Here is a 108,434-nt window from a genome sequence, read left to right as displayed (position 1 = left end):
CGCAGCCAGTCGGCGGGGCCGTCGCCCGCGGTGGTGAGCACCGCCAGTTGAGGACGGGGCTCGAAGTGGACCGGCCCGCGTCCCCCGTGCGTTCCGAAGTCCCGGACCGGTGCCGGATCATCGGCGCAGCCGGGCCCCTGCACATAGGACGGAAGGCCCTCGCAGCGGCTCGCGCGCATCGTCCACGCCCGCAGCTCGGCCTGGTAGCCGCCGTCCCCGGCCAGCTCGTCGGAGGCGATGGCGACGTGCTCCAGCAGGTCCGCCGAAGCGCGCCGGCCGAGCATGACCAGGCCGGCCCCCTCACAGGCGGCTGCGCGGCGCAGCTCGCTGAGCACGTGCTCGGGAACCCGCCGCCCGCTGAACGGCTCCCGGTTGGTCCGGCGCAGGCCGATGCACTCGTAAAGTTCGCGCGTCCGCACGGATGCCGGCCCGTACGGCGACACGCGTACGGCGGCCAGGAGCAGGGGTTCCTCCGCAGTATCGGGCAGCAGCCGGACCAATGGCCGGTGGCCGGCCGTCCGTACGGCGAGCCGGAGGTTGAACAGGGCGGCGCCGCAGCTGACGTGCAGCGAGCGCCCCCGGGGATCGCTGACCCGGAGCCGCCGGTCGGGGTCGGCCAGCAACTCGGCGCACTCTCCCCGGACCGCGTCGAGCCTCCAGGGCTGCGTGTTGAGCACCGAGGGCGCCTGCCCGGCGGCGGCGAGCAGCCGGTGGAGCGCGAGTTCTGTGGCGAAGGGAGACATCACGGCGCACCTTCTTCCAGCTCGACCGCGCTCGTCCCGGCGGCCGGCGGGATCGGCCCACCGGTGAGGCGCGTCGCCGCCGCGACGCGCTCGCGCGCCTCCACCGGAGCCGATGGGTCATGAGATCGCATGAGGTCTACTTGAGGATCGGGAACCTGCGGACCAGGGGGGTCGCGGCCCACCACGTGCCGAGCCCGAGCGTCCGGCCGGCGCCGGCCAGGGCGAGGCCCGTCAGGACGACGGCGTAGACGATGTGCTCGTCCATGAAGGGGTTGGTCTGCAGCGGCAGCTCGGCGGCCCACATCATCAGCAGGAGCAGCCCGCCCGCGCCGGCGGCGACGCGCATGCCCACTCCCAGGATCAGTGCGGCGCCGACGCCGAGCAGTCCGGCCATGAACAGCCAGTCCACCCACGCCTGCCCGGCCAGAGCGGTGAACAGGCCGCCGAAGGTCCTGTCCGCGGTGCCCTTGAGGAAGCCGGTGGTCGGGCTTCCGCCGTTGATCCACGCTCTGGCCGCGGGGGTGGCGAAGCCCCAGCCGAACATCTTGTCCAGGAAGGCCCACAGGAACACCCAGCCGACGGCGATCCGGGCGACGGCCCACACGTACTGGACCGGGCGCTTGGCCGTGGCGGCGGGAATCACCTCGCCGTGCGCGCGGGGAGCGGGAATGGTGACCCCGGCGGGGGGAGCGGCCTCGTGGAGGCGGTGGTTTGCCTGGTTACGTCCTTCGGTGATGGCCATGACCGGCCCCTTCCGACGTCTTCGCGTCTTGTTTCTTTCGACACCTCAAGAAAACCGCGATCACCGGCCGTGCCGCAGGAGCCGTACGGCACGCCGCAGCCGTCCCGAAGTCCCGCGATCGCGGGACTTTCGGTCCGAGTCCGTCACATGTCGACCCGCTGCACATGGGCGGACCGCGCCGGGTCGGGCGGCACCAGGGCACAGGCACGGCGAACAGGCACGGCGAACAGGGCGCCGCCGAGCGCGCCGCCCACCCGCTGCAGGTGATCACGCGGGTGGTGGCGTCCAGGTCGCCGGCGCGCTGGATGTCGGTGGCGGGACGTACGCTTCTCGCGTGAGCAGCAGACCCGCCTCGGCACAGCATCTGCGCGACCTCGCGCTGCTGCGCCGCGTCCGTGACCGGATCGATCGAGAGTACGCGCAGCCGTTGAACGTCGAGGCGCTCGCCCGCGGCGTGAACATGTCCGCCGGGCACCTCAGCCGCCAGTTCCGGCTCGCCTACGGGGAGTCGCCGTACGGCTATCTGATGACGCGGCGGATCGAGCGCGCGATGGCGCTGCTGCGTCGTGGCGACCTGAGCGTCACCGAGGTCTGCTTCGCGGTCGGCTGCTCGTCGCTGGGCACCTTCAGCACCCGCTTCACCGAGCTGGTCGGTGTGCCGCCCAGCACCTACCGGCACCAAGCCGCGAGCGCGACGGCGGGGATGCCGTCGTGCGTGGCCAAGCAGGTGACCAGGCCGGTCAGGATTCGAGAAGCGGGCGTCCCCGAGCCGCAGCTAGCCTGACGTGCATGGACATCACCGTTTACGCGGCCTTTCTCCCGCATGACGACCCCGACGCCGCCCTGGCCTTCTACCGCGACATCGTCGGCTTCGAGGTCCGCAGCGACGTCGGGTACGGCGGGATGCGCTGGATCACGGTGGGTCCCGCCGGCCGGCCCGGCACGTCCATCGTCCTGCATCCCCCGGCCGCCGACCCCGGTGTCACCGACGAGGAGCGACGCATGATCGCCGAGATGATGGCCAAGGGCACCTACGGCATGATCACCCTGGCCACCGATGACCTCGACGGCGTCTTCGAGCGGCTGGAGGCCGGCGGCGCCGAGGTCGTGCAGGAGCCGACCGAGCAGCCGTACGGGGTGCGCGACTGCGCCTTCCGCGATCCCGCGGGCAACCTGCTCCGCATCAACGAGCTTCGCTGACCCGGCCGCGCCGCACCGCTGGTTGCGCATCCGCCCGTGACGGGCGGAGAAAACCAGACCTACGGCTCGAAGCTGGTTAGATCGAGCCCGGCGACGCCGACGGAGACCGCGAAGGCGGCCCCCGGCCTGAAGATATGGAGAGCACGATAAGCATGGCCACGAGGACGGACACGCAGTCCCCTGCGCTGCACGTTGCCGACAGTCACGATCTTATCCGCGTGTACGGCGCGCGCGAGAACAACCTCAAGGACGTCAGCATCGAGATCCCGAAGCGCCGGCTCACGGTGTTCACCGGTGTCTCCGGCTCGGGCAAGAGCTCGCTGGTGTTCAGCACGATCGCCGCCGAGTCGCAGCGGCTGATCAACGAGACCTACTCCGCGTTCGTGCAGGGTTTCATGCCGACGCTGTCGCGTCCCGAGGTCGACGTGCTCGACGGGCTGACGACCGCGATCGTCGTCGACCAGGAGCGGATGGGCCCCAACCCCCGGTCCACGGTCGGCACCGTCACCGACGCCAACGCGATGCTGCGCATCCTGTTCAGCCGGCTCGGCCGGCCGCACATCGGCTCGCCTCAGGCGTTCTCCTTCAACGTCGCCTCGATCAGCGGAGCGGGCGCGGTCAAATTCGAGCGCGGCGGCAAGACCGTGAAGGAGCGGCGCGAGTTCAAGGTCACCGGCGGCATGTGCCCGCGCTGCGAGGGCCTGGGCCGGACCTCCGACATCGACCTGTCCCAGCTGTACGACGACTCCAAGTCGCTCAACGAGGGCGCGCTCACGATCCCCGGCTACAGCGTCGACGGCTGGTACGGCCGCATCTTCAGCGGCTCCGGTTTCTTCGACCCGGACAAGCCGATCCGCGACTTCACCAAGGCCGAGCTCCACGACCTGCTCTACAAGGAGCCGACCAAGATCAAGGTCGACAACATCAACCTCACCTACGAGGGGCTGATTCCGCGCATCCAGAAGTCGATGCTGTCCAAGGACAAGGAGGCGTTGCAGCCGCACGTCCGGGCGTTCGTGGAGCGGGCCGTGGCGTTCACCACCTGCCCCGAGTGCGGCGGCACCCGGCTCAGCGAGGCCGCCCGGTCGTCCAAGATCAAGGGGATCAGCATCGCCGACGCCTGCGCGATGCAGATCAGCGACCTGGCCGACTGGGTCCGCGGCCTCGACGAGCCGTCGGTCGCGCCGCTGCTCACCACGTTGCAGCAACTCCTCGACTCTTTCGTGGAGATCGGGCTGGGCTACCTGTCGCTCGACCGGGCGTCCGGCACGCTGTCGGGCGGCGAGGCGCAGCGCGTCAAGATGATCCGCCACCTCGGCTCCTCGCTCACCGATGTCACCTACGTCTTCGACGAGCCCACGACGGGCCTGCACCCTCATGACATCCAGCGGATGAACGACCTGCTGCTGCGGCTGCGGGACAAGGGGAACACGGTGCTAGTCGTGGAGCACAAGCCGGAGATGATCGCGATCGCCGACCACGTCGTCGACCTGGGCCCCGGCGCCGGCACGGCGGGCGGCACGGTCTGCTTCGAGGGCACCGTCGAGGGGCTGCGGGCCGGCGGCACCATCACCGGCCGCCATTTCGACGACCGGGCCGCCCTCAAGGAGACGGTGCGCAAGCCCACCGGCACGCTGGAGATCCGCGGCGCGAGGGCGAACAACCTGCGCGACGTCGACGTCGACATCCCGCTCGGGGTGCTCGTCGTCGTCACCGGTGTCGCCGGGTCGGGCAAGAGCTCCCTCATCCACGGGTCCGTCCCCGCCGGCGCGGGCGTGGTGTCGGTCGACCAGGGCGGGATCCGCGGCTCGCGGCGGAGCAACCCGGCGACGTACACCGGACTGCTCGACCCGATCCGCAAGGCGTTCGCGAAGGCGAACGGCGTGAAGCCGGCGCTGTTCAGCGCCAACTCCGAGGGCGCCTGCCCCACCTGCAACGGCGCCGGCGTCATCTACACCGACCTGGCGATGATGGCAGGGGTCTCCACCACCTGCGAGGAGTGCGAGGGGAAGCGGTTCCAGGCAGCGGTGCTGGAGCACAAGCTCGGCGGGCGTGACATCAGCGAGGTGCTCGCGATGCCGGTGGCCGAGGCCCAGGAGTTCTTCGGCTCCGGCGAGGCGCGCACGCCGGCCGCGCGCGCCATCCTCGACCGGCTCGCCGACGTCGGGCTCGGCTACCTCACCCTCGGCCAGCCGCTCACCACGCTGTCCGGCGGCGAGCGGCAGCGGCTCAAGCTGGCCACCCACATGGCCGACAAGGGCGGCGTCTACGTCCTCGACGAGCCGACCGCCGGCCTGCACCTCGCCGACGTCGAGCAACTGCTCGGGCTGCTGGACCGGCTGGTCGACTCCGGCAAGTCGGTCATCGTGATCGAGCACCACCAGGCGGTCATGGCGCATGCCGACTGGATCATCGATCTGGGTCCCGGCGCCGGTCACGACGGCGGCCGGATCGTCTTCGAGGGCACACCCGCCGACCTCGTCGCGGCCCGCTCCACCCTCACAGGGGAGCACCTCGCGGCCTACGTCGGCGCCTGACCCAGGCCGCCGCGGACACAGCCGCCGCGGGCACCGTGCGGCAGCCGGCCTCCCGGAGGAGAGCCGGCTGTCGCACACCGGCACCCGTGCCACCGACGGCCCCCTCGACCGCTTTTCCCGCTCTGCCCTGGGACCGACCGGGCCCGTCAGGTGTCGCCGGCCGGCGGGGGCTCGGCGAAGGCGCCCGCGGACGCGGCGAGGGCGGCGGTTCTGGCCGCCTGGCCGGGCAGGCCCGGGTCGGGTGGCGTGCGGAGAAGCACCAGCTGGTGGTAAACAGGCGCGGTGGCGGCGATGAGCAGTCGCCGAGCGTCGGTGCGCGGTGGGAGTTCGGCGCGCCGGACGGCCCGGCGGACGATGATCTCGCAGCGGGCGTACCGGTCCTCCCAGAGCCGTCGTTGGGCGAGGTCGGCCTTCTCGGAGCGGAACGAGGCGGCGATCAGGGCCGCCACGATCGGCGGCTGTGCGGTCAGCGCGTCGTGGATCTCGTGGTTCAGCGCCGCCAGGTCGCCCTCCAGGGAGCCGGTGTCCGGGGGTTGCCAGGCGTCGTCGCTCGCCGCGTCCAAGACGTCGGCGAGCAGGCCGCCGACGTCTCCCCAGCGCCGGTACACCGTCGCGCGGTGCACCCGCGCGCGGGCGGCGACGGCCTCCATGGTGAGCCCGTCATAACCGCGCTCTCCGAGCTCCGCGAGGACCGCGTCGAGCACCTGCATACGAGTACGGGCGGTACGTCCGCCGGGGCGGCGCCGCGGCGGTGGCACGGGCGGGGTGCTCTCCGGTTGTGGTGCTGGAGGAGTCATCGCTGGTGGTCCGGTTGCTCGATGGGACGGCGTCGTGGCAGTATCTTAATGCACCGATTGTCGCACTAGCTGAGTTCATCGATGCCCTTCCGAAGCGTTCGCCCGGCCGTGCGGCCCTTGACGGCCGCCTCGCCCGCGGGCCGGTGGTGGACTACCTGGCCGAGCAGCTGGGGATCGGTGACGCGTCACAGGTCAAGAAGTACGCCGAGCGGCCCAAGACGACGTACGAGCACGCCTGGATGATCCGGGACGCCTACGGTTACCACACCTTCGATGACACCAGCAGTTGGAGCGTACGGCAGCTGACGCGCCAGTTCCGGACCTTCCTGCATGGCCGGGCCTGGACACACGCCGAGGGGCCGATCCGCGCCTGCCGACCGCGTTGTCGGATCTGCTGGTGGTGCCGGAGGGATCGCGCATCTCGGAGTTGGAGAAGCTGCGGCAGGCACCCAGGCGCACCTCGGGTACGGCGTGGATCAGAACTACGTGCGTGCCGAGACGCACGCCGCGGCCAACGCGATCCTGATCGAGCACCAGGGCAAGGTGCCGATCGTCGCGGCGTGGGGCGGCGGCTTGCTGGCGTCGGTGGACGGGCTGCGGTTCGTCGTCCCGGTCAAGACGATCAACGCCGGGCCCTCACCTAAGTACTACGGCTAAAAAAGGGGCCTGACCTGGCGCAACGCAGTCAATGATCAAGTAGCGGGGATCGGGCAGATGGTCGTGCCGGGCACGCCCCGCGATTCCCTGTACATCCTGGACTGCCTGATCAACCTGGACGCCGGACCGAAACCCGAGGTGGTCACGACGGACCAGGCCAGCGACAGCGACATGGTGTTCGGGATCTTCTCCATGCTCGGCTACCGGTTCGCGCCCCGCTTCGCCGACCTGGGCGACCAGCGGTTCTGGCGGGCCGAGTTGCCCGACGGCAGCACCGGTGACTACGGGGTGCTGGAGGCGATCGCCCGCAACGAACTGAACCCCAAGAAGGTGATCATCCAGTGGCCGGACTTGCTCCGCGTCGCCGGGTCGCTGGTGACCAACCAAGTGCGCGCCTACGACCTGCTGCGCATGTTCGCCCGCCAGGGTTCTCCGACGCCGCTGGGGCAGGCCTTCGCCGAGTACGGCCGCATCGACAAGACGATGCACCTGCTCAGCATGCTGGACCCGATGGATTCCAGCTACCGCCGGAGCCTGGGCAAACAGCTGTCGGTCCAGGAATCCCGGCATCGCCTGGCCCGCAAGATCTGCCACGGCAACTCCGGCCGGATCCGGCAGGCATATCGGGAAGGCCAGGAGGACCAACTGGCAGCTCTGGGACTTGTCGTCAATGCCGTCGTGTTGTGGAACTCACGGTATCTGTCGGCGATCGTGGACCAGCTACACGTCCAGGGTGTGCCGGTCAAGGACGAGGACGTGGCGCGGCTGTCCCCGCTGGGCCACACCCACCTCAACTGCCTGGGCCGCTACGCGATCGCCTCCTCGGCCCCGGACAAGGGTCTGCGGCCGCTCGGCACGGCGACGTTGCCCAAGGCCAACCCCGCCAGTGCCACTGTCGTGGACGAGGACGGCGTCTGAAGCGCGGGCCGTTCGAATCCCGGGACGGCAAGTGGGCCACTGGTGAAGTTGGCGGTCAGTGATCTATTTGTTGTCGATGCGTTCTACGGCTGAGCAACGGTGGCCAAGTTCACCACGCGGACGCCGCCGTCCTGCGTCCAGAAGATGAACACCGCTGGCTGTCGGCTATCAGCGCCTCTCTGGGGCTGTTCAGGCGGAGGGCATCAGGTCGCGGCGGCGCAGGAACGCCAGCCCCGCCGTGGTCAGGGTGATGGCTACTACGGTCAGCCCCAGCAGCGACGCAACCGGTGACGAGGCGCCGCTCAGCAACATCGCCGGCACGTGCACGAACGGCGAAAGGTCCAGAACGATCCCGGTGGCCAGTTTGAATTCCGCCAGCAGGTCCACGACCAGGAAGAGGCCGAGCGCGGTCCAGCTCACGGCCGCCGCCAGCCGTGGCAACAGGCCGAACATCAGCGTCGCGATCCCGGTCATGGTCCAGACCGCGGGCAGGTAGGCCAGCGTGGCCCCGGTGACGCGGGCCACGTCGCCGTCGAAGGTGAGCCCCGCCGCCGCGCCCAGCACGGTCAGCAGCAGCACCGGGCTCACGACGGCGAGTACCAGGTGGCTCAGCGCCCAGCGCAGCCGGCCGACGGGGGTGGACAACAGCAGTTCGGCCCGGCCCGCCGCCTCCTCCGTACGGGCGCGCAGCGCCGACACCAGTGCCGCTCCCGCGACGAGCTGGCTGAGCACGTACATCACGAACGTGAAGAACACGTCCGAGAGCCGGGCCTCGGCGCCGCCGAGAGTCGCGGCCAGCTCCCGCAACTGCGGCGTGTCCAACTGGGTGTTCAGCCCGCGTGCCGCCACGCCGAGCAGGGCGCCCAGCGCTCCGAATCCGATCGCGAAGCCCGCGAGCGTACTGCGGTGCAGGCGAGCGGCCAGGCTGAACGCGCCCGGCAGGGTTCCGCCGGCGGGTCCGGGGCGGGCGGGAATCAGGCCGCTGGCCACGTCACGCCGTGTGGACAGCGCGAACGCGACCGCCGTCAGGGCGGCGACGAACACCGCGATCAGCCCCAGCACCCACCACTGGTCCCCGGCGTAGGGTCTGGTCAGCCGGACCCAGCCGAACGGCGACACCCAAGCCAGCCAGCCGACGTGACCGGCGTCGGCCAGCGAGCGCAGCGCGAACAGCAGGCCGCCGGCCGCGATCGCGATGCCGCGTGCCGTCCCCGAGGAGGCGGTGAGCTGCCCGGTGACGGCGGCCACGGCCGCGAACGCCCAGCCGCCCGCGGCCGTGGACAGCCCGAACAGCAGCGAGGAACCCGCGGGCAGGCCGCCCGCGACCAGGGCGGGCACCGACAGCAGGCCCAAGAGCAGGTTGGCGGCCAGCACGGCCGCGAGCGCGGCGGCCAGCGGGGCATGACGGCCGATGACACCCGAGGCCAGCAGCTCGCGTCGGCCGGTCTCCTCCTCGACCCGGGTGTGCCTGATCACCAGCAGGATGCTGACGAGCCCGCCGATCAGCGCGAGGGAGGAGCCGAGCGTCCAGGCGGTCAGGCCGCCGACGCTCGCGTCGTAGATGGGGCCGCGCATCGCCAGCTGCGCCGGGTTGCCCGCCGAGGCGGCCGCGAAGGAGTCGCGGGCGGCCTGGTCGGCGTACAGGTCGGTGGTGGCGGAGGCGATGCTCGCCGGCAGCAGTGCGCTGATCACGATCCACACCGGCAGCAGCACGCGGTCCCTGCGCAGGATGAGCCGGATCAGTGTCCCTGTGCCGGTCATGGTGCCGGTCATCTGGTGGCTCCCTCGTAGTGGCGCAGGAACAGTTCCTCCAGCGTCGGCGGCTGCGTGGTCAAGGTGCGTACGCCCGCTCTGGCGAGCTCGGCGAGCACCGCGGTGAGCGCGTCACCGTCGACCTGGCAGCGCAGCCGCGCGCCGTCCACGGTCAGATCGTGTACGCCGGGCAGGGTGGCCAGCCCGGGAGCGGGCCGGATCAGCTCGGCGGTCACCGACGTGCGGGTGAGGTGGCGCAGGTCGGCCAGGCTGCCGGACTCGACGGTATGGCCGGCGCGGATGATGCTGACGCGGTCGCACAGCCTCTCCACCTCCGACAGGATGTGGCTGGACAGCAGCACGGTGCGGCCGTTGCGCTTCTCCCGCAGGACGCACTCGTTGAAGACCGCCTCCATGAGCGGGTCCAGACCCGAGGTCGGCTCGTCGAGGATCAGCAGTTCGGCGTCGGAGGCGAACGCGGCCACCAGCGCCACCTTCTGCCGGTTGCCCTTGGAGTAGGTACGGCACTTCTTGCGCGGGTCGAGCTCGAAGCGCTCCAGCAGCTCGGCGCGCTGCCTGGGGTCCAGGCCGCCGCGGGCCCTGCCCATCAGGTCGATGACCTCGCCGCCGGTCAGCGAGGGCCACAGGGTGACGTCGCCGGGCACATAGGCGAGCCTTCGGTGCAGTTCGGTGGCGTCGCGCCAGGGGTCGCCGCCGAGTAACGCGACCTGGCCGCCGTCGGCGCGCATCTGGCCGAGCAGGATACGGATGGTGGTGGTCTTGCCGGCACCGTTGGGCCCGAGAAAGCCGTGCACCTCGCCCGTCTTGACGGTGAGGTCGAGCCCGTCCAGGGCCTTGGCCCGGCCGAAGCTCTTGACCAGGCCGCCCACGTGCACTGCGGCGTTCATCGTTGTCCCTCGACCTTCTCGAGGCCCGTCCGCGCCTGGTCGAACAGCTCGCGGCCGAGGAATTCCGGTCTGATCAGGTCGAGCTGGGCCTTGCCGACGCGTACTGCGCCCTGCGGGGCGTACAGGTCCGTGCCCAGCGCGCGGGAGACGTGCTCGTGCAGCACCGTGATGCCGAGCTTCATCGCGGTCAGCACGGTCGCGCGGGCGCGATGGTCGGCCTCCGAGCGGTCGTCGTCGGCGAGATGCTCCTCCGTCATGCTGACGAGTTCGTCGAACATGGCGGCGGCTGCGGGGGAACCGTCCACAAGCGCGCGGCCGAGGTATTTCATCAGGGGCGGCGCGGTTCGATGGACGTTCTCGATGAATTCGGGCTTGTCCAGGTTGTGGTCGGTGACGCCTACGGTGACCTGCTCGCGCAGGTAGCTGAGGACGTACTCGTCGCAAGCCTGTCTCAGCGCTTCCTTGGTGCCGAAGTGGTGCTGCACCAGGCCGGGCGAGACTTTTGCGGCCTCGGCGATCCCACGGATGGTGGTGGCCTTGACCCCCTGCTCGGCGAACAGCGCCATCGCAGCGTCGCGGATGCGGGCGCGCGTCGTCAGGTCCTCTTCAGAAATTGGTCGCACGTCCAAGAGTCTATACAAACGTATCGGTCACCATACGAATGTTCAGCCCATCAACCACCACAGGTCGCGACCTCCGACCAAGGCTCCCCGCTCGGGTTCACGTCATCAGCCCCAAAGTAACTCTGCGTAATGTTTCTGGTTCAGTACGTAGTAGTCACGAGCTGAGCGGTACCGGGCCGTAGCCACGTCTGGGCCCAGCAGGGTGCTTGGTGAATCTTCGGTGCGATCGGGGGAGGAAAGGATCCCTGCCGATGCGCAGAGAGTGGCAGCTGGAGGACCTCATCGAGTGCTGGACGCTGGATGAGGCCGAGGTCGAACTGCTGGCGAACAAGAGCGGAGCCACCCGCCTCGGGTTCGCCTTGATCCTTAAGTACTTCGAGCTGGAGGGGCGTTTCCCTCGCCGCGAGGACGTCCCGGCCGAGGCGATGTTCGAGCGGGAGTTCACCGCCACTACGGTGCAGCGCTTGCCGGCCACGGCGGCCGCGCTGGAGGACTTGATCGCGGTTCCCGATCCTGTCCCGGACGGCGAGGAAGAGGGTCGCGACGACGGTGCGGCGATGCGCAGCTTCTTGCAGGAGCTGAAGGAGGACCCGGGGCCGTTGCAACTGGAGACGCTGCTGGCCGAGATCGTCAAGCTGGAGCGAGTCAAGGCGATCGGGCTGCCGGAGACGCTGTTCGAGGGGACCTCGGAGAAGGTCGTGGAGGCGTGGCGGGCGCGGGCGATGCGGACGTACCCCTCCGACTTCGCCGCCGCGCCGGATGCGATCAAGCTGACCCTGCTGGCGGCGTTGTGCTGGGTGCGCAAGACCGAGATGATCGACGGCCTGGTCGAGCTGCTGATCCAGCTCGTGCACAAGATCAGCGTGCGGGCCGAGCGGAAGGTCGAGAACGAGCTGAGCAGCGAGTTCCGGCGGGTGCAGGGCAAGCACGGCATCCTGGCCCGGCTCGCCCAGGCGGCGCTGGACCTGCCCGAGGAGCTCGTCCGCACGGCGATCTACCCGGTGGTGGGCACGGCCACGCTGGCCGACATCATCGCCGAGGCCAAGGCGAATGAGAAAGAGCTCCGTACCCGGGTGCGGGTCAAGCTGCGCGGCTCCTACTCGCGTCACTACCGGCGCGGGCTGCCCAAGCTGCTGTGCGCGCTGGACTTCCGCTGCAACAACACCACCTTTCAGCCGGTGATGGACGCGCTGGCGCTGCTGGAGCGCTACGCCGACTCCGAGGCCGTCTTCTACGACGCCACCGAGACGGTGCCGATCGACCACGTGGTGCCCGAGGACTGGCAGGAGGCGGTGGCCGACGAGCGCGGCCGCATCGAGCGCATCCCGTACGAGCTGTGCGCGCTGGTCGCGCTGCGCAAGCCATCCGGCGCCGCCAAATCTGGGTGGAGGGCGGCAAGACCTGGCGCAACCCCGAAGCTGTCCTGCCGGCCGACTTCGACGACAACCGGGACGTGCACTACGAGGCCCTGGCCAAGCCGCGCGATGCGGCGGCGTTCATCGCCGACCTGCAACGCCGCCACACCGCCGCCACACCGCCGCCCTGAACCGGCTGGAGACGGCGATGCGCAAAGGCACCACCGGGGGAGTGAAGATCACCCGGAAGAAGGGCGAGCCATGGATCAGCGTGCCGCCGCTGGACAAGCAGGAGGAGCCGGCCGGGCTGAAGGCGCTGAAGGCGGAGATCTCCCGCCGGTGGGGCGTGATCGACCTTTTGGACGTGCTCAAGGACGTCGCCCACGTCACCGGCTACACCGCCGCGTTCACCTCGGTGGCCTCGCACACCGTCATCGAGGAGGCGGTGCTGCAGCGGCGGTTGCTGCTCTGCCTGTACGGGCTGGGCACGAACGTCGGGATCAAGCGGGTGGCCGACCGGGTAGCCGCGGCCGCGCTGCCATACCATCAGGACGATCTTCATCTGTGAGTACCTCGCCGACGAGGCACTCAGGCGCGAGATCGGCGAGGGCCTGAACGTGGTGGAGAACTTCAACTCCGCCAGCAAGGACCTGTTCTACGGCAAGGCCGGGGATCTGACCGGTGATGATCGCGAGCACGCCGAGGTCTCGGCGCTGGCACTGCACCTGGTCGCCGCCGCCATCACCTACCTCAATACGCACCTGATCCAGATGGTGTTGCGCGATCCTGCTTGGAAGAAGCAGCTGAGCGCGGCCGATCGGCGGGGGCTGACCGCCCTGTTCTGGTCGCATCTGAACCTGTACGGCCGCTTCGAGCTCGACATGAACCGCCATCTGGAGTTGGACACCGCGGTCGCCGGTCCATCCCAGTGACCAGCGTGACGGGCGTACGCCACCGGCCGACCCTGCCCGCACACCGGCCGCGCCCGCCTCGGCTACGACCGCACCCGCGTCCTCCTGGACACCTACGCCGGCCTCGACTTGCACCAGCTGCGCCACAGCGCCGCCACCCACCTCGGCGACGCCGAAATCCCCTGCAGCTCATCAGGGGCAAAACCCAGCACAAGACCCCCCGCACCGCTGTGTGCTACGTCAAGCCCGGTGCCGAAGCCATTGCCAAGGTCACCGAGGTCCTCGCGCCCACGGAGAGGCCGGACACCAGTGTGAGAGGTATCCCGATTTGATTGTTAACTATGCAACAGTTAGCATGTTAACTATGAAGGAGAGCACGTTGGAGCTGATGCGGTGGGTTGTGTGGGGGCAGCGGCGCATCGCCGATGACTGGATACGGGAACGTGGCCTCACCCACGAGCAGAGCGCCGTGTTGGCGTACCTGTCAAAGAACCCGGATGCCATCCAGCGTGACGTCGCCCGGGCCACGCGCACCAGTGCGCCGGGCATCTCGCGGCTCCTGGCCGGGCTGGAGCGTCGCGGACTCGTGGAACGCCGGACGCAGGAGGGTGACACGCGCAGCCGCCGGGTGCATGTCACCCCAGCGGGCTCCGAGCTGATCCAGGGTTTTGAAGAGGCCATGGACCGCGTCGAGGAGTCGATCCTCGCGCCGCTGGGCGCCGAAGGGCGGGCGCTGCTCCACGACCTCTTGGAGCAGCTCGCATCCCGGATCGAGCCGCCCAGCTTCCCCTGACCCGGCCCTGTTACCCCGCTTGTTCCGCGCGGTGGCCGGGAGCCCTTGCGGGCAGGACCGCCGGTTCATCCAAGAGCAGTAAGGAACGCATGCATGACTCAGATCACGATCATCGGCGCCGGTCTCGCGGGACTGACGCTGGCCCGAACCCTGGCGGTTCAGGGAATCCCGTCCACGGTGTACGAGGCGGAGGCGTCTGCGCAGGCCCGCGGCCAAGGCGGCATGCTCGACATCCACGACTACAACGGACAGCACGGAATCCGTGCCGCCCGCCTGATGGACGGCTTCCGATCCCTCATCCTCGAAGGTCGCCAGGCATCCCGCGACGTGGCACCTGACGGCACCATCCTGGCGGACCAGCCCGACGACCCCGCCGCAGGCCGCCCCGAGGTGCAGCGTGGCGAGCTCCGACAGTTGCTGCTGGAATCCCTCCCTGCCGATACGGTCGTCTGGGGCCACAAGACTCAGAATGTCCGGACCCTCCAGGACGGTCGTCACGAAGTGACCTTCGCCAACGGATCGACGATCGTCACCGACATCCTCATCGGTGCCGACGGTGCCTGGTCGAAGGTCCGGCCGCTGCTGTCTGATGCCACGCCCACCTACGCCGGACGCTCGATGGTCGAGACGTACCTGTATGAGAGCGACACCCGGCACCCCGCCACCCTGGCGCTGGTCGGCGGCGGGTCGATGACCGCCTACGACGAAACCACCCGCATCGGTCTCGGCGTGCAGCGCGAGCGCGCGGACACCCTGCACTCCTACGCCATGTTCGACCAGCCGCTCGAGTGGTTCGATGGGATCGATTTCAACGACGGCCCTGCGGCCGCCCGTACGGTCGCGGCAATGTTCGAGGGGTGGGCGCCGGAGCTCGTCGCGCTGGTCGCGGACAGCGATATCCCGCCGGTTTTCCGCCCCTTGTACGGGCTGCCGATCGGGCACCGCTGGGAGCATGTACCCGGGGTCACGCTCATCGGAGACGCCGCCCACCTGGCACCGCCGGACGGCGAAGGAGCGAACTGGGCGCTGTTCGACGCCGGCCAGCTCGGCAACGCCATCGCCGAACAGCCCGAGGACATCGACGCGGCCATCCGCGCCTACGAAGCCGCGCTGTTCCCGCGGAACATCGACACCGCCACCGCAGCCGCGGCTTACTACCCCGACTTCAAACCGTACTGACACAGCTACCCCAGGCAAGTGGCGTCGCCGCGGAGCGCTGGTCGGGCCTGGCCGTAGGAGACGTCGTCAAGGTGCTGGCGGTGATCTGCTCGCGGCGGCCGCGCAAGGAGACGCCGCTGGACCGGCTGCGGGATCGGGCCTACGTGTGCGGCGCCCGCGCCTCCGAAGTCTGCGGCCTGTACGTGGAGGACCTCGACCTGCGCCTGGACGACGAACACGTCCGCATCCACGGCAAGGGCGGCAGCGTGCGCACCGTCTTGCTGGACGACCGCGGGTACGTCACCCTGCTCAAGCTCTACCTGGTTCGCGCCGGCTACACCGCCGGGCCGCTGTTCCGCGCCTCCATTAACGGCCGGGGCGGACCCCTGTCGTATGACGCCGCTCACCACCGCTGGCAGGGCTACTGCGCGCAGGCTGGCGTCGACATCGACATCCACCAGCTGCGCCACGCCCACGCCACCGAACTCATCAACGCCGGCGTCTCCATCGAGGCCGTCCGCCGCCGCCTCGGCCACGCCTCCACCGAAACCACCCAGCTGTACGCGTTGCTGGACGACAAGGTCGCCGACGCCGAGATCCGCGCCGCACGCCGTCGCCGGGACCGGGCAACGAGCTAAGGAAGCGTCGCAACCAGGAGCAGCCTCAGCTCACTGCAATCAAGATCCTTCTCAGCGCCAACGGCTGTTCGCCGGTTCCTCGACCCCGGGACCGGCCGCTCCAGCACGTCACCGAACACCTCCACACGATCATGTCCGGAAGCATCGAGGATCTGAAGGAACGCGGCGCCCGACGCCGGCATCCGCTACTTCTTGATCTGAAGGACAGACACGTATGGTCTTCACCCAAGCCGAACTCGACTACCTGGCCACCCAGCGCATCGGCCGGCTCGTCGGCGGGGGCGCGCTGGGCAGGTCGAAGAAGTTCCGGAACGTCCAGCGGGGCAGCACGGTCGCGTTCGTCGTGGACGACCTCGCGACGGTCGATCCGTGGGCGCCCCGGGGCATCGAGATCCGGGGCACGGCGGTGGCGCTGACCGACCAGGAGCCGCCCCTGCCCGGTCTGTCCCGGGAGATCATCAGGATCACCCCACCAAGATCATCTCGTGGGCGCTGGGCGGGCCGCGAGCGAGCCGTACGGTGTGAACTGCCGCTGACGGCGGCATGCCGATCACCGTCGACCACGAAGCGCGCCGGGATCACCGGCGCGCTTCGAAGTCGGCGTGGGACGGTCGCCGGTCAGGAGGAGGCGGAGACGTCCCCGGGATACATCGGGTAGCCGTACCCGGCCACCTGCCAGGTGGGCCGGGTGCGGGCCTCGACGGCGCCGCCGTCGCCGGTGTTGCCCTCGATGGTCCTGATGGTGCCGTCGCCGTTGTCCTTGACGACGAAACCGACGTGCTCGACGTCGTCGATGGCCTTGCTGCCGTTCCAGTTGAAGAACACCACCGCGCCCGGCTTGGGCGTGCGACCCCAGCGGCCGTGGTCGGCGAACCAGCGGGCGTGCTCGACGGTGTAGGCGTCGGAGCCCATGACCGGCCCGATGCCGAGCTGCTGTCCCACCCAGGAGACGAACATGTCGCACCAGGGGGCGTTGAGGTAGCCCTTCAGCGTGCCGCCGTCGCGGGCGAGGGTCTCGCGGGCGCGGGGGGTGGACATGTACCACTGCTGGAACTTGGTCCCGCCGCCGTAGGCGTTCTCGCTGATCCCGATCTGGCTCCTGGCCAGGTTCAGCACGTCGCCCGCGCTGACCTTGGGCAGCGTGGAGGCGATCTCGGCCATCGACTGCGCGGCCGCCGGGCCCTTGCCGGTGGCGGGGTTGTCCGCCGCGTGCGCGGCCGGCGATGCGATCAGCACGGCCGAGGCGAGGGCCCCGCCCGCGAGTGCAGCGCGAACACAGGTGTTGAGGACGTGCATGGTGGGGCGAACTCCCTTACTTCCATGCCGCCTACCGGGTTAGCTGACGGGTTCGGGCTGGAAGTCGCCCTACGGCACGTATGCCGATTCACCCCAGGAGAGGTGGGTCCCCGGCTCCGCGCGGACGCGGACTCGGCGGCCGGGCGGCAGGCCGGGATCGGCCGGCCGCGTCGGTCTGAGGAGGGCTTCTTGACCATTGAGATGAGCAAGTGCGCCCTGAGCTGCCTAAAACGTAATAGACCAGGTCAAACCGGTCAAGTTAGAACAACTCAGATTTTACTGGACAGTAGGCGGCAAACCCGGCAGAGGCGGGTATCGGCCGCCCAACCCGGTCTCACCTGGGCAGGCGCACGGTCACGGCCAGGCCGCCCTCCGGCCGGGCGAGCGCCTCGGCCGTGCCGCCGTGCGCCACGGCGATGGCCCGGACGATGGACAGGCCCAGCCCCGCCCCCCGGGCGGATCGGACGCGGTCGCCGCCCAGCCGGCGGAACGGCTCGAACAGGTCGTCCACCTCGTACGGCGGGACCGGGGGCCCGGTGTTCTCCACCGTCACGCTCACCCCGGCCTCCTCCTCCCGCAGCCGGACCCAGACCTCCCCGTCCCGCACGTTGTACTTGATCGCGTTCTCCAGCAGGTTGACCAGGCAGCGTTCGAGGAACAGCGGATCGCCGTGCGCGACCGCCGGGCACAGGTCCTCGTGGACGACCACCTTCCTGCGGCGCGGCTGCAGGTCGATCTGCTCCATCGCCGTACGGACGACCTGCCGCAGGTCGACCGGCTTGCGGGCGGTCAGCTCCTGCTCCGACTGCGCGAGCATGAGCAGGCCCTCGATCAGCCGCTCGTACCTGGCGTTGGTGCCGAGCAGCGCGCGGGCCAGCGCCTTGAGATCCTCCGACGCCGCGGGCTCCTCCAGCGACACCTCCAGCACCGTACGGTTGACCGCCAGCGGGGTGCGCAGCTCGTGGGAGGCGTTGGCGATGAACCGGCGCTGGGCGTCGAACACCCGGTGCAGCCGGTCGAGCATCGCGTCGAAGGTGTCGGCGAGCCGCTTGACCTCGTCCTGCGGGCCGCGCAGGGCGATCCGCTCGTGCAGCGTGCTCTCCGACAGCCGCTGCGCGGTCTCGGTCACCCGCTCCAGCGGGCGCAGCGCGCGGTCGGCCACCAGGTAGCCCAGCACCACCGCGACGGCCCCGACGAGGATCATGACGACCACCGACGAGCGGAGCACGTCGGTCAGCACGTCGGCCGCCCCCTGCTCGACGTTGGTGCGCACCCGCTGCGCGAGCATGTCGCTGTCGGGCAGCCTGCCCCCCAGGACGCCATCGGGGGCGCCGGCGTCGGTCACCTTCGACGCCACCGCCACCACGAACCGCTGGTTGAGCGCCCGCGCGGTCAGCAGGTGGGTGAACCACAGCAGCACCGACCCCGCCAGGAAGAACAGCCCGCCGTACAGCAGGGTGAGCCGCGTCCGCAGGCCGAGCCTGCCCCACAAGGACAGGACGCGGGTCACAGCCGATATCCTCGGCCCGGCACGTTCTCGATCACCGGGGGGTCGCCAAGTTTGCGGCGCAGCGAGGTGATCGTGACGCGCAGCACGCCCGTGCCCGCGTCCGCGTGCTCGTCCCACACGTTCGCCCGCAACCGGGCCGAGGTCACCAGCCCTCCGCCGGCCCGCATCAGCTCGTGCAGCACGTCGAACTCCTTGCGGCCCAGCGCCACCTGCCGCCCGTCCCGCGTCACCGTACGGCGGGCGGGGTCGAGCCGGATCCCGGCCCGCTCCAGCACGGGCGGCACCGCCCGGGGCGAGCGCCGGGCCAGCGCCCGGATCCGGGCCACCAGCTCGGCGAACGCGAACGGCTTGACCAGGTAGTCGTCGGCGCCCAGGGACAGGCCCCCGACCCGGTCCCGCACCCGCCCGGCCGCCGTCAGCATGAGGATGCGGCTCGCCCCGCTCGCGCCGGCCAGCTCCCGGCACACCTCGTCGCCGTGCACCTCGGGCAGGTCGCGGTCGAGCACGACCACGTCGTAGTCGACATAGGCGGCCAGCTCCAGCGCCTCCTGACCGTCGTAGGCCACGTCCACCGCGATCGCGTGCAGCCGCAGCCCACGGGCGACGGCCTCGGCCAGCTGTTCCTCGTCCTCGACCACGAGCACCCGCATCCCAACCTCCCGCTCGGTTCCGAGAGTGGCGTACGCGGTGTTAGCCGCGGATAAGCGATCTCCGCTTATCCGCGTTTAGCACCGCCTCCGCTGGAGTTGGGCCCCGTCCCGGGCGAACGCCCCGGGAGAAGAGGAGCGACTCATGCGCTTACGACCGCTGCGCGCCCTGGGCCCGGCACCGGTGCTCACACTGGGGCTCACATTGGGGCTCGCCCTGGCACTGACCGGCTGCGGCGCGGCGCCCGCGGACGACGGGATCGCCAGCGCGGGCGGCGCCACGTCGGGCACAGCGTCAGGCGCCGCGGCCAGGCCGTCCGCCACGAGCACGGTGGACCGCCAGGAGGCCCAGCTCAAGTTCGCCCAGTGCATGCGCGAGCACGGCGTCGACATGCCCGACCCCGATCCCGACGGCCGCGTCCGGATCATGAGCAAGAAGGGCGACGAGGCCTCGATGCAGAAGGCCATGCAGGCCTGCCAGCACTTCATGAAGGACGCGGTCGGCGACAAGCTCGGCGGCGACGATCCCCAGGCGCGCGACCGGATGCTCAAGTTCGCCCAGTGCATGCGCGAGCACGGCGTCGACATGCCCGACCCCGAACCCGGAAAGGGGCTCCAGGTCAAGATCAAACCGGGCCAGGAGAAGGCGATGGAAGAGGCGCAGAAGGCCTGCGAGGAGTACGCGCCGGGGAGGAAGCCGTGAGGAAGGGCCTGGTGATCGCGGGCGCCGGAGTCCTCGCCCTGGCCGCCGCCGGAACGGCCGTCGCCATGGCGGGCGGCGACGGCGCCGGCGCGGCCGAGCCGTCCCCGCCCCCGGTGCCCGCCACCGCGTCGATCACCCGGCAGGACCTGGTCGACACCAAGACCGTCGAGGGGTCGCTGACCTACTCCGGCGAGCGGCAGGTCAGCACCGACGCCTCCGGCACCGTGACCTGGGTGCCCGCCGAGGGCGCGGTCGTCCGGCGCGGCCGCGCGCTGCTCAGGGTGGACCGCAGGCCGGTGGTCCTCATGTACGGCTCGCTGCCGATGTACCGCCCGCTGCGGCAGGGCATCGACGACGGCCCGGACGTCGAGCAGCTCGAACGCAACCTCAAGGTCCTCGGCTACGGCGACGACCTGACTGTGGACGACCACTTCAGCTACGCCACCTACCTGGCCGTCAAGGAGTGGCAGGACGACGCCGGGCTGCCCGAGACCGGGCAGGTGGACGCCTCCCAGGTGGTCTTCCTGCCCGCCGCCGCCCGGGTGACCGACGCGAAGGTCGAGGTCGGCGACAGGATCACCCCCGGTCGTCCGGCCCTCACCATGTCGGGCGTACGGCGGCTGGTGCACGTGGACCTGTCCACCGACGACCAGTCACTGGCCAGGAAGGGCGCCAAGGTCACCGTGGAACTCCCCGGCGGCGAGCGGGTCACCGGGAAGATCACCTCGGTCGGCACGGTGGCCGAGGCCGTCCCGTCCGGGCAGGGCCAGGACGAGGGCAGCACCATCGACGTCGACATCACCCTGAGCAAGACCCCCAAGACCCGCCTCGACAAGGCCCCGGTCGAGGTGGAACTGGTCAGCGAGCGGCGCGAGAACGTGCTGGCCGTGCCCGTGGAGGCGCTGCTGGCCCTGCGGGAGGGCGGCTTCGGCGTCGAGGTGGTCGAGGGCGCGTCCACCCGCGTGGTCCCAGTAGAGCTGGGCGCCTTCGGCAGCGGCATGGTCGAGATCACCGGCGACGGGCTCACCGAGGGCATGAAGGTCGGGGTGCCCGCCACATGAGCATCCCGCGGCCCGAGCAGCCGTACGTGGTGGAGCTGCGCGAGGTGACCAAGGAGTACGGCGGCGGCGTGCGGGCCCTGCGCGGGGTGGACCTGCTGGTCGAACGCGGCGAACTGGTCGCCATCGCCGGGCCGTCCGGCTCCGGCAAGTCGACCCTGCTGCACCTGATCGGGACCCTGGACCGGCCCACCACGGGCACCGTACGGATCGCCGGGCACGACGTGGCCGGGCTTTCCGACCGCGAGCTGTCCGCGCTGCGCGCCCGCCACCTGGGATTCGTCTTCCAGCAGTTCCACCTCGCGCCCGGGGTGAGCGCGCTGGACAACGTCGCCGACGGCCTGCTGTACACCGGCACGCCGCTGCGGGCGCGGCGGGAACGCGCCGCCGCCGCGCTGGAGCGGGTGGGTCTCGGCCACCGGCTGGGCCACCGCCCCAACCAGCTGTCGGGCGGCGAGCAGCAACGGGTGGCGGTGGCCCGCGCCGTGGCGGGCGATCCGCCGCTGCTGCTGGCCGACGAGCCGACCGGCAACCTGGACTCGGCGGCGGGCGCCGAGGTGCTGGGCGTCCTGCGCGACCTGCACGCCGCCGGCACCACGATCGCGGTCATCACCCACGACCCCGAGATCGCCGAATGGTGCCCCCGGCAGGTGCGCGTACGCGACGGCCTCGTCGTCGCCGACGCCGGGGCCGGCGCCGGACGCCGCCCTCCCGGAGCGAACCCCAAGCTCAATTCTGACAAGGCGCCGAATGCCGAAACCGCGGCGGCGGCGAAGGGAGCACCACGATGAGCCCTCAGCGGCTGACCCCCGCCAGGCTCGGGCCGTCCGACGTCCTGCGGACCGGCGCGGCCGGGCTGCGCACCCGCCCCGCGCGGGTGGTGCTGTCCGCGCTCGGCATCGCCATCGGCATCGCCACGATGATCGCGGTGCTGGGCATCTCGTCCTCCTCCCGCGAGCAACTGCTGCGCCAGCTCGACCGGCTCGGCACCAACCTGCTCACCGTCGCGCCCGGGCAGACGATGTTCGGCGAGGAGGCCAAGCTGCCCGTGGAGGCGCTCGGCATGGTCCGGCGCATCGGACCGGTCCGCACGGCCTCGGCCACCGGCACGGTCGACACCACGATCCGGCGCACCGACCGCATCCCCAAGGCCGTGACCGGCGGCATCGCCGTCCAGGCCGCGACCGCCGACCTGCTCACCACCCTGGAGGGCCGGGTCGTCAAGGGCGCCTGGCTCAACGCCGCCACCGAGGCGCGGCCCGCCGTCGTGCTGGGCGCCAAGGCCGCCGAGCGGCTCGGCATCACCAGAACCGGCGTACGGGTCTGGATGGGCGAGCGGTGGTTCACCGTCGTCGGCGTCCTGGGCCCGATGCCGCTCGCCCCGGAGATCGAGCGCTCCGCGCTTGTCGGGTTCCCGGCCGCCGAGAAGTACCTGGGCTTCGACGGCCACCCGACGACCATTTACGAGCGGTCCGCCGAGGAGTCGGTGGAGGCCGTCCGTGCCGTGCTGCCGCGCACGGTCAACCCGGAGAACCCGGAGGAGGTCACGGTCAGCAGGCCCTCGGACGCGCTGGCGGCCCGGGCGGCGGCCGCGAGCGCGTTCACCAACCTGCTGCTCGGGCTCGGCGCGGTCGCGCTGCTGGTCGGCGGGGTCGGCGTGGCCAACACCATGGTGATCTCGGTGCTGGAGCGGCGCAAGGAGATCGGCCTGCGCCGCTCCCTGGGCGCCACCCGCGGGCAGGTGCGCCTGCAGTTCCTCGCGGAGTCGCTGCTGTTGTCGGCGCTCGGCGGGATCGCGGGCGCGGTGCTGGGCGGCCTGGCCACCGCCGGCTACGCGCTGTCGCGCGACTGGCCGCCGGTGGTCCCGGCCTGGGCGTTCGCGGGCGCGGTCGGCGCCACGCTCGTCATCGGCACCCTCGCCGGCCTCTACCCGGCGATGCGCGCGGCCCGCCTGTCGCCGACGGTCGCGCTCGCCACCACCTGACCGGTCACCTGTCGGTGACCTGGCCGGTCACCTGGCCGGTCACCGCCAGCCGGCCGGGTCGACGCCGCCCGGCACGGGGGCCGCCGGGTCGTACGGCTCACGCGTGAAGATGAACGTGTTGAGATCCAGGTGGGTCACCCCGCCGGGGGAGCGGACCACCCGCAGGGTCTCTCCGGCGTAGTAGCCGTCCAGCCCGACCCAGGTGCCGTCTGCCTGGGAGACGAACCGGGAGGCGCGGCCCTGCCCGGTAACCGGGGTCAGCGACAGGCCGCGCTGCGGCAGGACCCGCAGCACATACGGCGTCGGCCCCCAATACCACGGCCCGGTCAGGGCGAGCAGGTCCTCGTCCACCGGAGAGGGCGACCACTCGGCCGGCAGCGGCGGCTCGTGCTCGGCCAGGATGTCCAGCAGGGCGGTGTCGAGGTTGCGCACGCCCGAGGTGGTGTTGGCCATCCACAGCACGGCCACGCCGTCGGCGGGATCGGCCCACACGGTGGCGAGGAAGCCGGGCATCGACCCGGTGTGGCCGGCCAGCCGCCGCGGGCCGCCGGGCCCGATGTGCCGGGCCAGCTGGAGGCCGAGCCCGTAGCCGCGGGTCCATGCGTCGCCGTCCTCCACGACGGCCGGCTCGCGCATCTCCGCGACCGTGGCCGGGCGCAGCACCTCGCCGGCGTCGCCGCCGATGAAGGCCGCCCAGCGGGCCAGATCGGTGGCCGTGGACCACATCTGCCCGGCGGGGGCCATCGCGCCGTGGTCGTTTTCCGGCTCCGGCAGCAGCGCGTCGGCCCAGGGGTGCACGGCGTACCCGGTGGCGTGCGGCGCACGGGGGCGCGGGGTGGTGTCGCGCATGCCGAGCGGCTCCAGGACCTCCTCGCGTACGACCTCGTCCCACGCCGCCGACCGCTTGCGCGCGACCAGCTCGCCGAGCAGGGCGAACCCGAGGTTGGAGTAGTGGTAGCGGCGGCCGGGCCGGTGCCGGGAGGACTCGGGACCGAGCGCGGCGACCAGGTCGCCCACCGGCACGCCCGGGGTGCGCTCCCACCACTGGCCGGGCGACTCGGCGGTCAGCCCGCCGCTGTGGGACAGCAGCTGGGCCACCGTGACGTCGCCCAGCGGCGTGCCGGGCACGTGCTTGTCCAGGGGGTCCGTCAGGTCGAGCCGGCCCTCGTCGCGCAGCCGCATGACGACGGTCGCCACGAGGGTCTTGGTGATGGACCCGATCCGGTACTGGGTGTCCCGGGTGGGCGGCTCCCCGCCGACCCGCCCGCGCGCCCCGAACCAGGCGATCTCGCCGCCCCGCACGATCGCCGCCACCAGCGACGGCACCCGCGACTCCGCCTGCTCGGTCGCCAGCCTGCGCAGCAGTGCGCGGGCCGTCCCCTCCAGCACCATTCCGGTCGTCCCCTTTCCGTGATCCGCACCAGGCTAGCGCTCCGCCGCTCGCGCGGCCCCGGAGTCGTCCCAGGCCGCACTTCGTCGTGCGGCCGCCGCGCCGGGCAGCTGGAAGCGGATCGCTCCCGGATCGTCACAGGAGGAACGGCAGCGCCCGCTCGGCCACGGCCGGGGCGGTCTTCCGCTCCGAGGGGCCCATGTGGTTGGCGCCGTCCACGGCCTGGAGTACGGCGTTGGGAAGGGTGCCGGCCAGCGTGGCGAACTCCTCTTGGTGCAGGGGCTTGGAGCGTCGGCCCACCAGTAGCAGCACCGGGGCGGTGACGTCGGCGAACTCGGGGAGGCGGCCGTGCTGGGCGGCAAGCTGCTCGTGTTCGGCCAGGCAGGCTCCCAGCAGGGGCCGCATCCGCTGCCAGGCCGGCCCGCGGAAGGCGACGCGGAAGACCATGCGCAGGTACCAGTGCGGCAGTTTTGTCATGAAGTCCGGTGCGCCGCCCGACCCCTGGATGAAGTGGATGAACGCCCCGTAGTCGTCGCCTGCGGCCAGCCGTTCACGGAACGGGGCCATCCAGCCGGTCGGGACGGGGGAGCAGGGAACTCCGGGCTCGTAGACCGCGATGCGGTCGAACAGCGGGAACGAACGCGCGGTCTCCAGGACGACGAGCCCGCCGTAGCTGTGCCCGAAGGCCAGGCGCGCCCCGGTGTCCGCCTGGACGGCGCACAGGTCCTCCACTTCCTTGGCCAGGGAATAGTCGGGTCCCTGTGGGCCGCTGGCACCCCGTCCGCGCCGGTCGACGACGTGCACGGTGAAGGAGCGGGCAAGCAGGCGGGCCAGCGGCAGATAGTCGGCGGAGGTTTTCAGGTTGCCGCCGAGCACGATGAGATCGGGTCCCGTGCCCAGCGTCTGGTAGCCGATCGGCGTGCCGTCGGCCGACTGGACGGTGCGCGGGCGTAAGGGCAGGGTGTCGATGTTCCGGCTCACTTGCCCGCCTCCCGCTCCAGCCGGTCGAACGTCGTCAGCAGCCGCGCGGTGTGCTCGGCGTACTCGGCGTACGGCACGCCGCTTTCGGCCACGACCGCGGCCAGGCGGTCTTCGAATTCCTGCCGGATCGAGGCCACCAGCCGCTTTCCCTCGTCGGTGAGGCTCAGCCGTCGGCGGTTCCCGCCGGCGGGGTCGGGCTGGACGTCGAGAAGACCGTCGGCGGCGAGGACGGCCGTCATGCGGCTCACCGACGGCTCGGTCACGCCGAGGTATTCGGCGAGGGTCCGCTGCGTCGAGGCCCCCAGTTCTCCCACCAGGGTCAGCGCCAGGAAACGGCTGTAGGAGATGTCGTGCTCCGCTCGCAGGATCCGGTCGGCGGCCCGGTCCAGCCGGGCGATGAGCACATGCAGGTTGAGGCTGAGGTTCTGTTCCATAGCGGTAACTTAGCATGCTAACTTAGCTGAGGCAAGTTGTAGTCATAGCAGTACGCTCGGTGACGAATCGGCGCTGACCGGCATCAGGCCCGGCCCTCGCGATGCGGCAATCTCGGCGTGACTTCTCCCCGCATCGTCGCGACCGACCTTGACGGCACCCTCCTCAACTCCCTCGGCTCCGTGTCCGCACGCACCCGGCAGGCCCTTCGACTGGCCAATGCGGGCGGGAGCGCTCACGGCAGGAGCGTCCCGGTCGGCCTGACACGGCACGCCGGTGGCGGCTCCCGGGACGATGGGGACTCACCTGGATTCGATCCGGCCCAGCGGATCGCCGGCCTCGGCCAGGGCCGCGCGCGCCGCCGGCCAGCCGGAATCGTCAACGCCGAGCGCATAGCGGAGGTAAGCCCACGTGAGCCGCTGGATCAGGGCCACTCGTGCGGGGTTCTCGTCCGTCGTCTCCGTGACGTTGTATCCGGAGATCCCGCCGAGCGAGTGTTCCGCCCCGAACAGAGTGAGCAGGCTCTTGCCGCCCGGGCTCAGGAAGTACGCGTCGGTGAACCAGTCGGGCCCCCGGACGGACAGCAGGGACTGGTCTCGATCTCCCGCGACCACGAGGGCCGGTGGGGTCATGTCCGCGAAGCTCGGGTTCATGAACGGGAAGTGCTCGGCCGCGAACGGAGTCAGGTCCGCTCCGCCCGTGCCGGGGAGGGCGAGCAGCACCCCCGCCTTGATCCGCGAATCGGACATGTCCTCTCCTGGCTCGCCCTCGGGATCGAGGACTTTCGCGCCCAGCAGCATGCTCGCCGTCTGCGCGCCCCAGGAGTGTCCGGCCGCGGCGACGCGGCTTCGGTCAAGACGTCCGCCGAGGCCGGGAACGGAAGCTTCGACGACCTCCAGCCGGTCGAGGACGCGCTTCAGGTCCTCGACGCGGAAACGCCAGATCAGCGGTGTACGGGGGTCGTCGGGAGGAAGGTTCAGCCTCCTCGAGTCGAGATGGGTGGGCTGGATCACCACGAAGCCGTGAGCGGCCCAGAAGTCGGCCAGTGGCGCGTAGCCGTCCGACGACTCCCCGAAGCCGTGCGAGAAGACGATGACCGGCAGATCACGCCCGGCCGTCGGCGCGGACACGCGTACGCGCAGATCCTCGCCACGGCCCGGGGCCGACAGCACCACCGGCTTCACCGAGATGACCGGAGTGGCCGCACCGACGGCCACGTCCGTGGTCGCCACGCCTGCTTCGTTCACGGAAAAATCTTCCTTCCAGTTGTTTCGCGGTTGATGTGACTAGGCCGACGGGGTGATGAGCTCGTCGGTGACCCACCGTGCGACGCCGGCGGGGTAGGGCTCCGGCAGTCCGAGGACGATGTGCCGGAAACCGGCGTCGATCGCCTCGCCGATCGCGTTGCGGGTGAGGCCGGGCTGGTCGTAGGAGACGAGCAGGTGGATGGAGCGGGTGATGGAGGCGGGGTCGCGGCCGATCTCGGCGCAGTAGCGGTCCAGCAGCGCGCTGCGGCTGACGACGTCGCCGATGTCGCCGCCGGGGATGTTCCACAGGTCGGCGTGCTCGGCGACCACGCGCAGCGTCGGGGACGAGCGCCCGCCGATGAGGATCGGCGGATGGGGGCGCTGGACGGGTTTGGGGTTGCAGAACGCTCCGGTGAGCCGGACGTAGGCGCCGTGGAAGTCGAACGGCTCGGCCTCGGTCCACAGTCGCCGGATCACCGTGCAGGCCTCGGCGAGGCTCCCCACGGCGTGCGCGGCGTCGTGGAAGGGCAGGCCGTGTGCTTCGTACTCACGCCGGGCCAGGGGGTGGCCGGGTCGTGAGCCGGCGCCGATGCCGAAGTCGAGCCGTCCGCCGCAGATGTCGTCGACGGTCGCGGCGATCTTGGCCAGCATCGCGGGCGGCCGGAACCGGTTGCTGGTCACCAGCACGCCGAGGCGCAGCCGCCGGGTCTGCGCGGCGAGGGCCGACAGCAGCGTCCAGCCTTCGTAGGCCGGCCCGTCCGGGTCGCCGCCGATCGGCATGAGGTGATCGAACAGCCATGCGTGCTCGATCTCCGGGATCGTGTCCGCCTCGCGCCAGACCCGCAGGATGTCGTGGTAGCCGACCTGTTGCGGGGCGGTCATGATCCCGAAGCGGGGCGGGAGGGTGTCAGGCATTGGGGTGGTCCTTTCGACACCGGCGGCGCCGGAGTGGGGTGCGCCGTCAGCCGGGACGTTCAGGGAGGGTGCGAAACCGTGGCTGAACGCGGCATGGCTTGGTCACCGGCCCCCTGCTCTGGCACTATGAGCAAAACGGGACCGTGTCCCGGTTGACGATACGGAACCATGTCCCGTTTATCAAGCCCGGCAGCGGAGGGAGCGCGCGATGAACGACGGCGACCGGGGCGCGGGGCGTGCGGCCCGGCCCAAACGGGCGGACGCCCGGCGCAACGAGAAGACCCTGCTCGACGCGGCCGCCGCGGTCTTCGTCGCCTCGGGCGTGGAGGCGCCGGTGCGCGACATCGCGGCCAAGGCCGGCGTCGGGACGGCGACCATCTACCGCCACTTCCCGACGCGGGCGGACCTCATCATCGCCGTCTACCGGCACCAGGTCGAGGCCTGCGCCGAGGCCGGGCCGGCCCTGCTGGAGACCAGCGCGACGCCTTACGCCGCACTGGAGCGATGGATCAGTCTCTTCGTCGACTTCCTGGTCACCAAGCACGGACTGGCCGCCGTGCTGCGGTCCGACGACGCCGGCTTCGACGCCCTGCACGCCTACTTCCTCGACCGCCTCGTGCCCGTGTGCACGCGGTTGCTCGACGCCGCGGCCGCCGCAGGCGAGATCCGCTCCGACATCCCGGCCATCGCACTCATGCGCGGCGTCGGGAACCTCTGCATCGGCGCCGAGAACGACCCTCACTACGACGCACGCCGGCTGGCCGGACTCCTCATCGCAGGACTGCGCCTACAGCGCTAGGGGCTGGTGCGGTTGAAGGCCTGCCAGCGACCGGGGCACTTCCCGAAGCTCGCCGGCCTTCCAGCGGCGGTGGCCGAGCGTGGCGCGGTCAGAGGCCGGGAGCGGCGGGACGGATGAGGCCGCTCTCGTAGGCGACGACCACCACCTGGGCGCGATCACGCAGCCCGAGCTTGACCAGCACGCGGCGGGTGACGCTGGCGACAGCGCAGCATCCCCCGCCGCGACGTCGCGGATCGCGCTCAGCAGCTCCTGCGGCCGCGTGTTCTTAGGCAGAAACCCGGCCGCTTCGGCCTGCAGCCCGGTGGAGGTGTACTCGTCCAGATCGAAGGTGGTCAGGATGAGCACGCGCGAAGACCATGTGGAAGGCCATCCGCTCGTCGTCGGCGATCAGCAGCCGGATCATCGTGGCGCTCTCAGACGTACGCCCGCCGTAGCCGCATAGTTGTCCTGCCGGTTCGCTCCCGCTCCTCCCCGCACGACCGTCATCCGAAAGTCGCATGCGCGCGTACGACCTCCGCCGCTGGCCCGAGAGCGTGCCGGATGCCGGCCTCGTCGGACATCCTTTCCGTTTGAGGAGCTTTCGCATGTCCTTTGTCGCGAAAAATACGGATCTGGCCATGGGGGTCAAGGCCACCGGTTCGTCCGCCGTCTCGAAAGCCGCACCCCCTGACCCCGTGGCGTCAGGTGCGCCCCGCCGGGTGGGAGACAATGCGACGCATGACGAATCCTCCCGGAGGCGCCGCGGGCAGGCCGCCCGGCGTGCAGCTCGACGCCGTGCTGGAGCGGATCACCTACGCCAACGAGGAGACCGGTTACACGATCGCCAGGGTCGCCACCGAACGGTCCGGCACCGAGCTGCTGACCGTCGTCGGGCCGCTGCTCGGGGCACAGGTGGGGGAGTCGCTGCGGCTCACCGGCCGCTGGGGCTCCCACCCCAAGTACGGCAGGCAGTTCGAGGTCTGGTCGTACACCACGGTCCTGCCGGCGACGATCCAGGGCATCCAGCGCTACCTGGGTTCCGGCCTGATCAAGGGCATCGGCCCCAAGATGGCCGAGCGGATCGTGGACCACTTCGGCACCGACACGCTGCGGGTCATCGAGGAGGAGCCCGAGCGCCTGGTCGAGGTCCCCGGCCTCGGGCCCAAGCGGACCAAGATGATCGCCGCCGCATGGGAGGAACAGAAGATCATCAAAGAGGTGATGATCTTCCTGCAGGGCGTCGGGGTGTCCACCTCCATCGCCGTGCGCATCTTCAAGCAGTACGGCGAGGACTCCATCGACGTGGTCCGCAAGGAGCCCTACCGGCTCGCCGACGACGTGTGGGGCATCGGGTTCAAGACCGCCGACACCATCGCGCAGGCCGTGGGCATCCCCCACGACAGCCCCGAGCGGGTCAAGGCCGGGTTGCGCTACACGCTCTCCCAGGCCGCCGACGACGGCCACTGCTTCCTCCCCGCCCCCAACCTGGTCGCCGACGCCGTCAAGATCCTGGAGGTGCCGGCCGACCTGACCACCGCCTGCCTGGAGGAGCTCGTCGCCGAGGAGGGCGTGGTCCGCGAGGAGGTCCCGGCCAGGGGGAACGGCGAGAACGGCCAGGGCGGCGAGAACGACGAGAGCACCGTCCCCGCGATCTACCTCGTCCCCTTCCACCGCGCCGAACTGTCGCTGGCCGGCACGCTGCGCGGCCTGCTGACCTCCGGCCACGACCGGCTCGGGGCGTTCGCGGACGTGGACTGGCCGGCCGCCCTCGACTGGCTGCGCGGCCGGACCGGCGCCGACCTCGCGCCCGAGCAGGCCCAGGCCGTACGGCTCGCGCTGACGGAGAAGGTCGCCGTCCTCACCGGCGGCCCCGGCTGCGGCAAGAGCTTCACCGTGCGCTCGGTGGTGACCCTCGCCCGCGCGAAGCGGGCCAAGGTCATCCTCGCCGCCCCGACCGGCCGGGCGGCCAAGCGGCTGGCGGAGCTGACCGGCCACGAGGCCACCACCGTGCACCGGCTGCTCCAGCTGCGCCCCGGCGGGGACGCCACCTTCGACCGCGACAACCCTCTCGACGCCGACCTGGTCGTGGTGGACGAGGCGTCCATGCTCGACCTGCTGCTGGCCAACAAGCTCGCCAAGGCGGTCGCCCCGGGCGCGCACCTGCTGTTCGTCGGCGACGTCGACCAGCTTCCCTCGGTCGGCGCCGGAGAGGTGCTGCGCGACCTGCTGGCCGCCCCCGGCATCCCCCGGGTGCGCCTGACGCAGATCTTCCGCCAGGCGCAGGAGTCCGGCGTGGTCGTCAACGCCCACCGCGTCAACACCGGCCAGCACCCGCTGGTCCGCGACTTCCCCGACTTCTTCCTGTTCCCCTGCGAGGAACCCGAGGAGATCGCCGCCCTGACCGTGGACGTGGTCGCCCGGCGCATCCCCAGGAAGTTCGGGCTCAACCCGCGCAGGGACGTACAGGTGCTCGCGCCCATGCACCGCGGCGCGGCCGGCGCGGGCGCGCTCAACATCGCCCTGCAGGAGGCGCTGACCCCCGCCCGCGAGGGCATGCCGGAGCGCCGGTACGGCGGGCGGGTCTTCCGCGTCGGCGACAAGGTGACCCAGCTGCGCAACAACTACGACAAGGGCGCGGCGGGGGTGTTCAACGGCACGGTCGGCGTCGTCACCGCCATCACCCCCGAGGAGAGCAAGCTGACCGTGCTGACCGACGAGGACGAGAACGTCGACTACTCCTTCGACGAGCTCGACGAGCTCGCCCATGCCTACGCGGTCAGCATCCACCGCTCCCAGGGCAGCGAGTATCCGGCCGTCGTCATCCCGCTGGCCACCAGCGCCTGGATGATGCTGCAGCGCAACCTGCTCTACACCGCCATCACGCGGGCCAAGAAGCTCGTGGTCATCGTCGGGTCGCGGCGGGCGCTCGGCCAGGCGGTGCGCACGCGGGGGGCGGGCCGCCGCCACACGGGGCTGACCCACCGCCTCCGCGTGCCCTGATCTTTCGTGTCCTGGCCGGCGAGCCCGCCCCGGCCCTCGTCAGTACAGCGAGGTGTAGGTCACGAACGACGCCTGGTCGACCGGGGTGGTGCCCTTGTAACAGACCACGTCACGCACGTAGACGTCGCTGCCGGAGGTCGTCCACAACGTGAGCAGGTTGCAGAACTCCGGCCCGGGACCGTACGCCGTCACCTGGACGTTGTTGGGCGTCGCCCCGACCCTGGGGAAGGTCACGAGACGCAGGCCGGTCCCGGCGGTCCGCACCGTGTTGACCCCGCTCTGGGAGTTGTAGTTGACTCCGGGCGGGACCGGCGCGTACGGCCCGGGGTTGGCCGGGGTGTTGTCGAAGGTGTAGGCGAACAGCTTCGGCGGCGCGAACGCCCCGGTGATCGCCCGCTCACGCTGGTAGGTGAGGGTCCAGCCGGTGTCATACGGCTTGTCGCTCACGTCGTGGCACAGCACCCGGATCTTCTGCCCGTTCGGAGACCAGCCCCAGTCGCCCACCTTGCACCGCGCCGGCTTGCCGGAGTCGACCGCGGTGACCTGGATGTTCCCGGCCTGAACCAGGGAACCGAGTCCCGGCAGCCAGACCGTCCAGTCGCCGGTGGCATTGGGGAAGACGGCGTTCACGCCGAGCGCGGAGTTGTAGTCGGAGGCGATGGACGTGCCGTCCCAGTAGACGTAGCCGTACGCCTGGGTCGCCGAGGCCAGCGCTCCGCTGCTGCTGGCGAAGACGATGGAGAACCGCGCCTTCACGGGGCTGCCGCCGTAGTGATAGCACCGCACCGCGACGATCTCGTCGGCGCTGGCCTGCCCCCACTTCTCGATCTGGCACCACTCGGCCGACTCCGAGATCGCGGTGACGTGCGCGATCCCGCCCTTGGGGATGCCGATCTTCGGGAACCGCACGAAGTACTCGCCGGAGCCGCCGGGGGAGACGGTGACGGTCGGCCCGGGCGCCCAGCTGCCCGCCTGGTAGGCCAGGTTCGGCACGCCGGAGGTGACGTCGACATAGGCGAATCCCCACACGTCGGGAACGGCCGCGTTCGCGGCCCCCGCCCCCGCGGTGGCGCCCGCGGCGACCACCGCGCATAGCAGGAGTAATCGATTGACCACGGTACGTAACAGGCGCATGCCGTCCTCCATCGCGGTGGTGCCCAGTGGGCGTACGAGATGTCGACGCCGGGGTTGCCCGGCGAGTGGTGCCCGGTCGTGAAGCCGTGGATCGCCCGGGGGGGCGAGGGGAGGCGCGGGGATCACATTCGCCCTCCCGCCCTGTGATAACCCGCGCGCCGATCGTTGAGAAGGCCCAATTGCCCACGGGCCGCGTGCCGCCTGCCCGGCCGTGAAACGTTCATCGTTCGACCGGAGGCGAAGGATCGCGGCCCTAGCCTGCCGAAGAGGCGACGACCACCACGGAAAGGGGGGAAGGGGGCCGCCTCCGCGCGCCCCCGGCCACCGATGACAGGGCCAGCGACGACAGTGGATCCGCCCGCCGGAGGGGACCGGCGGCTCACCCGGCACGCGGACGTGCGGGCCGTGCTCGCCGATCCCCGCTTCCTCGTCCCCGCCGCGCCGGCGGGAACGGACACGGGGACGGGGATGGCCTGGCTGCGGGGAGCCGTCAGCAGGTTCAGCAACGGGGCCGAGCACGCCTGCCGCCGCGCGCGGGTTCTGGGAGTGCTCGACGCCCTCGATCCCGTACGGCTGCGGCGCGCCGCGTACGAGCGGACGAGCGCCGAACTGGCGGGCGGGGCGCGCGTCGACGTGATGGCCAGGGTCGCCCGCCGCGTCCCGGCCGGCGTCCTCGCCACGCATCTCGGCATCCCGGAGGACCGGAGTGAGGAGGTGGTCGCCGCGGTGACGGCCATGGCCGCCGCCTACCACCTCCCGCCCGCTCCCGGCCCTGCGGCCGCCGGCGCGCCGCCGGGCCGGGGCCGGGGCGGGCGGCCGCCGGAAGGGACGGCTCCCGCCGCCGAACCGGGCGATGCGGCGGTGGGCGTGCTGGCGGCCGCGCTGGGCGGAGGGGAGGAGCCCGAGCCCGCCCTGCTGGCCGCCGTCGCCGGGGTGCTGGTCCAGGCGTGCGACGCCACCGCGGGCCTGGTCGGCAACGCCCTCGCCGTCGTGACCCGCCTGCCCGCCGACCTGGCCGTACGATGGCCGGTCGAGGCGCTGCTCGCCGAGACCCTGCGGTGGGACCCGCCCGTACGGCTCACGCGCCGGGTGGCCGCCGAGGACGCCACGGCCGGGAGAGTTCCCGTGCCCGCGGGGGCCGTCCTCGTGCTGGACCTGGCGGCGGCCAACCGGGACCCCGAGGTCTTCCCCGACCCGCACCGTTTCGACCCGGGCCGTTTCAACCCGGGCCGTTTCGACCCGGTCCCCTCAGGGGGCGCAGGGCACCTCGGGTTCGGCGACGGGATCAGGCCCTGCCCGGGGGAGCGGGCCGCGCTCGCCCTGGCCGCCGGCGTCGTGGAGGCCGCTGCGGGGCGTCGTCTCGCCGACCCCGAGATCCCGTACGAGCCGTCACCGAACCTGCGCGTGCCCGCCCGCCTCCACCTTGAGGGCGCCGAGACCATGGAAAGACCCCGATGAGCACACACGCCGAGACGTTCCGGTCACTACAGCCTGACGATTCCCGTGCGCTGCACGATGTCGATTCCCGTGCGCTGCACGATGTCGATTCCCGCGCACTGCACCGTACCAATTTCCGTGCGCTGCACTCTGTCCATTTCCGTGCGCTGCACTATGCCCAGAACCCGCTGGTGCTGCCCAACGCCTGGGACCACGCCTCGGCGGCCGTCCTGGCCGCCGCCGGGTTCGCCGCGATCGGCACCACGAGCCTCGGCGTCGCCGCGGCGGCGGGCAAGCCCGACGCGACCGGTGACACCGCGGCGGAGACGCTGACGCTGGCCCGGCGGCTGGCCGGGCTGCCGTGCCCGGTGTCGGTGGACATCGAGGGCGGCTTCGCGGACACGCCGGAGGGGGTGGCCGAGATCGCCGCCGAACTGGCCGCCCTGGGCGTGGCCGGCGTCAACATCGAGGACGGCCGGCCGGACGGGACGCTGGCGGACCTCGGCGAGCGGTGCGAGACGATCGCGGCGGTCAAGGAGAGGGCGCCCGGGTTGTTCGTCAACGCCCGCACCGACACCTACTGGCTGGGCGCGGGGGACCTGGGGACGACCATCGCCCGGCTGCGGGCCTTCGCCGAGGCCGGGGCCGACGGGGTGTTCGTCCCCGGGGTCGCCGCCGGCGACGACGTGCGGGCGCTGGTGGACGCGGTCGACCTGCCGCTCAACGTGCTGTTCCTGCCCGGCCGGCACACGGTCGCGGGTCTGGCCGCGCTCGGCGTCCGCCGGATCAGCACCGGATCGCTGCTCCTGCGGGCCGCCCTGCACGCGGTGGCCGAGACCGCCCGGGCGGTCGCCGGAGGCGGGGAGATCCCGGCGGGCCTTCCGTCGTACGGGGACGTGCAGGCCCTCGCCGGGGGGTGAGCATGTGTCGAGGCGTCGCCCGGCAGAGCGCCCGCGGCGTACGGCGGAGCGCCGGACACGATCACCAATCGTTCCGGCGACAGTGCGCGCGCGGTTCGGCGGTCACGTTGCGCCCCTGAACCACCAGGCTCCTGAACGGCGGGGGCCCAAGGTCACGAGCCGGGACCCGGCGTGCCTTACTCGCCGCTTGATCAGTCTTGACGCGCACCTTACCGTCTACAGGGACGAGTCCACCGGAGAAGCGACCGAAATGTGACCTAAGCGCAGGAGAAAATGCCAACATAAGAGGCAACCCCGAATAAGGTCTTATGGTGCCCTTCGCGCTCATGGGGGAGTAGTTGTGCTGAGCACTGGAAGTCGTTCGAGGTGGCCGATCGCCGGAGTCGCCGTGGCGCTGACCGCGGCTCTGTCGGCATGCTCCGGTGGATCGGGGGAGCCAGGCTCGGCGGGTGGAGACTCCGGCGACGCCGCGCCCGCCGTCCCGGCCCCGGCGATCAAGATCAGTCCCGCGACGGGCACCACCAAGGTGCGCCCCGACAAGACCGTGGTCGTCACGGCCTCCAACGGCGAGCTGGAGGAGGTCACCGTCCAGGTGGGCGACGAGACCATCGAGGGCGAGTTCGACTCCACCCACACCAAGTGGACCTCCAAGCAGCCGCTCAAGCCCTCCAGCAGATACACGGTGTCGGCCAAGGCCACCGGCAAGGGCGGCCCGGCCACCGCGACCAGCCGCTTCACCACGCTCAAGCCCAAGGTCGGGCTGCAGGTCGTGGACGTCACCCCCGGCATCAAGGGGGAGACGGTCGGCATCGGCATGCCGATCATGGTGAGGTTCAACGAGCCGGTGCAGGACAAGGCCGCCGTGGAGCAGGCCCTGGAGGTGGACGCGGAGAAGCCGGTCAAGGGCGCCTGGCGATGGATCGACGACAAGTACGTGATCTATCGGACGGCCAAGTACTGGCCCGCCCACCAGAAGGTGAAGTTCACCGCCCACCTGACCGGCGTGAAGGCCGGGCCCGACACCTACGGCGTCGAGGACCACAGCACGACCATCAAGATCGGCGCGGCCTGGATCAGCTCGGTCAGCACCAGGACCCACATGATGGTGGTCCGGCGGGACGGCAAGGTCGTGCAGACCATGAAGATCAGCGCAGGCAAGGCGACCACCCGCGAGTACACCACCACCAGCGGCATCCATCTGACCATGGAACGCGGCAACCCGGTCACGATGATCTCCCCGGGCAAGAAGGAGGGCGACCCCGGGTACTACAAGGAGGTCGTCAACCACGCGGTGCGCATCTCCAACAGCGGCGAGTACGTCCACGGCGCGCCGTGGTCGGTCGGCTCCCAGGGCCGGGCCAACGTGAGCCACGGATGCGTGAACGCCAGCCCCGCCCAGGCCAAGTGGTTCTACGACAACTTCCACCGGGGTGACATCGTCAAGATCGTCGGTACCGACCGGGCCCTGGAGTGGAACAACGGCTGGGGCTTCTGGCAGATGCCGTTCAGCAAGTGGAAGCAGGGCAGCGCCCTGGAGTCCTGATCACAGAGCGGGGGGTGCGCCGACCGCCCCCCGTCAGGGCCCGCTCGGCCGCCCGGAAGCACCTCCATCCCTGTCTGAACACGCCCCGGTCAGGTCACCGTGGGTTTCGAGATGGCTGTTCAGTTCCGCCGTTTGTGATCCGACGCCCGTCCGAGTGGGTGTTGTCCGGGCCATGGAGGCGAGGAGGCGTAGTTTCTCGTCGCTCTCGCTGCCCTGATCGGCGTAGTAGAGGACCAGGAGCAGGTCGTCCACAGGGAGCTTGTCCCGGTGCAGGCGCAGCTCACCGACGACGGGATGGTTCACGGTAGTGGTGCCGCCCTCCAGGTTGCGGATGTCGTGGCGCGCCCAGAGGGTTCGGAAGCGCTCGCTCGACAGGGCGAGCTCGCCCACCAGTTCCACGAACCGCGGGTTGTCGATGTCGTCCCCGACGGACTTCCTGAAGGCGGCGATGAATCCTTCCGTGGAGCGCGTCCAGTTCTGCTGGAACGCCTGCTCCTCGGGATCGAGCAGCAGCGACCGCAGACGGTTGTACCCGGGCTGGAGGCGCGGAGAGAACGCGACCGCGAGCCGGTTGGACGCGAGCACGTCGAACGCGCGCCCCTCCACGAAGGCGGGAACCTGCACGCTCGCCAGGAGCTGGTGCAACCGTGCGGGGACGCGTTCGGGCTTCCTACGCCGCCGAGGTCGGGGGCGCGCGGCGGCCAGGCCAAGAAGGTATTCCTGTTCGAGCTCGTCGAGGTGCAGGACCCGCGCGAGCGATTCGAGGACCTGCGATGAGGGATTCCTGTCGCGGCCGCGCTCCAGCCGCAGGTAGTAGTCGGCGCTGATGCCCGCGAGCATGGCGACCTCCTCACGGCGAAGCCCCGGAACGCGCCGGTTCGTACCGGGCGCAAGCCCGGCCTGCTCCGGGGTGACCAGGGCCCGCCGGGCACGGAGGTAGCCGCCGAGCAGGCTGGCGCGGTCGTCGTCGCTCATGTTCGCCATCGTATTTCGGGCTCTCCCGGCCAAGGGGGGCCCTGACAGGACCCCGGAAAACGGGGGCACTGCCTCCCGCCGGACAACGGATCGACACTGCAGGTGTCGCCGCCCAGGAGAGGATCCGAAAGCGGCGATGCCGAAACCGTGCTGGTCGCCGACCGCACCGCCCTGTCGCCGCGTTGATTCGGATCCGATCCGCTGCCGTACGGCTACGCGCTGCGTGCGGGCGTTCGCGGCCCCGGCTGGGAAGCAGCCGTGTGTCCCCGATAGCGACGTGCGCGCAGGCGGGCGGCAACGGCCTGTTCTCCCGTCCGCGTGACGCGGCGGGCGGGAACCGTAACCCATGACCTCATCGACCGCGCCCACCGGCTTGTCGCTGACCGGCGCGCCCTGAGCAGGAGCAATCAATGGACATCACCAACCGCACCGTCTTCATCGCCGGCGCCACCTCGGGGATCGGTCTCGAGCTGGCTCGCCGCTTCGCCGCGGCCGGCAGCTCTGTCGTCGTCGGCGGCCGACGGGCCGGCCTGCTCGACCGACTCGCAGCCGAGGGGTTCGGCACCGTTCCCATCGACGTGACCGACCAGGACAGCGTCGACCGTGCCCGCGACACGGTCCTCCGCAGCCACCCGGGCCTCGACACGATCGTGACCATGTCCGGGATCGGGATCCCTGAGGACCTGCGCGATCCCGCGCACTTCGGTGCCGCGCAGCAGATGATCGACACCAACCTCCTTGGCACCATCCGCGTCATCGACGCGTTCACCCCGCACCTGATGGGGCGCGGCGCCGGCACCATCATCACGGTCACCTCGGGTATCGGGTTCCTGCCGTTCCCGGTCATGCCGACCTACGCGGCTTCGAAGGCCGGCGTGCACGCCTACTCCGAGGCGTTGCGCGCGCAACTGGACGGCACAGGCATCGAGGTGTCCGAACTCGTCCCCCCGGCTGTCGCCACCACGCCGGAGCAGGTTCAGCGCAACCCCCGCGCGCTCGACCTGGCCGAGTTCGCCACCGAGGTGATGGACCTGCTCCAGACCAACCCCACTCCGCACGAGATCCTCGTCAAGGGCGTGCTGATGCACCGGTGGGCCGAGCGTGACGGCACCTACGCCGATTTGGTCGCCCAGCGGTCGCAGGCGCTCGCGATGCTCCCGGGCCGTCAGTAGGCACGGCAGCCGCTCGGGGGCGTCGAGACGCGGTATCAATGCGGCCGAATGCCGTCCGTGGCGGCCGGAACGGCGGTCCTACTGGACGCCCCACTTCATGAGGGCGAAGGCGCCGAGGATCTTCAGCGCGACGAGCGCGATGATCACGCAGAACACGATCAGGGCCGGGCGGTGCTCGAAGTGCTTGCCCTCCTTCAGCGGAGGGCGCTTGGCGACACGCTCGGCGATGCGCTCTTCGATCGGCTTGCGGCGGAACATGAACGCAGACTACCCCCGCGTCGCTCGGCCCATCTCGCGACCTTGGCCCTCAAGCCCCTCACATTTCCCTGACGCTCCCTAGGATGCGGATATACAGGGGACGTTGGGGAGCCGATCGGAGGGGACTGGGATGCCGCAGCAGCCGTACTCGGTGGAGCAGGTGGCGAACCTGCTGGGCCTGCATGTGAAGACCGTGCGCAACTACGTGCGCGACGGGCGGCTCAAAGCGGTGCGCATCGGCAAGCAGTACCGGATCGCCCGTGAGGACCTGGAGGCGTTCATGGGCGGCCCCGTCGAGCCGCCGGCCGCCGAGACCGCCCGGCGGCGCCGCCACGTCGAGGCGTCGAGCATCGTGCAGATCGACGCCATCTCCCCCGGCGAGATGACGAGCCTCGGCAACACGCTGATGGCCGCCGCCGCGAGCCGCACCCCCGCCGACCGGCCCCTGCGCATCGAGACCGTCTACGACGAGGAGAGGGCCAGCATGAAAATCATCGTCGTGGGCGGCGTGACCGACACCGCCGAGGTGTTCCGGCTCGTCACCACCCTGGTGAAGGAGCCTACGTGACCGCCGCCCGGCAGTCCCCGCCGGACGGAGTCCGCACCCTCGGCGGTCCCGGACGTCGGCGCGCTCGCCGAACTCGCCGGCCGGGGTGCGCAGCGCGATGCCGTAGGCGCGGGCGGTGTCGGGATTGGCGACCTGGGCGAGGAACGCGCCGGCCGCCGGGCCCAGTGCGGGCCCAGTGCGGGCCCAGTGCGGGCGCGGTCGAGGTCTGCCGCGGGCGATGGACCGGCCCCACGAGCGGTCTCCCGAGGGCTGTGGCAGATGAGCAGGGGGAGTCGCCCCCCGTCGCGGCGGAATGTTCTCCCAGGACAGCACCGCTGTCACAGATGATCAATCACTGTCTGCGATAGCACGGGGCCACAGTTCAGATGCCAGGGCAAGGCATGAAGCCACCCACGGGCAGGTAAGGGCCGCACGGGCCGGGTTCCATCGCACCGGGGCCAATGCAACCATGGTTACATATCCCGCTTTGTCTGATTAGGGGGCGGGTATGGGCACTGTTTCGATCCTGCGCCTCGGCCGCATCCGGGCGGCAGCGCTCGTGGCGACGGCCGCGCTGATCACAACCTCGAACATCACCGCAGTAGCATCCGCCGGCGTCATCGCGGCCGAGGGCGACGGACACGCCGCTCCTTCCAGCTTCCGCCACGGCCGTCCCCTGGAGCCGGTGCCCACCAGCGACAGCGACTGGAAGGCCACCGCCCAGGCGCTGGGCAGATCGGGCAAGCTGTCGGCCGACCACACCGTGTACCGGGTGGGGTTCCCCCGCTCCGACCTGAAGGTCACATCCAAAGGAGTCGCGATCAAACCCGGGTTCGCCCTCGGCTCGTATGCGGCGTTCGCCCGCTACGGGGACGGTAAGGCGATGATGATGGGCGACCTGGTGATCACGGAGGACGAGCTGGGCAAGGTGACCAACGCGCTGCAGGCTGCGGGAATCTCCCAGACCGCGCTGCACAAACATCTCCTGGCCCACGAACCGCCGGTCTGGTGGACGCACATCCACGCCACGGGAGACCCGGTCGGGATCGCCCGCAGGATCCGGGCCGCTCTGGACCAGACAGCCACCCCTCCCGCATCCCCTCCGTCCTCACCACCTGCGATCGATCTGGACACCGCCGCGGTCGACGCGGCGCTACGGGCGAAGGGCACCAACGACGGCGGCATCTACAAGTTCACCTTCGCCCGGCGCGAGCACGTCTCCTCCGGCAACCGAATCGCCCCGGCGGGGATGGGCGTGTCCACCGGGCTGAACTTCCAGCCGACCGGCGGCGGCAAGGCCGCCATCAACGGCGACTTCGTCATGACCGCCCCAGAAGTCCAAAACGTCATCCGCGCCCTGCGGAGGGGCGGCGTCGACATCGTCGAACTACACAACCACACCCTCGACGATCAGCCGCGCATGTTCTACATGCACTTTTGGGCGGTCGGCGACCCGGTCAAGCTCGCCCGCACGCTGCATGAGGGGGTGGCAGCCGGCAACCTCAAACCCGCCCACTGAAACACCGGGCGAAACTCGCATGGCAAACGGGGGACGCCACCGAGAGGACGGACGAGGTGATCGCACGGGACGACAGGGCGGGTGAGTGGGTGCTGCTGTCCTACCGGCTGCCCCGCGAACCGTCCACGCCCCGTATCGGCATCTGGCGCAAGCTCAAACGCCTCGGGGTGGCGTACCTGGCCGACGGGCTGGTCGCGCTGCCGGCCGACGCGCGCACCCGCGAGCATCTGGAGTGGATCGCCGACGAGGTGACCGAACTCGGCGGCACGGCGGGCGTCTGGCTGGCCCACCCCGCCACTACGCCCCAGGAACGACAGCTTGCCGCCTTGATGGCCGCCGCCCGCACAGCCGAGTACACCCAGGTGATCGAGCAGGCCACGCGCGCGTCCGGTCAGGACGAGAACGTCCGGCGGTCGACCGCCCGGCGGCTGCGGGCCGAGCTGCGCCGCATCGGCCGCCGCGATTACTTCCCTCCGCCGCAGCGCCACGCCGCCCACGCCGCGGTTGACGCCCTCATGGACCAGGAAGCAACGGGAGAGGAGAGGAAAGAACAGGGCAGATGAAATGGGCCACCCGCGCCGGGGTTCATATCGATCGGGCCGCATGCGCATGGCTGATCCGCCGCCACATCGACCCCGACGCGACGTTCGTGTTCGTCAGCGACCCGGCCGAACTACCGGCCGACGCCACCGGCTTCGACATGCGCGGCGTCGCGCTGTCCCATCACGAAGGAAACTGCAGCTTTGAAACCATCCTGGCTGTCCATGAGCTGACCGACCCCGTGTTGCACCGCATCGCGCAGATCGTGCACGAGGCCGACCTGGACGACGAACGCTACGAGGCACCCGAAGCACCCGGCCTGGACGTGAGCCTGCGCGGGCTGTCGATGATCTGCGACGACCACCGGACCCTCCAGATCACCGAACCCATGGCAGCCGGCCGACGAACCCGTCCGAGATGACGGTCAGCCGCCGAGCCCGAGCCGTACGGCCCGCGCGAGGGGGGTGGCGTCGCCGGGGGCCAGCGGCTCGGTCAGGAAGAGCGGTATCTGGGACATGAAGCGAGGCCGGGTGCCGCGGTGGGGCTGGGCGGCGTGGACGAGGAGCGGGTGACACAGGTAGACGTCGCCGGGCAGTCCCATGGCACAGGTCTCGGGCCGGTGCGCGGTCGCCTCGTCCAGCACCGGGCCGGAGGCGAAGATCTCCATCCCCTGCTCGCCGTGCGGTTCCAGGACGCGGGCGGTGTCGAGGTGGGAGCCGACCCTGATGCGGGTGGGCGCGTCGTCGGGGCCGACCTCGGACAGCAGCATCAGCAGGAGCATCGTGCGCGACCTGAGCGTGACGGTCCCCCAGGCGTCGGCCGGACCGGGGTCGTTCTGGTCGATGTGCCAGCCGGTGTCCCCGGCGTCCGAGGGGTGAGGGAAGCGGATCGGCATGTTGCCGATGGTGCCGCGCGGCACCCATCCGCCCTCGCCTGCCACCAGGTCCAGCGCCTCGGTCAGGCGCGGGCCGCGCATCGCCTCCCCGAACGGTCCCCGCCCCGCCGGGTCGGGGGCCGCCCAGACCACCGGCTGCGTCCAGTCTTCCGGGCGGTCGGGGGACAGCCCGATCTGCCGCCACAGCAGGTCCCTGATCCGGTCGCCGGTCTCACGGGGGAAGGCCTCCTCCACCTTGAGGAAGCCGTCGGAGACGAAACGGTCGAGGTCGGCGTCGGTGACAGCGTTGGTGAACGGGGCCATGGCGGGACGCTAGCGACCTCCGGCGCCGCCTGTCGATCGATTATCCCCGGCGCCTCACCCGCCGAGCTCGGACAGCCGGCGGCGGGCCGGCGTCTCTGGGACGCCGGCCCACGGGAGTTGTCGCCACGCCGGGCGGCTCAGGCGTTGATCGCCTTGTGCCCGGCGCTCCTGATCTCGATCTCGCGGGGATTGGCCTGCTCCAGCACCGGGATGCGCAGGGTGAGGACGCCGCTGTGGTAGTCGGCCTCGATCGACCCTGACCTCGATGCTCTCGGGGCCGACGCCCGGGTCACCAGGTCTTGCCGGCCTGCTCCCGGATCGAGCGGTTGATCCGGTTGAAGAAGTTGGTCATCGCGATGTTCGCGATGATCGCGGACAGCTGCCTGTCGTCGAAGTGGGCGGCGGCGGCGTACCAGATCTCGTCGGTCACGCCCGGCGCGCCGTCCTGGATCCGGGTGGCGGCCTCGGCCAGCGCGAGCGCCGCCCGCTCCGCCTCGGTGAAGAACGGCGTCTCGCGCCACGCGACCACGTTGTGCAGCCGCTCATCGGTCTCTCCGTGCTTCTTGGCCGAGGCGATCCCGGCGTACACGCACGGGCTGCAACCGTTGATCTGACTGGCCCGCAGGTGGACCAGCTCGAGGACCAGCGGATCGACGCCCCCGGCGTGAATCGCCTTGTAGAGGTGCTGGATCGCCGTCATCACGTCGGCGTTCGCCGAGCTCTTCATGCGTGCTTCCATGGGTCGTGCTCCTTCATCGGTTACCTCGGCCCCTCCGGGCCCGTCATCCCGATGACGGAGCAGATCCGAGGAAGGTAACAAACATGTGCGACACCAGCCCGGCGGACCCGGTGGCCGAGGCGTTCGAGGCCCAGCGCGACCGGCTGCGCGCGGTCGCCTACCGCATGCTCGGATCGTATGCCGACGCCGAGGACGTGGTCCAGGAGGCCTGGCTGCGGGTGTCCCGCCAGGACACCGCGGCCATCCACAACTTCGCCGGCTGGCTGACCACCGTGGTCGGCCGGATCAGCCTCGACGTCCTGCGATCGCGCCAGGCCCGCCCCGAGGCGTCCTACGACCACCGGCTGCCCGAGCTCGTCGTGACGGCCGACGACGGCCCCGCGCCGGAGGAGGACGTCGCGCTCGCCGACTCGGTCGGCCTCGCGCTCCTCGTCGTCCTGGAGTCGCTCGGGCCGGGCGAACGGCTGGCGTTCGTGCTGCACGACCTGTTCGCGGTGCCGTTCGACGAGATCGGCCACATCCTCGGCAAGTCCACCGCCGCCGCCAAGATGCTCGCCAGCCGCGCCCGCAGGAAGGTGCAGGCGGCCGAGCACCCGACGGCCGCCGGACGGGAGCAGCGCGAGGTGGTCCAGGCCTTCCTGTCGGCCGCGCGCCGCGGCGACTTCGAGGGGTTGCTGCGCGTGCTCGACCCCGAGGTGAAGCTGACCGCCGACACCCCCGGCGGTGTGGTCGTCGTCCTCGGCGCCACCGAAGTCGCCGCCGGCTCACAAAGCCGTTTGGGCGCCGGCGCGGCCGCGCGAGGCCGAGCGGTGCTCGTCAACGGCCTTCCCGGGATCGTGTCGTGGCGCGAGGACGGCACTCCGCTTTCGGTCATGGCGTTCACCGTCGTCGACGGCCGCATCGCCGGCATCACGGTCGTGGCCAACCCGGCCCGGCTCACGGCGATGGACCTGCCGGATCCGGCGTGATCCACTGCCGGCGCCGGCTTCGCCCGTCGCGCCGCGGACAGGAGGCTCTCCTGCCTACCGGGCTCTCAGATCGCGGAAGAAGTCCCGGATGTCGGAGACCAGGAGGTCCGGAGCCTGCAGCGAGGCGAAGTGCCCGCCGCGGGGAAACCGCGACCAGCGGACGACGGTGTTCGACAGCTCCGCCAGCCCGCGGATCGCCCGGTCGCCGAGGAAGTTCGCCACCCCCGTCGGCACGGGCGAGGGCGTGGGGCGCCGTCCCCACGCCTCCGATCCGGTCTCCAGGTACAGCCGCGCGGCCGATCCCGCCGTCCCGGTCAGCCAGAAGATCGTGACGTTGGTCAGTACGGTGTCGCGGTCGACGGGGGTCCGCTCGGTCCGGGTGGCGTCCCAGTCCACGAACCACTCCAGGTTCCACGCCAGCTGACCGGCCGGGGAGTCGTTGAGCGCGTACGCCAGGGTCTGCGGCCGGGTGGACATCTGGGTGGCGTAGCCGGAGTGGCCGTACCACCACTTCTGGTTCCGCCTGGCCTGTTCGCGCTCGTCGCCGGTGAGCCTGTCCAGCTCGCCGGGGTCGATCGGCGTCGAGGCGGTGGCCAGCGCGTTGACATGGACGCCGATCACGCGCTCCGGCGCGATCCGGCCGAGCTCCGGAGAGACGATGCTGCCGAAGTCGCCCCCCTGCGCCCCGTAACGCTCATACCCGAGGCGCCGCATGAGCTCGGCCCAGGCCCGCGCGACACGGCCGGCGCCCCAGCCGGTCTCGCGGGTCGGGCCGGAGAACGCGAAACCCGGCACCGAGGGCGCGACGACATGGAAGGCGTCCGCCGGGTCGCCGCCGTGCGAGCGCGGATCGGTCAGCGGCCCGAGGATGTCCAGGAAGTCGTACACCGTGCTCGGCCAGCCGTGCGTGACGATCAGCGGGGTGGCGCCGGGCTCGGGCGAGCGTACGTGCAGGAAATGGACGTTCTGGCCGTCGATCTCCGTGGTGAACTGCGGAACCTTGTTGAGGCGGGCCTCGTGCTCGCGCCAGTCGTAGCCGGTGCGCCAGTGCTCGACCAGCTCCATGAGGTAGTCCTTGCTCACCCCGTAGGACCAGCCGACGCCGGGAAGCTCGTCGGGCCAGCGGGTGCGGGCCAGACGGCCGGCCAGGTCGTCGAGATCGGCCTGCGGGATGTCGATGCGAAACGGTTCTGATGGGCTCACGGCACACAGCCTCCCGCCGGTGTAGGACAGCTCCGGTCCTCCACATTCGTCACCATGAACGCACGTTGGAAACCCCGGCCCGCCCGCTCCGGCTGCTGTCGCTGCCGCAGACCCACCGCGCCTGGTCGGGCACCGACCTCGCAGAGCGCCTGAACGTCACGACCCGGACGCTTCGCCGGCGCGGGGCTCTGATATCTCTGTCAGGGCTTGATGAGGACCTTGAGGGTCTTGCGGTCGGCCATGTCCTGGTAGCCGGCCGGGACCCCGTCGAGGTCGGTGGTGGCGTCGAAGACCTTTCCCGGTTCGATGGTGCCGTCGAGGATGCCGGGCATCAGTTCTTCGATGTAGGCCCGGACGGGTGCGTCCGACGGCGCCGTCACCGATCACGGTGACGTGGGTGCGCTCGTCGACACCGCCCGCCACCGCCGCGTGGTAGCCGGTGCCGAGCACATCCGAGAGCGTCAGCAGGGACGGGATGAGGGCCGATCAGGCGGCGACGGGGAGCTTGACGAGCGTGCCGTCGGCGAGCGGGACGCGGACCGCTTCGGCCTGGCCGCCCTCTTCCGGCTCGCCGTCCCAGAAGCCGGCCTGCGGGTTGGCGCAGGAGGTGTGCAGACCCTCGCGGCAGAACTCGCAGGTGTTGTCGGAGATGGCGAACGGCGCGACGACCAGGTCGCCCTTCTTGACGGCGGTCACCTCCGCGCCGGTGTCCTCGACAATGCCGATGAACTCATGCCCCATCCGGGCGGGCCCGTCCTCGGGCATCATCGAGCCGTACGGCCACAGGTCGCTGCCGCAGACACAGGACGCGGTGACCCGGACCAGCGCGTCGGTGGGCAGCTTGATGACCGGGTCCGGCACGTCCTCGACCCGGACGTCGCCGGCGCCGTACATCAAGGTTGCACGCATCAGAACTCTCCGTTTCAGGTGGTTGGTGTGTCTCAGGTGGTGGCGGCGGGGCAGCAGCCCCGGGCCGTGACCGCGATCTGGTCCGAGCGTCTTCGCTCCTTGCGACCTCCCCGGCTGACCTGGCCATACACCCGGCGGGGCGGACCTAGTGGGCGGGTGCTGCGGAACGGCGGCGCCGGATGAGGGCGATCGTGATCGTGGGGATCAGAGTCAGCGCGGCGATGGCGGTGCCGACCACGGCGGGGCCGGTGCTCCCCAGGGACGAGTCGAGGGCGCGCCCGGCGATCCAGGTGCCGACCGCGGTCCCGAAATTGAACGCCGAGACGCTGAGGGCGGACGCCAGGGTGGGCGCCGGCCCCGCGAAGCGGACGGACAGGGAGATCAGCACCGGGTTGGCGCCGAGCCCGAAGAACCCCAGCAGAGCGACCAGAACGACCGTGGCCCAGGCGTGGTCCGACAGCAGACAGATCGCCAGCAGCAGGACCGTGGCCCCCGCGGCCGCCGCGATCGTCACGGTGTGCGGGCGGACGTCCCCCAAGCGGCCCCCGACCAGCGAGCCCGCCAGGGCTCCGGCGCCGAAGCCGACGAGCACCAGCGGCACGAGCCCGGCCGCGACACCGGTCCGGCCGGTCAGCAGCGGCGCGATGTAGGAGTAGGCCGACAGCACCCCGCCGGTCGTGGCCGCGCAGGCCGCCAGCACCAGCCACAGGCGACCCGAGCGCAGAGCCGTCACCTCCGACCGGACCGACACCGCCCGATGATCTGCGCCGTCGTGCGGGACGGTGCGGCCGATCAGCCCGGCGACCGCCGTGGCGAGGACCGCGAGCACCCAGAACGGGCCCCGCCAGCCCACCAGCTGCCCGGCGAACGCGCCGAGCGGCACACCGACGACATTGGCGAGCATGCCCCCGGCGCCCACCAGGCCCAGGGCACGGGAGCGTGCGGCGGGACCCGCGGCGCGGCCGGCGGCCACGTTGGCCACCGCCCAGAACGCCCCGGTGGCCAGCGCCGTCACGAACCGTGCCGCCAGCAGCAGCGCGAAGCTGGAGCCGGCCGCGACGATGAGGTGCCCGGCGGCGAACACGCCCAAGGCCAGCATCAGCGTCGATCGCCTGGGCAGCCGCAGCGTCAGCATCGCGGTCAAGGGCGCGCCGACGATCATCCCGACCGCGAACACCGTGATCAACAACCCCGACCGGGGCATGCTCACCCGCAGGTCGCCTGAGATCTCCGGCAGCAGGCCCGCCACCACGAACTCCGTCGTGAGCATCAAGAAGGTGCCCAACGCCAGCACATAGACCACCAGCGGCAGCCGCGCGGGCGGCTGCCCGCGCTCGCCGGGCGCGTCGGCGTCACCCGCGCCCGCGGGCCGCCGCAGGGCTTCTCCTCGCGTACTCATGTCCATCTCCGCATCCAGGTCGCGTTCAACGTGCTGACGCCCAGGACAACCGTTTTTCCGTACGGGAGGCAGAGCGCGTTCGTCGGGGGGACAACCTCAACCCCCCTGCGTGGTGACCTGCGGATTACCGTGGATGACATGGACGACCGACCCGACAACCCCGCCGGCGGCCGGGCCGCCGAGCGGGCCGGTAACCGCGCCGAGATCCGGGACTTCCTCGCCACCCGCCGAGCCAAGATCACTCCGGAGCGGGCCGGGCTGCCCACCAGCGGCCGGCGCCGGGTGCCCGGGCTGCGCCGCGAGGAAGTCGCCGTGCTGGCCGGAGTGAGCACCGAGTGGTACACGCGGCTGGAGAAGGGTCACATCAGCGGCGTGTCCGAAGACGTGCTCGACGCGGTCGCCCAGGCACTGCGACTGGACCAGGACGAACGCACCTACCTGTTCGACCTGGCCCGCGCCGCCCGGCCCAGCCGCCGCACACCGTCCCGGCGCAAGGACGTCCAGGTCCCGCCCCGTGTCCAGTGGCTGCTGGACTCCATGACCATGTCCTCGGCGTTCCTGCGCAACGGCCGCCAGGACATCATCGCCCACAACCCGCTGGCCCGAGCCCTGCACGCACCGGTCTTCGACAGCCCCACCACCACCGAGCACGGCCGCGCCAACATCGCCCGCTACATCTTCCTCGACCCGGCCGCCCACCGGTTCTTCGTCGACTGGGACGAGGCCGCCGCCGCCACCGCCGCACTGCTGCGCGCCGAAGCCGGACGCGAACCCCACGACCGGGCCCTGCGCGAACTCGTCGGCGAGCTGTCCACGCTCAGCCCTCGGTTCCGCAGCCAGTGGGCCGCCCACGACGTCCGCATCCGCCACGACGGCATCAAGCGGCTATGGCACCCACAGGTCGGCGACCTGGAGCTGACCTACCAGTCCTTGGACCTGCCCGTGTCCAACCGGACGGTGTACGACCTCACCATCTACACCGCCGAACCGGGCAGCACCTCTGAAGAGCGACTCAAACTCCTCACCAGCCTGGCAGCCACCCAGCCGCAGGCAACACGACCCATCAGCCGGCAGGGCTGAGCCTCGACAGCCTGCCCTCGGCCGACACCCGCAACGGCTAGGCCGACTTTCGCCGCAGCGGCCTCGGTCAGACGAGGGCGAGCTGCCGGTCGGGGGAGCGGCGCCGCCTCCAGCGCCGGGTGTCCCTGCCGATGCCGTAGGTCTCGGCGAGGACGCGCACCTGCTCGGCGATCCGCCGCCGGTAGCCGTCCTCGGCGACCTGGCCCTTGCCGTACAGCGCCTGGTAGCGCGGCACCAGACCGGGATGCTCGCGCTCCAGCCACCCCATGTACCACTCCCGGACGCCGGCGGGCAGGCGCAGCACGACGGGCGTCACGCTGACCGCGCCCGCCTCGGCCGCCCGCCGTACGGTCGCCAGCAGGTGATCGGTGGAGTCGGTGATGAGCGGCAGGATCGGCGCCATCAGCACACCGCAGGGAATGCCGGCCTCGTTCAGCGCGGCGCAGATCTCCAGGCGCCGCTGCGGCGTCGCGGTCCCCGGCTCCACGGCGCGCCGCAGGCGGTCGTCCACGAAACCGACCGACACCATCGCGCCGACCTGAGTCACCTTCGCGGCCTCGCGTAACAGGTCCAGGTCGCGCAGGACCAGGGGGCTCCTGGTGAGCACGGTGAACGGGTTGGCCGCGTCGGCCAGGGCCCGGATGACGCCGGGCATCAGGCGGTAGATCTCCTCGGCCGGCTGGTAGCAGTCGCCGGTGAGGCCCAGCGCGAGCGGCTCGCCGCTCCAGCGGGGGGAGGCCAGCTCGCGCCGCAGGCGGCGGGCCAGGTCGGTCTTGACCACGATCTTCGTGGAGAAGTCGCGGCCCGGGTCCAGGCCGAGATAGCGGTGGCCGCGCCGGGCGGTGCAGTAGCCGCAGCCCGCCTCACAGCCCCGATAGGGGCTCGCGCCCCATGTGAAGGGCATCTCGGCGGCCTCGGGCACCCGCTCGAGCGCCGCGCGGGCCGGCACCTCGTAGCAGGTGATGCCGTCGAAGACGCGGGTGACGGCCTGCCGCTCGATGCGCGGGCGGACGGGGCCCTCACCGACGAGCGACTGCTGCACCGACTTCTGCCCGGCCTGCCGCACCGTCTGCTGCTGCCCTCGGGGCCGCGCAGGGGTCTGGTCCCCCGCGCGGGAAGTGGCGTCGCGACGCATGAGGTTCAGTAGAACACGCATTCGACCGTCACGCCAAGTGTCCACGCCCACCCGCGCCCGCCCGTACGGTGCCTGCCTGAGTGGGGCCTGTCTGAGTGGGGCCTGTCTGAGTGGGGCCGTGCGGTCAGAGCTCGGCGGAGGCGGCGGCGTGACAGGCGCCGTACCCGTCGGCGCGGGCGACCACGCGGCCCGATCGCACCCGGACGGCCACCTCGGTGCCGTCGCTCACGGCGGTCACCCCGGCCGCCGCCGCGACGGCCCCCTCTTCGTCGTGCACCACGCGCAGGCACGGCCAGGCCGGTGCGGGCAGCGCCCGCCGCAGACAGGCCCGCAGGTCGGCGAGGGTCAGCCGGGCGAGCGGCCCCAGCTCGCCGGGGTCGCCGGTGACCAGGACCGCGGTGACCTCGTCACCGGGCGGTGCGGCCCGCACCGCCTCCTCCACCGCCCCCAGGCGGTGCAGCCCGAGGACCGCCACCACGCCGTCACGCGCGAGCGGGGCCGGCTCGCCCCGCAGCGCGTCCACTGCCGGCGGCGGCGACCAGGGCTCGCCGGCGGGTCGCGCGAGGGGGACGAAGGGCAGGTGAGGGAGGTCCCATCGGTCGCCGAGATCGAGGTCCGCGAGCCCCTCGCACGCCGCGACGATGTCGAACGGCTCGGCGAACCCGGGCGCAGCGTCGGCCATCTGGCTCGCGCCGTACAGGGTGGTCAGGGCCGTCTCCGCGACCCGCACCCGCCGCCGCGCGGAGGCGTGCCCGTCCAGTCGTTCGAGCGCGAGCCCGAGCACGATCGCGTTCAGCTTCATGAGCTGCGCGAACGGCTGGCGGACCCGCTGGTCGGCGAGCACCTCCGGCATCAGGTCCATGCCGAGCCTGGCCGGGTCGTCGGTGGCCAGCGGAAGCCGGGAGACCCAGGCGCGGGCGAAGGCGGCGAGCGCCTCCCCGGCCGTGGCCGCGCCAGGTGTCTTGGCACCCGGTGTCCCAGATGTCTCAGCTGTCTCGGTGCCGGGCGTCCCGCCCGGCGCGGCCTCCCGCTCGGCCAGATCGGCCAGCACCGAGAAGTACAGCGCCCGCTTGCCCGGGAAGTTGGAGTAGACCGCGCCTCGGGTGAGTCCGGCCCGGTCGGCGATCGCGTCCACCTTGGCCTCGCGGAACCCCCGCTCGGCGAACTCGTCGCGGGCGGCGGCCAGCACCTTGGCCCGGTTGAGCGCCTGAAGCTCGGCCCTCGTGAGGCGTTTCATCCCTCTCCTCGTCCGCGTACGCCCGCTTGCCGTACGGCGGAACCCAAGATACCTTCACCACTCAGATGACAAGAACATCTGATTTGAACATCTGGAGCTGTCCGTGATCACTCTGCCCGAGGTGGACCTCACCGACCCCGAGGTCCTGCGCGACCCCTTCACCGCCTACGGACGCGTGCGCGAACGCGCTCCGCTCGCGCGGCTGACGATTCCCGGCCTCGGCCCGATATGGGCCCTGACCCGGTACGACGGCACGCGGGCGATGCTCGGCGACGCCCGTTTCGAACTCACCGCCGACAGCTTCATGCGCCCGCAGGTCCCCGACGACTGCCTGCCGTACATGCGGACCATGAGCGAGATGAACGGCCCCGAGCACGCGCGGCTGCGCAAACTGGTCGCCCCGGCCTTCACCCCCCGGCGGGCCGCCGAGTTCCGGCCCCGGATCGAAGCCATCGTCGACGCCCTGCTCGACGACCTGCCCGCGCACGCCGACGGCGGACAGGTCGACCTGCTGCGGCACTTCGCCCGGCCGCTTCCGATGGACGTCATCTGCGCGCTGGTCGGCATCCCCGAGGAGGACCGCCCGCGCTGGCGCGAATGGGGCGCCACCGTCGCCGCCGGGGCGGGCAGCGACTTCGCGCGGGCCATCCCGGGCATCATGGCGGGCGCCAGGGACGCCGTCGCCGCCCGCCGCGCCCTGCCCCCGCAGGAGAACGGCCCGGGGGACGTGCCGCGGGACGTGCTGGGCGACCTGGCGCGCGTCCAGGCCGAGGACGGGGACCGGCTGAGCGACACCGAGATCGTCACCATGGTCTGGCACCTGGTCCTCGCCGGTCAGACGCCGACCAACCTCATCGCCAACGCCGTGGCCGCCCTGCTGTCCCACCCCGCCCAGCTCGCCGCCGTACGCTCCGATCCCGCGCTGATGCCGGGGGCCGTCGAGGAGCTCATCCGCTGGTGCGGCCCCGCACTGCTGGCGATCCCGCGCCACGCCCGCCAGGACGTCGAACTGCACGGCGTGACCGTGCCCAAGGGGGCGAAGGTCACCGCCCTGGTCGCCGCGGCCAACCGCGACCCGCGGGTGTTCGCCGACCCCGACCGGCTGGACGTGACCCGGGCGCCCGGCGCCGGCCACCTGGGGTTCGGCCACGGCCCGCACTTCTGCCTCGGCGCGTCCCTCGCCCGCGTGCAGACCCAGGTCGCGATCACCGCGCTGCTGCGCCGCTTCCCCGGCCTGGCCATGGCCGCCCCGCCCGACGAGCTGCGCGCCCCCGACCCCGGCACGTGGCGGCTGGCCGCGCTGCCGGTGACCCTGTGAAACACGGCCCATGACGCGGTGCCCGCTCAGTGCTCGCTCAGTGCTCGCTCAGTGCTCGCTCAGTGCTCGCTCAGTGCTCGCTCAGTGCTCGCTCAGTGCTCGCTCGGCGCTCGCCTGGTGGCCGGGAGCGGGCGAGGCGCGGGCTCGCCATCGGGTCAGGCCACGGCGACCCAGGTGAACCGGCCGTCGGAGCGGCGCTCGGCGAATGTCCTCACGCCGGGAAAGCGTGCCTCCAGCTCGAAGGACTTCAGCATCAACGCGAAACCGAGCCGCATGGCCCCGGATGAAGTCGCCCCGCTCGCGTCCGCAGCGCGCGATTGGTCAACAAGCCTGGAGCGCCTGGCTGGCCCGCCCATGGCTTTGCGGAGCCACGCCGAGTAAAATTGGGACAAGCGTTCAGTTTTATCGGAGAGGTTCCCATGCCCTGGCTCCTGCTCGTCGCCGCGATCGCCTCGGAGGTCCTGGCCACCTCCGCGCTCAAACTCAGCGACGGCCTGACCCGCTGGGGCTGGACCGTTGTGGTCGCCGCCGGGTACATCGCCTCGTTCGTCCTGCTGGCCTGGGCGCTCAAGCTCCGCATGCCCGTCGGCATCGCGTACGCGGTGTGGGCGGGCACCGGGACCGCGGCGATCGCGCTGATCGGCGCGCTGTTCCTCGGCGAGCACATGAACCTCGTCAAGGCCGCCGGCATCGCGCTGATCATCGCCGGGGTCGCCGTGCTCAACCTCTCCGGGGCGCACTGATCGATCGGCTCCGATCGATTGACCCCGGCGGCGGGCGCCCGCCAAAGGTGATCCGGACAGCTCCCCGGCCGGCGGCGGAGCCCCGACGACCCAGGGGAGGAGCACGGCGTGCCCGATCAGGACCGGCCCGCACCCGTCCCGGCGGCCCCCGCACGCGGCGTCGCCGCACAGGCCGTCGTCTCACCCCAGCCGCGGCGCCCGCAGGAGCGCGCCGTACGCCGCAGGGAGGCGCTGCTGGACGCGGCCGTCGACCTGCTCGGCGACGGCGGCTTCGCCGCCGTGACGCACCGGGCCGTCGCCCGCCGGGCCGGCCTCCCCCTCGCCGCCACCTCCTACTACTTCACCAGCCGCGACCAACTGCTGGCCGAGGCCTTCTCCCTGCTGGTCGAGCGCGAACTCGCCGGCATGCGAGCGACGGTGGACCGCCTCGCGGGCCGTGCGCCGGCCGCGGTCGCCGAGACGCTCACCGGCGTGTACGCCTCCGACCGCCTGCGCCAGCTCGGCCTGTGGGAGCTGTACCTGCAGGCGGGCCGCGACCCCGCGCTGCAGGCCATCGCCCGCGCCTGGACCGACGGCTGCGACGAGATCGTCGCCGCGGTGCTGGAACGCGCCGGCTACCCCTGCGGGCCCGCGGAGGTCCGGCTCGTCGCCGGTCTGCTGTCGGGCCTGTGGGTGGAAGACGTCGTCGAGGCCCGCCCCGACGGCAGGGACCGCGCCCGGGAGGCGGTGGCCCGCGCGCTGGCCGCGCTCGGACCGCCCGCTAGGGTCGGCCCATGATCTTCCATCTCGCGCTCGCCGCCGACTGGGACGCGGCCGTCACCGCGGGCGAGTACCGCGTCTCGACCCTCGGCCGGACCCTGGAGGAGGAGGGCTACATCCACGCCTCGGCCGACCTGGCCCAGGCACGCGGCGTCGCGGGCCGCTACTACGGACACGTCACCGAGCCCCTGGTGCTGCTGGAGATCGACGAGGCCCGGCTCGGCTGCGTGGTCAGGCTGGAGGTGCCCGAGGGGACGGACGAGGCGTTCCCTCACATCTACGGGCCGATCCCGGTGGCCGCCGTCACGGCCGTCACGCCCTTCTCCCGCTGAGTGTCCGATACGTTCAAGACGGCCGGCCCGCCCGCCTCCTACCGTGGCCGTCATGGCACCTGCGTTCGATCTCATCGGCCTGGTCGTGACCGACATGGCCGCTTCCCTGTCCTTCTACCGGCGGCTCGGGCTGGACATCCCGCCCTCGGCCGACGCCGAGCCCCACGTCGAGGTGACCCTTCCCGGCGGGCTGCGCCTCGCCTGGGACACCGTCGCGACCGTCCGTTCGTTCGACCCCTCCTGGTCTCCCGCGTACGGCGGGCCGCGCATGGGGCTCGCCTTCCGCTGCGACGGCCCGGAGGAGGTCGATCACCTGTACGCGGACCTGGTCAAGGCCGGATACGAGGGACACCTGCCGCCCTGGGACGCGTTCTGGGGACAGCGCTACGCGACGGTGCACGACCCGGACGGCAACGGCGTGGACTTGTTCGCCGCCCTGCCCGCCGACTGACCGGGTGGTGGTCAGCGGATCAGCGTGCCGAGCGTCACGCCGGTCAGCGACCTCACCTCACGTGACAGGTGGGCCTGGTCGGCGTACCCGGCCACGGCGGCCACCGAGGCGAACGGCGTGCCGGCGCGGGCCAGGTCCACCGCCCGGTTCATCCGCAGGATGCGGCCGAGCGTCCGCGGCCCGTAGCCGAAGGCGTCCAGGCAGCGGCGGTGCAGCCGCCGTTCGCCGACCCCCGCGTCGGCGGCGATCCGCGCGACCGGCACGCCCGCGCGCACGCCGTCCACGACAGCGCCGACGAGAGCGGCGTCGACGGGGCGGGGCGCCGCGCCCAGCCGCCGCTCCGCCGCCTCCTCCAACACCGCACCCAGACAAGGGCCCGAATCCGCGACCTCGCCCGCCCGCTCCGTCAGCCGCCGCACCTCGGCGCCCGGCCACAGGCCGGCCAGCGGCACCCGCCGGTCGCGCAGCTCGTGCGCCGGGATCCCGAGGACCACCGGCCCGGTGCCCGGGCCGAAGCGCAGCCCCACATACCGGGCGCCGGGCCGGTCGGCCACCACGTGCGCGGCGGTGTCCGGCCCCGCCACCAGCAGCGCGCCGTCCGCCCAGATCACGTCCATGCATCCGTCCGGCAGCACGCGCCGCGTGGCGGTTCCGGAGCCGGGGGAGGTGCTCCACCACAGCACCGCGCCCGGCACACACGAGGCCCTCTCCCGATACACGCGGGCGATTATCCCGCGCCCGGGGGCGCACGCGGTGGCCTTCGGCCGATCGGTGAAGTCACCGACCTGCCCGCCAGTTGAGCCGAAGGTGCGTGGTTCATCCTGGTTTATCTGTCGGACATAGGGTTGGCGCGTGGCACTGCGACTTGTTCAGGTGAATTTCAAGGCACGGGACGACGCGGCGCTCGGCCGGTTTTGGGCGGAGGCGCTCGGCTGGGGTGTCTCCAGCGAGGGACCCGGTGTGACCAACGTCGAACCCGTGGACTTCGTCTGGCCGGACCCCGTCGCCGTCTGCGTCGATGTCGTCACCGTCCCGGACCCCGAAACGGTGAAGTACCGGGTGCACCTCGATCTCGCCACCACCTCTGTGGCCCATCAGGCGGAGTTGGTCGCGCGTCTGAAGGAGCTCGGTGCGACGCCCGCCGATGTGGGCCAGGGCGACGTCCCGTGGACGGTCCTTGCCGACCCGGAGGGCAACGTGTTCTGCGTGCTGGAGCCTCGGGAGATCTACCGGGACACCGGGCCGATCGCCGCGGTGGTGGTCGACTGCGCCGACCCCCGGGCCATGGCCCGGTTCTGGGGCGAGGCGATCGACTGGACCCTGCACGAGGTGACCGACGACCACGCACGGCTGCGCTCCGCCAAGGGGGTCGGGCCGTATCTCGAGTTCCTCCGCACGCCCGACGTGACCGTGTGGAACCGCGTCCATCTCGACCTGCTGCCGTACCGCGGTGACGATCAAGCGGCGGAGGTGGCCCGGCTGCAGACCCTCGGCGCGACGCTCGCCGACGTCGGGCAGGGCGACGTCCCGTGGATCGTCCTCGCCGACCCGGAGGGCAACGAGTTCTGCGTCCTCGCTCCGGCCTGACACGGAGCCTTCCCCCGCCCGCCTGCCGGACAGCGGCTGCGCGATCAACGAGCGGTGGCAGGCCTCAGGGTGGCGCTCGGCGCAGAGCAACGCTGCGGTGCCGACACGATCGGCGTGAGATCGGCGCGATCGAGATCCTGAGCACCGTAAATCACCCGCCTGTCTACTACTCGTGCCGCCTCCGGCAGCCCTGCCGGAGGCGGCGAGGTCGCATCAGGCGACGGCGGTCCCCTCGAGCTCGACCATCAGGTCGGGGATCGCCAGCCGTGCCACCCCGAGCATCGTGGTGGTCGGCGCCACCCCGGCGGCGCCCAAACGCGAGGCCAGCACGCCGTAGTGCTCGAAGAGCCGATCGACGTCGGTGGTGTAGACGTTGAGCCGGACGAGGTTCGCGAGGGACATGCCGGCCTCGCCGAGCACGGCCTCCAGGTTGTCGAGGCTCAGCGCCAACTGCGCCGCCATGTCATCGGCGTGCTGGGGCTTGCCGTCGCCGCTCATCGCGGTCTGCCCGGAGACGTACAGGGTCCGGGTGTGCCCGGAGACGATCTCACCCTGGTTGTACCCCAGCTCCGTCGACCACGCCCACGGGTTGACCGCCGCTCGCTCCACTGCCACATCAGCTCCATTCGATTCGCCGGCATCAGGTACGTCGATCGGCTCGGTAGCCGCCGACTTCGGCCGCGTTGATGAGCCTCCCAACGAATCACGACATCCTGTGTCGTATATCTCGGTAACGTTCTCGTGTGCGCGCCGACCGGTTGGTCTCGCTGGTGTTGCTGCTACGGCAGCACGGTCGGCTGTCCGCGGCCGCGCTGGCCCGCGAGCTGGAGGTTTCCACCCGCACCGTGCTGCGCGACATCGAGGCGCTGTCCGCGGCCGGCGTCCCGGTCTACGCCGAACGCGGCCGGCACGGCGGTTTCGCGTTGTTGCCCGGTTTCCGGACCGAGCTCACCGGACTGAACCCCGACGAGGCCCTTGCCCTGCTGGTCGCCGGATCGCGGCGCGGCGCGCAGGCATTCGGCCTCGGCTCGGCGCTCGCTTCGGCGATGCTCAAGGTGGTTGACGCGCTGCCCGAAAGCTATCGGACCACCGCGGCCGGCGCGGCCGAGCGATTGCTCGTCGACCCGGAGACCGACCTGCTCTCGCGTCGGCTGGTCACCGAGGAGGTGTCCGACGCCGTAGCGGCCGAGATCCTGCGTGCGGTGTTCGCCGGACACAAGCTGCGGATCCACTACGCGGCTGTGGACGAGACCCCGAAGTGGCGCACGGTGGACCCGATCGGCCTGGTCACCGTACGCGACCGGGGCTACCTGTTGGCCACGAGGTCTGGCGCGGACCGCACCTACCGGCTGTCCCGGGTCTTGGCCGCCGAGGAACTCCCCGAACCCGCACAGCGACCGGACCGGATCGATCTGGCCCGGGCCTGGCAGGAACGCAGCACGCGGTTTCGGGCCGGCGGCGACCAGGTCACCGTGCTGGTACGGGTGGACCCGGCGCGGCGGGAGGACCTGCTGGGCACCGCGCTGGCCGTCGGCGCCGAAGAAGCCGACTCAGACGGGTGGCTGCGGCTGGAGGTGACCTTCCAAGATCCGAGACACGCCGAATGGGCGCTGTGGCAGCTCAGCACGAACGCGGAAGCCCTGGCCCCGCAGTGGTTGCGCAACTCCCTGCGCGACCGGGCCGCCGCACTCGCCACCCGCTACGGACTGTCATCCTGAGAGTTGCCGCCTTCTGCGGGCCGCCGCCGACGCGATTCGGACCGCTCCCCACCCGTGGTGAGCTCGCCGTGCACCCGCCGTCTTGGGTCGTGGATCCGATCAGCGGGCACCCAGAGGGCCTCACCGACTGCGTCCGACACGGCCCTCGTCCCACACCGGCTCGGCGCTCTCGTACACGCCCCCGTCAGCGCCGAACACGAGGAAATGGGTCTGGGCGAAGTGGCCGGGCGCCACCCGGGCGCCCAGCCGTACGGAACCGCTGTGGCGCACCGAGGCGACTCGGCCCCAACGTGCTCGCCCGCAGCGAGTTCCTGTACGCCACCTTGGTGAAGGCCGGGGTCGTCAACCCCACCTGTCCGCCGCCGCGTACGGGCTGTCGAACCACGTGATCGGGTCCGCGCTCATGCAGGCGACCTGGACGGCCGGGGGAGAGCACGCCACAGGACAAGCCACAGGACAGGCCGCCCGTGAGCACTTCCTTGCCAAGAGCGACCGGTATCCCGTCCTCGCCGCGCATGGCCCCCTGGTCGCCGACGCCGACTGGGACACCAGCTTCACCATCGGCCTCGACTGGCTCCTGGACGGCATCCAGGCCGTCACGGCCACCGCCGGGACGGCCATGGAGCCCGGCGCGAGCGGCTGAGCACGCCCGTTCACCGGCTCGGTGCGGCGGGTGCGCCGCCCGCCGCCTTGGCGTAGCGGCGGGCCAGATGCGCGAAGGCCTCCCTGAGCTCGGCCGGGCCGACGACCTCGATGTCGGCGTCGAACCTGCCGACGGCGGCGGCCAGGCCGACCCACGACCACGAGCCCAGCACGAGCCGGCAGCGGTCCGGGCCGAGCTCCTCGACGACCGCGTCGCGGGTGTAGCGGGACACGGCCGCAGCGGGCAGGCCGAGGATCACCTCACCCCGGCAGGGCCAGTCGCCCGAGCCGTCGAAGCCCCGGAACCTGCCCGTCACGAAGGCGGCCACATCACCTCCGGGCAGCTCGCGCGGGGTGAAACGCGGCCCCGCGGGGGAGCGCGGGGTGATCCGATCCGCGCGGAAGGTACGCCAGTCCTCACGGTCGAGGTCCCACGCGACGAGATACCAGCGCCCGCCCCAGGTGACCAGATGATGAGGCTCCACCCGGCGCGGCGGCGTCAGCACGCCCTCGTCGTCCGCTTCCGGCGGGGATGCGGCCGCGTAGTCGAAGCGCAGCACCTCACCGGCGTGGACGGCGGCGCTGAGCGCCATGAGGACGCCGCTGTCGACCTGTGCGTCCGGCCGCGCCGCGGGCCGCTCGACGGCGATGACCTGGAAGGTGTCGATCCGGCGGCGCAGCCGTGCGGGCATGACCTGCCGGACGGTGTTCAGCGCGCGCGCCGCGGCCTCCTCGATGCCGGCGCCGGTCGCGGCGGCTGTCTGGAGGGCCACGGCGAGAGCGACGGCCTGGTCGTCGTCGAACAGCAGCGGAGGCATCTGCGAACCGGCATCGAGCCGGTATCCGCCGTCGGGCCCCTTGAAGGTCGTGATCGGATAACCGAGCTCGCGGAGACGGTCCACGTCACGGCGGACCGTGCGCGCACTGATGTGCAGCCGCGCGGCCAGGTCCTCGCCCGACCAGTTACGACGGGTCTGCAGCAGCGAGAGAAGCGCGAGCAGCCGCGCGGACGTCTTCGGCATGAAACCCATCCTGCTCCAGTAGAGGACGCACCCTGTCCTCTACCCATGGGAATGTGAGGTCACCGACGCCGACCGAGGTCGAGCAGAAGCACGATCACCGCAGGTCATCCCAGTAGAGGACGCCCGTCCGCTACTTCGGGTGGTGACCACCGAACAACCGGCGGAGATCGCCCGGAGCACCGATCGCCGGGGCGGGCAGCCGCCACAGCGACGCGTGCCCGGCCGCCTTCGACTCGAGCTCGTCCGGCGCGGGTCCGATTGATCGAATGCTGGGAGCCATCATGTCCATCACCACCACGACCCACCTGAACTTCCGCGGCGACGCCCGCGCAGCGCTCGACTTCTATCACTCCGTCTTCGGCGGAAACGTCGTCGCCGTCACCTACAAGGACGCGGGCAACACGCAGAACCCGGACGAGGCGGACTGGGTGATGTGGGGCCAGGTGGTCGCGGACAACGGCTTCCACGTCATGGCCTACGACGTGCCCTCCCACACGCCGTGGAACCCGGGCGAGAACGCCGTCTTCGTCTCCGTACGCGGTGACGACACCGACGAGATCACCGCCCTCTGGGGCAAGCTGGCCGTCGGCGCGACCGTCGTGCAGCCGCTGGGCCCCGCGCAGTGGGCACCGCTCTACGGCATGCTCAAGGACCGCTTCGGCGTCGTCTGGGTCCTGGACGTCGCGGCACCGTACAACGGCTGAGTACAACGGCCGACCCCACACAGGGGGTGCGGCGGGCACCCGCCTGTCCGCCGCACCCCTCTGCCTTCCCGCTCCTGCCCGCACGGCAGGAGCGGGACTGCCGGCAAGGCCGCGGCAATCCGCCGAACGGCCCCCTGGATCGAAGAGGAATCGGATCACCGTGAGAATGCGCGAGCTGGGACGAACCGGCATCGAGGTCAGTGCCTACTGCCTGGGCACCATGATGTTCGGCCCAGTGGGCAACCCCGACCACGACGACTGCATCCGCATGACCCACCGGGCGCTGGACGCAGGCATCAACTTCGTCGACACCGCCGACGTGTACGGCTACAGCGAGACCGAGGAGATCGTCGGCAAGGCCCTCAAAGGCCGGCGTGACGACGTCGTGCTGGCCACCAAGGTCAACGGCCGGATGGGCGAGGGTCCCAACCGCCACGGCAGCTCACGGCGCTGGATCATCGCCGAGGTCGAGCACTCGCTGCGGCGCCTGCGGACCGACTACATCGACCTCTACCAGATCCATCACCCCGACCCCCGCACCGACATCGAGGAGACCCTGTCCGCGCTGACCGATCTGGTGCGCAGCGGCAAGGTCCGCGCCATCGGCTCCTCGAACCTGCCGCCATCGGAGATCGTCGAGGCGCAGTGGGTGTCCGAGCGGCGCGCTCTGCACCGGCTGCGCACCGAGCAGCCCACCTACTCCATCCTCAACCGCGGCATCGAACGAGAGGTCCTGCCCGTCTGCCGGCGCTACGGCCTGGGCGTGCTGGTGTGGGGCCCGCTGTCGTCGGGACTGCTGACCGGCCGCTACCGCAAGGGCGCCCCCCGCGCGGAGAACGCCAGGATGCACTGGGTGCCCAAGCACCTGACCGACGAGCGCAAGCTCGACGCCGTCGAACAGCTCATCACCGTTGCCGAGGAAGCCGGCATGTCCTTGCCCCACATAGCGATGGCCTTCGCCACCACCCACCCCGACGTCAGCGCGGCCATCATCGGCCCCCGCACCATGGAACAGCTCGAGGATCTGCTGGCGGGCGCCGCCGTCACCCTCGGCGACGACATCCTCGACAAGATCGACGAGATCGTCCCGCCCGGGACCGACATCGGCCCCCTCGACATCTCCTACGACCCGCCGGCCGTCACGCACCCGGCGCTGCGCAGGCGTCCGGCCGGCGACCGGGCCGCGGCCTGACACCATGACGGTCCTCCACAGCCGCGCACTCAACCGCGCCACGCTCGCCCGGCAGTTCCTGCTCGACCGCACCGACACACCCGTCCTCGGCGTCGTCGCCCACCTGTGCGGCATGCAGGCACAGGAACCGCAGGAGCCGTTCGTCGGGCTGTGGTCGCGGGTGCGAGCCTTCCACCCAGACACCTTGGACGGTCTGCTGACCGGACGGCACGTGGTGCGCACTCACCTGATGCGCCGCACCGTCCACCTCGTCACCGCCGACGACGCACTGGCCTGGCGGGCCCGGCACGACACCATGCTGCGCCAACGGGTGCTGACCACCTACCGCCGTGAACTCGCCGGACTCGACCCGGACGAGGTGGCGGCGGCCGGCAGGGACGTCATGGCCGACGGCCGGCCCCGCACGATGGCCGAACTCGTCGACGCGCTCACGGACCGCTGGCCCGCACCACCGCGCCGGGCCCTGGGCGAGCTGCTCGTCGCCGCGCTCATCCCGATGGCCCAGCTGCCCCCGCGCGGCCTGTGGCGCACCAAAGCAGGGGTACGCAACCTTCCCCTCGCCACATGGCTGGGACGCGACGTCACCCCGCTCCCTCCGGACGGCTCCGACCAGGCCGGCCAGGCTCTGGTCCGCCGCTATCTGGCCGCCTACGGGCCCGCCGCGTCCGCCGACCTGCGCGCCTGGTGCGGTCTGGCCGGGCTGCCCACCGCGGTCGAAGCCGTACGCGAAGAACTCATCGCCTTCCGCGACGAACGGGGCCGGCAACTGCTGGACCTGCCCGACGCACCGCGTCCCGACCCGGACACCCCCGCGCCTGTGCGGTTCCTGCCGGCCTTCGACAACGCGCTCCTCGGCTACCACGACCGCGACCGCATCGTCGACGACGCCCACCGCGGCCTGTCGGTCGCCGGCGCCCGCGTCGTCCTGGTGGACGGCCGGGTCGCCGCGACCTGGGACGTCACGGCCGGAACCCTGATCGTCACCCCGCTGCGCCGCCTCTCCCGATCCGACCGCGCCGCAGTGACCGAGGAGGGACGGTCGCTGGCGTCGTTCCTGTCGGACAACGACAGCGACCGTGTGCGGATCGACCCGTCTCCCCACTGAGCGCCAGGACGCCGGCACGGGAGGGGGCGGTCGCACTGTCAGTCACACTGTCAGTCGCACAGTCAGTCACACAGGGCCCGGGTCAGGCGCCGGGAGGCGAACCAGACCCCCGCCCCGGCCAGCACCACCAGGTAGGCCGCATGCCCCAGCAGCCCCCACCCCAGCACCCCCATGCACAGGCCGCGCACCAGCTCCACCGAGTGATAGAGCGGCGTGAGCTGGATCAGCACCTCGACCCCGACCGGATAGTCCCGCACGGGGGAGAACGTCCCGGAGAACAGGAACAACGCGAACTGCCCGGTGCCCATCAGGTCGAAGTCCTGCCAGCCGCGCATCAGCGTGCTGACGGCCATGCCCAGCCCGCCGAAGGCCAGCCCCACCAGCACGGTCGCCGGGAACGCGGCCAGCGCCCAGCCGGGCTCCGTCAGCCCCATCGCCACCATCACGACCAGGAAGATCGCGGTGTAGAGCGAACCCCGGACGATCGCCCAGACCAGCTCGCCCACCGCGATCTCGACGGGCCGCACCGGCGTCGCCAGCACCGCCTCGAACGTCTTCACATACTTCAACTTGAAAAAGAAGTTGAACGTCGTCTCGGCCAACGCCCCCGACATCGCCGACACCGCCAGCATCGCCGGCGCGACGAACGACGCGTACGACATGGTCCGCCCGTCCACCGTCAGCTCACCGATCAGCGCGCCGACGCCGACACCGATCGACAGCAGGTACAGCAGCGGCTCGAAGAACCCCGACAGCAGGACGATCCAGTACGACGGCCCGGAGCGCAGCGCCCCCACGTTGCGGCCGATGACGGCGCCCACCCGGCCGGGGGAGACCCGGGACGCCACCAGCGTCGTCACCATCAGTCAGTCCTCCAGCTTCCGGCGGAACGCCTGCACCGCCAGGAAAAGACCCGCCGCCGCCCACAGCAGCAGATACCCGGCATGCACCGGAACCGGCCAGGCCGGGGCCGCGCCGAGCGTCGCCGCCCGGCACAGCTCCACCGCGTGCCACAACGGCGAGGCGTACGCCAGCGGGCGCAACACCGCCGTGAGCTGCTCGACCGGGAAGAACACCCCCGCGAACAACGTCGAAGGGATCACCACGAACCGGAACAGCAGCGCGAAATAACTGTCGTGGTCGATCGTGGCGGCGAACGCCGCCACCGGCGCCGCCACCGACACCGTCAGCACCGCGCACACCAGCGGTGTGACCAGCGCCCACGGCGAATGCAGCCCGCCGAAGAACACCACCACGACCAGGAAGGCCACGACCGCGATCGTCACCCGGAAGACCAGGTAGAGCAGATGACCTCGGACCATGTCCGCGGGCCCCACAGGCGTGGCCCGCATCGCGTGATAGGCCCGGACCCACTTGAAGTCACCCAGCACCGCGTAGGTCGACTCGCCCACCGCGATCTGGAACGCCGTCGACGCGAGCACCCCCGGCACGATCCACGGCAGGTATTCGACTCCCTGCACCCTGCCGACGTAACTCCCCACACCGATGCCGATGCTCAGCAGGAACAGCACCGGCAGCACGAACGAGGAGAACACCGACGCCTGCCACAACCGCCGGTAGAGGGTCAGGTGCCGCTCCAGCACCGCCAGCGTCGGATGCACTCCATGGGTCACAGCCATCTCAGTCCACCAACGTCCGGCCCGTCAGATGGAGGAACACATCCTCCAGCGTCGACCGCCGCACCAGCACGCTCGACGGCTCCAACCCGCGCCGCTGGATCTCGGCCAGCGCGGCATCCCCGTCGTCCACGTAGACCAGCACCCGGTCGGGCAGCGGGTCGACCCGCTTGCCCACCCCCTCCAGCGCCGCCGCGTACCGCGACCCCGCCTCGGGCATCCCGGGAAGACGCAACTCGACCACCTCGGCCGTCGAGTAGGTCTCGATCAGCGACCTCGGCGACCCCTCCGCCACGATCCTGCCGCCGTCCATCACGACCAGCCGGTCGCACAACTGCTCGGCCTCGTCCATGTAGTGCGTCGTCAGCACCAGCGTGGTGCCCCGCTGCTTGAGCCGGAACAGCCGCTCCCACAACAGGTGACGGGCCTGCGGGTCCAGCCCTGTCGTCGGCTCGTCGAGCAGCACGAGATCAGGCTCGTTCACCATCGCCCGCGCGATCGTCAGCCGCCGCTTCATGCCACCCGACAGCGGCTCCACCTTCCCGTTCGCGCGGTCGCCGAGCTGCACGAACTCCAGCAGCTCGTCGGCCCGTCTGCGGCTTTCCGCCCGCGACAGCCCGAAATAACGGGCGTACGTCACCAGGTTCTCCCGCACCGTCAGGTCGGGATCGAGGTTGTCGAGCTGAGGACACACTCCCAGACGCGCCCGGATCCTCGGCCCGTCGTGAACCGCGTCCATACCCAGAATCCGCAGCTCCCCGGCGCTCGGCGTGGACACACACCCGATCATCCGCATGGTCGAGGACTTGCCGGCCCCGTTGGGCCCGAGAAAACCGAACGCCTCTCCCGGCGCCACCTCAAGGTCGATCCCGTTGACGGCGGTGAACTCCCCGAAGCGTTTGACCAGGCCACGCGCGTAGATCAAAGGTTGATCAGCCACGATCCGAGACCCTAACCAACGGCCCCGACATTTCCGCAACAGGTTATCCACCCCCCGTTGCGGGCCCTGTCCCGCCTCCCCGGCGCCCCCCCCGCGAAGACCGCCGGGCCGCCACCCGATCCACGTGGATACGGACGCCCCGAGGTGGCCGTACGCTGACTTGCGTGAACACGTTCGAGCTGGGCACGGACGGCCCGCGAGTGATCCTCGTCGGCATCGACGGCTCGGAGACCTCCCTGCGCGCCGCCGCCTACGCCTGGGGGCTCGCCCGCCGTCAGGGAGCGCACGTCGTCCTCGTCTACGTCACCAATCCCGGAACGATCAGCACCATGATGCCGGCCGCGTCGGCCTCGGTGATCGAGGCGGGGGAGCAGGTCGCCGCGGACTTACGCGAGCAACTGGAGCGCTTCGCCCAGACCGCCCACTCGCGCGTCGACTACACCTTCCGCACCGAGTACGGCGACGCCGCCGGCGTCCTCGCCAAGATCGCCGACGAGATCAGAGCCGACGCGGTCGTGGTGGGAGCCTCCACCCAGGCCGGTCACCGCTTCATCGGCTCGGTCGCGCTCCGCCTGGTCCGCACCGGCCGCTGGCCGGTCACCGTCGTCCCCTGACCCACCGCGCATCCACTGGGCCGGCTCAGCGGCGGTCCGGACCGGACACGTCCAGCGCCCGCAGGCCCTCCAGCACCCGCAGCAACGTCGCCTCGTCCGGGCCGTCCGCCCGCGCGCCCACCGGATGCCGCCGCACCCGCCGCGGCAGCGCACCCAAAGTCGCCCCCGAAGGCGGCCCCGAACACGCCCCCGCAGGAACGTTCGCGACCGAGGCCACCCGCTCCCGCGGACCCTCCGCCACCCCCGACCGCCCGCGCGGCCCCGGACCGGCCTCCTGGGCGCCGCCCGCTCCCGGCGCGATGGCCAGCTCACACCACACGATCTTGCCCCGATCCGGCGCCGAATAGTGGCCCCAGCTCCGGGCCAGGCTGCCGACCAGCGCGAGGCCCCGGCCGCTCTCGCCCGGCTCGCCCCCCGGATCGCCGTCCGCCGCGCCCCGCGACACCGGCTCCCGGTCGCTGACGTCCCACACCTCGATGAACAGGCTGCGCAGCCCCGGCGCCACCCGCACCCGCAGCGCCACCGTACGCAGGGCGACCGGGAACATCGACGAGGCCACCGGCGGACTCACCACGGCGTCCGTCGCCCGCACCGCGTTCGTCACCAGCTCGGAGACGACCAGCTCCGCCGTCTCGGCCAGATGCGCCAGCTCCCACCCCCGCAACTGGCGCCGTACGAACGCGCGCGCCCGGCGCGGGGCGGTCGCGGCGGACCCGAACACCTCGGACGCGGTCCTACGGCCCTCCTGCGAAGGGAAGGGAGAGGTCAGCATTCCGCTGGACGGGCCTGGAGGGACCGGCCGGCGAGGACCGGGACGGCCGGTCGGGGAAAACCCATGCCTCCGATCATCTGTCATGAGCCGCTGCAAAGTGGCCGGCTTCACGGCATTCGCCGAACTTTCTCCTTCCCCTCACCCACCCGCCACCGCCGTACATGACAGAAGATGGCAGGAACACAGAGCATGCTGGACACATGAACGGACACGCCACCGGCACCTTCGACATCACCAACTGGACCGAACTGGCCACCGAGGAGAAGGAAGGCGCCACCTTCGGCCGCAACCACATCACCAAGACCTTCCACGGCGACCTCGTCGGCGCCAGCACCGCCGAGATCCTCACCGTCATCACCCCCGACGGCCCCGCCGCCTACGTCGGCGTCGAACACTTCGACGGCACCCTCCACGGCCGCAAGGGCACCTTCGCACTCCAGCACAGCGCGGCCAGCCACAACGGCGAACAGTGGTTGAAATGGCAGATCGTTCCCACCAGCGGTACCGGCGAACTGGCAGGCCTCACCGGCGAGGGCACCATCCGCGTGGAGGACGGCCACCACTACCTCCTCGACTACACCCTGCCCGACGCCTAACCGCCCGCCGTCCGGGTAGCCGGGGTGCATGGTGAAATCCGCTGACCGGCGGCCCAGCGACGAGGCCGCCGCCCCGGCAGAGCCCGCCACCGCCGCGCCTGCCACCCCCCGAACCCCGGCACCCCGCGTCGCCGTCATCGCACACCGCAAGAAGAGCGTCGGCGGCGGCCTCGACGAGCTCCGCAAGCTCATCACCGGCTACGACGTCGACGACCTCATCTGGCACGAGGTCCCCAAGAGCAAGAAGGCCCCCAAGAAAGTCCGCCAGGCCCTCAAGGACGGCGCCGAACTGTTCTTCCTCTGGGGCGGCGACGGCACCGTGCAACGCTGCGTCGACGCCCTCGCCGGCAGCGACGCCGCCGTCGCCATCGTCCCCGCCGGGACCGCCAACCTCCTCGCCCGCAACCTCGGCATCCCCGAAGACCTCCCCGAGGCAGTACGCATCGGCTTCGAGGGCCGCCGCGTCAAACTCGACCTCGGCAAGATCAACGGCGAGCACTTCGCCGTCATGGCAGGCGTCGGCTTCGACGCCGAGATGATCGCCGACGCCGACCGCGGCCTCAAGGACCGCCTCGGCCGCTTCGCCTACATCTGGACCGGCCTGCGCCACGTCGGCGGTGCCGTCACCCCCATGAAGATCAAAATCGACGACACCGACTGGTTCGACGGCGACGCCAGCTGCGTCCTCGTCGGCAACGTCGGCACCGTCACCGGCGGCATCGACGTCTTCGAAGACGCCCGCTACGACGACGGCTGGCTCGAAGTCGGCGTCTCCACCGCCGAAGGCCCCATCCAATGGGCCCGCACCCTCGGCCGCATGAGCGCCGGCAACGCCGAAAAATCCCCCTTCGTCCGCATCACCCGCGCCAGGAAGGTATCGGTCAAACTCCGCACCCCCATGGCGTACGAACTGGACGGGGGAGCCCGCGACCGGGTCAAACGCATCACGGTCAAAGTCGTGCCCCAGGCCGTCACCGTCTGCCTGCCCGACACCGCCCCCTGACCACCGCAGACCCGGAGACCGGCGCCCCGCGCCCGGTTCAGGGACGACATCAGCCGGACCGACCGGGCGCCTCGCACTGCTTCGTCTGCCCGCACGACCTACGCAGGCCGCACGTTGTGGTTGCGGGCGAACAGATTGCCGGGATCCCACTGACGCTTGACCGCCGCGAGCCGCCGGTAGGTCCGCGCCGGATAGACGGCGGCGACATCCTCCTCGCCGGCGGAAGCGAGGAAGTTGGCGTAGGCGCCGCTCACGTGGGGTGCGAGCCTGGTCCAGATCGTCTCCAGAGCGGGCCGGGCGGCCTGGACGACCGGCATCGGCCCCGCGACGGTGGTCACGACCATCAACTCCGCCTGGCGATGCGCGTAGGCGGTGGCGTCGTCGGGGACTCGGGATACCGCGCCGCCGACGCTGCGAACGGAGATGAACGGCGCCCCCTCCGCCGCCCCGGCCTCGGCAAGAACCCGAAGAACCTCGGGCACCGACTCCTTGCCGGCAAACCCGCTTCGGGTGACCAGGTGAATGCCCGGCGGCGCGATGGCGCCGTCCACGAGCGTGTCGGCATAGGGCTTCAGCGCGACATCGTCCTCGATCACCGTGCCGAGCCGGCGGATCGGGTCGACGGCCCGGGCCGCGAGCCGCGGGTCGTCGCCGTCGAAAGCGACCTGGATCTCGATCGGCGCCTGGGGGCCGCCGGCGAAGGGATTGGCGAGGTTCGCGATGGAGGTGAGTTCTTCGGGAGCGGTGCGGAGGTGGTCCGCCCACCCCTGCAGCACGGCGGCCGCCTCCGAGGCCGGGAAGGTGATCCTGCCGAAGAAGACATCGGTCGTCGGGTGGGCCGCGAATGTGAAGGCGGTCACGATGCCGAAATTGCCACCGCCACCGCGAATCGCCCAGAACAGCTCGGGGTTCTCCTCCGCGCCTGCATGCACGACCCGTCCGTCCGCGGTGACCACCTCCGCCGCGACCACGTTGTCCAACGCGAGGCCGTACCTCCTGACCTTCCAGCCGATGCCACCGGACAACGTCAGCCCACCGACCCCGACGCTCCTGGTGTCGCCCGAGGAGATCGCCAGTCCATGCGGGGCCAGAGCGGCCGCGACCTGACCCCAGGTCGCGCCCCCGCCGATCCGTACGAGGTGACGCTCCTTGTCGATGATCTCGACGTTCGCGAGCCCGCCGAGGTCGATCACGACGCCGTCGTCGTTGGTGCCGAAGCCCGCGAAGGCGTGGCCGCCGCCCCGCACCGACAGCACAAGCCCCGCGTCGGCGGCGAATCTCACGCCTGCCCGCACATCCTGGACGCTCCTGGGCCGTAGAACATACGCCGGACTGCCCGAGGCCAATACCGATCGGCTGGCCGATGCGTACTCCGCTGCTCCCGGTTCGATGACGTCGCCGCCGAAGTCACGGCGAAGGGTTTCAAGCGCTGTGTTCATGATGTTCCTCTCAGTTCGCCATGCGGGCGAACATGCCGGGCTCGTAGGAGCCCCCCGGGTTACGCACGATCACGTTGAGCCGGTTGTTGGCGTTGATCATGGCGATCAGGGAGACCAGCGCGACGATCTGGTCGTCGTCGTAGTGCTCGCGTACCTGGGCCCAGGTATGGTCGGACACGCCGTGGTGGGCGTCGGCGATCCGGGTGCCCTCCTCGGTCAGCGCCAGCGCGGCCTGCTCGGCCTCGGTGAACACGGTGGACTCGCGCCAGGCGGCCACCAGGTGGAGCCGGACCGCGGTCTCCCCGGCGGCCGCGGCGTCCTTGGTGTGACAGTCGACGCAGAAACCGCAGCCGTTGATCTGGCTGGCGCGCAGCATCACCAGGTCCTGGGTGGCCCGGGGGAGCGGCGACTGCTGGATCGCCAGGGCGACGTTGTAGATCCGCTTGGCGATCCTGGCGCCCAACTCGTTGGCCATCAGGTCGATACGGGGTTCCATGATGTGCTCCTCACTCGTGGTGTCGCGTACCGCGCCGATCGTCGGCGCGGCGTCCTGACGAGCAAGAGATCCCGCCGACCCGATCCTTGTGACAGCGCGGCTTTGTGACGTGCGTCACCGGCCGTAGGTGTCACAAAGCGGTGGGGGCCGGGATCGTATGCACGGCACGGTCGAGAACCAACAGACAGGAACCGGCGATGAGCGAGAGACGAACGGGCGCAGCCGAGCCCCTCGGCGGCGGGGTGGATCCCGTCACGGATCCGGCCACGGATCCGGCCACAGAGGCGTTCGTCGCCCACCGCAACCTGCTGTTCACCGTCGCCTACGAGATGCTCGGCTCGGCCGCCGACGCCGAAGACGTCCTGCAGGAGACCTGGCTGCTCTGGGCGGGCGTCGACCTCGGCACGGTGCGGGATCGGCGTGCCTACCTGGTCCGGATCACCACCCGCCAGGCGCTGAAACGGCTCCGTACGCTCGGCCGCCGCAAGGAGTCCTACGTCGGGCCGTGGCTGCCCGAGCCGCTGCTGACCACACCCGACGTGGCCGAGGACGTCGAGCTCGCCGACAGCGTCTCGACGGCGATGCTCTTGGTGCTGGAGACGCTCGCGCCCACCGAGCGGGCGGTGTTCGTGCTGCGCGAGGTGTTCGACCTGGACTACGACGAGATCGCCGAAGCCGTCGGCAAGAACCAGGCCGCGGTCCGCCAGATCGCCCACCGCGCACGCGCCCACGTCGCCGCCCGGCGCCCGCGCGAGACCGTGTCCCCGGCCGAGACCCGGAACGCCCTCCAGGCCTTCCAGCAGGCAGTCGAAACGGGCAACCTGCAACGCCTGCTCGACATCCTCGCCCCCGACGTCGTCCTCCTGACGGACGGCGGCGGACTCAAGCAGGCCGCGCTGGCGCCCGTCGTGGGAGCCGGCCAGGTGGCCCACGTGCTGGGCAGAGTCAACCCCGCGGCGTCGCTGCAGCCGGCACAGATCAACGGCCATCCGGCACTGATCGTCCGGATCAACGGCGACATCGACACCGTCATCACCGTACGCATCGACGACGGCCTCATCACCGGGCTCTACGCCGTACGCAACCCCGAGAAGCTGTCGCACATGGAGCGGGAGACCACCGTGAGCCGCTGAGCCCGCGGCTCCACCGGCACGCGGCCGGCTCAGCGCTGCGTCTGACCAGGTCGGCCTTGCGGACGGTCGCCCGACGCCGGGCGATCCATGTGGGCAGGGTCCCGGGTCGCGGTGCGCTCATCGCACGGCGCCATGCGATGAGCGCATCCAGCATGGCGGCGAGCGCTTCCTGTCGATGGACAGCCGATTGGAAGACATGACGGACACCGGTGCAGCTGGACATGCGAGGCGCTCACCCTGCCACCGCTCGTCCTCATCGAAGCGATGCGGTGGTGACCACGTGGGCATTGGCGTCGGCTGACTCCAACGACCGTGCGGCGGAACTTGAACGCGGCACCTACCTCAATTGATCAACTAGCGATTACCTTCCTTATCGATAGTTGATCAACAGGCGGGGGAGCGGGCCGGATGGAGCGCCAGGTCGACGGGGTGGTGCTGCGCGGAAAGGTGGTTCCAGCCGGAGGCGATCTCCCCGCTCCGGACGCTCCCCGGGAGTACCTGACGCCCGAGGCCGCCGCGCTGATCTACGACGGCGTCGCGGAGAACACGCGTACCGCCTACCGGCGCGCCTGGACGCAGTTCGAGTCCTAGTGCAAGCAGTACGGCTTCACCGCCATGCCGTGCGGTGAACTACCCTGGCCAACTACGTCGCGCACCTGGTCGTCGCGGACCTGTCCCCGGCGACGATCGATCAGGCCATCGCATGCATTCTCAGCCGGCACGAACTGGCGCACTAGCCGAAGCCGAACACCAAGGCCGCCCGGCACGTGCTGCGCGGCTACAAGCGGCGGCTCCTGGACGATGGCTGGCGGCAGCGGAAGGCTCCGCCGATCCTGCCCGAGCAGCTGCACGCCTTGGTCGCCGCGCTGCCGCGCACCGTGGCCGGCATGCGCGACCAGTTCATCCTGGTGGTCGGCTGGTGGATGATGGCCCGCCGCTCCGAGCTCGTCGCGCTCAACGACGTCGACCTGCGCTTCGTCAAGGAAGGGATCGAGGTCTACGTCGCCAGGTCCAAGACCGACCAGGAGGCGCGCGGCACGGTGTGCCCGCTGCCGTACGGGCAGTGGGCCGACACCTGCCCCGTCCGCGTCACCCAGCAATGGCTCGACGTCCTCACCTCCCGCGGCGCCCAGGCGGCGGTCCTTCGCGGCGTCGACCGCAACGGCCACTTGCGGGACCGGCTCACGGGCCAGTCAATCGACCTGCGTGTGAAGGCGGCAGCCGAGGCCGCGCGCCTGGACAACCCGAAAAGCTACTCCGCCCACTCGCTGCGCGTCGGCGGCGCGTCGGCCGCGGCCGCCGCTGGCCGTTCCATGCTGGCCATCGCCCGCCACGGCCGCTGGGTCGAGACCTCACCCGTCGTCCACGGATACGTACGCGCAGCCGACATGTGGCGCGACAACCCCATGCGCGGACTCGGTGTGTGATCTGCGACCGGGAACTGCGCTTCCGTGAAGTCATTAGGAGGAGCCTTACTGATGCCCGGGTTCGCGTGGATCGGCTCGGGTGACTCGGGTGGCTGTGACCGCGTCACGGCCCCTCCGATTCTTGGGCTACATAGTCGAGCCAGTGGTCAATATTCTCCTTAAGCGCTACAGCTATGTCATTCGCTTCCAGTGCGCTTAGAGCTCGACTGATTGTTTGCGCAGTGTCCGCATCCATATGCATTGTCAGAAACGTCCTCGGATCTACCACCTCCGCCTTCAGGTTATACCCACTTTGGTCAATTACCGATCGGATCCAGGACGCTTGCTCTTCCGTGAGGCCCGGGATGTCCAGGCCCCAGTACAGGGAAGAATCTTCGGCACTCATTGCTCAACATCCAATCAGGCAGAGAAGGGCATCGATAGTCGCGGTCCTCGTTTGCTTACTCCCAACGCTTTAACCGACTTAGCAATCAGCGCGCCACACGCCGGTCCATGCCGATCATCTCTCGTCACGATCGGTGAATCGAGACATCGCCGATCGCGCCCGGAGCATCCGGACAACGTTATACGGCGTGGTCAACGCTAGTGGATAGGTGCTGGCCAAGGATCGAGGCCAGGGTCAGAATGCAGGCACACCAAGGGCCGATGCGCCCTGATAGCCAACTCTAGCCCTTCTTCAAAGGTCCTACCCAGCTCCCAGATCCAGCCCATGCCCGCAGCAATCATCCTCCCCTGCACCTCTAGAAATACACCCGAATAGCTTAGCCACTCACCTATGGAAAATAGCTACCTTCAAGAATCCCCTCAACCTCCTGGATCAGCTCACGTTGACCCGATCCCGCGGAGATCGGGTCAACACTGAAAGGCTCGTCATTGCTGAAATTAGGCCCACGCGAATTGACCGGATCAATCACTAGCCCCCCCAGAGAGGACAGCACCTCTACGGCAAGAGGGCTTGCATGATAGCCCTCGCCTGCTAAGAGTCTTATCCATTCCGCAGTGTCCACACTACGCCCAGGCAGCCAACCGGATGCACAAATGGCCGCCAGCACATCGGGATGCATTAACTCCAATCGAATCTTCGACATTATCCCCTTCTAATTTTTGGAGTTTCGATAATGTATCTTATCGGAAATCAGCTTCGAAGATCTTGAGGTAATTCGGACATGCACGGCGAAGTGGAGCCAGAACCGGCTATCGAGGGACGTATCGTCCCGCGCCCCATGAACCTCGCGACCGTGGAGGAGATCCTCAGCGACGAGGCCGCCGAGCTGCTCCAGCAAGCCCGTGCGGACAACACCCACCGGGCCTACGCCGGAGACTGGGCGAGGTTCTCCGACTGGTGCGCCGCCCATGGCGCGTCCCCGCTGCCGGCCACCACGACGACGGTCCTCAACTACATCGCCTACCTGACCAGTCTGGGCCGGGCCCCGGCCACGGTCGACCGGGCCGTCTCGGCGATCCTGTCGATCCACACCGACACGGGTGCCGAGCGGCCGGACACCCGGCCGCTCCGGGAGGCCCTGCGCGCCTACCGCAAGCTGCGGGCCAAGGCCGGCTTCCGGCCGCGGCGCTCGCTGCCCATCACTATCGAGATCCTGCGGGCCATGATCGAGGCCCAGCCGGACGACACACCCACGGGACAGCGCAACCGGGCCATCCTGACCGTCGGGTACGCGGCGATGACCCGCCGGATCGAGCTGCACAATCTCAACATCGAGGACCTGACCTTCCTGCGGGAAGGGCTGGAGGTCTTCATCGCGATGTCGAAGACCGACCGCGACGCCCGCGGCGTCAGCGTGCCGCTGCCGTACGGCTCCCATCCGGGAACCTGCCCGGTGCGGGTGGAGTCGGCATGGCTGGAGATCCTCGCCGAGCACGGCATCACCAGCGGGCCGGTGTTCCGCGCGATCGACAAGAACGGCCGCATCGCGGGCGCGATCGGCGACGACGGCGCGCCCGTACGGCGGGCCGGCCGCGGAGACGGCATCCGCATGACCCCTGAAGCGATCAACCTGGTCGTCAAGGAGGCCGCCCGAGCTGCCGAGCTCCCGCACGCTGACCGCTACTCCGCACACGGCCTGCGCGCCGGCGGGGCCACGGACGCGGCCGACGCCGGCGCGACCATGTCGGGAATCTGCCAGCACGGCCGCTGGTCGGAGAAATCCCCCGTGGTGATGCAGTACATCCGCCACCGCGACAAGTGGAAGAACAACCCGATGCTGCGCGTGGGCCTATGACCGGGGCGGCGACCATGCAGGGTGACAGGCCGCCGCGACCTGGTCCGTGCTATTCACATCCCTCGGCACGACAGTTGGCTTGAGACATCACTGATCTATCCCTGATGCGGCGGGTCGGCTTATGCCCGCCGCTGCATAGTTCCGGGAATACACATTTTCGTGATCAATCCTGCATAGGTATGCACGCGGGCCTCCGACACCGGGTGGGGTTCCCTGGTCGGCCTGGCCGCATCCCGCCTGCCCGTCCAGTCAGACGGCAGCGGCTCTCATTGATCCACAACCGGTTTCCAAGGGCAGGCTGTGATCCTTTCGTGTGTCTCGCAACGAAAGGAGATGACTGGATGAACAAGAAACACAAGGCCGTGATGGTCATGGCCCTGTTCTTCTCGGCTGGCGCCGCAAGCCTGATCAGCGCCGGTCCCGCCGCAGCCATGCCGACAAACTGCGAATTCTATGTGTGCGAGCCGGATGGCGGCAGCGGAGGCGGCACCACTACAGGCGGTGGCGGTGGTGGTGGTGGCGGCGGCGGTACGCCGCAGCCGCCGCCTCCCCCCGGTGGCGGGAGCCCCGACGGCGGGACAGGCGGCGGAACACCCCGCCCCTACCCCCGTTCACCCCACCTGGATATCTGCGATGTAGAACCCACAGCCCCAGGGTGTCGCTAGTACTGATTTCGCGATGCCGAGGCCTCCCCGCAACGGCCTCCGCTGCCCGGCGTGTCGCAACACGGTCCAACCGTGACGGAATGTGCCCTTAAAGCACGTACAGCTTTCACCGTTGCGGACAAGTGATGCGCGGAGAGCGTGGGCAACCAGTCGTGCGGGCAGCTCGCACTCTTCGCGCAGTTGGCCTGGGGAGGGGAGCCGGGGCGGTTCCTCCCAGAACCGGGCGGTTCTGGGAGTCATCTGGGACTTTCAGCGGGCTCGGCAGGGAATCCATCAGACCGCGGGCCACCGCGAGGATCGCGCGCCTCGGCCGGGTCGTCGTACTTCTCCGGCTTGATGCCCTTCGCGGCGGCGAACAGGTTCTCCGCCGCCTCGGCGTGCTACTCATCCCTCTCCTTCTCCATCGCATCCCCATGTGGTGCAGGTGCGGTAGGTCGCGATCCGTGACACGGTGTCCGCGGCGAGCGCGTAGACGTCGAGCTCGACGCCACCGCTCGTCATGCAGGCGTGGCACCAGACCCGGCGCGGTTGACCGGGCTCGACGTAGACGCGGACCTCGATGGGAACTACTCCTTCTTCTTCATGCCGTACCAGCGGGTGATCAGGCCGCCAAACTCGAACGCCACCACGGCGGCGGTCAAGACGCCGATCACGGTCGACAAGAGCAGATCGCCGGCCTGCCCGGTCCAGACGAACTGAACGAGGAACGCCCCCACAGTGAGCGATAGCGCGGTCGTACACGGGGAGCCTGCGCCGCAGGACGAACGCGGCCTGAGCGAGGACCGCCGCGACGGCGAACAACGCGGTCTTCCCCATGTCCGGGGCGCTGCCCATCGCGGCATCCGCCGCGGCGTAGCTCGGGTGAGCGCATCAGGCCGGTAGCTCAGTGCCTGGCCCGGCGCGCAGGAACACAGGGGTAGTGCTTGCATGTGGCAGCCGAACAGGGGCCCGCCAAAATCGGGAGCCGACGCCGTCAGACTCGTACAAGCGGCGGCTCCTGGATGACGGCTGGCGGCAACGGAAGGCTCCGCCGATCCTGCCCGAGCAGCTGCAGGCCATGGTCGCCGCGGCGCTGGGTGATGTCCCGCCGAGTGGTGTAACTCGCTGCTGATCATGTGGGGTCGGCGAGTTGTGGGTTGGTGTGACTATGACGCGGCCAGGGCGGTGTGCGCCAGGGGTTCGGCCAGATCGTCTGCGGGTGGGGCGGCGAGTTGGGCCATGGAGCCCTCCGACAAGTAGCGGCGGTCGCTGACCTGCCATTCGTCGTGGTGTTCGGCCAGCACGGCTCCGGCCAGGCGGCCCAGGGCGGTGGGGGCGGCAAGCTCGGCCTTCCAGACCCGCAACCGGTAGCCGTTGGAGCCTCCCGCATCGGCGGTGATCAACAGCCGGGAGGCGTCTGGATAGTCCAGGCGGCCTCGGGCCTGCCACCAGCGGCGGATCGAGGCAACCGCGAATGTTGCGGTGTCGTGGTCGATGCCGACGTTCACCCAGCCGGTGTTCGCGCCGATGTCGTAGATCCCATACGGGACGGCCTGCTCGACGTCCGGCCCGGTGAAGAAGAAGCTGTGGTCCTCAACCTCGATCGGGTCGCCCTTCGGCCGCCACTCGCGGCCTGGGTTGGGGAGTCGACCCAGTTGCTCACGCTTTTTGGTATCGACGCTGATTACTGGCTCGCCTGCGGCCTGATGGTCCTTGACCTGCTCGTTGATATAGCGGAACTGCGCGTCCCGCTCTGGGTGCTGCTTGCCTTCCAAGGTCTTGGCGTTGCCTTGCAGGCTGAACCCGTTCTCACGCAGCAACCGCCCAACCGTCGGCGGCGATACCCGATGCCCCCGCCGGGCCAACTCCTCCGCCAGGCGCCGCAGCGACTTGGTCGTCCACCGCAGCGGCGACTCTGGGTCGCCCCGCTCGTCCGGCTCGACCAGCGCCAACAGCGCCGGCAGCACCCGCGAGTCCTGCTCCTCGACGCTCTTACGCCCACCGCCTTCACGGCGCACCCGCCCGCCCGGCAGCACATCCCCGCCGTCCTCGAGTTCGAAAACGCCCTTTCGTACGGTGGACTCGCTGACCCCGGCGACCCGAGCGACCGCACGAACCCCGCCATGCCCCAGTAACCGAGCCTCGGCCGCCATCAGCAACCGCCGCTGCCGCTCGTTCAGATGCGGCAGCACGACCTCGAACTTCAACGCCAGCTGATCGAGTACGCCGGGCAAGATCGCCATAACACGACATCCAACCCGAAAGATCAAATCACCGTGTTATTTCCTCACAGCTTCAGTGAACGCGACACCTCTGCCATGATGCGCCGAGGAAGACCGCCCGCAACGCGCCGACCAGGCCGGCGTGGGCGTCGGAGATGGCCAGCTGCACCCCGGTCAGGCCGCGGGCCTTGAGCGAGCGCAGGAACGCCGTCCAGAACGCGCCGTCTTCGCTGTCGCCGACGGCGAAGCCGAGGATCTCCCGCCGGCCGTCGATGCTGACACCGGTGGCGATGACGACGGCCTGGGAGACGACCCGGTGGTTCACCCTCGCCTTGCAGTAGGTGGCGTCGAGGAACACGTAGGGGAAGGTGGTGTGGCCCAGGGGCCGGTCGCGGAAGGCAGCCACCTCACTGTCCAGGTCCGCGCAGATGCGTGAGACCTCGCTTTTGGAGATCCCGGTGTCGGCGCCGAGGGCTTTGACCAGGTCATCGACGCTGCGGGTGGACACCCCCTGTAGGTAGGCCTCCATGACCACGGCGAACAGCGCCTGGTCGATGCGGCGGCGGCGTTCCAGCAGGGAGGGGAAGAACGACCCGGACCGCAGCTTGGGGATCTTCAGTTCCAGGTCACCGGCGGCGGTGGTCAGCAGCCGGTCGCGGTAGCCGTTGCGCTGAGCGGTCCGGGCTTCGGTGCGCTGGTGTGGGGCGGCGCCGATGACCGCGGTCGCCTCCGCCTCGATGAGCGCTTGCAGGACGGCTTGCAGCGCTTGGCGGATGACGTCGTCGGCGTCGGCGGCTTTCAAAGACTCCAGCAGGTCGAGCAGGGCAGACTGGTCCAGAGCCATCGTGTGGTGTCCTCCGCGAGAACCTTTGGTCGGGAACTCGCTGACCGTCACACGATGGCTCGCCCCATGTCCGGGGCTTGCATCAACAGCTTGGAGTTACACCACCCGAGGGGACGTCACCCGGCTACGTCCGGGCAGCAGACATGTGGCGCGACAACCCAATGCGCGGACTCGGTGTGTGACCTGCGACGCCGCACTTCCTGGAAAGTACGCTTCCGTGAACTCGCAGGCACCACGTAGGTATCGCCGAGGTGCAACTCATTCAGTAGCTGCCAGCCCTATTACGGAGCACGCACCCGACGCGGATGAGCTCGGCCAGACGGGCAAGGGTGTGGTTGACAAAGGAGATCGCGGCGGGGTGAGACAGCAACGAGGCTCCCGGTTGGAGCATTGGATCTTGGTCTACTGCTGTCTTACCGAGAGCTCACCTCACACCCAGCCCCGCTCTCCCACGCCCATCCTGAGCAGCGCCATCACTCGCCCGACGGAGGTAGGCACATAGTCCAGAAGGGCAGGAATTGCTGCATGCTCGGCGGTCTCCATCGTCATGATCACCCGCTTTCCACACAAATCTCCAAGCCATGTCATAAATTGCACGACCGCTTGGAAGGAGGTCTCGTCCTGCACTTCTATCGGATCAAAGGTGAACTCTATTTCGTCGGACTGAAAGAAGTAGCACCGAAAGGAGACGCCGTCGACGCGAATCTCCAACCTGGCGGAGGCGTCACTGTTAGATTCAAGCTCTTCAAATAGCCGCCGTGCGTCAACTGGCGTCTCCTGAGGCTCCCCGGGAAAGTCTACCGAAAGGAAAACCTCCCAGAAAGAAGACGCCAGCGAGGACAGCATCTGTTGCCAGTCCTCAATATCGGCGTCGAGAACTACTATGTCACGCAGTGATCCGTGCGCCACGAAATGGTCACTTCGATATCGCACGCGACCTCCTCGCTTGAGCGGGTCCATCACAAGGCCCAGCACCTTACGGCGGAACTCTGCAGGATAGCTCCTCGGCGCAATCCGACGAAGGTTCGAAGACCGTAGCTAGAGACGCTTACTGGCTGGGGTTACGGGGGTTGGTAGTCCAGGCCAGTCTTGGCGAGGAAGCCGGTGACGAGGGCGGGGCGGTACTGCATCCGTTTGAGCCGGTGCTTCACCAGGGCGATCAGCTGATCGACGGTGCGCATGGCGAGGTTGGCCAGGCTCTTCTTCATGTGCGCCCACACGGCCTCGACCGGGTTCATCTCTGGGGCGTAGGCGGGCAGGTAGAACACCGTCAGCCATGGGCGAGCGGCGATCAAGCGCCGCATCTCGGCGGAGGTGTGGGTGTTGAGGTTGTCCCAGACCACCACAATCGGCCCGCCGAGCTGCTGGTGGGCGGCGTCGAACAGCGCGGCGTAATCGGCCTCAGAAAACCCCCGGCGTTCGCCCTTGCGCCCCCGGTGAGTCCGGAGCCGGTAGACCAGCCGCGGCCGAGCCTGCGGGATGCCCGGCCGGGTGGCGATCAGTCCGGCGATCGACACGCCGTCCGGTGCCCTTGACCGGCAGCGACACAATCGGGTGTGACCCTTTCGGCCCCAGGTACGGCCCTTGGGAGACCTCAGGGTCTGGTCGGCCTGGTCTTCGAAGCACAGCCACGCCCCTGCTGCGCTGCCAGCCTTTATGACCGGCCACTGCTCGTCCCTTCACCCGGCGATGACCTTCTCGTCGCGTTCGGCGGCGCGGCAACAGGGGGCCTGCCAGTCCCAGCCCAGCCGGTGCAGCAGGCAACACACCCCAACCACGGTGCAGCTCACGTGGAACAGGCGCCCGATCACCTCGGCGATCCGGGCAAGGGTGTTCAGCACTGGTCATCCCAGCCGTAGGCGATCGGTCCTTCCTGAAGGGCCTGCTCCAGGTGGGTGAGCTGGGCGTCGTCGAGCTTGCATGCCGCCCGCCTGCTCCTTTGGAGACCAGGGCCTCGCGGCCACCGGTCTCCAGCGCACGCCGCCACCGGTTGGCCGTCCGCGAGACCCGAAACTCCTGCGCGACCTGGGTATCACTCGAACCTACGGCGAACCGGTCGGCTGCGTGCATCCGTATCTGCTCGCAGCGTAATCACTGCTCGGCGGTCAAGCCACCGCCATCGGGATACCTCATGCACCGCAGGTAGCACCGCGACGACCGGCTGCCAGCTCACGCCGAGGCCAGGCCATATAACCCTCACCATTGAAGGTCTCTAGCGACGCCCCTCGATAGCTCAATTCGAAGTTGCCCTGCCAGCTCGCAAGACAGCCATAGCACGAAGACTAGAAGGCTTGAAGTCTTCTGCGAAGGATCCTCTCAACCATTCGGTCAGCCATTCGGCAAGGGTCATGTTTTGCGGCGTCAACCGAGAACGGTCTACTCTGATCCCCTCCTCTAGACCGAGTCGATCTGGCCGTAGGTAGGGACCCATGGGATCCCATATCCACATCGGGCCTGCAGGATCGCGACAGTCTACGAGCGACCAGATCGCGGTCCCCCAATTGTATAGCCAGACCAACCCGGGAGGGACATAAGGATCCGGGCGAGCATTCCATATTTTATGATAAAGGGTAATCTCTCTGCTGCGATAGGCACCTCCCGTGGGTACGCGCAAGATGCCGCGGCCCGGGCCAAATCCACCATTGGCCACCTCTAGGTACAGTCGGCGGAGCAATGGGGGCAGAGGAGAGCCTATGGTCCGTTCCGCCTCGATGACCGCCGATGCAGATGCGGGTGGTGGCAAGTCAGGCAGCTCCGAAATCGCCGCGATGATTTCATCATCCGCCAGACACTCTGGCGGACAGTATTCCAGCTCATCGGGGCATGCGTCGAATGAGGCTCGGCGTCTGGAAATGGCAATAAGATTCGAGGTTTGGAAAGCCTTCTCCAGGTTGCCACTGAGTGACTCTGCGAGCCATTCGGCCAGGGTCATGTTCTGAGGAGTCAGTTCTTCATCGATATTAGGATCCCATATCCACATCGGGCCGGCCGGATCCCGAAGATCCAAAACCGACCAGATCCCGCAACCCCAGTCGAACAGCCACAACATGCCCGGCCAATCCTCATCATAGGAGTCGAGAATGTCGGCCACTTCGAGAACTCCGTCGCGTGGTCCGAAGCCTCCATTAGCGGCCTCGATATACAGGCGACGAAGCAACGGAGGTAGTGAGTACCCGATAACCCTCTCCACCTCATCGATCACGTCCGGCGATACGGGAGGGAGGAGACCAGGGATCGCACGGATCGCCTCAATAAGCTCGTCCTCAGTCATACGGGGTATTCTTGAGCATCCCACACGCCGACCGCTACTCCGCACACGACCTGCGCGGCGGCGGGGGCCACGGACGCCGCCGACGCCGGCGCGACGATGCCGGAACACACTCACGCCCTGGTCGCCTGGACAAAATGGGCGAACGCCGGAGGCTGATCATCCACCGCAGAAGCCCCGCCAGGACGCACCTGACGGGGCTCAACTTCGCTACCGATATCCAGCGTGAAGGTTACGGGATCGGGCAGAGAGGCTACACCTCACCTCTCCTGGATCAGTCTTCATCGAGAAGGCCGATAGCTTCCGGGAACTCGAGAATCGCCCTCTTGCGCTCCGGGTTATCTTCCAGTTCGGCGCACTCAAGAATCAGGGAAGTAACTTCCCGGCGTCCCTCATCCGAGAGGTCACGGAACAGGGCGGCAGCAGGTTCAAGGATATCTGTTGCGATATCCGGATCGATATCCTCATCGTCCGTTAAATCGATCGATACGACGATGCTTACGAATGCGCGAACCAGGACTCTGTTGACATCCATTAAGGCACGACCTTCACTGAGATATTGGTGATGTGGAGGTCACGAAGAACCTTTCGGACCCTCGCGGCCTCACTTTATTAGGGACCTCCCACCACCCCGTGTAACCGTTTTGTCCAAGCGCCAGAGAATGATTGATGGCCTGTTGGTATGTCTTGTTGCGGGTGGACCACGGCCCGTACTCTGCAGGCAAGTCCCGCCAGGGACTGCCCGTGCGGAATCGCCACAACACCCCGTTCAACTGCCGCCGCAAGGTCCGGGATCGGACCACGCTCGTCCTCCAGCTCAGCGCGTTCCTTATCCCATGCCGCCTTCTCACGGGCGTGCTGCTTGACCAGCTCGGCCTTCTCCCGTCGCAGCCGCGCCAGCTCTTCGCTCTCGGACTCCTTCAACGTCCCGCCTCTGGAGCGTTTCCGCCAAGCCGCTATCAGCCAGTCCGCCGATGACATGAGCCGTGTGTACGCAGTCGACGCGGTTCATGAGTTTCCGTTCACACGCCCAGGCGTGCCGTCCCGGCTTGAGGGCCGGGACGAGATCGTGAACTGGATAGCCGCAGGGTGGAAAGCCTCCCCGCTGAAGTACGAGCGTTACCGAACCCTTGCCATCTACGACACCGACCATCCAGAAACGATCGTCGTCGAGCAGGAGGCCATCGGAACCAGCACATCCACCGGCGAGTTCGCGCTTCCCAACATCGTTGTGCTCACCGCCCGCAACGGGCAGATCGCCCATCTGCGCGACTACGTCAACGTCCTGGCAGCCGCGGCAGCTATGGGACGCGATATTTAAGCGCGCGGTGCGCCTCGCCGTGCACGGGTATCACCACCGGCGCGTTCGTCCGCGCGGATCCGCCGTCGGCCAGCAGCACCCGCTTCCCGACCGGGTCCAGCCCGATGGCGCGTCGCCTCCAACGGATATCGCCTCCCGGGCGGTCAGCTCAGTTCGCGTTTGAGGATCTTGCCGGTGGCGGTCATGGGCAGGGACGGGATGATTTCGACGATTCGGGGGTACTTGTAAGCGGCCAGCTGGGCTTTGCTCCAGTCGCGCAGTTCGGGGGCGGTGAGAGTGGAGCCGGGCTTGAGGACCACGTACGCCTTGACCTCCTCGCCGTGGGTGTCGTGGGGGACGCCGATCACGGCGGCGAGGGACACGGCGGGGTGGGTCATCAGGATTTCCTCGATTTCGCGGGGGTAGACGTTGTAGCCACCGCGGATGATCATGTCCTTGGATCTGTCGACGATGTAGTACCAGCCGTCCTTGTCGCGTCTGGCCAGATCGCCGGAGCGGAACCAGCCGTCACGGAGGGCCTCGGCGGTCGCCTCAGGGCGTTTGTAGTACCCCTTCATCACGTTGTCGCCCTTGATCGCGATCTCGCCGACCGCGTCGGGAGTCCAGTCGAGTTCGTCCCAGCTGTCCTGTTTGAGCAGCTTCATTTCCACGCCGGGGATGGGAATGCCGATGGAACCGACGCGTATCGGCCGGCCGTAGCGAGCGAAGCTCGCGATCGGCGATGTCTCGGACAGGCCGTAGCCCTCCAGGATGGTGACGCCGAAGCGCTCTTCGAAGCGGCGGTGTACCTCGACGGGCAGGGCCGCGCCGCCGGAGATGGCGAGGCGAAGGTTCTCCGCCACCGGGGCGGCCCGCTCGGCCATGGGGTCGGCTTCGGCGGCGAGGACGGGTTCCCGGGTCGCCTCCAGGAGGGCCACGTACATGGTGGGGACGCCGGCGAAGACGGTGACCTTCTGTTCGGTCATCGCGTCCAGGGCCGCGTGCGGTGCGAAGCGGGGCAGCATCACGATGGTGCCGCCGAAGGCGAACGCGCTGTTCTGGATCACGGTCTGGCCGAACGAGTGGAAGAGCGGCAGGACGCACAGGTAGGTGTCCGGCCTGTCGGGGTCGGTCCCGAACAGGGCCTGGGCGGCGAGGGCGTTGTCCCGCATGTTGCGGTGCCGCAGTTCGGCGCCTTTGGGCTGCCCAGTGGTGCCGGAGGTGTAGAGGATCACCGCGGTGTCGTCCTCGTCCGTCGCCACCGTGTCGAAGGTGGTGGGCTGTTCGCGCAGTGCGTCGTCCAGGCGCTCGATGGGGTGGCCGGGGTCGGCGTCGAGGACGAGGCCGACCGCGTCGGTGGTGATGGCGACGAAGTGCGCGCATCTGCCGGCCTGACGGAATCCGGCATATCCCTCCCGGCCGGTGGGGAGGTCGGGGGTTCCCTCGAAGCAGAAGTAGGCCTTCGCCTCGGAGTCGGTCAGGTGGTAGGCCACTTCGCGCGCCTTGAGGAGCACGTTGAGCGGCACCACCGTGGCGCCCGCCTTGAGGATGCCGAAGTAGATCTGGGCGAACTGCGGCAGGTTGGAGCAGCTCAGGGCCACCTTGTCCCCGGGCTGGACGCCGCGTTCTACGAGCAGGTTGGCGACCTGGCAGGCCAGCGCGTCCACCTCGGCGTAGCTCAGCCGGATGTTGCCGAAAACGATGGCATCGCGCTCCGGGTAGCGCTTGGCGCTGTCTTCCAGCAGTGACGACAGGTTGTGCACGCTGACTCCAGGTGTGTTCATGACCGCTTTACGGTTCTCAAAACCGGTGTGCGGAAGCTAGAGCAGCGACGAACCTGGCGTCAAGACTCGACGGCCTGCCGGAAATTTCCCTGTTACGACTGGTTGACACCCCATTAACCGATGCTTACGCTCGCACCACTATGCGGTTTCCTAACCCGTATATCGGTTTGAGAGGGGAGCATGCAGAGATGCCCGACGATTCCTCGGTGCGCGTGCTGGAGCGCGCGTGCCAGGTGCTCGACTGCTTCACCGCGGCCCAGCCGCGGCTGCGCATCGCCGACCTGAGGCGACTGACCGGGCTGCCGCCCACCACGGTGGCCCGCATCGTGAAGACCTTGGTCGCGGAGGAGCTGCTGGAGCGCAACGGTGACGAGTACCGGCTCGGCCTGCGAGTGCTGGTGTGGACGGCGCCGGCCACCGCGGGTTCGGACCTGATCGCCGTCTCCGGGCCGGTGGTGGAGCAGGTCCGCGACTACACCGGAGAGACCACCGGCGTGTACGTGCGCCAGGGGGCGAACCGGGTCGCCGTCTCGGTGGCGCTGTCCAACTTCTCGGTCATCTACCGGGGTCACGTCGGTCAGGTGCGGCCGTTGCACGCGGGGGCCGCCGGCAAGGTCTTCATGGCCTTCGACGAGGCCGCGCTCGACGCCGCGCTGCGCCGGGGCCTGGCCCGGTTCACCGACCGGACCATCACCAATCCCGACCGGCTCCGTGACGAGCTCGCCGCGGTCCGCGAACTGCGCTGGGCGTTCGCGGCCGAGGAGAACGAGGCCGGTCTCAACTCGCTGGCCGCGCCGATCTTGGGGGCGAACGGCTTGATCGTCGCCACGCTGGCGGTGGGCGCGCCGTCGTTCCGGCTGAGCCGGGAGGCGGCGGAGGGCATGGTCCCGATGGTCTGCGCCGCCGCCCTGTCGATTTCGCAGCGGCTGGGGTACACCGGACACCTGACCACGGCCGCCGAGCGCGCCGCGGCCGCCGCGCCGAAGGAGGCCGGCCGATGACGTCCGCGGCCCGGCTCCGGCAGCTCCTCGCCGAGCCGGGGCTGCTGATCGCCCCGGGCGTGTACGACGGGCTGTCGGCGGCCTTGGTCCGCGAGGCCGGCTTCGACGCGGCGTACCTGTCCGGCGCGGCGGTCGCGGCGTCGGCCGTCGGCCACCCCGACATCGGCCTCACCACGCTGACCGAGATGGCCGGCCAGGCCGTGGTCGTCACCCGCCAGCTCGGCGGGCTGCCCCTCATCGCCGACGCCGACACCGGGTTCGGCGACGTCATCAACGTGGTGCGGACCGTCCGGGAGTACGAGCGGGCGGGCGTCGCCGCGATCCAGCTCGAGGACCAGGTGTTCCCGAAGCGGTGCGGCCACCTCGACGACAAGCAGGTCGTGGGCCGGGCCGAGTTCGCTGAGAAGATCAGCGCGGCGGTCGAGGCGCGCACCGGGGACCTGGTGATTATCGCCAGGACGGACGCGCTCGCCGTGCACGGCCTGGACGAGGCGATGGCCCGCGCTCAGGCGTACGTCGAGGCCGGGGCCGACATCATCTTCGTGGAGGCGCCGCAGACCGTGGCGCAGGTGGCGGCCATTCCCCGCGGCGTCGGCGTCCCAGTGATCTTCAACCTGGTGCCGGGTGGGAAGACCCCCGCCGTCACGGCCGAGCAACTGCGCGAGTGGGGCTACCGCATCGTCATCGCGCCCGCCGCGTGCCTGGCCGCCGCCGACCGCGCCATCCGCGCGTCGCTCGCCCGCCTCGGCTCGGGCGACCTCGGCACCGGGGACCAGCCCTCGCCCCGGACCCTGTTCGACTCCCTCGGCCTGCCGTTCTGGCAGTCCCTGGGCACCACGCACGCGGGAGCGCCCACGCATGGCTGAGCCGCACACCATGATCGAGAAGATTCTCGGCCGCGCCGCGGGACTCGACGATGTCGCACCCGGCCAGATCGTCACCTGCGCGGTGGACATGACCATCGTCATCGACATCCAGTTCGCGGAGAGCCGGCTGGCCGACGTCGTGCGGGTGCACGACCCGGACAAGATCGCCATAGTGATGGACCACGCGGTCCCGGCGCCCACGGTCGGGGACGCCCTGCACGGCTCGCGGGCGCGCACGTTCGCCCGGACGCACGGCATCCGGCGCTTCTACGATGTCGGCCGGCACGGCATCGTGCACCAGGTCGTCGCCGAGCAGGGCCTGGCGCGGCCGGGCACGGTCGTGGCCTGCACCGACTCGCACACCTGCGCCGCCGGCGCCTTCAACGCGGCGGCCCGCGGGCTCGGCCCCGCCGAGATCCTGCAGATGGTGTGCACGGGGCGCACCTGGTATCGCGTCCCGCCTGCGATCCGCTACGAGCTGGTCGGCACCATGCCGCCCGGGGTGAACGGCAAGGACATCTTCCTCACCATCGCCGGCCGGTGGGGGGACGCCACCGACCACGCCCTGGAGTTCGGCGGGCCGGGGCTGGCCACCGTGCCCATGGCCGACCGTCGCACGATCGCGACCCAGGTAGCGGAGATCGGAGCGGACTTCGCCGTCTTCCCCGCGGACCAGGTGTGCCTGAACCACTTCGCCGAGGTCGCGCCCGGCACCCCGATCACCCCGCAGCACGCGGACGACGGTGCGTCGTACGCGGAGGTGCGGACCCTCGACCTGGACCTGGTGCAGCCGATGGTCGCCCTGCCGGGGACGGTCATCAACAACGCCCGGCCGGTCGGCGAGCTCGGCGACGTCCGGATCGACCAGGCGTTCATCGGGTCCTGCGCCAACGGGCAGCTCTCCGACATCGCGGTGGCCGCCGAGACGCTGCGGGGTCGGCGGGTCGCCGACGGAGTCCGTCTGATCGTCACCCCGGCGTCCCAGCAGGTGTACCTCGAAGCGGTCCGGCGCGGCTACGTCGCGACCCTGATCGAGGCCGGGGCGGTCGTGACGAACTCCACCTGCGGCGCGTGCTTCGGCTACCACATGGGGCTGCTCGCGCCGGGCGAGGTGTGCGTGACCTCCAGCACCCGCAACTTCCGCGGCCGGATGGGCAGCACCGAGGCCGCCGTCTACATGGCCTCGCCCGCGACCGTCGCCGCCTCCGCCATCGCCGGGAGGATCACCGGCGCCGCCGCGCTCGAAGGGGTCCCCGCATGACAATCGGCCAGGCGCACGGCGCGCTGCGGGTCCGCGGCAGGGCCTGGGTCTTCGGCGACGAGATCAACACCGATGACATGTACCCAGGGTTCGCGATGAAGCTGCCGGTGCACGAGGCCGCGCGGCACATGTTCCACGCGACCCGCCCCGAGTGGCCGTCGCTGGTCCGCCCCGGCGACATCGTCGTCGCGGGCCGCAACTTCGGGCTGGGCTCCAGCCGCGCGGTGGCGGAACTGTTCGTCGCCCTCGGCGTGGCCGCGCTGGTCGCCGAGCAGTACAACTCACTGTTCCTGCGCAACGCCCTCAACTACGGGCTGCCCGCGATCACCCTGCCGGACGCCCGGGCGCTGATCGCCGAGGGCGACGTCGTCGGCATCGACGTCGAGGCGGGCCTGATCACCAACCACACCCGGCGGGAGGAGCACCGCGTCCCGCCGTTCCCCGACTTCATCATGCAGATGCTGCGCAGCGGAGGACTGATCAATCAGCTCGAGGACGGCGGCTACCTACGCCTCGCCGACGCCAAGGAGTGACCCCATGCCCCCGTCAAAAGCCGCCTCGGCGGCCCTCACCCTCGCCACCGCCGCTCTGGTGCTCACCGCCTGCAGCGGCCAGAGCTCCGACGCCGACGTCAACAGCCCCGTCAAGATCGGGATAACGGTGAGCAACGCCACCGAGCCCTTCGTGGTCCCCTGGCTGGTCGGCCAGGACCAGGGCTTCTTCAAGGGCCGGGGCGTGGAGATCAGTCAGATCGTGCCCGGCAAGGGCGGCAGCACCACCGTCCGCAACATGCGCAGCGGCGACCTGCCGATCGCCGATGTGGGGCTGACAGCGGTCGCCGACTCCGCCAAGACCGGCTCCGCCGTCACCGTCGTCGGCGGCGCCACCCAGAGCGTCTACGGCATCGACTTCTACGCCCTGGCGAAGAACACCTCCATCCGCACGATCAACGACATCAAGACCTGGGGCTACAGCTCGCCGCAGTCCATCACGCAGGCGCTGACGTACCTGCTCCCCGAGGTCGCCGGTGTGCACACCAGGGTGAACCGGAAGGAGACCGGCGGCATCGGCGAGGGCATCGCCCTGCTGGAGGCCGGCGACGTCGACGCCACCGTCGTGCCCCCGTCCGTCATCACCAAGAACGCGGCGCCGTACCGCAAGATCGTCAGCAGCGCCGACTACCTCAAGGCGTTCCAGCAGAGCGTCATCGCCACCACCCCCGACTACGCCAAGTCCCACCCGAACGTGGTCAAGGCCGTCGTGGCCGGCTACAACGAGGCGGTCGGCTGGATCGCGCGCAACCCCGAACAGGCCGGGAAACTCTACGCCGACTACACCGACATCGATCCCGACGCCGCCACCAAGATCGTCAATGAGGCGGCGGCGGCCGGCAACTGGGGCGCCGGATTCAACGCGGCGGCGATTGAGACCGCCGTCAAGGCCATGAAGGCCTCCGGTTTCACCGGGAACGAGGCCGACGTCTGCGCCGTCTTCGACGACTCGTTCCTGCCCGCGGGCGTCTCCAGCACGCTGCCCGCCTTCTGCGGGGGCGCGTAGCGATGGCCGGCGACGTGGACCACCGCACCACCATCGCGTCCCCGGCCGCGCGCCCTGCGGATCAGACGCCACCGGCTCGGGTGCCCATCGTCGAGGTCGCCGCGGTCGAGCAGCGGTTCGGCGCGGTGCACGCGCTCGGGCCCGTGGACCTGCGGATCGAACCCGGCGAGTTCGTCTCCGTGGTCGGCCCGAGCGGCTGCGGCAAGTCGACCCTCCTCGAGGTCGTCGCCGCCCTGCAGGACCCGGCCGACGGATCCGTGCGGGTGGCGGGCGAGCCGCTGACCGCGCCCCGGGACCGGACCGCGATCGTGTTCCAGGAGTCGGCCACGCTGCCCTGGCGTACCGTGATCGACAACATCGCGTTCGCGCTGCAGGCGCGGGGCGTGGACAAGCGCACCCGGCGGGCCCGCGCCCGCGAACTGCTCGACGTGGTCGGCCTGAGCGGCTTCGGCGACCACTACCCACAGCAACTCTCCGGCGGGATGCGCCAGCGGGTCGCGATGGCCCGCGCGATGTCCACCGAACCCGACCTGATCCTCGCGGACGAACCGTTCGGCGCGCTGGACGAGCAGACCCGGCTGATCATGGCGGTCGAACTGCTCCGTGTGGTCGAACGGATCGGGTGCGGCGTCCTGTTCATCACGCACAGCATCCAGGAGGCGGTCCTGCTGTCCGACCGGGTGCTGGTGATGAGCCGCCGCCCGGGACGGTTCATCGACGAGATCGCCATCGACCTGCCGCGCCCCCGCGCGCACGACGTGCTGTCCGCCCCCGGCGCGGTCGCCGCGCAGGAACGGATCTGGACGCACATCCGCCGAGAGGCCGCCGCTGCGATGGAGGCCGCGCCATGAGGACCAAGTCCGTCGTTCCCCGGTACGCGCGGCCGCCCGCGCGGCGGGTGGCCGGCCTGCCCGCCGCCGGCTGGACGGTCGTGATCGTCGCCGTGCTCCTGCTCGGCATCGAGTTCTACGCGCGCTCCGGCGCCGTGTCCGCCGTGGACCTGGTGCCGGTGACCGACATGGTCCGCCAGGCGGGCGAACTGCTGGGCGATCGGGAGTTCCTGGTCGGCGAACTGGTCCGCACCCTGCTCACCATCGTGGCGAGCTTCGCCCTCGCCGCGGTCATCGGCGTCGCGACGGCCTGGGCCATGGTACGGCTGCGCTGGTGCCGGGCCGCGCTGCAGCCCTACTTCAACGTGTTCTACTCCATCCCCACCTTCGCCCTCTATCCCATCCTCGTCGTCTTCTTCGGCACCGGCGTCGTGCCGGTGATCCTCCTGGCCACCGCGTTCAGCGTGGTCGTGATCATCTCTCACGCGGTGACCGGTTTCGACAGCGTCCCGCCCATCGCCCGGAAGCTATCGGCCTCGCTGCGCCTCACCGGCGGGCAGCACTTCCGGCTGGTGCTCATGCCCTCGGCGCTACCCGACATCCTCGCCGGCCTGAAGCTGGGGCTGGCGTACACCGTGATCGCCGTACTGGCCAGCGAGTTCATCCTCGCGCCGCACGGCCTCGGCCGGACCATCGCCACGGCGTACAACAGCTTCGACACCCCTGTCATGTACGCGGGAGTTCTGTTCGTCGTCGCGTTCGCGCTGCTCGCCAACCTGGTACTCGGCGGCGTCCTGTCCCGGTTCGACTGGCGGCGTCGATGACCGCCCCCGCCACCGGGCGTTCCACCCGCCTGCGCCGACCGCCCGCGCCGTCCGGACAACCCTCGGTCGCAACGCGCATGCGACGGCTCGTCTCGGCGGCGGCCCCGCCGATCCTGCTCGGCGCCGCGCTCGTCGCCGTATGGTGGATCGGCGCGCTGATCGCCGGCAGCGCCGTGTTCCCGACACCGGTCGAGGCCGTGACCAGCCTGGGCGCCGAACTGGGCCTGGAGCGCTTCGTCACGAGCATCGCGACCACGCTCCGCGCCCTCGCCAGCGCCTACCTGGCGGCGGCGGTCGTCGGCACCGTGGCTGGCATGTCGCTCGGGCTGAGCGCGTTCTGGACCTCGGCCGTGCTGCCGGTCGTCTACACCGTCAACAGCATTCCTAAAATTACTCTCTACCCTATCTTTCTGCTGTTCGCCGGGATCGGCGACCTCGGCCGCGGCACCTTCGCCTTCGTGTCCGGGGTGCTGCCGATGTTCCTGATCGTGGTCGAGGCGACGGCCGCGGTCAGCCGGGTGCACCTGAAACTGGCCGCTGTCCTGCGCCTGAGCCTGCCGCGGCTGCTCTGGCAGATCGTGGTGCCCAGCGTGCTGCCGGCCCTGGCGACCGGTCTGCGGCTCACCTTCGGCCTGACCTTCCTGGGACTGCTGCTCGCCGAGATGTTCTCGGGATCTTCGGGACTCGGTTTCGAGATCTTGCGCAACGTCACCCTCGTCCGGATGGAGCGGATCGTGGGCGAAGTGATCCTCATCGCCGCCCTTGCCCTCATCCCGACCCTGCTGCTCCAGGCGCTGGAGCGACAAGTCCACCGACGCTTTGGAGGAGCCCGATGACCACCACCCAGCCGACCCGGCCGCAGGCACAACCCACCGACCCCGCCGGGGTCACCGGCCGGCTGGCCACCTGGCTGAGCCGCCTGACCGCCGACCAGGTCCCCGAGCGGGTACGGCGACGCGCCGCGCACCTGGCCCTCGACGGCGTGGCCTGCGCCCTGGTGGGCGCGAAGCTGCCCTGGTCGCGAACCGCCGTCGAGGCCGTGCGCCGCCTGGACGGCACCGGCGACTCCCTCGTCATCGGATGGGGCACCACGCTGCCGGCCCCGGCCGCGTGCCTGCTCAACGGCACCTTCATCCAGGGATTCGAACTCGACGACTACCACCCGCAGGCGCCCCTGCACAGTAACTCGCTGGTGCTGCCCAGCGTGCTGGCCACCCTCGGCGGCGTCGGCCCCCGCACCGGCCGCGACGTGCTCACCGCTGTGATCGCCGGTTTCGAAGTCGGCCCCCGCGTCGGCCTCGCCCTGCACGGCGGCCAGATGCTCACCCGCGGCTGGCACTCGGGCGCGGTCTTCGGAACCCACGCCAGCGCGGCGGCCTCCGGCGTGCTCCGCGGCCTCACCGCCGCCCAGTTCGAGGACGCCCTCGGCCTCGCCGCGACCCAGTCCGGCGGCCTGATGGCCGCCCAGTACGAGGCGATGTCCAAGCGGATGCACCACGGATTCGCGGCGCGCAACGGCTACTACGCGGCCGGACTCGCCGCCGCCGGCTACACCGGGATCAAGCGCGTCTACGAACGCGACTACGGCGGTTTTCTGTCCACCTTCGGCGAAGGCCACGACCCGCAGCCCGCCCAGATCACCGCCGGTCTCGGCGACACCTGGCAGACCGAGACCATCGCGGTGAAGGCGTATGCGGCGATGGGCGGCACGCACGCCCCCGCCGACTGCGTGCTCCACCTGCGCGACACCGGCCTGCGCGCCCCCGACGTCGCCGCCATCGACGTCTGGGTCTCGGAGGCCGTCTACCACCACGGCTGGTGGACCCCCCTCGAACCGCCCCTGGAAACGATCGGCGCCCAGATGAACATCGGCTACGCCGTGGCCGTGGCACTGCTCGACGGCGAGATCCTCCCCCGCCAGTTCACCCGCGCCCGCATCGAGAGCACCGACGTCTGGGACCTGCTGTCCCGCATCCAGGTCCACCACGAGCCCGCCTTCGACGCCACCCGCGAAAACCTGACCCGCGCCCGCGTCACCATCACCACCCGCTCCGGGCGTCAGCACACCACCGAGGTGGCCGGCCCCCGAGGCGGCCTGACCAACCCGCTGAGCAACGCCGACATCGTCACCAAGTCCCGCACCCTGACGGCGGACGTGACCCCGCCCACGACCTGGCAGCGCATCGAGAGCCTAGTGCTGGGCCTCGACGACCTCGACGACGTGACGGAACTGGTGGAGCTGCTGGCCCGACCGGCGCACAACCTGAACATCGGCCTCTGACCGGCCCAACAACTGCCCTGTTCATTGTCCAGCGTTCGGAGAATGTGGATGACGCCGGTTTCCAGGGACGCGAAGGCGGTCAGCAGGAAGATGCGTTAGAGCGCGGGGGTCACCATCTGGCCTCTACGAGCCGGGCGTAGTGCCCACGCCCTGCAGCTCGGCGCAGGCACGACGCTCGGCTCCTCCCGCGGAACTGCGGACCGACGGTGCGGCCGCACCTATGCGGAGAAAGCGGGGATCAAGCTCGCCGACAGGCCGAGCCGCTCTGTTACCGTGGCCCGCTAGTACTCCAGTGACACTTTGAGATCATGGTTGGGATCTGCGCTGGTAGTGGCATCGGCGGGCGGTGGCTTGATGGCGGCGTCGCCAGTGTGACCAGTGCAGGATCTCCTCGGTCCGGCCGTGTCGGGTGAGGGCGGCCAGCAAGCGGCGGATCTCGGGCATCGTCAGGGCGAGATGCTCGTCGTCGCCGTCGGGCTGGGATGCGGCTCATCTGCGCGGCCAGTGCGGGTTTGGTGGCGAAGGCGGTCTCGTTCGGTACACCGGCGGAACGGCAGCGGGACTGGTCGGCCAGCCAGGAGTGCTCGGGCAGGTAGAGACGGTGATCGATCAAGGCCCGCCGCGCGGGGTGGCATAGGCCAAGAACACGCCGACCTGGCTGCTTTCGATCCGGCCGGCCATACCGGTGTACTGGCGTTGCACCCCGGCCGATCCAAGGCCCTTCTTGAGGAAGCCGGGCTCGTCGACGATCAGGGCACCACCCGCGCCGAGGCGTTCGCTCACATAGCCGCAGACGTCGTCGCGGACGGCCTCGGCGTCCCAGCGGGCACTGTGCAGCAGGCGAGGGGCATCAAGATTGTGCACCGCAGTCTCATCCCTTGCGGAGACGTTCGAGCCAGCGCTGAGCAGGCCTTTGACGGGGTCGAGGCCCGTGTACTCGGCCCGCATCGGCGCCCGCCACAGATGCTCGGCGTAGGGGTCGGAGGCGAGCCCCTGCCGGGCGGCGCACGCGAAGCGGCCGGGGCGGCCGGCGTGGAGTTCGAGTTCGGCGAGCAGGTCAGCGGCGCCAACAAGTACGTCCATGACTACCGCCTCGCCCCGGAACAGCCCGATCCGGCCCCGGTGAAGGACGCCTACGCCGAATTTGTGCGGACCGTGGCCCGCGACGCCTGGGTGCGCCGCACCCTCAGCGCCTGACGGTGCCTCAGCAGAAACCGGGACGCCATGGCATGCTGGCCCGACCGGCTGAACAACGGGGGAGAGGGGAGTGGTCACGCTACGTGACCGACGGCATCGGCCGCGTGCACAGACGGTGCCGCACCGCCGCCAGATCCTCCTCACGCACCCCTCCACGGCGTAGGTGCGCCGAATCTCCCTTCAGGGTCACCAGCACGGCGGCCCTGGAGGTGGCCTGCTCGCAGGGCAGGATGTCCTGTATCGCCCGCAGTTGGTCGTCGATCCGCAGCAGGGTGAACAGGGGGAGTAGCCGCGGTCGTAGTCGGCCGCGATGTCCTCCGGCGCCCACACCGGCCAGGGCGAGCAGGAGTAGCACGACCAGCCCGGTCCTGTCCCGCCCGATCCCGCAGTGCACCAGCACCCCGCCCGGCCGCGCCCGGACGACGGCGGAGACGACCGCCGCGCACCGCTCCGGCTTGCGCTCCGGGAACTGCCGGTAATACAGCGGAGTCCCGTGGAGCCCGCTGTCGCGCAGGTTCTCCCAGAACGCGACGTCGCCCAAGTCGTCGAGCGGCAGGCAGACGACGCACAGGCCGTCAGGGCGAGGGGCCATGTCACCCCGGCGCTCGTCGTCCAGCAGGTCGGTGATCGTAGGGAGGAGCGGGGCCAAGGAGCCAACTTGACATAATGTTCATTATCGAGCAACTCCTGAAGGGGCCCGAAGGGCGGATGGCCCGGAGTTTCGGAACGCCCTTCGAGGTGCACCTGACACCATCTCTGCGCTGTTGCCGTGACGAGGCCGTCAGTCGGTCTGCTCGGCCAGTGCGACGACGATGCCCTCGGGGCCGCGGATGTAGCAGAGCCGGTAGGCGTCCTTGTACTGCACCACCTCGCCGACGAGTTCGGCGCCGTGGGTGCGCAGGCGGGCGATGACGTCGTCGATGTCGTCGACGGCGAACATGATGCGGCGAATGCCCAGCGTGTTCGCCGGGGCGTCCTCCGGCACGCCGCTGATCGCCGTCGGCGCGTGGTACTTCGCCAGCTCGATCCGCCCGTGGCCGTCCGGGGTCCGCATCATCGCGATGTCGACTCGTTGGTCGTCGAGCCCGACGAGGCGTGCCGCCCAAGGCCCCTCGATCAGCGCCTTACCCTCCAGCTCCATGCCGAGTTCTACGAAGAACGCAATGGCGGCCTCAAGATCGTCGACGACAATGCCGACGTTGTCCATCCGCTGAATCGTCATGGTGATCCTCCTTTGTCTCGGCCCGTCGTGGCCCCTGGTGCACCTGAGACGGAGCCGGTGCCGCATTCTCGACACCCGGCTTACAGGATTTTCCTTCTGGGCGCCCACATCGCCGAACGAGAACGCTCTCGCCCCTCCTCTGGTACGACAAAGGCCCCCCTTACATGACAAAGAGTCATAGGTAGTCCTATACCGGACAGAAGCAACATTCTGTCCGGTGTAGCGGTCGACTGCGAGGCAGGCCATGCCGTGGCCGGCGCCGGCATGACGGCACTCAGCCCGCCGGCGAACAGCAGCCCGCCGTCCCCTCTCGACCATGCCGGGCAGCACTGCGCCGACCGCGTCAATCGCCGGATGCAGCACGTCCATCGCCTCCGGGTCACGAATTTGAGGGGCCCCTCACCTTCGTATGATGGGCGGCATGGCAGCCCTCCCCCAGCGGCCGGCAGCCCTTGACGAGATCGCCGCGGCGGCCCTCGCCGGCCCCGACCCCTGGGAAGGATGTTCACCCTGCATGCCGAGGGCCGCAGCTGGAGAACGATGGTGATCAGTGCCGTAGCGCATCTCGGCGTCATGGGCGGTCTGGCCATACCGGCCCTGGTCGTTGCGGTCTCGGCGCTGCTGTTCGCTGTGGCGCGCGCACAGACATCGGGCGTCTCGCTGTCCGCGATGGGCGTGGTCACGGCCGTCGCGGTGCTGCTGGTCGCCTGGGGTGGCGCGCCGGCGCGTGTGACGGCGGCGGGCGGCGTCCTCGCGCTGGGGGTGGGCGCGGGGATCCGGATGGCGGGCCGTGCACGCCGCCGCCGCGCGGCCGCCCGGCGGGGCCGCCGGGAGTTCCTGCGGCACGCGGCGGCGGTCCCGCGCGACGCGGCGCGGGCCGAGCGGGCGCGGTTCGCCGCCGAGTTGCACGATGTGGTCGGGCACCGTCTCACCGGGGTCGTGGTGACGGCCGGTGCCGCGCTCCGTCTGGACGACCCGGAGCTGCGGGCGGCGGCGCTGCGCCACGCGGCGGAGGCCGGACGCGCCGCGCTGGCGGAACTCGACGCTCTCGGTGCGTCGCTCGACCCCGCACGCAGCGTGCATGAGCTGGACGCCCTCGCCGCCGCGTTCGCGCGGGCCGACTACCGGCGCGGCGTCCGGGTCGTCACCCGGGAAGGTGCGGCGCTCGCCTATCGCGTACTCAGGGAAGGGTTGACCAACGCCGCCCGGTACGCCGTCGGCGCCACTGTGCGGGCACGAGTCGACGCCGACGGCGACGTCCTCCTCGTCGAGGTGAGGGACAGCGGCGGGACGGCGGCCGGCGACGGCCTCGGCACCGGTACCGGGCTGGACACTCTGCGGCGTGCCGTGGCCGAGGCGGGGGGACGGCTGGACGCGGGCCCGCACGAGGGTGGGTGGCTCGTCCGGATGTCGCTTCCAGGCGCTGCCGGGGAGCCGTCGGTGCGGGTGCCGGCCGCCGGACGGCGGCCGGGCACGATCGCGCCCAGCGTCTGGCCGCGGCTGTGGGGGCGGGCCTCCGCCGACGCCGCGCTCGTGGTCCTGGCGTTCGCGCTGCCCCTGGGAGCATGCCTGATCCCCGTCGGAGGGCCGGACGCGTTCAGTGGATCCTCCGCGGCCGACGCGCTGCTGGCCGGGGTGCTTGCCGCCCACGCCGCGCCGCTGGCATGGCGGCGCAGCGCCCCGCGTGCGGCGGCGGTGGCGGCCTGCGCCGTCGTGCTGGGGTGGCTGCTGTGCGAGCACCGCGGCTGGACGCCGCCCCACGGAACCGACGTACTGCTGTGGTGCTGGTGGGCGGATCTGGTGCTGGTCCACGCGGCAGCGTCGAGAGCGCGGCGTCCCGTGGCCGGAAGCTGGCCGGTGCCGCTCGTGGTGGCCGCCGTGGCCGGGGCGGCGCTGGCCGGCGACGGCGTGGCGCACCGCTCGATCGCCTGGGCGGTCTTCACCGCGGCGGCGCTCGTGCCCGTCCTGGTCTGCTGGGCCTTCGGCTTGCGTGCGGGACGGCGGCGGCGCGCCGGAACCAACGCCTGGACCGCGCTGCACCGGGCCGTCGGCCACCACGCGGCCACGGCCGCGCACGAGGAGCGGACGCGGCTGGTCCGGAGCCTGCGCGGCACCGCACGCGCCCACGTCCATGCCGCGGTCTCGGCCGCCGGACGCGAGGACCTCCAGGACGTCCTGATGCGGTCGCGGGCGGCGATGCTCGTCATGCAGGACCTGGTCACCGAGCTGCGCGCCGCACCCGCCGACGACGACCCGCCACCCACCCTGGCCGGGCTCCGCACGCTCGCCGCGCGCCACCGCGCCGCCCTGCGCGTGACCGGCCCCGTCCGCCCCCTGCCCGCGTCCGCCGAGGTGACCGCCTACCGCACCGTCGAGGCGCTCATCGAGGACGAGACGCCGATCGCCCTCCACCACGGCCCGGACGGACTGGATCTGACGATCGGCCCGCGCCGCCCCGGCTCCCCCGGCGTGCCGCGCTCACTGCGGGACCGGATCGACGCGGCGGGTGGCACGCTGAGCGTCGCCGCCGGCGGTACGGTGCGGGTGTGGCTCCCACAGACCGACCCGAGGTGATCCGCGTGACGGTCGCCGACGATCAGCCGATCGTCCGCGCGGGCATCGCCGCCGTTCTCGCCGCCGAGCCCGGGCTGCGGGTGGTCGACCAGTGCGGCGACGGCGAGACGGCCGTGCGGCAGGCCCTCGACCTGCGCCCGGACGTCGCGGTGCTCGACATCCGCATGCCCGGCCTGGACGGCGTCGCGGCGACCGCGCGTGTGACGGCCGCGGCGCCCGAGGTGCGGGTCCTGCTGCTCACCAGCTTCGGCCTGGACGAGTACGTGTTCGGCGCGCTGCGCGCCGGAGCGTCCGGCTTCCTGCTCAAGACCGCCGAGCCGCAACGCGTCGTCGATGCCGTCCGGGTCGTCGCCGCCGGGGACGCCCTTCTCGACCCGGCCGTCACCCGGCGGCTCATCGACCACTACGCCGCGTCCGGCGGCTCGCCCGACTCCGCGCCGCTGGCGGCGCTGACCCGGCGGGAGAGCGAGGTCCTGGTCCAGATCGCGCGCGGACGCAGCAACGCCGAGATCGCCCGGGAGCTGTCCCTGAGCCCGGCCACCGTCAAGGACCATGTGGCGGTGATCCTGCGCAAACTGAACGTGCGTGATCGCGTCCAGGCCGCGATCGCCGCCTACGAGACGGGGCTGGTCCGTCCAGGTATGCGCTGACGGGCCCTCGGTCGCCCCCGCCGCTCAGCGGGGAAGGGCCCCCGCCGTCCGGTGGGGCGTGGGTCCCGCGCGGTTCGTCTTCCCGCAGGAGGAACGGCGCGAATGGCGTACCTAGCCTGGACGGCATGGCAATGATCTTCCTCCGGCGCGCCGGCGGTGTGCTCGTGATCGTGGTGGCGCTGGTCGCGGCGGTCGTCGCGGCCCTGGCCGCCTTCTTCGGCGCGGCTTTCGCGACCGCGCTCGTCCCGGTGCTGGTCGCGGCGGCTCTTGCGGCGTTCTTCGCGACCTTCTTCCTTTTGTGCTGGGCGGGCCTCGCGCTGTTCGGCCCCCTGCGTACGCGGCGTACGCGGCGGACGTCGTCGTCCGGCGGCCGGCGGCCCGCCGTCCTGGCCGCCGCCGTCGCCACCGTCGTGTTCGGCGCGGGGGCCGGGATCCTCCTGTTCCGGCCGATGCCGCGTCCCGCGGACCCGCCTGCCGGTTCCGACGTCCGGTACTGGGACCTGCCGACCGGCTCCCGCATCGCCTACAGCCACGTCCCCGCCGTCGGCAGGCCCCGTCCGGCGCCTGTGGTGTTCCTGCACGGCGGCCCCGGGACCGCCAACGACGGAATCTCCCCTGCCGGGCGCGCGCTGGCGGCCGACGGCTTCGAGGTGTACGCCTACGACCAGCTCGGCTCGGGACGCTCGACGCGGCTCTCCGACATCCGCGGATACACGGTCGAACGGCAGGTCGCCGACCTGGAGGCCATCCGCCGCCGGGTGGGCGCCGACAAGATCATCCTGATCGGGCAGTCGTGGGGCGGCGAGCTGGCCGGACACTACCTGGCCGCGCACCCCGACCGCGTGGCCAAGGCCGTGCTGAGCTCACCGGGCGTCCTGTGGTATGGGGCGTTCAGCGGACGCGACAGTGGTGAACTGTGGGACCGGCTCTCCCCACGTCAGCGCGCGCAGGCCGAAAGCCTCGCCTCCAGCCCCCGTATGCTGACGGCCCAGCTGCTGGCCGAGGTGAACCCGTCCGCCGCCCACGCTCTGCTCGGGGACCAGGAGGCCGACGAGCGCTTCCGCCGGATCCTGGGCGCCTCGCTGTCCGCCGCGCAGTGCCCCGGCCGTCCACCGGCGTCGCTCCCGGCCAACCGCCCCGGCTTCTACGTCAACCAGATGACGATCGCCGACGCGAAAACCCTCCCCGACCCGCGTCCACGCCTGCGCGCCGTGACCGTTCCGACGCTGGTGATGCGCGGCGAGTGCGATTACAAGGACTGGCAGGTCACCTACGACTACCGGCGCACCCTGCCCAACTCGACCCTGGTCTACGTCCCCCACGCCGGTCACGGCATCGCCGTGGACCAGCCGGCCGTCTATCTCGCCCTGGTGCGAGCCTTCCTGCTGGGCGACCGCCTCCCGCTCCCGCCCTACACCGCCGCCACCCCGCCTGCCGGACGCTCATGACCTACCGGGGACAAGAAGAGGCTGCCCCGTTCGATGTCTTCGCAGGGTTTTCGAAGAAGTGTTACTCCGTGATCAAACCGTACGTCCGGCAGATCGAGGAGATGCGGCACTACGAGCGCACCGCGGTGCGCGGCACCGGCTCCTCGGTTCCGAGCCTGTACGACTGGGCGGGCGGCATCGAGGCGTTCGAGCGGCTCACCGAGACGTTCTACGAACAGGTTCTCAAGGACGACCTGATCGGCCCCCTCTTCGCCCATATGGACCCGGGACACCCCAGGTACGTCGCGATGTGGCTGGCGGAGGTCTTCGGCGGCCCGTCGCGCTACACCGACGAGCGGGGCGGCTACCACCACATGCTCGTCCAGCACCTTGGGAAGGGCATCACCGAACCTCAGCGCCGCCGCTGGGTCAACCTCCTCATGGACGCCGCCGACGTGGTCGGCCTGCCGACGGACCCCGAGTTCCGCGCGGCCTTCGCGAGTTACATCGAGTGGGGCACCCGCCTCGCCTTCGCCAACTCCCAGCCCGGTGCCCGCCCTCCGCAGCAGGCCCCCGTTCCCCGGTGGGGCTGGGGCGTGGCCCCGCCCTACTCCCCTACCTCGTGATCTGCCCGGTTGGCGGGAGGTCGGTGCCCCCCGCCAACCGGGCAGTGACCGGGCGTTTGTGCGAGTCTTCACACGAGCGGCACGCCGAGCTGGGACAGCAGCTCCAGCTGGTCGAAGTAGAGGCGCAGGCTGACGATCAGCCCGTTCTCGATCGTGCAGACATAGCAGCAGCGGAGATACAGCGGGCGGTCCGTCGGTGGAACCACCCTGCCGCCGGGGGCCATGTAGGGCCCTTTGTGGGTTCCGATCAGCACCAGTTCGTCTACCGTCATGTCGCCGACGTCGAACGACTCCAGGACCACCGTGTGCAGGTCCGGGAAGGCCGCCCAGAACTCCTCCAGGTAGGAGCGCAGTTGCTCACGGCCCTCGGCCATGCCTTCGGGGGTGAGGAACGCCCCGTCCGGGCTGACCGTGCCGAGCAGCGCGTCCATGTCATGCGCATTGAACGCGGCGTTGTACCTGTCGCGCACCTGGCGGGCTTCGCCCACGATGTCCGTCCTCCCCTACCGGTGGATGCCCTCAGAACGCGGCCGCCTGTCGCTCCCTCCGCAGTCTTTGCCGGAGGTTGTTCACAGTCATTGCCCGCCGGGGTCGTCCTCGTCTCGTACGGTGAAGCCGCCCTGGCCGTCGAAGGTCACCGTGTGGACCGCGTCGAACCCGTCCGACGGGCGTGGGCGGCGGAGGCGTTTCACCGTGGCGTGGACGCCGACCTCGGGCACCCGGGCACGGCCGGGTCGCCGCGCGTTGCGGTCCAGGGACGCGGTGAGGTCGGGAGGGAACCAGTAGGCCACCACCCGGGCGTGGTGTTCCTTCGCCGCGACGACGAGCGGGCCCCACTCCTCTGGGGAGGGATTGGTGTTGTCCACGGCCACGTTCCGCCCCTCCAGCAGCGTCTCGGCGATGACCCGGAGCTGGCGTCGCTGCCGGTGCCGGGCGTTCGGCCAGTTGTCCTTGCTGACGTGGTCGTGCGTGGCCGCCAGGTGCTGCCGGTAGAAGGTGGTCTTGCCCGACGCCTGCAGGCCGACGAGGACGGCGACCTCCCTGCTCGTCATGGCCGTGGATTGTGCCGGGGTCATACCTCATCCTCCCCCCGTGACGTTCCGGTGGGGGCACGGGGTGTCGCACGGGTCAGGTGTCGTGGTCGGCCAGGATCTGGTCGATCACGTGGAGCTGGACGGCGGCCTGTGCCTCGTCCCTGTCGATCACCTGGGTCAGGACGATCAGCGCCTTCCACAGCGCCCATCCCCTGGCCCGGGCCCAGGTGGCGGCGTCCTGGCGTACGGCCGCGCGGAAGGCGTGCCTGCTCTCCCCCGTGAACATCGTCCACGCGATCACGAGGTCGCACGCGGGGTCGCCCACACCCGAGGTCCCGAAGTCGATGACGGCGGTCAGTCTCCCCTCCCTGACCAGCAGGTTTCCGCTCGCGAGGTCGCCGTGGAACCACACCGGCCTCCCCTGCCAGGTCGCCTTCAGCGCGGCGTCCCACACGGCCGTCGCCCGCGCGGTGTCCGCACGGCCGTCCAGCGCGGCCAGGGCGCGGCGGGTCTCGTCGTCGTAGTGGGCCGGGGAGACGCCGCGGTAGGAGCTGTGCGCACCGGCGCGCGGTCCGTCCGTCGCGTCGGCGCGCTGCAGGGCGAGGAGGAACTCGGCCACCGAGACGGCGAACGCGGGCAGGTCGTCGATGCGGCCGGTGGCGGCGGTCTCGCCCTCCAGCCACCTTCGGATCGACCAGGGGAACGGATATCCCTCCCCCGGCGCGCCCTTGGCCAGCGGTTCGGGGACGGCGACCGGCAGCGACGGCGCGAGGATCGGCAGCCATCGGTGCTCCTTGTCCACCGCCGGTGCGTAGCCGGCCGCGGTCGGGAGGCGGACCGTCATCTCCTCGCCGAGACGGTAGGTGCGGTTGTCCCAGCCGTCGGCCTCGACCGGTGTCACGGGCAGGTCGCTCCACTGCGGGAACTGGGCGGCGATCAGTCGCTTCACTAGTGCGGCGCGGATTCCGGCGCGTCCGTCCGGAGGCAGATGATCGTCCACGTCGGGAGTGTCGCCGCCGGTCCCCCGTCGGCGCAAAGGGATTTCCGCCCGCCGGGTCTCGTACGATCACGGCATGGCGGAGTACGACCGGCACCATCCCGGGGGGCGTGACTCCGGTGGGCCGCGCGCGGCGCTCGCCGGTCCGGCCGGGGCACGCTCCGCTGGAACAGACGGGACCGGAATGGACGAAGAGGAACCGGCCGGGGGTGGGATCAACCGGGTCGTCCGGGTCGGGGGCACGGTGCGCCGGCCCGCCCGCCGGTGGACGCCGGCGGTGCACGCTCTGCTGGGCCATCTGGCGGCGGCCGGGTTCGGCGGCGCGCCGAGAGCCCACGGGCGCGACGGCGAGGGCCGGGAGGTGCTGGATTTCCTCCCGGGTGAGGTGCCGGACTATCCCCTGCCGCCGTACGCGATGGCGGATGAGGCGCTGGCCGGTGTCGGCGCGCTGCTGCGGGACTACCACGACGCGACGGTGGGCTTCGCGCCGCCGGAGGGCGCCGAGTGGTACTTTCCGCCGCGCGCTCCGGCCGAGGTCGTCTGCCACGGTGACGTGGCGCCGTACAACTGCGTCTTCCGTGAGGGGCGGCCGGTGGCGTTCATCGACTTCGACACCGCGCATCCGGGGCCGCGGGTGTGGGACGTGGCCTATGCCGCCTACCGGTTCGTGCCGTTGCATGATCCCGCTCGTGACGAGAGCGCTCCCGGGGTGGAGGAGCAGGCGCGGCGGCTGCGGCTGTTCGCCGACGCCTACGGGCTGGGCGTGGAGGACCGGGAGGCGCTGACGGAGACCGCGCGGGCCCGGCTGGAGCATCTGGTCGCCCACATGCGTGCGGAGGCCGGGGCGGGTCACGAGGCGTTCGCCGCTCATGTCGCGGAGGGTCACGATCTGCTGTATCTCACCGACAGTGCGCATATCGCGCGTCATCGGGTGCTGTTCTCGGCGGCGCTTTCGTCGGAGGGGTAGAGCGAGGGTACGTAGCTCCCGTGTGTCGGGGTCGTGCGGGAGTGTGGCGGGGCGCTCCCCCGTCGTCGTCTCGTCGTTCACGCGTGTCTGATCCATCTGGAGGAAGCCGATGCCTCATTCGACGGCGTACGTCGCCACGGACAGGCCCGACCGCTACATCAGGCAGCTGGTGTCGCACATGGGCCACAAGGCGGAGGCCGTGCTCGGCGGCGACGGCCGGGCGGTGATCGACCTGGGGTCCGGGCGCTGCGTGCTGCGGCCGTGCACCGGCGGGTTCGAGATGATCGCGACCGCCGCGGGCGAGGAGTCGCTGATCGGGGTGCGGGACGTCGTCACCCGCCACCTGCTGCGGTTCGCCACGCGGGAGGAACTGGTGGTCGACTGGTCGCCGCCGGTCGGGGGCGACGCGGCGTGGGCCCTGTCCCCCGTCGTGGACGACTATCTGCTCACGCACTGCTCGCCGGTGGACGAGGTGCTGCGGGACCTGGTGGTCAGGACGCGGGAGGAGACGGGCGGCGCGGCCGGGATGCAGGTCTCGCACGACGAGGGCGCCCTGCTGACGATGCTGGCGCGGATGTCGGGCGCCCGCCTGGCGCTGGAGGTGGGGGTGTTCACCGGCTACTCCTCCATCTGCATCGCCCGGGGGCTGCCACCGGACGGGCGGTTGCTGGCGTGCGACGTGAGCACGGAGTGGACGTCGATCGCCAGGAACTACTGGGAGCGCGCGGGTGTGGCCGACCGCATCGACCTGCGGATCGGGCCGGCGCTGGAGACGCTGCGCGGGCTTCCGGCCGAGCCGGTCGTCGGTTTCGCCTTCATCGACGCCGACAAGGAGAGCTATCCGGACTACTACGAGGAGGTGGTCACGCGGTTGAGCCCGGGCGGCCTGGTCGTGCTCGACAACGTGTTCCTGGGCGGGCGCGTGTTCGACCCGGCCTTCCAGGGGGACGCGCAGGTGGCCGTACGGCGCCTGAACGAGACGATCGCGCGGGACAGCCGGGTGGAGTCGGTGATGCTGCCGGTGCGCGACGGTGTCACGATCGCCCGCCGGGTGGGCTGACCTGGAAGGGCTGACTGTTCCGGGGTTCGGGGTTTACGATCACCGCATGTTCGGCTTGGGCACGGCTGAGGTGTTGGTCCTCGCCGTCATCGTGATCGCGTTTGTCGGTGTGGCGCTCGCGGCCGTGCGGGCCGGCGCCCGCCCCGCAGGGCCGCTGGCGTGGCGCAGCCCCGGGCTGCTGCCGCCGGTCTCGGCCGACCTGCAGCACCGGGTGCGGGAGCTGTACGCCGAGAACAAGCAGATCGAGGCGATCAAGCTGATCCGCGAGCAGACCGGGCTGGGGCTGAAGGAGGCCAAGGACCTGGCCGAGGCGCTGGCCTCCGGGCGGCCGCTGCCGGTCGCGCCGGGGCACGCGCGGCACGATCTGGCGTCGCGGGTGCGGGAGCTGAAGGCGGCCGGACGCGGCGAGCAGGCGGTGTTCCTGGTGCGCGGGGAGACGGGGATGGGCCAGTCTGAGGCCGAGCGGTTCGTCGACGCGATCGACGCCGCGGGCCCGGGGGGCGGCGAGGCGTAGGAGACCGCCGTCATGGCGTTTGCTGTCGGTGCGGCTCGGTACGGTGTCGATCATGCTGCCCGTACAGGTGAACAGGCTGACCGTGCAGGAGGCCGGGGACCGCTATGTGGAGCTGGTCCGGGCCAAGACGGTGACCGGTGCGCTGTCACGCGCCACGGCCGAGGTGTACGCGCGGGACGTGGCGACGTTCGTGCGGCTGGCCGGGCCTGACCGGGTGCTGGACGACCTGACCGGCGAGGACGTGGACGCGGTGCTGCTGGCGTTCGCCCGCAAGCCCGACGAGCGTAAGAAGGGCGACGTCCGGGGGAAGGACACGGGGAAGGACACCGGGCAGAGCGCGGCGTCGCAGGCGAGGTTCCGCCGGTCGGTGTCGGCGTTGTTCCGGCACGCGACGTCGGCGGGATGGGTGCATCTGGATCCGATGGCGGCCTCGTCGGTGCGTGCGCGGGAGCGGGGCGGGCTGCGGCCGGAGCGCCGGGCGCTGACGCGGGAGCAGGCCGAGGGCCTGATCGAGGCGGCCGGCTCCCCCGCCGCGCCGCCGGTGGAGGCGGCGGGTTCCGGCAGGGGGCGCCGCCGTCGGGCCGACCAGCGGACGGAGGTGCGTGACGCGCTGGTGGTGCTGCTGCTGACCACGCTGGGCCCGCGGGTGTCGGAGCTGGTGCGGGCCAACGTGGAGGACTTCTACACCAACGACGGGGTGCGTTACTGGCGGATCTTCGGCAAGGGCGGGCGGACCCGGGACGTTCCGCTGCCCGATGCCGTGGCGGCGGCGCTCGACGCGTACCTGGCGGTGCGGCCGGGCGGGGACGGCGAGAAGGCGCTGTTGCTGTCGTGGCGGGGCAGGCGGCTGGCGCGGGGCGATGTGCAGGCGGTCATCGACCGGGTGCAGCGGCGGGTGGATCCTGACCGGCGCCGGACGGTGACGCCGCACGGGTTACGGCACACGACCGCGACGCACCTGCTGGCGGACGGCACGGACATGGACGCGGTACGGCGGGTGCTGGGGCACAGCGATCTGTCGACGCTGGGCCGTTACCGGGATGACCTGCCCGGGGAGTTGGAGGTCGCGATGGGGTCGCACCCGCTGCTGCGCCGCCGCCGCGGCCGGTCCGGGCCGGACGGCGCGCTCCGGTCCCCCGATGAGGGAGCCCCTTAGCAGCTCTGAGAGATCAAGGGCGGCGCTACGCGCCGCCACCGCGCGGGCCTGCACTCGGCTTCCACCGATCTCCATCCGGGCGGCCGCCAGCAGAGAGGCGAAGGTCCCTCCCCTTACCGACACGTCCTCCGGGGTTCCCTCCTCAACTACCTGTCCGTGCTCACCAAGGACGACGACGTGCAGCGCATGTGATGCGAAAGAGAGCCTGTGGCTCACCAAAAGTACTGTCCGGTCGGGGTTTTCCAGGAAAGTGGCGACTTCTGGACGAAGGTCGCGGAAGGTGAAGACGTCCACCTAGGACTTGTGGACCTCCACGCTCGTCACTGGTGTCCCGTCTCACCGGACTTGAGGCAGTCTCACCGATCATGAGGCATCCCGTCGTTAGTCTCACCCATACGTGGTGGCTGGCGCTGAGTGCATGGAGGACGAGAGATGGGCGATGTTCTCGCCGCCGATGAAGCCGGAAACCTTCTGACCACTTTCCACGCGGTCGCGGAGGAGACGCACTTCGAGGACGGGCCCACGCCACTGGCGCTGGTGGCAGTGTGGAACGACGAGCGGCTGCTGCTGGCCTTCAACCACCTACGCCAGTGCTGGGAACTGCCCGGCGGCATGGTCGACCCAGGCGAGACACCACGCCAAGCGGCCATGCGAGAGCTGCGGGAAGAGACCGGCCTGGATGTCACCAGCCTCGTGTTCGCCGGACATGCACGCTTCGTCCTCGGCCCGGAGCGGCGCGTCGAGTACGCGGCCCTCTACACCGCGCACGTCGCACCCGAGCAATGCTTAGAACCTGTGGATCTTCAGGGAAGGGGTGTACCTTCCCGATGATCATGTAGGTCTCATGCATGACCGACGCGCCAACGTCGGTC

At 70.6% G+C, this 108,434-nt stretch carries 115 protein-coding genes, 8 pseudogenes and 1 riboswitch (1 of these 124 running past the window's edge); of the genes and pseudogenes, 67 read left to right on the top strand and 56 right to left on the bottom strand.

Going from position 1 to position 108,434, the window contains the following annotated elements:
• The 3 genes in view from ABZ857_RS10140 to ABZ857_RS10130 are tightly spaced (at most 5 nt apart) and all read right to left on the bottom strand, a layout consistent with a single transcriptional unit that may run on beyond the window.
• On the bottom strand, positions 1 to 743 hold the 5' portion of the coding sequence (locus ABZ857_RS10140) for a hypothetical protein (RefSeq protein ID WP_357040518.1). The gene continues 223 nt to the left of window position 1, outside the view; 743 of the gene's 966 nt are visible here — the first part of the coding sequence; the start codon lies at positions 741 to 743; the stop codon falls past the left edge of the window.
• Entirely contained in the window at positions 743 to 874 is a 132-nt protein-coding gene (locus ABZ857_RS10135; protein WP_357040515.1) for a hypothetical protein, read from the bottom strand. Before ABZ857_RS10135 ends, ABZ857_RS10140 begins: the two co-directional genes overlap by 1 nt.
• Before the next feature lie 5 nt (positions 875 to 879).
• Positions 880 to 1,485 carry a hypothetical protein gene (locus ABZ857_RS10130; protein WP_357040512.1) on the bottom strand — a complete coding sequence of 202 codons (606 nt, stop codon included), beginning with the start codon at positions 1,483 to 1,485 and terminating at the stop codon, positions 880 to 882.
• A gap of 164 nt (positions 1,486 to 1,649) precedes the next feature.
• Between ABZ857_RS10130 and ABZ857_RS10125 the strand changes: the two genes are divergently transcribed.
• From ABZ857_RS10125 to ABZ857_RS10110, 4 genes are all read left to right on the top strand, one after another.
• Positions 1,650 to 1,823, top strand: coding sequence for a hypothetical protein (locus ABZ857_RS10125; protein WP_357040509.1), 174 nt, complete (start codon positions 1,650 to 1,652; stop codon positions 1,821 to 1,823).
• Positions 1,820 to 2,269: a helix-turn-helix transcriptional regulator gene (locus ABZ857_RS10120; RefSeq protein ID WP_357040506.1), complete on the top strand. Its 450-nt coding sequence runs from the start codon at positions 1,820 to 1,822 to the stop codon at positions 2,267 to 2,269. Before ABZ857_RS10125 ends, ABZ857_RS10120 begins: the two co-directional genes overlap by 4 nt.
• A gap of 5 nt (positions 2,270 to 2,274) precedes the next feature.
• Entirely contained in the window at positions 2,275 to 2,685 is a 411-nt protein-coding gene (locus ABZ857_RS10115; protein ID WP_357040503.1) for a VOC family protein, read from the top strand.
• Between the two features lie 152 nt (positions 2,686 to 2,837).
• Positions 2,838 to 5,222, top strand: coding sequence for an excinuclease ABC subunit UvrA (locus tag ABZ857_RS10110; protein ID WP_357040502.1), 2,385 nt, complete (start codon positions 2,838 to 2,840; stop codon positions 5,220 to 5,222).
• A 146-nt stretch (positions 5,223 to 5,368) separates the two neighbouring features.
• On the opposite strand, the gene ABZ857_RS10105 is transcribed toward ABZ857_RS10110, so the two are convergent.
• Positions 5,369 to 5,932, bottom strand: coding sequence for a TetR/AcrR family transcriptional regulator (locus ABZ857_RS10105; protein ID WP_357040499.1), 564 nt, complete (start codon positions 5,930 to 5,932; stop codon positions 5,369 to 5,371).
• Positions 5,933 to 6,174: 242 nt separating this feature from the next.
• On the opposite strand from ABZ857_RS10105, the pseudogene ABZ857_RS10100 reads away from it, so the two are divergent.
• Positions 6,175 to 7,594, top strand: a pseudogene (locus tag ABZ857_RS10100) (Tn3 family transposase); the annotation flags it as partial.
• Positions 7,595 to 7,783: 189 nt separating this feature from the next.
• Here ABZ857_RS10100 and ABZ857_RS10095 read toward each other — a convergent pair.
• From ABZ857_RS10095 to ABZ857_RS10085, 3 genes are read right to left on the bottom strand one after another with little or no spacing between them, the layout of a single operon-like run.
• On the bottom strand, positions 7,784 to 9,367 hold the full coding sequence (locus tag ABZ857_RS10095) for an ABC transporter permease (RefSeq protein ID WP_357040496.1): 1,584 nt from the start codon (positions 9,365 to 9,367) through the stop codon (positions 7,784 to 7,786).
• Entirely contained in the window at positions 9,364 to 10,254 is an 891-nt protein-coding gene (locus tag ABZ857_RS10090; RefSeq protein WP_357040492.1) for an ABC transporter ATP-binding protein, read from the bottom strand. Before ABZ857_RS10090 ends, ABZ857_RS10095 begins: the two co-directional genes overlap by 4 nt.
• The gene (locus ABZ857_RS10085) at positions 10,251 to 10,877 is read right to left on the bottom strand and encodes a TetR/AcrR family transcriptional regulator (protein ID WP_357041066.1); all 627 of its coding nucleotides are present in this window, start codon (positions 10,875 to 10,877) and stop codon (positions 10,251 to 10,253) included. Before ABZ857_RS10085 ends, ABZ857_RS10090 begins: the two co-directional genes overlap by 4 nt.
• Positions 10,878 to 11,128: 251 nt before the next feature.
• On the opposite strand from ABZ857_RS10085, the pseudogene ABZ857_RS10080 reads away from it, so the two are divergent.
• From ABZ857_RS10080 to ABZ857_RS10050, 7 genes and pseudogenes are all read left to right on the top strand, one after another.
• Positions 11,129 to 11,290, top strand: a pseudogene (locus ABZ857_RS10080) (DUF4158 domain-containing protein); the annotation flags it as partial.
• A gap of 1,150 nt (positions 11,291 to 12,440) precedes the next feature.
• Positions 12,441 to 12,800 carry a Tn3 family transposase gene (locus ABZ857_RS10075; protein ID WP_357041063.1) on the top strand — a complete coding sequence of 120 codons (360 nt, stop codon included), beginning with the start codon at positions 12,441 to 12,443 and terminating at the stop codon, positions 12,798 to 12,800.
• Positions 12,778 to 13,164 carry a Tn3 family transposase gene (locus ABZ857_RS10070; RefSeq protein ID WP_357041061.1) on the top strand — a complete coding sequence of 129 codons (387 nt, stop codon included), beginning with the start codon at positions 12,778 to 12,780 and terminating at the stop codon, positions 13,162 to 13,164. Before ABZ857_RS10075 ends, ABZ857_RS10070 begins: the two co-directional genes overlap by 23 nt.
• A gap of 343 nt (positions 13,165 to 13,507) precedes the next feature.
• Positions 13,508 to 13,936, top strand: a complete 429-nt coding sequence (locus tag ABZ857_RS10065; RefSeq protein ID WP_357040489.1) for a MarR family transcriptional regulator — start codon at positions 13,508 to 13,510, stop codon at positions 13,934 to 13,936.
• Positions 13,937 to 14,029: 93 nt separating this feature from the next.
• A complete protein-coding gene (locus tag ABZ857_RS10060; protein ID WP_357040486.1) occupies positions 14,030 to 15,115 on the top strand; it encodes an NAD(P)/FAD-dependent oxidoreductase in 1,086 nt (361 codons plus the stop codon).
• Between the two features lie 71 nt (positions 15,116 to 15,186).
• Complete coding sequence (locus tag ABZ857_RS10055; RefSeq protein ID WP_357040483.1) at positions 15,187 to 15,732, top strand: tyrosine-type recombinase/integrase; 546 nt, start codon at positions 15,187 to 15,189, stop codon at positions 15,730 to 15,732.
• Between the two features lie 214 nt (positions 15,733 to 15,946).
• Positions 15,947 to 16,390, top strand: coding sequence for a hypothetical protein (locus tag ABZ857_RS10050; protein WP_357040480.1), 444 nt, complete (start codon positions 15,947 to 15,949; stop codon positions 16,388 to 16,390).
• Here ABZ857_RS10050 and ABZ857_RS10045 read toward each other — a convergent pair.
• The 3 genes from ABZ857_RS10045 to ABZ857_RS10035 all read right to left on the bottom strand — a co-directional run bounded on the left by ABZ857_RS10045 (position 16,351) and on the right by ABZ857_RS10035 (position 19,188).
• Positions 16,351 to 17,028 (bottom strand): CHAP domain-containing protein, encoded by a 678-nt coding sequence (locus ABZ857_RS10045; RefSeq protein ID WP_357040477.1) that lies wholly within the window; start codon positions 17,026 to 17,028, stop codon positions 16,351 to 16,353. The two genes, ABZ857_RS10050 and ABZ857_RS10045, sit on opposite strands and share 40 nt — an antisense overlap.
• Before the next feature lie 14 nt (positions 17,029 to 17,042).
• Positions 17,043 to 17,176: riboswitch (cyclic di-AMP (ydaO/yuaA leader) on the bottom strand.
• A gap of 186 nt (positions 17,177 to 17,362) precedes the next feature.
• Positions 17,363 to 18,538 carry a HAMP domain-containing sensor histidine kinase gene (locus ABZ857_RS10040; RefSeq protein ID WP_357040474.1) on the bottom strand — a complete coding sequence of 392 codons (1,176 nt, stop codon included), beginning with the start codon at positions 18,536 to 18,538 and terminating at the stop codon, positions 17,363 to 17,365.
• On the bottom strand, positions 18,535 to 19,188 hold the full coding sequence (locus ABZ857_RS10035; RefSeq protein ID WP_357040471.1) for a response regulator transcription factor: 654 nt from the start codon (positions 19,186 to 19,188) through the stop codon (positions 18,535 to 18,537). The genes ABZ857_RS10040 and ABZ857_RS10035 overlap by 4 nt, the downstream gene beginning before the upstream one ends.
• 142 nt (positions 19,189 to 19,330) lie before the next feature.
• Between ABZ857_RS10035 and ABZ857_RS10030 the strand changes: the two genes are divergently transcribed.
• The 4 genes from ABZ857_RS10030 to ABZ857_RS10015 are packed head-to-tail and all read left to right on the top strand — an operon-like array spanning position 19,331 to position 22,930.
• Entirely contained in the window at positions 19,331 to 19,888 is a 558-nt protein-coding gene (locus ABZ857_RS10030) for a hypothetical protein (RefSeq protein ID WP_357040468.1), read from the top strand.
• Positions 19,885 to 20,949, top strand: coding sequence for a peptidoglycan-binding protein (locus ABZ857_RS10025; RefSeq protein ID WP_357040465.1), 1,065 nt, complete (start codon positions 19,885 to 19,887; stop codon positions 20,947 to 20,949). Before ABZ857_RS10030 ends, ABZ857_RS10025 begins: the two co-directional genes overlap by 4 nt.
• A complete protein-coding gene (locus tag ABZ857_RS10020; protein ID WP_357040462.1) occupies positions 20,946 to 21,737 on the top strand; it encodes an ABC transporter ATP-binding protein in 792 nt (263 codons plus the stop codon). The genes ABZ857_RS10025 and ABZ857_RS10020 overlap by 4 nt, the downstream gene beginning before the upstream one ends.
• Complete coding sequence (locus tag ABZ857_RS10015) at positions 21,734 to 22,930, top strand: ABC transporter permease (protein ID WP_357040459.1); 1,197 nt, start codon at positions 21,734 to 21,736, stop codon at positions 22,928 to 22,930. Before ABZ857_RS10020 ends, ABZ857_RS10015 begins: the two co-directional genes overlap by 4 nt.
• Positions 22,931 to 22,969: 39 nt before the next feature.
• On the opposite strand, the gene ABZ857_RS10010 is transcribed toward ABZ857_RS10015, so the two are convergent.
• The 5 genes from ABZ857_RS10010 to ABZ857_RS09990 all read right to left on the bottom strand — a co-directional run bounded on the left by ABZ857_RS10010 (position 22,970) and on the right by ABZ857_RS09990 (position 27,895).
• Positions 22,970 to 24,322: a serine hydrolase domain-containing protein gene (locus tag ABZ857_RS10010; RefSeq protein ID WP_357040456.1), complete on the bottom strand. Its 1,353-nt coding sequence runs from the start codon at positions 24,320 to 24,322 to the stop codon at positions 22,970 to 22,972.
• 133 nt (positions 24,323 to 24,455) lie between these two features.
• Entirely contained in the window at positions 24,456 to 25,301 is an 846-nt protein-coding gene (locus ABZ857_RS10005) for an alpha/beta hydrolase (RefSeq protein ID WP_357040453.1), read from the bottom strand.
• Positions 25,298 to 25,735, bottom strand: a complete 438-nt coding sequence (locus ABZ857_RS10000) for a MarR family transcriptional regulator (RefSeq protein ID WP_357040450.1) — start codon at positions 25,733 to 25,735, stop codon at positions 25,298 to 25,300. Before ABZ857_RS10000 ends, ABZ857_RS10005 begins: the two co-directional genes overlap by 4 nt.
• 300 nt (positions 25,736 to 26,035) lie before the next feature.
• On the bottom strand, positions 26,036 to 26,980 hold the full coding sequence (locus ABZ857_RS09995) for a chlorophyllase (protein WP_357040447.1): 945 nt from the start codon (positions 26,978 to 26,980) through the stop codon (positions 26,036 to 26,038).
• A gap of 39 nt (positions 26,981 to 27,019) precedes the next feature.
• Positions 27,020 to 27,895 (bottom strand): LLM class flavin-dependent oxidoreductase, encoded by an 876-nt coding sequence (locus ABZ857_RS09990; RefSeq protein WP_357040445.1) that lies wholly within the window; start codon positions 27,893 to 27,895, stop codon positions 27,020 to 27,022.
• A gap of 208 nt (positions 27,896 to 28,103) precedes the next feature.
• Here ABZ857_RS09990 and ABZ857_RS09985 point away from each other — a divergent pair, with 208 nt between their 5' ends.
• Entirely contained in the window at positions 28,104 to 28,694 is a 591-nt protein-coding gene (locus ABZ857_RS09985) for a helix-turn-helix domain-containing protein (protein ID WP_357040442.1), read from the top strand.
• 88 nt (positions 28,695 to 28,782) lie between these two features.
• Here ABZ857_RS09985 and ABZ857_RS09980 read toward each other — a convergent pair.
• A pseudogene (locus ABZ857_RS09980) lies at positions 28,783 to 29,042 on the bottom strand (DNA-binding response regulator); the annotation flags it as partial.
• Positions 29,043 to 29,411: 369 nt separating this feature from the next.
• On the opposite strand from ABZ857_RS09980, the gene ABZ857_RS09975 reads away from it, so the two are divergent.
• Positions 29,412 to 31,673: an ATP-dependent RecD-like DNA helicase gene (locus ABZ857_RS09975; RefSeq protein WP_357040439.1), complete on the top strand. Its 2,262-nt coding sequence runs from the start codon at positions 29,412 to 29,414 to the stop codon at positions 31,671 to 31,673.
• A gap of 39 nt (positions 31,674 to 31,712) precedes the next feature.
• Here the strand turns inward: ABZ857_RS09975 and ABZ857_RS09970 are convergent, their stop codons facing one another.
• Positions 31,713 to 32,807, bottom strand: coding sequence for a hypothetical protein (locus ABZ857_RS09970; protein ID WP_357040436.1), 1,095 nt, complete (start codon positions 32,805 to 32,807; stop codon positions 31,713 to 31,715).
• 348 nt (positions 32,808 to 33,155) lie between these two features.
• Between ABZ857_RS09970 and ABZ857_RS09965 the strand changes: the two genes are divergently transcribed.
• From ABZ857_RS09965 to ABZ857_RS09955, 3 genes are all read left to right on the top strand, one after another.
• Complete coding sequence (locus ABZ857_RS09965) at positions 33,156 to 34,265, top strand: cytochrome P450 (RefSeq protein WP_357040433.1); 1,110 nt, start codon at positions 33,156 to 33,158, stop codon at positions 34,263 to 34,265.
• 98 nt (positions 34,266 to 34,363) lie between these two features.
• Entirely contained in the window at positions 34,364 to 35,164 is an 801-nt protein-coding gene (locus tag ABZ857_RS09960; RefSeq protein ID WP_357041058.1) for an isocitrate lyase/phosphoenolpyruvate mutase family protein, read from the top strand.
• Between the two features lie 340 nt (positions 35,165 to 35,504).
• The gene (locus ABZ857_RS09955) at positions 35,505 to 36,707 is read left to right on the top strand and encodes an Ig-like domain-containing protein (RefSeq protein ID WP_357040431.1); all 1,203 of its coding nucleotides are present in this window, start codon (positions 35,505 to 35,507) and stop codon (positions 36,705 to 36,707) included.
• A gap of 33 nt (positions 36,708 to 36,740) precedes the next feature.
• Here ABZ857_RS09955 and ABZ857_RS09950 read toward each other — a convergent pair whose 3' ends face one another.
• Positions 36,741 to 37,682 (bottom strand): helix-turn-helix transcriptional regulator, encoded by a 942-nt coding sequence (locus ABZ857_RS09950; protein ID WP_357040428.1) that lies wholly within the window; start codon positions 37,680 to 37,682, stop codon positions 36,741 to 36,743.
• Positions 37,683 to 38,092: 410 nt separating this feature from the next.
• On the opposite strand from ABZ857_RS09950, the gene ABZ857_RS09945 reads away from it, so the two are divergent.
• Positions 38,093 to 38,854 (top strand): SDR family NAD(P)-dependent oxidoreductase, encoded by a 762-nt coding sequence (locus ABZ857_RS09945; protein WP_357040425.1) that lies wholly within the window; start codon positions 38,093 to 38,095, stop codon positions 38,852 to 38,854.
• Positions 38,855 to 38,932: 78 nt separating this feature from the next.
• Here the strand turns inward: ABZ857_RS09945 and ABZ857_RS09940 are convergent, their stop codons facing one another.
• On the bottom strand, positions 38,933 to 39,112 hold the full coding sequence (locus tag ABZ857_RS09940; protein WP_357040421.1) for a hypothetical protein: 180 nt from the start codon (positions 39,110 to 39,112) through the stop codon (positions 38,933 to 38,935).
• A gap of 130 nt (positions 39,113 to 39,242) precedes the next feature.
• Between ABZ857_RS09940 and ABZ857_RS09935 the strand changes: the two genes are divergently transcribed.
• The 4 genes from ABZ857_RS09935 to ABZ857_RS09920 all read left to right on the top strand — a co-directional run bounded on the left by ABZ857_RS09935 (position 39,243) and on the right by ABZ857_RS09920 (position 42,139).
• The gene (locus ABZ857_RS09935; protein ID WP_357040418.1) at positions 39,243 to 39,680 is read left to right on the top strand and encodes a helix-turn-helix domain-containing protein; all 438 of its coding nucleotides are present in this window, start codon (positions 39,243 to 39,245) and stop codon (positions 39,678 to 39,680) included.
• Between the two features lie 487 nt (positions 39,681 to 40,167).
• Positions 40,168 to 41,178 (top strand): DUF1259 domain-containing protein, encoded by a 1,011-nt coding sequence (locus tag ABZ857_RS09930; protein ID WP_357040415.1) that lies wholly within the window; start codon positions 40,168 to 40,170, stop codon positions 41,176 to 41,178.
• A gap of 56 nt (positions 41,179 to 41,234) precedes the next feature.
• Complete coding sequence (locus ABZ857_RS09925) at positions 41,235 to 41,741, top strand: Chromate resistance protein ChrB (RefSeq protein WP_357040412.1); 507 nt, start codon at positions 41,235 to 41,237, stop codon at positions 41,739 to 41,741.
• Positions 41,738 to 42,139: a chromate resistance protein ChrB domain-containing protein gene (locus ABZ857_RS09920; protein ID WP_357040409.1), complete on the top strand. Its 402-nt coding sequence runs from the start codon at positions 41,738 to 41,740 to the stop codon at positions 42,137 to 42,139. The genes ABZ857_RS09925 and ABZ857_RS09920 overlap by 4 nt, the downstream gene beginning before the upstream one ends.
• Positions 42,140 to 42,142: 3 nt before the next feature.
• Here the strand turns inward: ABZ857_RS09920 and ABZ857_RS09915 are convergent, their stop codons facing one another.
• The 3 genes from ABZ857_RS09915 to ABZ857_RS09905 form a co-directional block, all read right to left on the bottom strand.
• A complete protein-coding gene (locus ABZ857_RS09915) occupies positions 42,143 to 42,916 on the bottom strand; it encodes a phytanoyl-CoA dioxygenase family protein (protein WP_357040406.1) in 774 nt (257 codons plus the stop codon).
• A 137-nt stretch (positions 42,917 to 43,053) separates the two neighbouring features.
• Positions 43,054 to 43,209: a hypothetical protein gene (locus tag ABZ857_RS09910; RefSeq protein WP_357040403.1), complete on the bottom strand. Its 156-nt coding sequence runs from the start codon at positions 43,207 to 43,209 to the stop codon at positions 43,054 to 43,056.
• Positions 43,206 to 43,655 carry a carboxymuconolactone decarboxylase family protein gene (locus ABZ857_RS09905; RefSeq protein ID WP_357040400.1) on the bottom strand — a complete coding sequence of 150 codons (450 nt, stop codon included), beginning with the start codon at positions 43,653 to 43,655 and terminating at the stop codon, positions 43,206 to 43,208. The genes ABZ857_RS09910 and ABZ857_RS09905 overlap by 4 nt, the downstream gene beginning before the upstream one ends.
• Before the next feature lie 83 nt (positions 43,656 to 43,738).
• On the opposite strand from ABZ857_RS09905, the gene ABZ857_RS09900 reads away from it, so the two are divergent.
• The gene (locus ABZ857_RS09900; protein WP_357040397.1) at positions 43,739 to 44,623 is read left to right on the top strand and encodes a sigma-70 family RNA polymerase sigma factor; all 885 of its coding nucleotides are present in this window, start codon (positions 43,739 to 43,741) and stop codon (positions 44,621 to 44,623) included.
• Between the two features lie 54 nt (positions 44,624 to 44,677).
• Here the strand turns inward: ABZ857_RS09900 and ABZ857_RS09895 are convergent, their stop codons facing one another.
• Complete coding sequence (locus tag ABZ857_RS09895; protein WP_357040394.1) at positions 44,678 to 45,826, bottom strand: epoxide hydrolase family protein; 1,149 nt, start codon at positions 45,824 to 45,826, stop codon at positions 44,678 to 44,680.
• 65 nt (positions 45,827 to 45,891) lie between these two features.
• Here ABZ857_RS09895 and ABZ857_RS09890 point away from each other — a divergent pair.
• Positions 45,892 to 46,005, top strand: a pseudogene (locus ABZ857_RS09890) (HTH domain-containing protein); the annotation flags it as partial.
• A gap of 21 nt (positions 46,006 to 46,026) precedes the next feature.
• On the opposite strand, the gene ABZ857_RS09885 reads toward ABZ857_RS09890, so the two are convergent.
• From ABZ857_RS09885 to ABZ857_RS09875, 3 genes are all read right to left on the bottom strand, one after another.
• Complete coding sequence (locus ABZ857_RS09885; protein WP_357041114.1) at positions 46,027 to 46,206, bottom strand: hypothetical protein; 180 nt, start codon at positions 46,204 to 46,206, stop codon at positions 46,027 to 46,029.
• 106 nt (positions 46,207 to 46,312) lie between these two features.
• Positions 46,313 to 46,735, bottom strand: a complete 423-nt coding sequence (locus ABZ857_RS09880; protein WP_357040391.1) for an alcohol dehydrogenase catalytic domain-containing protein — start codon at positions 46,733 to 46,735, stop codon at positions 46,313 to 46,315.
• A gap of 145 nt (positions 46,736 to 46,880) precedes the next feature.
• On the bottom strand, positions 46,881 to 48,134 hold the full coding sequence (locus ABZ857_RS09875; protein WP_357040388.1) for an MFS transporter: 1,254 nt from the start codon (positions 48,132 to 48,134) through the stop codon (positions 46,881 to 46,883).
• A gap of 138 nt (positions 48,135 to 48,272) precedes the next feature.
• Between ABZ857_RS09875 and ABZ857_RS09870 the strand changes: the two genes are divergently transcribed.
• Positions 48,273 to 49,214 (top strand): helix-turn-helix transcriptional regulator, encoded by a 942-nt coding sequence (locus ABZ857_RS09870; RefSeq protein WP_357040385.1) that lies wholly within the window; start codon positions 48,273 to 48,275, stop codon positions 49,212 to 49,214.
• A 67-nt stretch (positions 49,215 to 49,281) separates the two neighbouring features.
• Here the strand turns inward: ABZ857_RS09870 and ABZ857_RS09865 are convergent, their stop codons facing one another.
• Together ABZ857_RS09865 and ABZ857_RS09860 are read right to left on the bottom strand one after the other, a co-directional pair.
• Entirely contained in the window at positions 49,282 to 50,349 is a 1,068-nt protein-coding gene (locus ABZ857_RS09865) for a radical SAM protein (RefSeq protein WP_357040382.1), read from the bottom strand.
• A gap of 124 nt (positions 50,350 to 50,473) precedes the next feature.
• The gene (locus ABZ857_RS09860; protein WP_357040379.1) at positions 50,474 to 51,586 is read right to left on the bottom strand and encodes a helix-turn-helix domain-containing protein; all 1,113 of its coding nucleotides are present in this window, start codon (positions 51,584 to 51,586) and stop codon (positions 50,474 to 50,476) included.
• 103 nt (positions 51,587 to 51,689) lie between these two features.
• Between ABZ857_RS09860 and ABZ857_RS09855 the strand changes: the two genes are divergently transcribed.
• The 5 genes from ABZ857_RS09855 to ABZ857_RS09835 all read left to right on the top strand — a co-directional run bounded on the left by ABZ857_RS09855 (position 51,690) and on the right by ABZ857_RS09835 (position 55,189).
• Positions 51,690 to 52,904, top strand: a complete 1,215-nt coding sequence (locus ABZ857_RS09855) for a cytochrome P450 (RefSeq protein WP_357040376.1) — start codon at positions 51,690 to 51,692, stop codon at positions 52,902 to 52,904.
• Between the two features lie 419 nt (positions 52,905 to 53,323).
• On the top strand, positions 53,324 to 53,647 hold the full coding sequence (locus ABZ857_RS09850; protein ID WP_357040373.1) for a multidrug efflux SMR transporter: 324 nt from the start codon (positions 53,324 to 53,326) through the stop codon (positions 53,645 to 53,647).
• Positions 53,648 to 53,755: 108 nt separating this feature from the next.
• Positions 53,756 to 54,424: a TetR family transcriptional regulator gene (locus ABZ857_RS09845; RefSeq protein ID WP_357040370.1), complete on the top strand. Its 669-nt coding sequence runs from the start codon at positions 53,756 to 53,758 to the stop codon at positions 54,422 to 54,424.
• The gene (locus ABZ857_RS09840; protein ID WP_357040367.1) at positions 54,421 to 54,738 is read left to right on the top strand and encodes a DUF952 domain-containing protein; all 318 of its coding nucleotides are present in this window, start codon (positions 54,421 to 54,423) and stop codon (positions 54,736 to 54,738) included. The genes ABZ857_RS09845 and ABZ857_RS09840 overlap by 4 nt, the downstream gene beginning before the upstream one ends.
• 52 nt (positions 54,739 to 54,790) lie before the next feature.
• A complete protein-coding gene (locus tag ABZ857_RS09835; RefSeq protein ID WP_357040364.1) occupies positions 54,791 to 55,189 on the top strand; it encodes a VOC family protein in 399 nt (132 codons plus the stop codon).
• Between the two features lie 11 nt (positions 55,190 to 55,200).
• On the opposite strand, the gene ABZ857_RS09830 is transcribed toward ABZ857_RS09835, so the two are convergent.
• Positions 55,201 to 55,908, bottom strand: a complete 708-nt coding sequence (locus ABZ857_RS09830) for a helix-turn-helix domain-containing protein (RefSeq protein WP_357040361.1) — start codon at positions 55,906 to 55,908, stop codon at positions 55,201 to 55,203.
• Between the two features lie 133 nt (positions 55,909 to 56,041).
• On the opposite strand from ABZ857_RS09830, the gene ABZ857_RS09825 reads away from it, so the two are divergent.
• On the top strand, positions 56,042 to 56,776 hold the full coding sequence (locus ABZ857_RS09825; RefSeq protein WP_357040358.1) for a VOC family protein: 735 nt from the start codon (positions 56,042 to 56,044) through the stop codon (positions 56,774 to 56,776).
• Between the two features lie 213 nt (positions 56,777 to 56,989).
• On the opposite strand, the gene ABZ857_RS09820 is transcribed toward ABZ857_RS09825, so the two are convergent.
• Positions 56,990 to 57,385 carry a RidA family protein gene (locus tag ABZ857_RS09820; protein ID WP_357041056.1) on the bottom strand — a complete coding sequence of 132 codons (396 nt, stop codon included), beginning with the start codon at positions 57,383 to 57,385 and terminating at the stop codon, positions 56,990 to 56,992.
• A 134-nt stretch (positions 57,386 to 57,519) separates the two neighbouring features.
• Here ABZ857_RS09820 and ABZ857_RS09815 point away from each other — a divergent pair, with 134 nt between their 5' ends.
• The gene (locus ABZ857_RS09815; protein WP_357040355.1) at positions 57,520 to 58,494 is read left to right on the top strand and encodes a WYL domain-containing protein; all 975 of its coding nucleotides are present in this window, start codon (positions 57,520 to 57,522) and stop codon (positions 58,492 to 58,494) included.
• Between the two features lie 120 nt (positions 58,495 to 58,614).
• On the opposite strand, the gene ABZ857_RS09810 is transcribed toward ABZ857_RS09815, so the two are convergent.
• Positions 58,615 to 58,764 (bottom strand): hypothetical protein, encoded by a 150-nt coding sequence (locus ABZ857_RS09810; protein WP_357040353.1) that lies wholly within the window; start codon positions 58,762 to 58,764, stop codon positions 58,615 to 58,617.
• A 133-nt stretch (positions 58,765 to 58,897) separates the two neighbouring features.
• Here ABZ857_RS09810 and ABZ857_RS09805 point away from each other — a divergent pair, with 133 nt between their 5' ends.
• Positions 58,898 to 59,137, top strand: a complete 240-nt coding sequence (locus ABZ857_RS09805) for a TetR/AcrR family transcriptional regulator C-terminal domain-containing protein (RefSeq protein ID WP_357040350.1) — start codon at positions 58,898 to 58,900, stop codon at positions 59,135 to 59,137.
• 10 nt (positions 59,138 to 59,147) lie between these two features.
• Here ABZ857_RS09805 and ABZ857_RS09800 read toward each other — a convergent pair whose 3' ends face one another.
• Positions 59,148 to 60,158, bottom strand: coding sequence for a WYL domain-containing protein (locus tag ABZ857_RS09800; RefSeq protein WP_357040347.1), 1,011 nt, complete (start codon positions 60,156 to 60,158; stop codon positions 59,148 to 59,150).
• 281 nt (positions 60,159 to 60,439) lie between these two features.
• On the opposite strand from ABZ857_RS09800, the gene ABZ857_RS09795 reads away from it, so the two are divergent.
• From ABZ857_RS09795 to ABZ857_RS09785, 3 genes are all read left to right on the top strand, one after another.
• Complete coding sequence (locus ABZ857_RS09795; protein WP_357040344.1) at positions 60,440 to 60,862, top strand: VOC family protein; 423 nt, start codon at positions 60,440 to 60,442, stop codon at positions 60,860 to 60,862.
• Between the two features lie 166 nt (positions 60,863 to 61,028).
• The gene (locus ABZ857_RS09790) at positions 61,029 to 62,054 is read left to right on the top strand and encodes an aldo/keto reductase (protein WP_357041053.1); all 1,026 of its coding nucleotides are present in this window, start codon (positions 61,029 to 61,031) and stop codon (positions 62,052 to 62,054) included.
• Between the two features lie 4 nt (positions 62,055 to 62,058).
• Positions 62,059 to 63,159, top strand: a complete 1,101-nt coding sequence (locus tag ABZ857_RS09785) for a winged helix DNA-binding domain-containing protein (RefSeq protein ID WP_357040341.1) — start codon at positions 62,059 to 62,061, stop codon at positions 63,157 to 63,159.
• 62 nt (positions 63,160 to 63,221) lie between these two features.
• On the opposite strand, the gene ABZ857_RS09780 is transcribed toward ABZ857_RS09785, so the two are convergent.
• The 3 genes from ABZ857_RS09780 to ABZ857_RS09770 are packed head-to-tail and all read right to left on the bottom strand — an operon-like array spanning position 63,222 to position 65,736.
• Positions 63,222 to 64,022, bottom strand: a complete 801-nt coding sequence (locus ABZ857_RS09780; RefSeq protein WP_357040339.1) for an ABC transporter permease — start codon at positions 64,020 to 64,022, stop codon at positions 63,222 to 63,224.
• A gap of 3 nt (positions 64,023 to 64,025) precedes the next feature.
• Positions 64,026 to 64,799, bottom strand: a complete 774-nt coding sequence (locus ABZ857_RS09775; protein ID WP_357040336.1) for an ABC transporter permease — start codon at positions 64,797 to 64,799, stop codon at positions 64,026 to 64,028.
• 1 nt (position 64,800) lies between these two features.
• Complete coding sequence (locus ABZ857_RS09770) at positions 64,801 to 65,736, bottom strand: ABC transporter ATP-binding protein (RefSeq protein WP_357040333.1); 936 nt, start codon at positions 65,734 to 65,736, stop codon at positions 64,801 to 64,803.
• A gap of 164 nt (positions 65,737 to 65,900) precedes the next feature.
• Here ABZ857_RS09770 and ABZ857_RS09765 point away from each other — a divergent pair, with 164 nt between their 5' ends.
• Positions 65,901 to 66,350 carry a universal stress protein gene (locus ABZ857_RS09765; protein ID WP_357040330.1) on the top strand — a complete coding sequence of 150 codons (450 nt, stop codon included), beginning with the start codon at positions 65,901 to 65,903 and terminating at the stop codon, positions 66,348 to 66,350.
• Between the two features lie 25 nt (positions 66,351 to 66,375).
• Here the strand turns inward: ABZ857_RS09765 and ABZ857_RS09760 are convergent, their stop codons facing one another.
• A complete protein-coding gene (locus ABZ857_RS09760) occupies positions 66,376 to 67,122 on the bottom strand; it encodes an ATP-binding protein (RefSeq protein WP_357040327.1) in 747 nt (248 codons plus the stop codon).
• 200 nt (positions 67,123 to 67,322) lie between these two features.
• On the opposite strand from ABZ857_RS09760, the gene ABZ857_RS09755 reads away from it, so the two are divergent.
• Positions 67,323 to 67,718, top strand: a complete 396-nt coding sequence (locus ABZ857_RS09755) for a DUF3224 domain-containing protein (RefSeq protein ID WP_357040324.1) — start codon at positions 67,323 to 67,325, stop codon at positions 67,716 to 67,718.
• A 28-nt stretch (positions 67,719 to 67,746) separates the two neighbouring features.
• Positions 67,747 to 68,721, top strand: coding sequence for a YegS/Rv2252/BmrU family lipid kinase (locus ABZ857_RS09750; RefSeq protein WP_357040321.1), 975 nt, complete (start codon positions 67,747 to 67,749; stop codon positions 68,719 to 68,721).
• A gap of 98 nt (positions 68,722 to 68,819) precedes the next feature.
• Here ABZ857_RS09750 and ABZ857_RS09745 read toward each other — a convergent pair whose 3' ends face one another.
• Together ABZ857_RS09745 and ABZ857_RS09740 are read right to left on the bottom strand one after the other, a co-directional pair.
• On the bottom strand, positions 68,820 to 70,160 hold the full coding sequence (locus ABZ857_RS09745; protein ID WP_357040318.1) for an FAD-binding oxidoreductase: 1,341 nt from the start codon (positions 70,158 to 70,160) through the stop codon (positions 68,820 to 68,822).
• 10 nt (positions 70,161 to 70,170) lie between these two features.
• Positions 70,171 to 70,656 (bottom strand): carboxymuconolactone decarboxylase family protein, encoded by a 486-nt coding sequence (locus ABZ857_RS09740; protein WP_357040315.1) that lies wholly within the window; start codon positions 70,654 to 70,656, stop codon positions 70,171 to 70,173.
• Between the two features lie 197 nt (positions 70,657 to 70,853).
• Here ABZ857_RS09740 and ABZ857_RS09735 point away from each other — a divergent pair, with 197 nt between their 5' ends.
• The 3 genes from ABZ857_RS09735 (at position 70,854) to ABZ857_RS09725 (ending at position 73,216) form a co-directional block, all read left to right on the top strand.
• A complete protein-coding gene (locus tag ABZ857_RS09735) occupies positions 70,854 to 71,789 on the top strand; it encodes an RNA polymerase sigma-70 factor (RefSeq protein WP_357040312.1) in 936 nt (311 codons plus the stop codon).
• Positions 71,790 to 72,197: 408 nt separating this feature from the next.
• Positions 72,198 to 72,380, top strand: a complete 183-nt coding sequence (locus ABZ857_RS09730; protein WP_357040309.1) for a hypothetical protein — start codon at positions 72,198 to 72,200, stop codon at positions 72,378 to 72,380.
• A gap of 176 nt (positions 72,381 to 72,556) precedes the next feature.
• Positions 72,557 to 73,216 (top strand): tyrosine-type recombinase/integrase, encoded by a 660-nt coding sequence (locus tag ABZ857_RS09725; protein ID WP_357040306.1) that lies wholly within the window; start codon positions 72,557 to 72,559, stop codon positions 73,214 to 73,216.
• Positions 73,217 to 73,989: 773 nt separating this feature from the next.
• Here ABZ857_RS09725 and ABZ857_RS09720 read toward each other — a convergent pair.
• Positions 73,990 to 74,280, bottom strand: coding sequence for an SUKH-3 domain-containing protein (locus tag ABZ857_RS09720; RefSeq protein ID WP_357041050.1), 291 nt, complete (start codon positions 74,278 to 74,280; stop codon positions 73,990 to 73,992).
• A 159-nt stretch (positions 74,281 to 74,439) separates the two neighbouring features.
• Here ABZ857_RS09720 and ABZ857_RS09715 point away from each other — a divergent pair, with 159 nt between their 5' ends.
• Positions 74,440 to 75,456 carry a tyrosine-type recombinase/integrase gene (locus ABZ857_RS09715; protein WP_357040303.1) on the top strand — a complete coding sequence of 339 codons (1,017 nt, stop codon included), beginning with the start codon at positions 74,440 to 74,442 and terminating at the stop codon, positions 75,454 to 75,456.
• A 1,231-nt stretch (positions 75,457 to 76,687) separates the two neighbouring features.
• On the opposite strand, the gene ABZ857_RS09710 is transcribed toward ABZ857_RS09715, so the two are convergent.
• The 10 genes and pseudogenes from ABZ857_RS09710 to ABZ857_RS09665 all read right to left on the bottom strand — a co-directional run bounded on the left by ABZ857_RS09710 (position 76,688) and on the right by ABZ857_RS09665 (position 83,267).
• Positions 76,688 to 76,837: a hypothetical protein gene (locus tag ABZ857_RS09710; protein ID WP_357040300.1), complete on the bottom strand. Its 150-nt coding sequence runs from the start codon at positions 76,835 to 76,837 to the stop codon at positions 76,688 to 76,690.
• 429 nt (positions 76,838 to 77,266) lie between these two features.
• Positions 77,267 to 77,434, bottom strand: a pseudogene (locus ABZ857_RS09705) (IS256 family transposase); the annotation flags it as partial.
• A 3-nt stretch (positions 77,435 to 77,437) separates the two neighbouring features.
• Positions 77,438 to 78,343: pseudogene (locus tag ABZ857_RS09700) on the bottom strand (ISAzo13 family transposase); the annotation flags it as partial.
• 55 nt (positions 78,344 to 78,398) lie between these two features.
• Positions 78,399 to 79,166, bottom strand: a pseudogene (locus ABZ857_RS09695) (IS256 family transposase); the annotation flags it as partial.
• 429 nt (positions 79,167 to 79,595) lie between these two features.
• Positions 79,596 to 80,099, bottom strand: a complete 504-nt coding sequence (locus ABZ857_RS09690; protein ID WP_357040297.1) for a hypothetical protein — start codon at positions 80,097 to 80,099, stop codon at positions 79,596 to 79,598.
• A gap of 128 nt (positions 80,100 to 80,227) precedes the next feature.
• Positions 80,228 to 80,683 (bottom strand): transposase, encoded by a 456-nt coding sequence (locus ABZ857_RS09685; RefSeq protein WP_357040294.1) that lies wholly within the window; start codon positions 80,681 to 80,683, stop codon positions 80,228 to 80,230.
• Between the two features lie 162 nt (positions 80,684 to 80,845).
• On the bottom strand, positions 80,846 to 81,007 hold the full coding sequence (locus ABZ857_RS09680; RefSeq protein WP_357040291.1) for a winged helix-turn-helix domain-containing protein: 162 nt from the start codon (positions 81,005 to 81,007) through the stop codon (positions 80,846 to 80,848).
• A 392-nt stretch (positions 81,008 to 81,399) separates the two neighbouring features.
• Entirely contained in the window at positions 81,400 to 82,437 is a 1,038-nt protein-coding gene (locus ABZ857_RS09675) for an SMI1/KNR4 family protein (RefSeq protein WP_357040288.1), read from the bottom strand.
• Between the two features lie 271 nt (positions 82,438 to 82,708).
• The gene (locus tag ABZ857_RS09670) at positions 82,709 to 82,969 is read right to left on the bottom strand and encodes a hypothetical protein (RefSeq protein WP_357040285.1); all 261 of its coding nucleotides are present in this window, start codon (positions 82,967 to 82,969) and stop codon (positions 82,709 to 82,711) included.
• 13 nt (positions 82,970 to 82,982) lie between these two features.
• The gene (locus ABZ857_RS09665; protein ID WP_357041047.1) at positions 82,983 to 83,267 is read right to left on the bottom strand and encodes a transposase; all 285 of its coding nucleotides are present in this window, start codon (positions 83,265 to 83,267) and stop codon (positions 82,983 to 82,985) included.
• 29 nt (positions 83,268 to 83,296) lie between these two features.
• Between ABZ857_RS09665 and ABZ857_RS09660 the strand changes: the two genes are divergently transcribed.
• On the top strand, positions 83,297 to 83,755 hold the full coding sequence (locus ABZ857_RS09660; RefSeq protein WP_357040282.1) for a nuclear transport factor 2 family protein: 459 nt from the start codon (positions 83,297 to 83,299) through the stop codon (positions 83,753 to 83,755).
• 143 nt (positions 83,756 to 83,898) lie between these two features.
• Here ABZ857_RS09660 and ABZ857_RS09655 read toward each other — a convergent pair whose 3' ends face one another.
• Positions 83,899 to 85,497 carry a long-chain fatty acid--CoA ligase gene (locus ABZ857_RS09655; protein WP_357041044.1) on the bottom strand — a complete coding sequence of 533 codons (1,599 nt, stop codon included), beginning with the start codon at positions 85,495 to 85,497 and terminating at the stop codon, positions 83,899 to 83,901.
• A 209-nt stretch (positions 85,498 to 85,706) separates the two neighbouring features.
• Between ABZ857_RS09655 and ABZ857_RS09650 the strand changes: the two genes are divergently transcribed.
• From ABZ857_RS09650 to ABZ857_RS09610, 9 genes are all read left to right on the top strand, one after another.
• Positions 85,707 to 86,519 carry an IclR family transcriptional regulator gene (locus ABZ857_RS09650; RefSeq protein ID WP_357040279.1) on the top strand — a complete coding sequence of 271 codons (813 nt, stop codon included), beginning with the start codon at positions 85,707 to 85,709 and terminating at the stop codon, positions 86,517 to 86,519.
• The gene (locus tag ABZ857_RS09645; protein ID WP_357040276.1) at positions 86,516 to 87,385 is read left to right on the top strand and encodes an isocitrate lyase/PEP mutase family protein; all 870 of its coding nucleotides are present in this window, start codon (positions 86,516 to 86,518) and stop codon (positions 87,383 to 87,385) included. Before ABZ857_RS09650 ends, ABZ857_RS09645 begins: the two co-directional genes overlap by 4 nt.
• Complete coding sequence (locus tag ABZ857_RS09640; protein WP_357040273.1) at positions 87,378 to 88,646, top strand: aconitase/3-isopropylmalate dehydratase large subunit family protein; 1,269 nt, start codon at positions 87,378 to 87,380, stop codon at positions 88,644 to 88,646. Before ABZ857_RS09645 ends, ABZ857_RS09640 begins: the two co-directional genes overlap by 8 nt.
• Positions 88,643 to 89,179, top strand: coding sequence for a hypothetical protein (locus tag ABZ857_RS09635; protein WP_357040270.1), 537 nt, complete (start codon positions 88,643 to 88,645; stop codon positions 89,177 to 89,179). Before ABZ857_RS09640 ends, ABZ857_RS09635 begins: the two co-directional genes overlap by 4 nt.
• Positions 89,180 to 89,183: 4 nt before the next feature.
• The gene (locus ABZ857_RS09630) at positions 89,184 to 90,203 is read left to right on the top strand and encodes an ABC transporter substrate-binding protein (protein WP_357040267.1); all 1,020 of its coding nucleotides are present in this window, start codon (positions 89,184 to 89,186) and stop codon (positions 90,201 to 90,203) included.
• A 2-nt stretch (positions 90,204 to 90,205) separates the two neighbouring features.
• Entirely contained in the window at positions 90,206 to 91,054 is an 849-nt protein-coding gene (locus ABZ857_RS09625) for an ABC transporter ATP-binding protein (protein ID WP_357040264.1), read from the top strand.
• On the top strand, positions 91,051 to 91,857 hold the full coding sequence (locus ABZ857_RS09620) for an ABC transporter permease subunit (protein WP_357040261.1): 807 nt from the start codon (positions 91,051 to 91,053) through the stop codon (positions 91,855 to 91,857). The genes ABZ857_RS09625 and ABZ857_RS09620 overlap by 4 nt, the downstream gene beginning before the upstream one ends.
• Positions 91,858 to 91,934: 77 nt before the next feature.
• Entirely contained in the window at positions 91,935 to 92,693 is a 759-nt protein-coding gene (locus ABZ857_RS09615; RefSeq protein WP_357040258.1) for an ABC transporter permease subunit, read from the top strand.
• Entirely contained in the window at positions 92,690 to 94,138 is a 1,449-nt protein-coding gene (locus tag ABZ857_RS09610) for an MmgE/PrpD family protein (protein ID WP_357040255.1), read from the top strand. The genes ABZ857_RS09615 and ABZ857_RS09610 overlap by 4 nt, the downstream gene beginning before the upstream one ends.
• 268 nt (positions 94,139 to 94,406) lie before the next feature.
• Here the strand turns inward: ABZ857_RS09610 and ABZ857_RS09605 are convergent.
• Positions 94,407 to 95,086 (bottom strand): annotated as a pseudogene (locus ABZ857_RS09605) (transposase).
• Between the two features lie 15 nt (positions 95,087 to 95,101).
• Between ABZ857_RS09605 and ABZ857_RS09600 the strand changes: the two are divergent.
• A complete protein-coding gene (locus tag ABZ857_RS09600) occupies positions 95,102 to 95,335 on the top strand; it encodes a hypothetical protein (RefSeq protein ID WP_357041111.1) in 234 nt (77 codons plus the stop codon).
• Between the two features lie 79 nt (positions 95,336 to 95,414).
• Here the strand turns inward: ABZ857_RS09600 and ABZ857_RS09595 are convergent, their stop codons facing one another.
• Positions 95,415 to 95,984: a tyrosine-protein phosphatase gene (locus ABZ857_RS09595; protein ID WP_357040252.1), complete on the bottom strand. Its 570-nt coding sequence runs from the start codon at positions 95,982 to 95,984 to the stop codon at positions 95,415 to 95,417.
• Between the two features lie 132 nt (positions 95,985 to 96,116).
• A complete protein-coding gene (locus ABZ857_RS09590) occupies positions 96,117 to 96,542 on the bottom strand; it encodes a VOC family protein (RefSeq protein ID WP_357041040.1) in 426 nt (141 codons plus the stop codon).
• A 516-nt stretch (positions 96,543 to 97,058) separates the two neighbouring features.
• Between ABZ857_RS09590 and ABZ857_RS09585 the strand changes: the two genes are divergently transcribed.
• The 4 genes from ABZ857_RS09585 to ABZ857_RS09570 all read left to right on the top strand — a co-directional run bounded on the left by ABZ857_RS09585 (position 97,059) and on the right by ABZ857_RS09570 (position 101,834).
• Complete coding sequence (locus ABZ857_RS09585) at positions 97,059 to 99,131, top strand: histidine kinase (RefSeq protein ID WP_357040249.1); 2,073 nt, start codon at positions 97,059 to 97,061, stop codon at positions 99,129 to 99,131.
• Positions 99,104 to 99,781: a response regulator transcription factor gene (locus tag ABZ857_RS09580; protein WP_357040246.1), complete on the top strand. Its 678-nt coding sequence runs from the start codon at positions 99,104 to 99,106 to the stop codon at positions 99,779 to 99,781. The genes ABZ857_RS09585 and ABZ857_RS09580 overlap by 28 nt, the downstream gene beginning before the upstream one ends.
• 125 nt (positions 99,782 to 99,906) lie before the next feature.
• On the top strand, positions 99,907 to 101,229 hold the full coding sequence (locus ABZ857_RS09575) for an alpha/beta fold hydrolase (protein WP_357040242.1): 1,323 nt from the start codon (positions 99,907 to 99,909) through the stop codon (positions 101,227 to 101,229).
• 68 nt (positions 101,230 to 101,297) lie between these two features.
• Complete coding sequence (locus ABZ857_RS09570) at positions 101,298 to 101,834, top strand: group II truncated hemoglobin (RefSeq protein ID WP_357040239.1); 537 nt, start codon at positions 101,298 to 101,300, stop codon at positions 101,832 to 101,834.
• 68 nt (positions 101,835 to 101,902) lie between these two features.
• On the opposite strand, the gene ABZ857_RS09565 is transcribed toward ABZ857_RS09570, so the two are convergent.
• The 3 genes from ABZ857_RS09565 to ABZ857_RS09555 form a co-directional block, all read right to left on the bottom strand.
• A complete protein-coding gene (locus ABZ857_RS09565; protein ID WP_357040237.1) occupies positions 101,903 to 102,322 on the bottom strand; it encodes an ester cyclase in 420 nt (139 codons plus the stop codon).
• Positions 102,323 to 102,409: 87 nt separating this feature from the next.
• Positions 102,410 to 102,886 (bottom strand): ATP-binding protein, encoded by a 477-nt coding sequence (locus tag ABZ857_RS09560; protein WP_357040234.1) that lies wholly within the window; start codon positions 102,884 to 102,886, stop codon positions 102,410 to 102,412.
• Positions 102,887 to 102,962: 76 nt separating this feature from the next.
• A complete protein-coding gene (locus ABZ857_RS09555) occupies positions 102,963 to 103,868 on the bottom strand; it encodes an aminoglycoside phosphotransferase family protein (RefSeq protein WP_357040231.1) in 906 nt (301 codons plus the stop codon).
• 73 nt (positions 103,869 to 103,941) lie between these two features.
• Here ABZ857_RS09555 and ABZ857_RS09550 point away from each other — a divergent pair, with 73 nt between their 5' ends.
• From ABZ857_RS09550 to ABZ857_RS09530, 5 genes are all read left to right on the top strand, one after another.
• Positions 103,942 to 104,832 (top strand): aminoglycoside phosphotransferase family protein, encoded by an 891-nt coding sequence (locus ABZ857_RS09550; RefSeq protein ID WP_357040228.1) that lies wholly within the window; start codon positions 103,942 to 103,944, stop codon positions 104,830 to 104,832.
• 109 nt (positions 104,833 to 104,941) lie between these two features.
• Positions 104,942 to 105,892: a DUF2218 domain-containing protein gene (locus tag ABZ857_RS09545; RefSeq protein ID WP_357040225.1), complete on the top strand. Its 951-nt coding sequence runs from the start codon at positions 104,942 to 104,944 to the stop codon at positions 105,890 to 105,892.
• A gap of 46 nt (positions 105,893 to 105,938) precedes the next feature.
• Positions 105,939 to 106,406 carry a ribosomal protein L7/L12 gene (locus ABZ857_RS09540; protein WP_357040222.1) on the top strand — a complete coding sequence of 156 codons (468 nt, stop codon included), beginning with the start codon at positions 105,939 to 105,941 and terminating at the stop codon, positions 106,404 to 106,406.
• Positions 106,407 to 106,458: 52 nt separating this feature from the next.
• Positions 106,459 to 107,562, top strand: coding sequence for a tyrosine-type recombinase/integrase (locus ABZ857_RS09535; RefSeq protein WP_357040219.1), 1,104 nt, complete (start codon positions 106,459 to 106,461; stop codon positions 107,560 to 107,562).
• Between the two features lie 432 nt (positions 107,563 to 107,994).
• Positions 107,995 to 108,393: an NUDIX hydrolase gene (locus tag ABZ857_RS09530; protein ID WP_357040216.1), complete on the top strand. Its 399-nt coding sequence runs from the start codon at positions 107,995 to 107,997 to the stop codon at positions 108,391 to 108,393.
• The last annotated feature ends 41 nt before the right edge of the window (positions 108,394 to 108,434 follow it).

Source organism: Microbispora sp. NPDC046933 (assembly GCF_040644635.1).
GTDB lineage: Bacteria > Actinomycetota > Actinomycetes > Streptosporangiales > Streptosporangiaceae > Microbispora.
The sequence above is the reverse complement of the archived record's forward strand: the minus strand, read 5'-3'. Positions and strand labels throughout refer to the sequence as shown.

What these genes read in the sequence shown, in the direction of transcription:
- ABZ857_RS09800 (WP_357040347.1), bottom strand. Translation starts at nt 60,158, where the DNA reads ATGCCGAAGACGTCCGCGCGGCTGCTCGCGCTTCTCTCGCTGCTGCAG.
- ABZ857_RS09940 (WP_357040421.1), bottom strand. Translation starts at nt 39,112, where the DNA reads ATGTTCCGCCGCAAGCCGATCGAAGAGCGCATCGCCGAGCGTGTCGCC.
- ABZ857_RS09950 (WP_357040428.1), bottom strand. Translation starts at nt 37,682, where the DNA reads ATGAGCGACGACGACCGCGCCAGCCTGCTCGGCGGCTACCTCCGTGCC.
- ABZ857_RS09970 (WP_357040436.1), bottom strand. Translation starts at nt 32,807, where the DNA reads ATGCGCCTGTTACGTACCGTGGTCAATCGATTACTCCTGCTATGCGCG.
- ABZ857_RS09860 (WP_357040379.1), bottom strand. Translation starts at nt 51,586, where the DNA reads ATGAAACGCCTCACGAGGGCCGAGCTTCAGGCGCTCAACCGGGCCAAG.
- ABZ857_RS09585 (WP_357040249.1), top strand. Translation starts at nt 97,059, where the DNA reads ATGTTCACCCTGCATGCCGAGGGCCGCAGCTGGAGAACGATGGTGATC.
- ABZ857_RS09620 (WP_357040261.1), top strand. Translation starts at nt 91,051, where the DNA reads ATGAGGACCAAGTCCGTCGTTCCCCGGTACGCGCGGCCGCCCGCGCGG.
- ABZ857_RS09610 (WP_357040255.1), top strand. Translation starts at nt 92,690, where the DNA reads ATGACCACCACCCAGCCGACCCGGCCGCAGGCACAACCCACCGACCCC.
- ABZ857_RS09615 (WP_357040258.1), top strand. Translation starts at nt 91,935, where the DNA reads ATGCGACGGCTCGTCTCGGCGGCGGCCCCGCCGATCCTGCTCGGCGCC.
- ABZ857_RS09630 (WP_357040267.1), top strand. Translation starts at nt 89,184, where the DNA reads ATGCCCCCGTCAAAAGCCGCCTCGGCGGCCCTCACCCTCGCCACCGCC.
- ABZ857_RS09780 (WP_357040339.1), bottom strand. Translation starts at nt 64,022, where the DNA reads ATGGTGACGACGCTGGTGGCGTCCCGGGTCTCCCCCGGCCGGGTGGGC.
- ABZ857_RS10095 (WP_357040496.1), bottom strand. Translation starts at nt 9,367, where the DNA reads ATGACCGGCACCATGACCGGCACAGGGACACTGATCCGGCTCATCCTG.
- ABZ857_RS10010 (WP_357040456.1), bottom strand. Translation starts at nt 24,322, where the DNA reads ATGGTGCTGGAGGGGACGGCCCGCGCACTGCTGCGCAGGCTGGCGACC.
- ABZ857_RS10075 (WP_357041063.1), top strand. Translation starts at nt 12,441, where the DNA reads ATGCGCAAAGGCACCACCGGGGGAGTGAAGATCACCCGGAAGAAGGGC.
- ABZ857_RS09530 (WP_357040216.1), top strand. Translation starts at nt 107,995, where the DNA reads ATGGGCGATGTTCTCGCCGCCGATGAAGCCGGAAACCTTCTGACCACT.
- ABZ857_RS09870 (WP_357040385.1), top strand. Translation starts at nt 48,273, where the DNA reads ATGGACGACCGACCCGACAACCCCGCCGGCGGCCGGGCCGCCGAGCGG.
- ABZ857_RS09760 (WP_357040327.1), bottom strand. Translation starts at nt 67,122, where the DNA reads ATGCTGACCTCTCCCTTCCCTTCGCAGGAGGGCCGTAGGACCGCGTCC.
- ABZ857_RS09915 (WP_357040406.1), bottom strand. Translation starts at nt 42,916, where the DNA reads ATGGCCCCGTTCACCAACGCTGTCACCGACGCCGACCTCGACCGTTTC.
- ABZ857_RS09545 (WP_357040225.1), top strand. Translation starts at nt 104,942, where the DNA reads ATGCCTCATTCGACGGCGTACGTCGCCACGGACAGGCCCGACCGCTAC.
- ABZ857_RS10000 (WP_357040450.1), bottom strand. Translation starts at nt 25,735, where the DNA reads ATGGAACAGAACCTCAGCCTCAACCTGCATGTGCTCATCGCCCGGCTG.
- ABZ857_RS09750 (WP_357040321.1), top strand. Translation starts at nt 67,747, where the DNA reads ATGGTGAAATCCGCTGACCGGCGGCCCAGCGACGAGGCCGCCGCCCCG.
- ABZ857_RS09850 (WP_357040373.1), top strand. Translation starts at nt 53,324, where the DNA reads ATGCCCTGGCTCCTGCTCGTCGCCGCGATCGCCTCGGAGGTCCTGGCC.
- ABZ857_RS09805 (WP_357040350.1), top strand. Translation starts at nt 58,898, where the DNA reads ATGCAGGCGACCTGGACGGCCGGGGGAGAGCACGCCACAGGACAAGCC.
- ABZ857_RS10065 (WP_357040489.1), top strand. Translation starts at nt 13,508, where the DNA reads ATGAAGGAGAGCACGTTGGAGCTGATGCGGTGGGTTGTGTGGGGGCAG.
- ABZ857_RS10015 (WP_357040459.1), top strand. Translation starts at nt 21,734, where the DNA reads ATGAGCCCTCAGCGGCTGACCCCCGCCAGGCTCGGGCCGTCCGACGTC.
- ABZ857_RS09740 (WP_357040315.1), bottom strand. Translation starts at nt 70,656, where the DNA reads ATGGAACCCCGTATCGACCTGATGGCCAACGAGTTGGGCGCCAGGATC.
- ABZ857_RS09575 (WP_357040242.1), top strand. Translation starts at nt 99,907, where the DNA reads ATGGCAATGATCTTCCTCCGGCGCGCCGGCGGTGTGCTCGTGATCGTG.
- ABZ857_RS09730 (WP_357040309.1), top strand. Translation starts at nt 72,198, where the DNA reads ATGGAGCGCCAGGTCGACGGGGTGGTGCTGCGCGGAAAGGTGGTTCCA.
- ABZ857_RS10060 (WP_357040486.1), top strand. Translation starts at nt 14,030, where the DNA reads ATGACTCAGATCACGATCATCGGCGCCGGTCTCGCGGGACTGACGCTG.
- ABZ857_RS10115 (WP_357040503.1), top strand. Translation starts at nt 2,275, where the DNA reads ATGGACATCACCGTTTACGCGGCCTTTCTCCCGCATGACGACCCCGAC.
- ABZ857_RS10110 (WP_357040502.1), top strand. Translation starts at nt 2,838, where the DNA reads ATGGCCACGAGGACGGACACGCAGTCCCCTGCGCTGCACGTTGCCGAC.
- ABZ857_RS09865 (WP_357040382.1), bottom strand. Translation starts at nt 50,349, where the DNA reads ATGCGTCGCGACGCCACTTCCCGCGCGGGGGACCAGACCCCTGCGCGG.
- ABZ857_RS09645 (WP_357040276.1), top strand. Translation starts at nt 86,516, where the DNA reads ATGACGTCCGCGGCCCGGCTCCGGCAGCTCCTCGCCGAGCCGGGGCTG.
- ABZ857_RS09875 (WP_357040388.1), bottom strand. Translation starts at nt 48,134, where the DNA reads ATGAGTACGCGAGGAGAAGCCCTGCGGCGGCCCGCGGGCGCGGGTGAC.
- ABZ857_RS10035 (WP_357040471.1), bottom strand. Translation starts at nt 19,188, where the DNA reads ATGCGGGTGCTCGTGGTCGAGGACGAGGAACAGCTGGCCGAGGCCGTC.
- ABZ857_RS09745 (WP_357040318.1), bottom strand. Translation starts at nt 70,160, where the DNA reads ATGAACACAGCGCTTGAAACCCTTCGCCGTGACTTCGGCGGCGACGTC.
- ABZ857_RS09900 (WP_357040397.1), top strand. Translation starts at nt 43,739, where the DNA reads ATGTGCGACACCAGCCCGGCGGACCCGGTGGCCGAGGCGTTCGAGGCC.
- ABZ857_RS09625 (WP_357040264.1), top strand. Translation starts at nt 90,206, where the DNA reads ATGGCCGGCGACGTGGACCACCGCACCACCATCGCGTCCCCGGCCGCG.
- ABZ857_RS09640 (WP_357040273.1), top strand. Translation starts at nt 87,378, where the DNA reads ATGGCTGAGCCGCACACCATGATCGAGAAGATTCTCGGCCGCGCCGCG.
- ABZ857_RS10130 (WP_357040512.1), bottom strand. Translation starts at nt 1,485, where the DNA reads ATGGCCATCACCGAAGGACGTAACCAGGCAAACCACCGCCTCCACGAG.
- ABZ857_RS09880 (WP_357040391.1), bottom strand. Translation starts at nt 46,735, where the DNA reads ATGCGTGCAACCTTGATGTACGGCGCCGGCGACGTCCGGGTCGAGGAC.
- ABZ857_RS09775 (WP_357040336.1), bottom strand. Translation starts at nt 64,799, where the DNA reads ATGGCTGTGACCCATGGAGTGCATCCGACGCTGGCGGTGCTGGAGCGG.
- ABZ857_RS09840 (WP_357040367.1), top strand. Translation starts at nt 54,421, where the DNA reads ATGATCTTCCATCTCGCGCTCGCCGCCGACTGGGACGCGGCCGTCACC.
- ABZ857_RS09720 (WP_357041050.1), bottom strand. Translation starts at nt 74,280, where the DNA reads ATGCATCCCGATGTGCTGGCGGCCATTTGTGCATCCGGTTGGCTGCCT.
- ABZ857_RS09985 (WP_357040442.1), top strand. Translation starts at nt 28,104, where the DNA reads ATGAACGACGGCGACCGGGGCGCGGGGCGTGCGGCCCGGCCCAAACGG.
- ABZ857_RS09540 (WP_357040222.1), top strand. Translation starts at nt 105,939, where the DNA reads ATGTTCGGCTTGGGCACGGCTGAGGTGTTGGTCCTCGCCGTCATCGTG.
- ABZ857_RS09635 (WP_357040270.1), top strand. Translation starts at nt 88,643, where the DNA reads ATGACAATCGGCCAGGCGCACGGCGCGCTGCGGGTCCGCGGCAGGGCC.
- ABZ857_RS09930 (WP_357040415.1), top strand. Translation starts at nt 40,168, where the DNA reads ATGGGCACTGTTTCGATCCTGCGCCTCGGCCGCATCCGGGCGGCAGCG.
- ABZ857_RS10030 (WP_357040468.1), top strand. Translation starts at nt 19,331, where the DNA reads ATGCGCTTACGACCGCTGCGCGCCCTGGGCCCGGCACCGGTGCTCACA.
- ABZ857_RS09790 (WP_357041053.1), top strand. Translation starts at nt 61,029, where the DNA reads ATGCGCGAGCTGGGACGAACCGGCATCGAGGTCAGTGCCTACTGCCTG.
- ABZ857_RS09590 (WP_357041040.1), bottom strand. Translation starts at nt 96,542, where the DNA reads ATGGACAACGTCGGCATTGTCGTCGACGATCTTGAGGCCGCCATTGCG.
- ABZ857_RS09715 (WP_357040303.1), top strand. Translation starts at nt 74,440, where the DNA reads ATGAACCTCGCGACCGTGGAGGAGATCCTCAGCGACGAGGCCGCCGAG.
- ABZ857_RS10105 (WP_357040499.1), bottom strand. Translation starts at nt 5,932, where the DNA reads ATGCAGGTGCTCGACGCGGTCCTCGCGGAGCTCGGAGAGCGCGGTTAT.
- ABZ857_RS10090 (WP_357040492.1), bottom strand. Translation starts at nt 10,254, where the DNA reads ATGAACGCCGCAGTGCACGTGGGCGGCCTGGTCAAGAGCTTCGGCCGG.
- ABZ857_RS09670 (WP_357040285.1), bottom strand. Translation starts at nt 82,969, where the DNA reads ATGGATGTCAACAGAGTCCTGGTTCGCGCATTCGTAAGCATCGTCGTA.
- ABZ857_RS09905 (WP_357040400.1), bottom strand. Translation starts at nt 43,655, where the DNA reads ATGGAAGCACGCATGAAGAGCTCGGCGAACGCCGACGTGATGACGGCG.
- ABZ857_RS09535 (WP_357040219.1), top strand. Translation starts at nt 106,459, where the DNA reads ATGCTGCCCGTACAGGTGAACAGGCTGACCGTGCAGGAGGCCGGGGAC.
- ABZ857_RS09735 (WP_357040312.1), top strand. Translation starts at nt 70,854, where the DNA reads ATGAGCGAGAGACGAACGGGCGCAGCCGAGCCCCTCGGCGGCGGGGTG.
- ABZ857_RS09920 (WP_357040409.1), top strand. Translation starts at nt 41,738, where the DNA reads ATGAAATGGGCCACCCGCGCCGGGGTTCATATCGATCGGGCCGCATGC.
- ABZ857_RS09975 (WP_357040439.1), top strand. Translation starts at nt 29,412, where the DNA reads ATGACGAATCCTCCCGGAGGCGCCGCGGGCAGGCCGCCCGGCGTGCAG.
- ABZ857_RS10050 (WP_357040480.1), top strand. Translation starts at nt 15,947, where the DNA reads ATGGTCTTCACCCAAGCCGAACTCGACTACCTGGCCACCCAGCGCATC.
- ABZ857_RS09755 (WP_357040324.1), top strand. Translation starts at nt 67,323, where the DNA reads ATGAACGGACACGCCACCGGCACCTTCGACATCACCAACTGGACCGAA.
- ABZ857_RS09990 (WP_357040445.1), bottom strand. Translation starts at nt 27,895, where the DNA reads ATGCCTGACACCCTCCCGCCCCGCTTCGGGATCATGACCGCCCCGCAA.
- ABZ857_RS09795 (WP_357040344.1), top strand. Translation starts at nt 60,440, where the DNA reads ATGTCCATCACCACCACGACCCACCTGAACTTCCGCGGCGACGCCCGC.
- ABZ857_RS09550 (WP_357040228.1), top strand. Translation starts at nt 103,942, where the DNA reads ATGGCGGAGTACGACCGGCACCATCCCGGGGGGCGTGACTCCGGTGGG.
- ABZ857_RS09675 (WP_357040288.1), bottom strand. Translation starts at nt 82,437, where the DNA reads ATGACTGAGGACGAGCTTATTGAGGCGATCCGTGCGATCCCTGGTCTC.
- ABZ857_RS09945 (WP_357040425.1), top strand. Translation starts at nt 38,093, where the DNA reads ATGGACATCACCAACCGCACCGTCTTCATCGCCGGCGCCACCTCGGGG.
- ABZ857_RS09600 (WP_357041111.1), top strand. Translation starts at nt 95,102, where the DNA reads ATGCTCGGCGTAGGGGTCGGAGGCGAGCCCCTGCCGGGCGGCGCACGC.
- ABZ857_RS09785 (WP_357040341.1), top strand. Translation starts at nt 62,059, where the DNA reads ATGACGGTCCTCCACAGCCGCGCACTCAACCGCGCCACGCTCGCCCGG.
- ABZ857_RS09935 (WP_357040418.1), top strand. Translation starts at nt 39,243, where the DNA reads ATGCCGCAGCAGCCGTACTCGGTGGAGCAGGTGGCGAACCTGCTGGGC.
- ABZ857_RS10020 (WP_357040462.1), top strand. Translation starts at nt 20,946, where the DNA reads ATGAGCATCCCGCGGCCCGAGCAGCCGTACGTGGTGGAGCTGCGCGAG.
- ABZ857_RS10125 (WP_357040509.1), top strand. Translation starts at nt 1,650, where the DNA reads ATGGGCGGACCGCGCCGGGTCGGGCGGCACCAGGGCACAGGCACGGCG.
- ABZ857_RS10135 (WP_357040515.1), bottom strand. Translation starts at nt 874, where the DNA reads ATGCGATCTCATGACCCATCGGCTCCGGTGGAGGCGCGCGAGCGCGTC.
- ABZ857_RS10045 (WP_357040477.1), bottom strand. Translation starts at nt 17,028, where the DNA reads ATGCACGTCCTCAACACCTGTGTTCGCGCTGCACTCGCGGGCGGGGCC.
- ABZ857_RS09835 (WP_357040364.1), top strand. Translation starts at nt 54,791, where the DNA reads ATGGCACCTGCGTTCGATCTCATCGGCCTGGTCGTGACCGACATGGCC.
- ABZ857_RS09560 (WP_357040234.1), bottom strand. Translation starts at nt 102,886, where the DNA reads ATGACGAGCAGGGAGGTCGCCGTCCTCGTCGGCCTGCAGGCGTCGGGC.
- ABZ857_RS09650 (WP_357040279.1), top strand. Translation starts at nt 85,707, where the DNA reads ATGCCCGACGATTCCTCGGTGCGCGTGCTGGAGCGCGCGTGCCAGGTG.